75 protein-coding genes and 1 tRNA gene (1 of these 76 only partly in view) are annotated in these 82721 nt (G+C 53.4%); 27 read left to right on the top strand and 49 right to left on the bottom strand.

What is annotated here, in order from left to right:
• The 9 genes from L2W58_RS05115 to L2W58_RS05155 all read right to left on the bottom strand — a co-directional run.
• Positions 1 to 229 carry the beginning of a dihydroorotate dehydrogenase gene (locus L2W58_RS05115; RefSeq protein ID WP_236102088.1) on the bottom strand. It extends 680 nt beyond the left edge of the window, so the window shows 229 of its 909 coding nt (coding positions 1-229); the start codon lies at positions 227 to 229; its stop codon lies off the left edge, out of view.
• 31 nt (positions 230 to 260) lie between these two features.
• Positions 261 to 1586, bottom strand: coding sequence for an amidohydrolase family protein (locus L2W58_RS05120; protein WP_236102090.1), 1326 nt, complete (start codon positions 1584 to 1586; stop codon positions 261 to 263).
• 81 nt (positions 1587 to 1667) lie between these two features.
• Entirely contained in the window at positions 1668 to 4016 is a 2349-nt protein-coding gene (locus L2W58_RS05125; RefSeq protein ID WP_236102092.1) for a xanthine dehydrogenase family protein molybdopterin-binding subunit, read from the bottom strand.
• A complete protein-coding gene (locus tag L2W58_RS05130) occupies positions 4009 to 4476 on the bottom strand; it encodes a (2Fe-2S)-binding protein (RefSeq protein ID WP_236102227.1) in 468 nt (155 codons plus the stop codon). Before L2W58_RS05130 ends, L2W58_RS05125 begins: the two co-directional genes overlap by 8 nt.
• 9 nt (positions 4477 to 4485) lie before the next feature.
• Complete coding sequence (locus L2W58_RS05135) at positions 4486 to 5292, bottom strand: FAD binding domain-containing protein (RefSeq protein ID WP_236102094.1); 807 nt, start codon at positions 5290 to 5292, stop codon at positions 4486 to 4488.
• A 146-nt stretch (positions 5293 to 5438) separates the two neighbouring features.
• Positions 5439 to 6425, bottom strand: coding sequence for a bifunctional molybdenum cofactor biosynthesis protein MoaC/MoaB (gene moaCB, locus L2W58_RS05140; RefSeq protein WP_236102096.1), 987 nt, complete (start codon positions 6423 to 6425; stop codon positions 5439 to 5441).
• A 6-nt stretch (positions 6426 to 6431) separates the two neighbouring features.
• A complete protein-coding gene (gene moaA, locus L2W58_RS05145) occupies positions 6432 to 7409 on the bottom strand; it encodes a GTP 3',8-cyclase MoaA (protein WP_236102098.1) in 978 nt (325 codons plus the stop codon).
• A 110-nt stretch (positions 7410 to 7519) separates the two neighbouring features.
• Entirely contained in the window at positions 7520 to 9070 is a 1551-nt protein-coding gene (locus L2W58_RS05150; protein WP_236102100.1) for an AbgT family transporter, read from the bottom strand.
• 185 nt (positions 9071 to 9255) lie between these two features.
• Positions 9256 to 9687 (bottom strand): MOSC domain-containing protein, encoded by a 432-nt coding sequence (locus tag L2W58_RS05155; protein ID WP_236102102.1) that lies wholly within the window; start codon positions 9685 to 9687, stop codon positions 9256 to 9258.
• Between the two features lie 115 nt (positions 9688 to 9802).
• On the opposite strand from L2W58_RS05155, the gene modA reads away from it, so the two are divergent.
• The 10 genes from modA to L2W58_RS05205 all read left to right on the top strand — a co-directional run bounded on the left by modA (position 9803) and on the right by L2W58_RS05205 (position 17388).
• Entirely contained in the window at positions 9803 to 10540 is a 738-nt protein-coding gene (gene modA / locus L2W58_RS05160; protein ID WP_236102104.1) for a molybdate ABC transporter substrate-binding protein, read from the top strand.
• The gene (locus tag L2W58_RS05165) at positions 10537 to 11166 is read left to right on the top strand and encodes a molybdate ABC transporter permease subunit (protein ID WP_236102106.1); all 630 of its coding nucleotides are present in this window, start codon (positions 10537 to 10539) and stop codon (positions 11164 to 11166) included. The genes modA and L2W58_RS05165 overlap by 4 nt, the downstream gene beginning before the upstream one ends.
• A complete protein-coding gene (locus L2W58_RS05170) occupies positions 11163 to 12251 on the top strand; it encodes an ABC transporter ATP-binding protein (protein ID WP_236102108.1) in 1089 nt (362 codons plus the stop codon). Before L2W58_RS05165 ends, L2W58_RS05170 begins: the two co-directional genes overlap by 4 nt.
• Positions 12248 to 13267 (top strand): molybdopterin-binding protein, encoded by a 1020-nt coding sequence (locus L2W58_RS05175; RefSeq protein WP_236102110.1) that lies wholly within the window; start codon positions 12248 to 12250, stop codon positions 13265 to 13267. Before L2W58_RS05170 ends, L2W58_RS05175 begins: the two co-directional genes overlap by 4 nt.
• 9 nt (positions 13268 to 13276) lie before the next feature.
• Positions 13277 to 13720, top strand: a complete 444-nt coding sequence (locus tag L2W58_RS05180) for a Fur family transcriptional regulator (protein ID WP_236102112.1) — start codon at positions 13277 to 13279, stop codon at positions 13718 to 13720.
• Positions 13717 to 14469 (top strand): Rossmann-like domain-containing protein, encoded by a 753-nt coding sequence (locus L2W58_RS05185; protein WP_236102114.1) that lies wholly within the window; start codon positions 13717 to 13719, stop codon positions 14467 to 14469. Before L2W58_RS05180 ends, L2W58_RS05185 begins: the two co-directional genes overlap by 4 nt.
• On the top strand, positions 14451 to 15560 hold the full coding sequence (locus tag L2W58_RS05190; RefSeq protein WP_236102115.1) for a DVU_1551 family NTP transferase: 1110 nt from the start codon (positions 14451 to 14453) through the stop codon (positions 15558 to 15560). The genes L2W58_RS05185 and L2W58_RS05190 overlap by 19 nt, the downstream gene beginning before the upstream one ends.
• Entirely contained in the window at positions 15557 to 16147 is a 591-nt protein-coding gene (locus L2W58_RS05195) for a histidine phosphatase family protein (protein WP_236102116.1), read from the top strand. The genes L2W58_RS05190 and L2W58_RS05195 overlap by 4 nt, the downstream gene beginning before the upstream one ends.
• A gap of 13 nt (positions 16148 to 16160) precedes the next feature.
• Positions 16161 to 16958, top strand: coding sequence for an XdhC family protein (locus tag L2W58_RS05200; RefSeq protein WP_236102117.1), 798 nt, complete (start codon positions 16161 to 16163; stop codon positions 16956 to 16958).
• A gap of 61 nt (positions 16959 to 17019) precedes the next feature.
• Positions 17020 to 17388 (top strand): cupin domain-containing protein, encoded by a 369-nt coding sequence (locus L2W58_RS05205; protein WP_236102119.1) that lies wholly within the window; start codon positions 17020 to 17022, stop codon positions 17386 to 17388.
• Positions 17389 to 17432: 44 nt separating this feature from the next.
• On the opposite strand, the gene gpt is transcribed toward L2W58_RS05205, so the two are convergent.
• Positions 17433 to 17918, bottom strand: coding sequence for a xanthine phosphoribosyltransferase (gene gpt, locus L2W58_RS05210; protein ID WP_236102121.1), 486 nt, complete (start codon positions 17916 to 17918; stop codon positions 17433 to 17435).
• 187 nt (positions 17919 to 18105) lie between these two features.
• Here gpt and L2W58_RS05215 point away from each other — a divergent pair, with 187 nt between their 5' ends.
• From L2W58_RS05215 to L2W58_RS05230, 4 genes are all read left to right on the top strand, one after another.
• A complete protein-coding gene (locus L2W58_RS05215; protein ID WP_236102123.1) occupies positions 18106 to 19200 on the top strand; it encodes a BMP family ABC transporter substrate-binding protein in 1095 nt (364 codons plus the stop codon).
• A 158-nt stretch (positions 19201 to 19358) separates the two neighbouring features.
• Entirely contained in the window at positions 19359 to 20873 is a 1515-nt protein-coding gene (locus tag L2W58_RS05220; RefSeq protein ID WP_236102125.1) for an ABC transporter ATP-binding protein, read from the top strand.
• Positions 20870 to 21934 carry an ABC transporter permease gene (locus tag L2W58_RS05225; RefSeq protein WP_236102127.1) on the top strand — a complete coding sequence of 355 codons (1065 nt, stop codon included), beginning with the start codon at positions 20870 to 20872 and terminating at the stop codon, positions 21932 to 21934. Before L2W58_RS05220 ends, L2W58_RS05225 begins: the two co-directional genes overlap by 4 nt.
• Before the next feature lies 1 nt (position 21935).
• Positions 21936 to 22862 carry an ABC transporter permease gene (locus tag L2W58_RS05230; RefSeq protein ID WP_236102129.1) on the top strand — a complete coding sequence of 309 codons (927 nt, stop codon included), beginning with the start codon at positions 21936 to 21938 and terminating at the stop codon, positions 22860 to 22862.
• A gap of 51 nt (positions 22863 to 22913) precedes the next feature.
• On the opposite strand, the gene L2W58_RS05235 is transcribed toward L2W58_RS05230, so the two are convergent.
• The 19 genes from L2W58_RS05235 to L2W58_RS05325 all read right to left on the bottom strand — a co-directional run bounded on the left by L2W58_RS05235 (position 22914) and on the right by L2W58_RS05325 (position 48583).
• On the bottom strand, positions 22914 to 23858 hold the full coding sequence (locus L2W58_RS05235; RefSeq protein ID WP_236102131.1) for an ArsA family ATPase: 945 nt from the start codon (positions 23856 to 23858) through the stop codon (positions 22914 to 22916).
• A gap of 21 nt (positions 23859 to 23879) precedes the next feature.
• Entirely contained in the window at positions 23880 to 24161 is a 282-nt protein-coding gene (locus tag L2W58_RS05240) for a DUF7990 family protein (protein WP_005661467.1), read from the bottom strand.
• Positions 24151 to 24462 carry a hypothetical protein gene (locus tag L2W58_RS05245; protein ID WP_236102133.1) on the bottom strand — a complete coding sequence of 104 codons (312 nt, stop codon included), beginning with the start codon at positions 24460 to 24462 and terminating at the stop codon, positions 24151 to 24153. The genes L2W58_RS05240 and L2W58_RS05245 overlap by 11 nt, the downstream gene beginning before the upstream one ends.
• Before the next feature lie 2 nt (positions 24463 to 24464).
• On the bottom strand, positions 24465 to 26312 hold the full coding sequence (locus L2W58_RS05250) for an ATP-binding protein (protein ID WP_236102135.1): 1848 nt from the start codon (positions 26310 to 26312) through the stop codon (positions 24465 to 24467).
• A gap of 14 nt (positions 26313 to 26326) precedes the next feature.
• Positions 26327 to 27568 carry an HDOD domain-containing protein gene (locus L2W58_RS05255; RefSeq protein ID WP_236102137.1) on the bottom strand — a complete coding sequence of 414 codons (1242 nt, stop codon included), beginning with the start codon at positions 27566 to 27568 and terminating at the stop codon, positions 26327 to 26329.
• A gap of 55 nt (positions 27569 to 27623) precedes the next feature.
• Entirely contained in the window at positions 27624 to 28847 is a 1224-nt protein-coding gene (locus L2W58_RS05260; protein WP_236102139.1) for an MFS transporter, read from the bottom strand.
• Between the two features lies 1 nt (position 28848).
• Positions 28849 to 31452 (bottom strand): acyl-CoA reductase, encoded by a 2604-nt coding sequence (locus L2W58_RS05265; protein WP_236102141.1) that lies wholly within the window; start codon positions 31450 to 31452, stop codon positions 28849 to 28851.
• A complete protein-coding gene (locus L2W58_RS05270) occupies positions 31449 to 32591 on the bottom strand; it encodes a LuxE/PaaK family acyltransferase (protein ID WP_236102143.1) in 1143 nt (380 codons plus the stop codon). Before L2W58_RS05270 ends, L2W58_RS05265 begins: the two co-directional genes overlap by 4 nt.
• Complete coding sequence (locus L2W58_RS05275; protein WP_236102144.1) at positions 32588 to 34090, bottom strand: GNAT family N-acetyltransferase; 1503 nt, start codon at positions 34088 to 34090, stop codon at positions 32588 to 32590. The genes L2W58_RS05270 and L2W58_RS05275 overlap by 4 nt, the downstream gene beginning before the upstream one ends.
• 17 nt (positions 34091 to 34107) lie before the next feature.
• Positions 34108 to 37692 (bottom strand): AAA family ATPase, encoded by a 3585-nt coding sequence (locus tag L2W58_RS05280; protein WP_236102146.1) that lies wholly within the window; start codon positions 37690 to 37692, stop codon positions 34108 to 34110.
• Positions 37689 to 38909, bottom strand: a complete 1221-nt coding sequence (locus L2W58_RS05285; RefSeq protein ID WP_236102148.1) for an exonuclease SbcCD subunit D C-terminal domain-containing protein — start codon at positions 38907 to 38909, stop codon at positions 37689 to 37691. Before L2W58_RS05285 ends, L2W58_RS05280 begins: the two co-directional genes overlap by 4 nt.
• 4 nt (positions 38910 to 38913) lie before the next feature.
• Positions 38914 to 39975 carry a DUF2157 domain-containing protein gene (locus tag L2W58_RS05290; protein WP_236102150.1) on the bottom strand — a complete coding sequence of 354 codons (1062 nt, stop codon included), beginning with the start codon at positions 39973 to 39975 and terminating at the stop codon, positions 38914 to 38916.
• Positions 39976 to 40064: 89 nt separating this feature from the next.
• Positions 40065 to 40262 carry a YwbE family protein gene (locus L2W58_RS05295; protein ID WP_236102152.1) on the bottom strand — a complete coding sequence of 66 codons (198 nt, stop codon included), beginning with the start codon at positions 40260 to 40262 and terminating at the stop codon, positions 40065 to 40067.
• Positions 40263 to 40299: 37 nt separating this feature from the next.
• Positions 40300 to 41049 carry a phosphate ABC transporter ATP-binding protein gene (locus tag L2W58_RS05300; protein ID WP_236102154.1) on the bottom strand — a complete coding sequence of 250 codons (750 nt, stop codon included), beginning with the start codon at positions 41047 to 41049 and terminating at the stop codon, positions 40300 to 40302.
• Complete coding sequence (locus L2W58_RS05305; protein WP_236102156.1) at positions 41046 to 41876, bottom strand: PstA family ABC transporter permease; 831 nt, start codon at positions 41874 to 41876, stop codon at positions 41046 to 41048. Before L2W58_RS05305 ends, L2W58_RS05300 begins: the two co-directional genes overlap by 4 nt.
• Positions 41873 to 42748 (bottom strand): phosphate ABC transporter permease subunit PstC, encoded by an 876-nt coding sequence (pstC, locus tag L2W58_RS05310; protein ID WP_236102158.1) that lies wholly within the window; start codon positions 42746 to 42748, stop codon positions 41873 to 41875. Before pstC ends, L2W58_RS05305 begins: the two co-directional genes overlap by 4 nt.
• Positions 42749 to 42811: 63 nt before the next feature.
• Positions 42812 to 43678, bottom strand: a complete 867-nt coding sequence (locus L2W58_RS05315; protein WP_236102159.1) for a phosphate ABC transporter substrate-binding protein — start codon at positions 43676 to 43678, stop codon at positions 42812 to 42814.
• 257 nt (positions 43679 to 43935) lie between these two features.
• Positions 43936 to 44559, bottom strand: a complete 624-nt coding sequence (locus L2W58_RS05320; protein WP_236102160.1) for a class I SAM-dependent methyltransferase — start codon at positions 44557 to 44559, stop codon at positions 43936 to 43938.
• 31 nt (positions 44560 to 44590) lie between these two features.
• Positions 44591 to 48583, bottom strand: a complete 3993-nt coding sequence (locus tag L2W58_RS05325; RefSeq protein WP_236102161.1) for an acyl-CoA dehydratase activase — start codon at positions 48581 to 48583, stop codon at positions 44591 to 44593.
• Positions 48584 to 48857: 274 nt separating this feature from the next.
• Between L2W58_RS05325 and L2W58_RS05330 the strand changes: the two genes are divergently transcribed.
• The 5 genes from L2W58_RS05330 to L2W58_RS05350 all read left to right on the top strand — a co-directional run bounded on the left by L2W58_RS05330 (position 48858) and on the right by L2W58_RS05350 (position 54286).
• Positions 48858 to 49610 (top strand): IclR family transcriptional regulator, encoded by a 753-nt coding sequence (locus tag L2W58_RS05330; RefSeq protein ID WP_236102163.1) that lies wholly within the window; start codon positions 48858 to 48860, stop codon positions 49608 to 49610.
• 71 nt (positions 49611 to 49681) lie between these two features.
• Positions 49682 to 50692: a TRAP transporter substrate-binding protein DctP gene (gene dctP / locus L2W58_RS05335; protein WP_236102165.1), complete on the top strand. Its 1011-nt coding sequence runs from the start codon at positions 49682 to 49684 to the stop codon at positions 50690 to 50692.
• Between the two features lie 66 nt (positions 50693 to 50758).
• Positions 50759 to 51298, top strand: coding sequence for a TRAP transporter small permease (locus L2W58_RS05340; RefSeq protein ID WP_236102167.1), 540 nt, complete (start codon positions 50759 to 50761; stop codon positions 51296 to 51298).
• 34 nt (positions 51299 to 51332) lie between these two features.
• On the top strand, positions 51333 to 52637 hold the full coding sequence (locus tag L2W58_RS05345) for a TRAP transporter large permease (protein WP_236102169.1): 1305 nt from the start codon (positions 51333 to 51335) through the stop codon (positions 52635 to 52637).
• An 11-nt stretch (positions 52638 to 52648) separates the two neighbouring features.
• On the top strand, positions 52649 to 54286 hold the full coding sequence (locus L2W58_RS05350; RefSeq protein WP_236102171.1) for a M20/M25/M40 family metallo-hydrolase: 1638 nt from the start codon (positions 52649 to 52651) through the stop codon (positions 54284 to 54286).
• Between the two features lie 62 nt (positions 54287 to 54348).
• Here L2W58_RS05350 and L2W58_RS05355 read toward each other — a convergent pair whose 3' ends face one another.
• The 4 genes from L2W58_RS05355 to L2W58_RS05370 form a co-directional block, all read right to left on the bottom strand.
• The gene (locus L2W58_RS05355; RefSeq protein WP_236102173.1) at positions 54349 to 55620 is read right to left on the bottom strand and encodes a GNAT family N-acetyltransferase; all 1272 of its coding nucleotides are present in this window, start codon (positions 55618 to 55620) and stop codon (positions 54349 to 54351) included.
• 314 nt (positions 55621 to 55934) lie between these two features.
• Positions 55935 to 56020, bottom strand: a tRNA-Leu gene (locus tag L2W58_RS05360).
• A gap of 68 nt (positions 56021 to 56088) precedes the next feature.
• Complete coding sequence (gene gltS, locus L2W58_RS05365) at positions 56089 to 57294, bottom strand: sodium/glutamate symporter (protein WP_236102175.1); 1206 nt, start codon at positions 57292 to 57294, stop codon at positions 56089 to 56091.
• 1 nt (position 57295) lies between these two features.
• Positions 57296 to 58246: a TAXI family TRAP transporter solute-binding subunit gene (locus L2W58_RS05370; protein WP_236102177.1), complete on the bottom strand. Its 951-nt coding sequence runs from the start codon at positions 58244 to 58246 to the stop codon at positions 57296 to 57298.
• Between the two features lie 230 nt (positions 58247 to 58476).
• On the opposite strand from L2W58_RS05370, the gene L2W58_RS05375 reads away from it, so the two are divergent.
• Both L2W58_RS05375 and L2W58_RS05380 read left to right on the top strand, forming a co-directional pair.
• Positions 58477 to 58998 (top strand): cob(I)yrinic acid a,c-diamide adenosyltransferase, encoded by a 522-nt coding sequence (locus tag L2W58_RS05375; protein WP_236102179.1) that lies wholly within the window; start codon positions 58477 to 58479, stop codon positions 58996 to 58998.
• Positions 58999 to 59064: 66 nt separating this feature from the next.
• Positions 59065 to 59745: a GntR family transcriptional regulator gene (locus L2W58_RS05380; RefSeq protein WP_236102181.1), complete on the top strand. Its 681-nt coding sequence runs from the start codon at positions 59065 to 59067 to the stop codon at positions 59743 to 59745.
• A gap of 90 nt (positions 59746 to 59835) precedes the next feature.
• Here L2W58_RS05380 and L2W58_RS05385 read toward each other — a convergent pair whose 3' ends face one another.
• The gene (locus L2W58_RS05385) at positions 59836 to 61107 is read right to left on the bottom strand and encodes a replication-associated recombination protein A (RefSeq protein WP_236102183.1); all 1272 of its coding nucleotides are present in this window, start codon (positions 61105 to 61107) and stop codon (positions 59836 to 59838) included.
• Complete coding sequence (locus tag L2W58_RS05390) at positions 61104 to 62075, bottom strand: HAD family hydrolase (RefSeq protein ID WP_236102185.1); 972 nt, start codon at positions 62073 to 62075, stop codon at positions 61104 to 61106. Before L2W58_RS05390 ends, L2W58_RS05385 begins: the two co-directional genes overlap by 4 nt.
• Positions 62076 to 62429: 354 nt before the next feature.
• On the opposite strand from L2W58_RS05390, the gene L2W58_RS05395 reads away from it, so the two are divergent.
• Positions 62430 to 63125, top strand: coding sequence for a lipid-binding SYLF domain-containing protein (locus L2W58_RS05395; protein ID WP_236102187.1), 696 nt, complete (start codon positions 62430 to 62432; stop codon positions 63123 to 63125).
• A 22-nt stretch (positions 63126 to 63147) separates the two neighbouring features.
• On the opposite strand, the gene L2W58_RS05400 is transcribed toward L2W58_RS05395, so the two are convergent.
• Genes L2W58_RS05400 through ychF form a run of 3 tightly spaced genes read right to left on the bottom strand, consistent with a single transcriptional unit; the run spans position 63148 to position 66537 of the window.
• On the bottom strand, positions 63148 to 64995 hold the full coding sequence (locus tag L2W58_RS05400; protein WP_236102189.1) for a polysaccharide biosynthesis protein: 1848 nt from the start codon (positions 64993 to 64995) through the stop codon (positions 63148 to 63150).
• A 4-nt stretch (positions 64996 to 64999) separates the two neighbouring features.
• Entirely contained in the window at positions 65000 to 65428 is a 429-nt protein-coding gene (locus tag L2W58_RS05405) for a hypothetical protein (protein WP_236102191.1), read from the bottom strand.
• A 17-nt stretch (positions 65429 to 65445) separates the two neighbouring features.
• The gene (gene ychF / locus L2W58_RS05410; protein WP_236102193.1) at positions 65446 to 66537 is read right to left on the bottom strand and encodes a redox-regulated ATPase YchF; all 1092 of its coding nucleotides are present in this window, start codon (positions 66535 to 66537) and stop codon (positions 65446 to 65448) included.
• Between the two features lie 186 nt (positions 66538 to 66723).
• On the opposite strand from ychF, the gene L2W58_RS05415 reads away from it, so the two are divergent.
• Positions 66724 to 67533: an MBL fold metallo-hydrolase gene (locus tag L2W58_RS05415; protein WP_236102195.1), complete on the top strand. Its 810-nt coding sequence runs from the start codon at positions 66724 to 66726 to the stop codon at positions 67531 to 67533.
• A 65-nt stretch (positions 67534 to 67598) separates the two neighbouring features.
• The gene (locus L2W58_RS05420) at positions 67599 to 68732 is read left to right on the top strand and encodes a hypothetical protein (RefSeq protein WP_236102196.1); all 1134 of its coding nucleotides are present in this window, start codon (positions 67599 to 67601) and stop codon (positions 68730 to 68732) included.
• Positions 68733 to 68760: 28 nt separating this feature from the next.
• Here L2W58_RS05420 and L2W58_RS05425 read toward each other — a convergent pair whose 3' ends face one another.
• The 11 genes from L2W58_RS05425 to L2W58_RS05475 all read right to left on the bottom strand — a co-directional run bounded on the left by L2W58_RS05425 (position 68761) and on the right by L2W58_RS05475 (position 79074).
• Positions 68761 to 69579, bottom strand: a complete 819-nt coding sequence (locus L2W58_RS05425) for a P-loop NTPase (RefSeq protein ID WP_236102197.1) — start codon at positions 69577 to 69579, stop codon at positions 68761 to 68763.
• Between the two features lie 84 nt (positions 69580 to 69663).
• The gene (locus L2W58_RS05430) at positions 69664 to 70494 is read right to left on the bottom strand and encodes a LacI family DNA-binding transcriptional regulator (protein ID WP_236102199.1); all 831 of its coding nucleotides are present in this window, start codon (positions 70492 to 70494) and stop codon (positions 69664 to 69666) included.
• 12 nt (positions 70495 to 70506) lie between these two features.
• Entirely contained in the window at positions 70507 to 70914 is a 408-nt protein-coding gene (locus L2W58_RS05435; RefSeq protein ID WP_236102201.1) for a L,D-transpeptidase, read from the bottom strand.
• Between the two features lie 182 nt (positions 70915 to 71096).
• The gene (locus L2W58_RS05440) at positions 71097 to 72737 is read right to left on the bottom strand and encodes a nucleoside kinase (protein ID WP_236102203.1); all 1641 of its coding nucleotides are present in this window, start codon (positions 72735 to 72737) and stop codon (positions 71097 to 71099) included.
• A gap of 102 nt (positions 72738 to 72839) precedes the next feature.
• A complete protein-coding gene (cobS, locus tag L2W58_RS05445) occupies positions 72840 to 73574 on the bottom strand; it encodes an adenosylcobinamide-GDP ribazoletransferase (RefSeq protein ID WP_236102205.1) in 735 nt (244 codons plus the stop codon).
• Positions 73571 to 74152 (bottom strand): bifunctional adenosylcobinamide kinase/adenosylcobinamide-phosphate guanylyltransferase, encoded by a 582-nt coding sequence (gene cobU, locus L2W58_RS05450; protein WP_236102207.1) that lies wholly within the window; start codon positions 74150 to 74152, stop codon positions 73571 to 73573. Before cobU ends, cobS begins: the two co-directional genes overlap by 4 nt.
• A gap of 2 nt (positions 74153 to 74154) precedes the next feature.
• A complete protein-coding gene (locus tag L2W58_RS05455) occupies positions 74155 to 75270 on the bottom strand; it encodes a pyridoxal phosphate-dependent aminotransferase (RefSeq protein ID WP_236102209.1) in 1116 nt (371 codons plus the stop codon).
• On the bottom strand, positions 75267 to 76178 hold the full coding sequence (cbiB, locus tag L2W58_RS05460; protein WP_236102211.1) for an adenosylcobinamide-phosphate synthase CbiB: 912 nt from the start codon (positions 76176 to 76178) through the stop codon (positions 75267 to 75269). Before cbiB ends, L2W58_RS05455 begins: the two co-directional genes overlap by 4 nt.
• Entirely contained in the window at positions 76175 to 77032 is an 858-nt protein-coding gene (locus tag L2W58_RS05465) for a GHMP family kinase ATP-binding protein (protein WP_236102213.1), read from the bottom strand. Before L2W58_RS05465 ends, cbiB begins: the two co-directional genes overlap by 4 nt.
• Entirely contained in the window at positions 77029 to 78513 is a 1485-nt protein-coding gene (locus L2W58_RS05470) for a cobyric acid synthase (protein ID WP_236102215.1), read from the bottom strand. The genes L2W58_RS05465 and L2W58_RS05470 overlap by 4 nt, the downstream gene beginning before the upstream one ends.
• A 24-nt stretch (positions 78514 to 78537) precedes the next feature.
• Positions 78538 to 79074 carry a hypothetical protein gene (locus L2W58_RS05475; RefSeq protein ID WP_236102217.1) on the bottom strand — a complete coding sequence of 179 codons (537 nt, stop codon included), beginning with the start codon at positions 79072 to 79074 and terminating at the stop codon, positions 78538 to 78540.
• A 167-nt stretch (positions 79075 to 79241) separates the two neighbouring features.
• Between L2W58_RS05475 and otsB the strand changes: the two genes are divergently transcribed.
• From otsB to L2W58_RS05490, 3 genes are read left to right on the top strand one after another with little or no spacing between them, the layout of a single operon-like run.
• Entirely contained in the window at positions 79242 to 79964 is a 723-nt protein-coding gene (gene otsB, locus L2W58_RS05480; RefSeq protein WP_236102218.1) for a trehalose-phosphatase, read from the top strand.
• Between the two features lie 6 nt (positions 79965 to 79970).
• Positions 79971 to 81494, top strand: a complete 1524-nt coding sequence (locus tag L2W58_RS05485; RefSeq protein WP_236102219.1) for an alpha,alpha-trehalose-phosphate synthase (UDP-forming) — start codon at positions 79971 to 79973, stop codon at positions 81492 to 81494.
• Positions 81491 to 82711, top strand: coding sequence for a glycosyltransferase (locus L2W58_RS05490; protein WP_236102221.1), 1221 nt, complete (start codon positions 81491 to 81493; stop codon positions 82709 to 82711). Before L2W58_RS05485 ends, L2W58_RS05490 begins: the two co-directional genes overlap by 4 nt.
• Positions 82712 to 82721 lie beyond the last annotated feature (10 nt).

The following is an 82721-nucleotide window of genomic DNA, read 5'->3' on the forward strand; positions in this document are numbered from 1 at the left end:
GTCGATCGGACCACGTCTCGCAGTTCAAAAGACCATCGCAGGGTCCTTTGGAGATGCAGGGTTTAGGGTAGACGGCCGGTTCTCTGGACACCGTCTTTGTCACTATGCCTCCGGCCCCTCTCTCCACTGCCTCCAACATCTGCTCCAGCCTCATGACGTTGGGACCCGCTGCGGGAAGCACCGGATTTGTGAACTTTAAATTCCCTAATTTAACGGTCAAATCTGCCATATTTACCCTCCCTTTCGATAAGCCTATCGAATCACCTGAGATGTCCGTTCCAGTCCAGGGCATCGAATCTGCCGTGAAGGCTGAAAGCTGCCTTTCGGGCCTCCGATATCAAAGAGACATCGTTCAAATCGCTGTCGGTGAAATTTCCGTCATGCCAGAGGATCTTTCCGTCAACCACCGTCATAAAAGAGTTTCCGCCCCTGGCTCCGAATATGAGATGTCCCAAGAGGTTATCCTCTGATACAGGGGTAAGGGGAACATAGTCCAAAACGGCGATATCCGCGGCTGACCCTATCTCGAAGCCTCTGAGATCCGGGAAAAAACGACGAACATAGTCGTACCTTCCGTCGAAGAAGGCGTCTTTTAAGCCTTCCCAAAGCCTCGGGGCCTGACGATCGAGCAGAAAAGCCGAGCGCAGAGACGCCACCATATCTCCCGACATACCGTCGGTTCCAAGGAGAAAACGCCCTATACGACCTCTATCCATCCGTCCCACCCTGTTGTTAGCGTTCGACTCAGGGTTGGTCACCACAGCGGGAGAGATATCCTCCAATATGCGGTAATCCCTTTCCGAGAGATGAATACAGTGGACCAGCAGAGACCCGGGGGAGATCAGTCCAAACGAGTCCAGTCGATGGACCGGTCCGTGATATCCCTTCTCGACGCAGAAATCGTAGTCGGGACGTCCCTCTCCACAGTGGACGTGGATGGACATCTCCTCGGGCTTTTGCCGTCCGAGAAAAGCCATAGACTCGTCCGACAACGTCATGTTGGCATGAATACCAAGCATTCCCTTTCTGGCGGTATCGTTTCGGTGGGCGCTCCAGAAGCGGACGTTCTCCTCGAACTGTTCCTTTACCCGCTCCCTGCCGAGACGATCGGACATCTCCAGACATAGGACCGCCCTCGATCCGACCTTTTCGACGGCACGGTCTATCACGTCAAGCGCTCCCTCCGACAGGTTCATCGAAGCGTGATGATCGAAAAAGGTGGTCACTCCATGGCGAACAGAGTCCATGGCTCCACATAGGGAGGACCAATAGATCGAGCTCTCGTCCAAGGAGGCGTCAAGAGGCCACCATAGGTCCTCCAAAACCTCGACGAACCCCTCCGAGGGACCGTGAGGAGCCAGACCGGGGGCAAAATGGGAGTAGAGATGATGGTGCATGTTCACCAGACCGGGCAGGACCAACCTACCGCCCACGTCAAAGATCGGAAGATCCTCGACCTCCAGATCGTCGAGAGGACCTATGGAGGCGATCCTGCCTCTATCGACTAAAACGGATCCGTTGTAACAGAAGACGCCTCTGCCGTCGGCCACGACGCCGTTAGAGATGATATAGCGATTTTGATCCACTGCGACATTCCCCCTTTCGAGGAAAACACCTCAACTCGACGGGGGCGGTCGAAGACCGCCCCCGTCGAAGGAACCTCGCCCTCAGCGATCCACGTCTTTCAAGGCGGCCAGGACCTTCTCGGAAGTAAGAGGAAGGTCGAATATCCTCACGCCTACGGCGTCGTATATCGCGTTAGCGATGGCCGGAGCCGGTCCGTTTATACAGACCTCCGAGACGGACTTAGCTCCGAAAGGACCGGTTTCCTCGTAGGAATCCACCAGAATGGTCTCTATTTTCGGGACATCCAGGGATCCGAAGACCTTGTAGTTTCCGAAATCCGGGTTGGTCATTCTTCCCTTGTCGTCGAAGAGATACTGTTCGGTCAAAGCGTAACCTATACCGTTGAGGACTCCTCCCTCGACCTGTCCCTCGGTCATCTTGGGATTGAGAGCCTTACCGCAATCCACAGCGCTTACGAAACGCAGCACCTCTACCCTTCCGGTGAAGGTATCCACCTCCACCTCGGCAAACTGGGCGATGAATGGAGGGGGTGACACCGGAGACGTGTAGGATCCGTACCCCTGAATCTGTTGCATATTTTCACCGGCACCGTAGAGGGAAAAACAGCACAGAGATCCGAAGTCGGTGGAGACGTCGGGATTGTCGCTATCCCATATCCTACCCCCGGAGGTATCCAGTCTTTCGACCGGAACCTCCAACATGACGGAAGCGACCTTCATTATGTTCTTAAGAAAATCCTCTGCGCAGGCCCTTACGGCTCCTCCGGATACGTAGGTACCGGAGGACGCATATGCCCCTACGTCGAAGGGAGTGACGTCCGTATCGGAGGACAACGGGACAATCATATCTGTAGATATATCCAGCACCTCCGCGGCGATCTGACACATCACGGTATCGGAGCCGGTTCCGGTATCGGACGCCCCCATTAGGAGGTTGCAGGAGCCGTCCTCGTTCAACTTCATGTAGGCGCTTCCCATGTCTATGAGCGGAATTCCCGATCCCTGCATGGAGACCGCCATACCTACCCCACGGACCTTTCCGGGGCTATTGGATATATGCCTGCCTCTTTTATCGGACCACCCTATGGCCTCGGCACCTCGGTCGATACACTCGCTGAGTTTACAGCACGTTATGACCTGAGGCACTCCTGCCTTGCCCTCTCCGATGGCCTCGAAAACGGGAGAGCCCTCCCCTTCTTTGATATGCCATTTTTTGACGTACTCCAGGATATCCACGTCGAGCCTTCTCGTCAGGTCGTCGATGAACTGCATAAAACCGAAGGTCGCCTGGGTAACACCGTAGCCTCTGTAGGCCCCGCCTACCGGCTGGTTGGTGTATACGGTACGACCGATGAACTCGACGTTCTCCACCTTGTTGAAAAGGGGAAGTACCTTGGAAGCCGCGTTACAAAGCACTGTAAGGCCGTGGGGACCGTAGGCTCCAGCCGTCATCAGGTCGTCCATCCTGAGAGCGGTGATGGTCCCGTCCTTCATCACCCCGGCCGTGACGTGGACCCTCATGGGGTGTCTCGTCCTGGACGAGGTAAAGACCTCTTCCCTCGACAGTATCGCCTTCACCGGACGACCGGTACGAAGGGCGAACTTGGCCGCTAAGGGCTCTATGAAGGCCTCCTGTTTGCCGCCGTAAGCTCCTCCCACTCGGGGCTTTATGACGTGAACCTTTCTAAGCGGGTAATCCAGCACCTGGGCGACTATTCGACGAACGTGAAACGGCACGCTGGTGGACGAGTAGACGATCATCCTTCCGGTCTCGTCGAAAAGGGCGAAGGCCGAATGGGGCTCCATCATGCAGTGATGGGCGTAATGGGTGTGATAGACCTGATCCAGGACGATGTCGGCCTCCGCTAGACCCTTCTCCACGTCTCCGATGGAGAAGATCTTCTCCGCCATCAGGTTCTTGGAGGGATCGTACGGGACGGGGATCGGCATATATTCGTCCCTGTCGTGAACCACCGGGACACCTGGATCCATGGCTCTCTCCGGATCGAAGAGGGGCTTCTGCAGCTCGTATTCCACCTTTATTTTCGATACCGCCTCCCGGGCTATGTCCAGGGTCTCCGCCGCAACCGCGGCGACCCTGTCGCCGGCAAATCTGACCTTGTCGTCGAAAAGCCACGAATCGTAGGGAGAGGGTTCGGGAAACCCCTGACCGGCAGTGGTATGGACTACCTTAGGCATGTCGTCGTAGGCGTTTTTATAGGACATGACGTCCACCACTCCCGGCACCTTCCAAGCCTCCGAGTCGTCTATATCCTTTATGATCCCGTGAGCATGGGGAGAGTACAGCACCGCCACGTGAAGGGTTCCGGGAGCGTCAAAATCGTCGGTATAGCGTCCCGTCCCCGTCGCCAGGGACAGACCGTCGATCTTCTCTACGTCGTGACCTACGGAGGAAAAATCTCTATCCATGATCTCTCATCCTTTCAGCCGCCAATCGGACCGCGTCGAATATCTTCACGTAGCCGGTGCAACGGCACTTGTTGCCGTCCAAGGCCCTTCTGATCTCCTCGTCGGTGGGATCGGGGTTCTTCGACAACAACGCATAGGTAGCCATAACCATGCCAGGAGTACAGAAACCGCACTGAATCGCCCCGGCGTCAACGAAAGCCTGTTGTATAGGATGGGGGTTCTGTACCGTACCCAACCCCTTCGCCGTAAGTATTTCAGAACCGACCACCGAGGCGGCGTAAACCTTGCAGGATGTCACGAGGTCTCCGTTAAGGACGACGGCGCAAGCGCCGCATTCACCGGTATCGCAACCTCTCTTAACCTCGGAAAAACCGCCGTCTCTAAGGGCCTGGAGTAAAGTAGCGTCGGGCTCGAACGACAGGACCTTCTCTATCCCGTTTATCACGAAACGTCCTTCCAAGACAGCCACCTACCTTTCCAAGAGCTCCGCCAGGCCTCTCTCGAACCAGACCTTGGCGACCTGACCGAAATACTCGCCGCTTCCGGATTTTTTATCCGGAAAATCCAGATCGAGCTTTTCGGCCACGGCGTTGACGTCCACATCGCCGTAACGGATCCCTTTGAGACTCTCGGAGACATCGTTAAAGACCTTGAAACGCTCCTTGGTCCCCACGCAAGCACCTCGAAAATCGGCCAGGACCTCTCCATCCCTTTGGGCCAACAGGGTCATCGTGAAACCTGGGTAATCGAAACCGACGCGGACCTCTCTGTAATACCAGCCGTCCATAGGGACATCGGGAACAACGATGGATCTAATCACCGATCCCCTGAAAAGCCCCCTGTTGGACACGAAATGATCTATCGGATAACGTCCCGATACCGTTCCGACCAGATCCACCGATGCTCCTAGAGCCAAGAGAGGCCCCATGAGATCGGACCACAGGGGGAAGAAAGCCACGCTGCCACCGAGGGTAATCCTGTTTCTCAAAGGCGTAGAGGCCGCCTGACTAAGGGCGGACACCAGGATATGTCCGGGACGAATTCTCGACAGCTCCTCCACCGTCCGAGAAAACGAACAGGTCGCCCCCAAAAGGATATCTTTCCCATCCTCGTAGCAACGGTCCCATCCCATCCGGCCCAGATCGACCACGACCTCGGAGGATCTGACACGACCCCGAGGAATTCCAGTCCCCCCTCCGTGAACCAGGGGATTATCTCTCTCCAATAAACCGACGAGCTCATCGATCTCGGAAGGAAAAAGCCATTTTGAACTCAAGTTGCCCCCTCCTCTGACTAAGACATGACATTGTCTTTTTAATGTCAATATCGTATATTTCGGCGACCTCGGTGTCAAGAAAACCGACAGCGCCTACCATAGGGAAAGTCAATGGATTGGATCGAATATTTCCGATATACAACGGTTCAATTACCGCAATCCCCACTCCGTCCTCTTAAAGTCTCCAACCCATGACCGATCACGGACTCCACCGCTTGAAAACATTGGGTCGCTCCTCTTACGCTTCCTGGCATGGCCAATATCAGAGATCTACCTCTGGTGACGGCCAACCCTCTGGATAAAACCGCCCTATCGGTGAAGTTGAGAGAATAGGACCTCATCCTCTCTCCCAGCCCCGGTACCTCCCTGTCCGCTATGGACATGACCGCTTCCGGCGTCACGTCCCTGGAGGAGAGGCCGGTTCCACCTGTTATCAAGACCATATGGACGTCTTCCTCGTCCACCCATTTCACGATCCTGTCCGCTATAACAATCTTCTCATCCGGCACTATAGCCCTATCTTTTACATGGTATCCGAGCTCCTCTACAACCCTGCATAGAGCCGGACCGGATCGATCCTCTCTCTCCCCGCGGCTGCCCTTATCGCTCACGGTCAGGACTGCCACGGTTATCTCCGATAGATCGCATGTCCTATCTAAACCGTCCCTGATCCACCTACCGCTTTTACCGCCTGATTTTTCCAGAAGTCTGATCCCCTGTATCTCCATGCCCTTATCGACCGCTTTACACATATCGTAGACCGTAAGCGCGGCTACTGAGACGCCGGTCAAAGCCTCCATCTCCACTCCAGTCACGTCTCCGGCCTTGACCTTGCAGGTTATATGGACCCCTTTGTCTGGATCCAGGCGACAGATGACGGCACCGTGGTCCAGTCTGAGAGGATGGCAAAGCGGGATCAGGTCGGAGGTCTTTTTGATCGCAGAGATCCCCGCAAGCTCGGCGATGCGCAGGACATCTCCCTTTCTGTTCCCTCCCTCCGCCACGGCATCGCGGACCTTATCTGACATCAGGACCCATCCCTCCGCCTCGGCGGTCCTGTCTGTCTTGTTTTTTCCTCCTACATCCACCATCCTGGGGTGTCCCTCGTCGTCGATGTGGGTAAACTTCGACATCTGACATCAACCTCCTATCCTGGACATACGGCTTTCGCCACGAGCGACCTGAGTCCAACATTCGGGTTTATCGAGGGCAGCGGCCGCTATAGTCTCCACGAGAGCCTCACCGCATCTGTTCCTGAGAGCGGACATGACGCTGCGGCCTCTAACGTCGAAAAGACAAGGTCGAACCTCTCCGTCGGAGGTTATCCTGAGCCTGTTGCAACGATCGCAGAAATGATGGGACACGGCGGCTATGAGCCCCAATCTCTGCCCCGTAGTTCGATTTCTGTAATACACGGAAGGCCCGGAAATGCCGCTCTCGGAAGACCTTTCCGGGATCCAGAGCTCCCTGTCGGGAAGCCCATCGATCATGTCGTCCACGGAGACGAATGCGTTCTCAAACCATACGTCGGAATCGAGAGGCATAAACTCTATCAGTCTCAAAAGGGCCCCTCTTTCTCTGGCGAAACCGAGCAAATCCGGCAATTCGTCGTCGTTAAAACCCTTCACGATAACCGTATTCAATTTCACCGCATTCGAGCTATCGACCAGGGCATCGATACCCTCTATCACAGATCCCAGATCTCCGAGCCTGGTTATATCCCTGAAACGTTCGGGGTTCAGGCTATCGAGACTGACGCTTATACCGTCCAGATCAAGATCTCCCAATCTCTTGGCCCAGAGCTTCACCAAGGAGCCGTTGGTCGTCACAGCCACCGCCAATTCGGGTAGCTCCGACCTCAGTCTCTCCAAAAAGGGGACGAAGTCCTTTCTTACGAAAGGCTCCCCTCCGGTAAACCTCAACCGTCTCACCCCCATGGAAGACAGGGCCTTAGCCAGAAAGAGGATATCCTCATAGCTCATTATCTCCTCGTGGCTCAAGGTCGGCACTCCTCCGGACGGCATACAGTATCGACAACGAAAATTACACCTATCGGTCACGGAGATCCTGACGTAGTTCAGAAATCTTCCGAAACTGGACTCTATACCTCGTCCCATCGGCTCAGCTCCTTAGCGGTCTATTATGATTATTCCAAACCACTTTAGCACGACGAGCCCCCTCCAACAAACGGAGGGGGCTCGTCCTTACCGCTAAAAACCGCTGTAGATCAACCTACGAAGATACCTGCTCCAGGTCCGAGAGGCAGATTAAGGAAGTACCACACTGCCAAGAGAGCTATCCAGGCAACGGCAAAGAATATCGACAGAGGAATCCCTCTGGATACGATCGTCCCTATACCGGCATCTTTATCGTACTTGGCGGCAAAACCCAGGAGTATGGGGAAATAGGGCATCATGGGGGTTATCGAGTTGGTGCAGGAGTCACCGATACGATACAGAAGCTGCGCAAGCTGAGGAGAATAACCGAGATAGTAGAGCATCGGAACTATGACGGGAGCCATGAAAGCCCACTTGGTAGAACCACTGGTTATGAAGAGGTTCACGAAAGTGGAGAACAGAATTATCATCACCAGAAGGCTGAATCCGGTAAAACCGGCGTTCTTAAGCCCCTCAGCCAGTTTTACCGCCATCACGATAGCCATATTCGACTTGGAGAAAGCCGCTATGAAGTTGGCGATGGGCAGGATTATGACTATATAACTGGCCATACCTCCCACGCCCTCTACCATAGAACTGACCAACTCCTTTGCCGTCTTTATCGTTCCGGCCTTCTTGCCGTAGATGACCCCGACCAGGATGAAATAGAGGAGCAGAATAGGCACCAGGCCCTTTATGAAAGGCGAAGGAATCAGAACGTCCTTAACCGGATCTCTGAGGATGCTGCCAGGCACCATGGCATAAGAGATGAGACCGATCCAATAGACGGCGGTAAATATCATGGCGGCCCGGAAGGCCTTGTTTTCCTGCTCGGACACCTCGAATCCTCCGCCGCCGTGCTGCATCTCCTCCGCCGCCTGGCAGTGTTCGAATTTCTCGTCCCACTGACCGAAAGAGGGCATCATGAACTTGCTGACGAAGATGGAAGCCAAACCGGATATCACGAAGGTGGACACCACCATGAAGAAGTAGTTGGCGGTGGGATAGACTTCCGCACCGGGCTTGACTATCTGATAGGCGGTAGTGGAGATCCCCGCCAGCAACAGATCTGTACCGGCTATGAACAGGTTGGCGGTGAAACCGGCACACACAGCACCGTAACCGACGACCAGACCGAATATAGGGTTCTTCCTCATGGAGAAGAAAAGAGCTCCCGTAAGGGGGGGGACTATTACTATGGCCGCATCGGAGGCCAGGTTACCGCAAATTCCGAAGAGAAAAACCGCGAAGATGAGGAATTTTTCCGGCACCTTGGCGATATTCTTCATGAGATTCTCCAGGAATCCGGATTTCGTGGTAACCCCTAGACCGATCATCATGACCAAGACCAACCCGAGAGGTGGGAATCCTGCGAAATTCTTGACCATGTTCTTCACGGACCAATCAAACCCCTTGTGTGACAGCAGGTTCATTATGGCCACGGTATCCTCCGTCCCCGGTTTCTGGACAGAGACACCCTCGAAAATCGCGGAAAGAGCCAGGACTATAGCCCAAAGGCCCATGAACAGCCAGAAAGGATGGGGCAGTTTGTTTCCCGCTACCTCGATACCCTTAATGACCTTTACGAAAAAACCATCTTTTTTGGTCGTTTCCCTAGACATAAAAGCCCTCCATAAATAACACTAAAAAAGCTTGAACGAGTCGAGCCACCCCCGACATACATCAGCTACAGATAGAAAAAATCCCACTTTTGCGACTGTTCCTTTAAACCACCACCTCTCTGAAACGTCGACTCATCGATCAAATTATCATACCAAAAAATCGTCTACGGTGGATACCTTTCAGTTTAATTCGAAAAATTCCAGGAAACCTCGTCTCCCAATCTCACGATACCCTCATCGACGACCTTCAAAAAAAAACCTACGTCGGGAAGGAGACACCATCCCCTATAGTCGTAGGAATGGGGCTCTCCCGGCTTTTTTCCTCTCTCTACAAGCAAAAGAGAGACATCAGCTATCTTAAGCTCCGTCCCTACAGGAAGATCCTTCGGCAACCCCGAAATTATCAGGTTCTCCGCCAAGGCTCCTGGAGGAAAGCTGAATCCGGCCTGGCTCTCCGCAGCCGATATATCCTCCGACCTCAACAGACTGACCTCTCTCTCGGAGACACCTCGGTGAGAATCTCCGTCTATACCTCCGAACAGGAAAGAGGCACAGGGGACGGATCTCTTAGGTTCTTGACGTTTGGAGCTAATACATATAGCCTCGATTTTCGACATGATTATATGGAATCCTCCTTTTTTTTCGGTGTATAATACACTCGCAACTAGGTTGCATTATATAATATCCTCCATAAACAACGACCGGGGGAAATATCGAAGGAGGTCCTGCAACGTGAAGCAGTCAACGAAGAAAAACATTATATCGATCGTCTCAATCGCTCTGTTCCTTTTCTCAACCGTGCCCTCTACAGCTACGGATCGGGAGATAGTGGCCGTGGCCGCCGGAATAGCACCATGCGTCGAGGAGGTCATGACGCTTTACGTATCGGCAGGGAACGAGCCTCTCTCCATCGTGAAGGGACCCTGTGGAGCTCTCGCAAAACAGGCCGATGCCGACGCACCGTATGGGCTTATACTGCTCTCGGAACCGAGATGGCCAAAGTGGATGGAGGATCGCGACCTTCTGGTAGATGTTCACACCTTCGCCATAGGACAACTGGTACTGTGGAGTCCCGAGGCGGAAAAACCGAATCTGTCCGATCTCGAAAAGAAAACCGTAGCCATACCGGATCCGGATACCACCGCCTACGGCATGGCTGCCCAAAAACACCTCCAGAGACTGAATATGTGGGACTCGCTAGATCGAAAAAAAGTCCTGCCGGCAAAGTCGGCCCCGCAGGCTATCATCACAGTAAAGAGCGGTGCGGCCGAGTGGGCTTTTATCCCCGAGAGCGCTGCTCTGAAGGCCGGAGGTTCATTTACCGTCATGGAGGGAGCCACTCTGCCCCAGGTAGGAGGTCTATCCCCTTCCGCCGGGGTCGAGGCAAAAAAATTCTGGTCTTTCTGCCGTTCCTCCCAGACCGACCCCATATGGCTGAAATGGGGGTTCGCTCTGGAGAAACGTAATTGATCCAATCGCTGATAATAAGCCTTAAAGTCCTGGTCGTAGATGTCCCCCTTCTCTTGATAATCGGTATGTCCTCGGGATGGCTTCTCGCTAAAAAGGATTTCCCAGGCAAACCTATTCTGGAAACAGCGCTAATGCTTCCGGTGGCGCTCCCTCCGGCAGTGTTGGGACTCTACCTGCTCATGGCGCTCGGCAGCATACCGGCCACGAGATCGATGGGATTGCTCTTTTCCTTTCCCGCCGCCTCTATAGCGGCCCTCATTCCGTCGATGCCTCTGATAATATCCGCGTCCAGGACCGGTTTCCTCTCCGTGCCCAACTCTCTGGAAGAGGCGGCACGGACCATGGGCAAGGGAGAATGGCAGATATTCTACAGGATAACCCTTCCTCTGGCACGAAAGTACATACTGGCCGGATTGGCCCTGTCATCGGCCAGAGCCTTAGGGGACTTCGGCGTTACACTGATGATAGCGGGGAACATACCGGGCAGAACGCAGACTTTGCCGTTGTACATATACAGTCAGGTCGAGTCTCTGGAGTTCGCGAAGGCGAACGCCGCGGCGGCTGTGCTGGCGTGTGTCGGTATAGCCAGCCTGCTTTTCGTGAGAAGAATGGAAGGTCAATCGTGACGTGGCTGGACGCATCCTTCAGACACAGTGTAGGAGATTTCGATCTAGACGTGGACATCTCCATGGAAAAGGAGATCTCGGTCCTCTTCGGACCCAGCGGAGCGGGGAAGAGCATGACCCTGAGACTTCTGGCGGGACTCATCAAGCCTAACGGCGGAGGCAGACTGATCCTTGGTGACAGGGTGTTGTCCGACGGGAATTCATGGGCATCCCCTAAGACGAGAAAGATCTCCATGGTGTTTCAGGATCTCGCCCTTTTTCCACATATGACAGCCCAACGAAACGTGGCTTTCGCCATGGACGACAGGATGCCCCGAAAAGAGGCGAATAAAAAGGCGGGTCGATGGCTCGAAAAAGTGGGATTAAACGGAAAGGAGAACCTTTTTCCACCCCAACTCTCCGGAGGACAAAGACAAAGGGTCGCCCTGGCCAGATCCCTGGCCTCCGATCCGGATCTGATCCTCTTGGACGAGCCCTTCAGCGCTTTGGATACCCCTCTCAGAAGATCTCTGAGAAGGGAGCTGAAAAGGCTTCACAGAGAGACCTCCGTTCCCATGATATACGTTACCCACCAGATAGAGGACGTCTGTTCGCTGGGCGACCGCATCTTTCTGGTAAAGGACGGCAGGATCACCGGCAAGATAAGATCGAAGGAACTGCTATCCGGAACGGGGGAGAGGTGGCATTCCCTGGGATGGGGAACCACTATTGAGGGAACGGTGGTGAGAGGCGACGGAGGTATGCGTTTTCTTTGGAACGGAGGGAAGCTAATGCTCCCGCCTTCGATAAACGAAGAGGGCCCGGCCTCCGCCTTCATAAACCCCGACAACATATCTCTGCTGTATCCGGGCATACCGATGGACCCTATCTTCTCCGGAAACCTAGTACGTGGGACGGTGCTCGAGAGGTACATCATAGGCAACGTGTGCCATCTACACGTTGACGGAGGAGGGACTAACTGGCAGCTGGAATTCCCTTCGACCTCATACACCTCTCTGGATACGGAGGAAGGTTCATCCGTGGAGATGGCGGTAAGGCCGAGGAATATATCGATCATATTCAAAAATCGGAGGAATCTACCATGAATAAAAAGACCTTGCCCCTGGAGGAAGCCATAGGCCGTCCTCTATCCCACGACCTCACACAGATATCGCCACAGAGGGGATTCAAGGGGGCTCGTTTCAAGAAAGGGCACATCGTAGAGGAATCCGACCTTGAGATCCTTAGGTCCATGGGAAGAGCCCATCTCACGGTATTGGAACTAGAGCCGCAGGAGATTCACGAGGACGATGCATCGGTTAGACTCTCGAGGATGCTGACCGGAGACGGGGTTTCCCCTTCGGGGCCATCGGAGGGGAAATGCACTTTGAAAGCGGGAAGAGACGGTCTGCTCCACTTCGACACCGACGGTATAAACGGGATCAACCTGGATCCAAGCTGGATAGTCTCTACATTGCCGGTCAACGTCCCTGTTAAACGAGGAGAGATCGTGGCTGGATTCAGGGTATTGCCTTTAGCCGTCGACGAAGAACAGGTAAAAAGGGCGGAGGAGATAGCATCCCCCATATCGGTGATACCCTTTTCTCCCTTAAAGTTAGGGCTCGTAACCACCGGCAGAGAGCTGGCCGAGGGACGTATAAAGGACTCTTTCAGACCGAAACTGGAGGTCAAGATAGCCGAATACGGAGGAACGATTATAGAACAGGCCATCGTTTCCGACGAAAAGGAAGTAATAGTCCAGGCGATAAATCACATGGTCGATATAGGGGCGGAAGTTATCATATGCACCGGCGGGATGAGCGTGGACGCCGACGACGTAACCTCATCCGCTATAGAGACAACTACGGACGAGACCATCTTCAAGGGAATACCTATCCTTCCCGGGTGCCATATAATGCTCGCCCGAAAGGGGGAACTGATCGTAATGGGAGTCCCGGCGGGGGCGGTATTCGAGACGTGGACTTCCCTGGATCTTATGCTGCCTAGGATATTCACGGGAAAACTCCCCTCCTTCGAGGAGACCAGAAGATGGGGAGTCGGCGGGCTTTGCAGACACTGCGGAATCTGCAACTTTCCCAACTGCGGCTTCGCATCCCGTTGAGCCCAGATCATGGACTACAGAAGAAAACTCAACGAGCTCGGGCTCAAGGCCACTCCGTGCAGGCGAGCTATCCTGCAGAGATTGGCCAAAGAAGGTGAGCCAATGGCTCACTGCGACCTCGAGTCGGATCCCGAGCTGGCCCCCTTCGACAGGGTCACCCTATACAGAAACCTGAAGGCTATGGAAGAACGAAAAATGATCCACCGCATACTCGGTATAGACGGGGTGTGGAGATACTGCATCCACGACGAAGGCATCGTAGGCTGCCCAGGAAATCACGCTCATCTAATCTGCATCGAATGCGGACGAATGGTATGCTTAAAAGATCAGCCCATACCCAACATCAGCCTTCCGGAGGGCTGGACCATAAAGGGGAAGCAACTTCTGGGATATGGAATATGCGACGAGTGCAATTCTAAAAAGGCGAAGGATCACGAGGAGGATATAAGATGACCTTGTTGACATCGGCGATTAAAACCCTAAACGACGTGATAAGAGAGAGCAGCTACCCTACCGGCTCGAGCATAACCGCCAGAGCTCTCGGTGTTGAGGAAGCTTTAGGCGACCCGTCCCCGTACAAGGATTTCGCATTACAGAGAGGCGTCGAGAAGTTAATGGACGTCGAGATAGACGGTCATCATGGGCAGTCCTTCACTTCCAGTCCATCCAATTGGGTTGGAACTCTCTCGGACGTACTGACGATGGATCCAGACGACGACAGATCGAGAGCCCTTATCATAGGCACCGTCAACGCCCTGTCGTCCGCCCTCGGCATATGCGGACACACGGTCCACTGCAAGGACTCGGAGCCAGACTCCTGCGGATCTGAGATAGCCGACCTGATAGAGGAGAAGCTGACACCTGACGGTATCCTGGGTATAGTGGGGTACCAGCCCGCCATGCTGCGCAACGCTTCGGAGAAACTGGGGCCTCGAAGGATGAGGATCGTCGACCTGAACCCTGCCAACATAGGGCAAGTTCGATATGGCGTAGAGGTCTGGAACGGAGACGAGGACATGGAGAGGATGGCGGACCAGGTCGACCTCTGTCTAGTCACCGGCTCCACCTTGGTCAACGATACGATCGACTCGATAGTCGAAATATACGAGAGAAGGGACAAGGAGATCATCTTCTTCGGCACCACCATATCGGGAACAGGCGCCCTCTTAGGACTAAATCATCTGTGTCCGAGATCATGTTGAAAACGGGAGCGATAGTTCCGGCCGCCGGATATTCCTCCCGAATGGGAGTCTGCAAGGCTACCATGGAGATACTGGGACTTCCCGCCATGGAATGGGTGGTATCGAATCTTCGACAGGCCGGTATCGAGGAGATCCTGGTAGTCACCGGGCACTGGAGAGAGAAGATCGAGCCCTTGGCTCAAGCGCTCGGATGTAAGACGGTCCACAACGAACGATACGAAGAGGGGATGTTCTCATCGGTTCGAAAGGCCCTTGAGGCCATGCCTGTAAGTTGGGATCGTTTTCTCTTCCTTCCTGTCGACATTCCTATGGTAAAGGCCTCTACTCTATCGAGAATCTGCGGACTGGCAGGAAATTCTACCGTCGCCTACCCCACGTTTCTCGGAAAAAGAGGCCATCCTCCCATTATAGACAGGAAAGCCGTTTCGAAAATCTTGGGCTGGAACGGAGAGATGGGCTTGAGGGGGGCCTTGAATCTGTTGGAAGATAAGAGCTCCGAGATTCCCGTGGCGGATCGCTTCATACTCTGCGACATGGACGACAGAGAGGACCACCTAAACCTTTCCTCAATGGCCTCGAATAGAACGATACCCTCCGAAGAGGAGATCAGAGCCCTCGAGACGATATACGAAACCCCGACGAGGGTGATAAGACACGAAAAGCAGGTTACCGAGACCGCCCTCAAGATGGCCAATCTCCTGATAGAGAGGGGGACAAAGCTTGACCTGCCTCTATTGAAGGCGGCCGCATCCCTCCACGACCTATGTCGCACCGAGAAAAAACATGGAAAAGTCGGAGCGGAGGCGCTACGTTCTCACGGATTTCCGTCGATCGCTAGTTTGGTAGAACTGCACATGGACTACCCCTACGACGGCGTTCTGGACGAAGGCGCCCTGCTCTATCTGGCGGACAAGCTCACCTGCGACGACAGAATATGCTCTCCGGAGGAACGGCTCGCCGGAATGCTGACCAAGTTCGAGGATCGCCCGGAAGCCAGAAAAAACGCGGCCAGAAGGCTGGAAAAAGCTAAAAAGATGCTGGATGCCTTTTCCAAGGCGATAGGCAGGGACGGCATGGAGGAACTGAGATGACCTGCAGAGTCTATCTGATACGCCATGGCGAGCCGAAACTGGAGGAGAAAAGGACGTTCTACGGCGCCACCGACCTTCCTCTTTCGGAGAAGGGCAGGAGCTCGGCGAAAGGGCTGTCCTCCGTCATCGGGAAAATTTCCCCGGACTTCGTCATATCCAGCCCCATGATCAGATGTCTGGCCACCGCCGAAGGAGCGGGCTTTAAACCTTTGGAGGTTCCGGATCTCAGGGAGATCGACCTTGGAGAGTGGGAGATGAAAAAATTCTCCGACCTGGCGATGGAATGCCCGGACGACCTCGACAGGAGGTGGACCGAGATAGAGACCTTCAGACCTCCCAAGGGAGAAAGCTTCGAGGACCTCGCAAAGAGGGCCGTACCGGCCGTCAGGGAAAGACTGACAGACCACAGATCGGTCGCGGTTTTCGGACACCTGGGTGTATTCAGGACCGTTTTATGGAAGGAGATCGGAATTCCCCTCAAAACCGTATTTTTCATGGAACAGGATTATTGCGGGATCCACGTACTGGACTACGGCTCCAAGGGGGTAAAATTGGTCAGATCCAACTGGATCTCCCAAATAACATAAAAGGAGAGACGAGATGACCCCAGAGATAATCGAAACTATGGAAAGGGCTATAAGAGAGAGAACCCCCGGAGTCCTCTGCACGGTAGTGGCGAAAAACGGATCCACCCCCTGTCGGATAGGTTCGAAGATGTGGGTCGAAAAAAACGGCACCACGATCGGCACGGTCGGAGGCGGAGCCCTCGAAAGGGAGACCATATCGAAAGCACGGAAGCTGCTCTCAGACGGCCGTCCTAACGAGATGATGGAATACCGTCTGGAGGCGGAGCCTTCCGATACGGAGGGACTTATATGCGGAGGCAGCACCGCCATCTTCATGGAGACGATAGGCAGGAGAAGAGACCTGGTAATATTCGGAGCAGGACACGTGGGACAGGCGGTGGGAACCATAGCCTCTCTCTGCGGTTACTCAGTGATTTTCTGGGACGACAGGGACGGGATAACGGCTCCCTCAGGCTGTTCCAGATTTGTGGATCTGCCTCTCGAAGAGGCCATCGAAACCCTCCCGATGGAACCGGGAGTCTCCGTCGTTATATGCACCTGGGCCCACGGAAAAGACGGGAACGTCGTAAAACTCCTGGATGGCAGAGATCCATCCTACATCGGCATGCTTTCCTCCAAAAAGAAGGCCGCCACTCTGTGGGAAACGCTGGGAAAAGAGGGAGTATCGAAAGAACATCTGGAGAGAATCCATACCCCCATAGGACTGGAAATCGGAGCCGGATCCCCTCAGGAAATAGCCGTGGCGATAATGGCCGAGATCATCTCCAACGACTCCGGAAAAAATTCCTCCGGCTGTCCTTCCGCAATCTGAGGCAGGAACCTTTCTGTTATACTGATTTTCGAGAGACCTTACTCGAAGGGGGATTTGGAGCATGAAAGAATATACCGGATCGTTGAGAGACATAAAGCTGGACGACGCCAGCGGTCCCACCATGGAAAAAAGAATCGTATTCAGCCCGGAAGTCCACGACTGGCCAGGGCACGTGGTGCGCTATTTCACCATAAAAGCTGGAACGGGAAACCCGCTTCACTGCCACGAATGGCCTCATTGGGGGCTGATCCTGAAAGGAGAGGCTACGGCGGTCGTAGACGACCAGATGTTCGAACTAAAGGAGGGCGGCTGGTTCTACATACCTCCGAAGGTGCACCATCGATTCCAGGCCAAGGAACATTGCGACTTCCATTTCATCTGCATGGTGCCGGAGGAGGGAGACAGACTTCCTCCCACACTGGTGGAGTAAAAAAACGGGACGTAGTTCGGTCGAGCCTACGTCCCGTTTTTCCGTTATTTTTGCCTCATGCTTATGGGATCCGAATACTGGGCCTCGGCATCCCATGGAAACAGTATCCAGGTATCCTGACTGACCTCGGTTATGTACGTATCGACATAAGGCCTTCCCTCTGGTTTGGCATAAACCGCTGCGAACCGAGCCTCCGGAAACATCTCCCTCACTACCTTCGCGGTCTTGCCGGTATCGACGAGATCGTCCACTATGAGCCACCCCTCGCCTTTGCTGGACGTATCGATCTGTTTCAATATCTCCAGCTCACCCTGACGCTTCATGGTATAGCTGGAGACACAGACGGTATCGACCAACCTTATATCGAGCTCTCTGGCTATTATGGCGGCGGGGATGAGTCCTCCTCTCGCTATCCCTATTATCCTCTCCCACTTGCGGTCCAAAAGCCTCCAGGCCAGGGCCTTGCAGTCTCTCTGAATCTGTTCCCACGATACAGAGAAAGTCTTGTGGTATCTTTCCTCCGAACCCATCTGGCATTTCCTCCAAAGATAAAAAGTCTCCCCCGTAAAGGAAGCGTTTTGCTTGCCCATTATTTTACCCAAACAGAGAAAAATGTAAAACCAGGGCAACTGTATTCATGGATATACATCGTCCTTACGTGATATACTCTGGCAAAGACGGGCTTCGTCTCGTTAATACGTAGAGGAGGTATTGACTGTGAAAAAACGGTTACTGACAGGCATCATCGCCCTATCCCTGGCGGTCCTCATGATCGGCACCGCTACCGCCGCCATGAAGGCCATCCCGATTCAGGACATAAAGTCCGGCTTCATATACATAGGGCCGGTGGGAGACGGGGGCTACACCTTCATGCACGATCAGGGAAGAACCTATATGCACGAGCATAACCCCGACCTGCCGAAGAGCGTTATAGTGGAGAACGTCCCGGAAGGACCTGATTCCGCCAGGGTCATCGAGACCCTGGTTAGAAAAGGATGCAACGTGGTCTTCGGAACCTCCTTCGGCTACATGGACTTCATGGTCGACGTGGCCAAGAGGCATCCCGACACCTATTTCATGCACTGCTCGGGATATAAAACGGCGGATAACTTGGGAACCTACTTCGGCCGTATGTATCAGGCCCGCTACCTTTCCGGAATAGTGGCAGGAGCCATGACGAAGAGCAACGTACTCGGTTACGTGGCGGCTCAGCCGATCCCGGAGGTCATAAGAGGCATAAACGCCTTTACCCTTGGAGCCAGAAGCGTCAATCCCAAGGTCAAGGTAAAGATAATATGGCTGTTCTCCTGGTTCGACCCGGGCAAGGAGAAAGAGGCAGCCAAGGCTCTAATCGACTCCGGCGCCGACGTCATAGGAATGCACGCCGACAGCGGAGCGGCACCTCAAGCCTGCGAAGAGGCCGGAGTCTACGTAATAGGATATAACAACGACATGTCCAAGTTCGCACCGAAGATGCACCTGACCTCTCCTGTATGGAACTGGGGAACATACTACGACTACACGGTCAAACAGATAGCCCACGGGGTATGGGCTCCCGATCAGGTATGGTGGGGACTGAAAGAAGGATTGGTCGAACTAGCCCCGTTCAACGAGACAGTGCCGAAGTCCCTTCAGGAAACGGTAGAGTCCAGGAAGAAGGCCATAATATCCGGAGAATGGGACGTCTTCTGGGGCCCCATATGGGACCAAAACGGCGAGCTTAAGGTCGCCGAGGACGCAAAGATGACCGACGGAGAGATGCTCGGGATGAGTTGGTTCGTGCAGGGTGTCGAGGGCACCATTCCCAAATAGATCCATTCAGAATTAATTCACCGAGATAGGTTTTCAGTGTATCATAGCAAGAGGGTGCTTCATAAAAGAGCACCCTCGCTTTATTTCCTCATATCCATGATACCGTGCAAGGGGGGACTCTTTTTATGACGACGTCGGAACCAAGCCCGTTGGTCAATATGAGAGGAATCGTAAAATCCTTTCAAGGCATCAGAGCTAACGACGAAGTGGACCTCTCGGTCAGACCGGGGGAGGTAATGGCGCTTTTAGGGGAAAACGGAGCCGGGAAATCCACCCTGATGAACGTACTTTCCGGCATATATCGTCCCGACGGAGGATCTATCGAGATCGACGGAGAAGAGTGTTCCTTCGGATCCCCTCACGACGCGATAGCCAGAGGTATAGGTATGGTACACCAGCACTTCATGCTGGTCCCCTCTCAGACGGTATGGGAAAACATGATCCTGGGTTCCGCCGACCTTCCTCAGATACTTCCCAAAAAAAAGATCATATCCGATATAGAGTCAATATCCCGCCAATATGGCCTGGACGTCGATCCCGAGGCCCTGATATGGCAGCTTTCCATAGGAGAACAGCAGAGGGTAGAGATACTCAAGACCTTATACAGAAACGCCAAGGTCCTGATTCTCGACGAACCGACGGCGGTCCTCACCCCTCAGGAAGCCAGAAATCTATTCTCCACCGTAAAGAAAATGACCTCTGAGGGAAGAGGCGTGATCTTCATATCCCATAAACTGGACGAGGTGATGGAGATCTCCGACAGGATAACCGTCCTCAGAAAGGGAAAACTCATAGGCACGGTGGACACCTGCAAATCCTGCAAGGAACGGATAGCCGAGATGATGATCGGTCGAAGGGTGTCGCTGGAGATGGATAAGAAACCCCTTCCTCCGGGAAAGGTCACATACAGTCTGTTCGAGACCACAGCTCTCAGCGACCGAGGTCTCAAGGCCCTGGACCAGGTATCGTTAGACCTCAAAGAAAGGGAGATCCTGGGGATAGCGGGAGTCGCCGGAAACGGACAGACCGAACTGTGCGAGGTCATGGCCGGTCTCAGAAGGCTGGTCTCGGGAAATCTCTTCCTCGGCGGAAAAGATATAACCGGAAAAGGGGCCAGAGAACTGATAGACGCGGGGGTTCGCTACATACCTGCGGATAGACGGGGAACCGGCATGGTCTCCAACATGGACGTAGGGGAAAACTCCACCCTCAAGAGATATTGGAGAAGCCCCGTAGCTCACGGCGTTATCATAGACTGGAAGATAGTTCTCAAACACGCTTTGAACATCATAAAGAACTTCAACGTGGATACACCCTCGGTGGCAACCCCCGTCAGAAATCTATCGGGAGGTAACATTCAAAAGCTGATGCTCGGTAGAGAGCTCAGCGACGTTCCTAAGATCCTGATAGCGATGAACCCTACATGGGGACTGGACGTGGCGGCGACCAGGTTCGTCAGGGAGCAGCTTCTGGACGAGAGAGAGAAAGGAGCCTCCGTTCTTCTTATATCCGAGGACCTGGACGAGCTGCTGGCTCTGAGCGATCGCCTGGCGGTAATGTACAGAGGTTCGATAATGGGGATCGTCGACGAGCCATCGTCGTTCGGGGTGGAGAAAATAGGAATGATGATGGCCGGAACCAGGATGGATGAGCTGGGGAGGACCAGGGCATGAGGATAAAAAGACAGAAAAGGATAGGACAGCCTCTCTGGTTGGACCTCGCTATTCCCGTAGGAGGACTTCTGATGGCCTTTCTGGCAAGCGGGGTTTTTCTCGTCATGATGGGGGTCTCTCCCGTCGAGGCCTACAGGGAAATGTACTATTCCGCCTTTGGCGACAGTTACGGCCTGAGCGAGTGCATGGTCAAAGCCATACCTCTGGCCATGACGGCGATAGCCCTTATGCTGTCGTTCAAGATGTTGATATGGAACATCGGGGCGGAAGGCCAGATATTCATGGGAGCCATAGCGGCGACCGCCGCGGTAAGGTACTTCCCCGTTGAGGGCCATTGGACCATGATGACCATAATGGGCATATCGGCGATTATCGCAGGAGGCATATGGGCCGCTTTCGCCGGCTATTTAAAGGCACGATGGAACGTCAACGAGATAATAACTACCCTCATGATGAACTATATCGCCATACACCTGATGGACTACTTCGTCTACGGTCCCTGGAGGGATCCATCCAGTCTGGGCTTCCCCATGACGGCGCCCTTCCCGGAGACGGCCAAGTTGGTACCTATAGGATGGGGCAGGGTCCACTCGGGCATCTTTATAGCCCTGGCCTTGATTCTATTGGCATGGTGGGTCTTCAAGATGACCCGCTGGGGGTACGAGATAAGGGTCATAGGAGAAAACCCCAAGGCGGCTACCTTCGCCGGAATAGACTACGTCAAAAACGTCGTTGTGGTGATGTTCATATCGGGAGCCATAGCCGGACTGGCCGGGATGAGCGAGGTCGCCGGACTTCAGGGCAGGTTGCAGCACGGCTTTTCCGGAGGATTCGGCTACACTGCCATCATAGTGGCCTGGTTATCCAGGCTGAACCCTCTGGCCATAGCTATCGTATCCTTCCTCATGGGAGGTCTGCTGGTCGGAGGCGAGTCCCTACAGATCGTGATGGGGCTGCCTATCGCCAGTACACTGGTGGTTCAGGGATGCATCCTGTTTTTCATACTGGCCGGAGAGTTCTTCCGAAGATACCGAATCGTCCTGGTGAAGGAGGAGATCTAACGTGGAGATCATCGTACCCATATTGGCCGCAGCGGTCAGAAGCGGAACCCCGATCCTCTACGCCACGTTGGGCGAGATAATAACCGAAAAGGGCGGAGTGATGAACCTCGGTCTGGAGGGATTGATGCTTTTAGGAGCTTTATCCGGTTTCGCCGTCACATCGTCCACGGGAAACCCGTGGCTCGGGGTTGCGGCAGCCTTCGGCATAGGGGCCTTCTTCAGCCTGTTTCACGCCGTCGTCTGCATAACCCTCGGGGGGAATCAGGTGGTCAGCGGCCTGGCCTTGACCATGCTGGGAACGGGGATAACCGCCATACTCGGAATAGGCTACGTCGGAGAGACTATCAAGGGACTGACAAAGACGACTATACCCTTTCTGGGAGAGCTCCCCCTCGTAGGACCGGTCTTTTTCGACCACGATCCACTGGTCTATATATCCTATGCCTTGGTCGCCTTCATGTGTTGGTTTCTATGGAGGACGAAGACAGGATTAAACCTGCGAGCGGTAGGGGACAACCCCAGGGCCGCCGATTCGGTCGGTTTGAACGTAGCGGCCATACGTTACGCGGCTACGCTGATAGGAGGTGGAGTCGTTGCCGTAGGAGGAGCCTATATGTCCATATCCTACAGCCACATGTGGACAGAGGGGATGTCCGCAGGCAGAGGCTGGATAGCGGTTGCTCTGGTGATCTTCGCGATATGGCACCCAGCCAGAGCGGCATTCGGGTCCTATCTTTTCGGAGGAGTCGAGGCATGTCAGCTCAGGATACAGGCGGCGGGAACGAACATCCCGGCTCCTCTCCTCCTTATGTTGCCCTACATACTGACTATAACGGTATTGCTGATCATATCCGTAAAAAAAGGGAAGGGGATACTGTTCGGGGCTCCAGCCGCCCTAGGCACCCCATTTTACAGAGAAGAACGTTAAAGCTACTTCTAGATAAAGAAAGAGGACCGGTTTAAAAACCGGTCCTCTTTATCATAGCCCCTCGACTTCCTTTATCGACTCGGAGAGGGACTCCAGCTGCGTCACTCCCTGAATGTCGGACTCCAACATAGGTATACGAACGACACCATACACTCCGAACCTTTCCTCTATGGTCTTGAGATACCCATCCTGAGCCTCTCTGCGCTTCTCGAAGAAAGCCCCGGCTTCAGGGGGGATGATCCTATTGACCACCACAGAGCCTACCTTTATATCGAACTCCTTTAGCAATTTTATAGCCCTTTCCGTCTCGAGAATGGGCATCTTTTCCGCGTTCAAAACGAAATGGAAGACTGAGTTACCGTGATCTGTGAGCAGGTCTTTGGCTCTCTGGAATCTATCTCGGCGACGGGAAAGAATGTTAAATATAGGATCGTCCTTGAGCTTTTCCTGAAGCTCCTTCTCGTATCTGGCCGCCAGTCTCATCAGATCCATGGCCTTGGTTCTCTTTTTTATCAGATGGTCGATCCAAACCTCCAGCACCTCGGGAAGGGTCAAAAGCCTGAGGGTATGTCCGGTGGGAGCGGTATCGAAGACTATTACGTCGTATTTATCCCCCGCCTCCTCCATCAAATCGATAAACCTGTCGAATATAGCTGCCTCTTCCGCACCGGGAGAGAGGTATGCGATACGGAGCTGACGTTTTATCTCCTCGACTATCGCCGCACTGACTATGTGAAGCATCTGTTGCTGGATTGACTCCATGTATTTCTTCGCCTCAAGCTCCGCATCTATCTCCAGGGCCCAGAGATTTTTTTCCACCTCCACGACCTCGCTACCGATCGGAGATCCTATTGCGTCCGCCAGAGAATGAGCAGGATCGGTCGACACCACCAAGGTCCTTACACCCCGACGTGCCAAGGAGAGAGCGTAGGAGGCGGCACAGGTCGTCTTTCCGGTTCCGCCCTTTCCTCCGAAGAAGGTATATCTACGATACATGTTTAGACCTCCGTCCTAAGATCAATCGAAATCGAATTGAGCCGCTTTCTCGGCCAAAATCATCTTTCTGTTCTGAATACGCCTCTCCCAGGCATCCATATCGGACGCAACGTAGGGCAACAGCTCGAGCATATAATAGGAGATTGGGTTCGGTATACCGAGATAATCGCCGAAGAGAAGCAACATGAGATCGTCGTTCTCGTCGAAGGCCTCTTTTCTAACAACGGCACTACGTTTGTCCAAGAAAGTCCCGAACATAAAAAGCTTGGCATAATACAATATTTTTTTTATTCTACCGACCATGTTTAAAATTCCTCTTTTCCTCTTCTTCGAGGCCATCTTTGGCTGTTTCTCCATCGTCAAGACCGTTGAATCTAGGATCTTTCAACAACATCCTAGCCACCCTGGGAGGGATTCCCAGATCGGTCTCAATTCTCTCCAAGGTAGCCTTCTGCATGGGCTGATGCCAAAGATACTCTCTCACCGCTTCCCGGAGCTTATCGTATTCCTCTCGACAGGATCCACAGGCCATGTCCTCGGGGCCACCCCAAAAAGCCCTGTCGCATATGGCACATTTCTTCAGCTCTACTATAGATCGATCCATCGTCATCCCCCGGACATCAAAGCCGACGTAATAGTCTTCATCATCAAATCCCGATTGAGGGGTTTAGAGAGATAGTCGTCCATTCCCGAATCGATACATATCTCCCTGTCACCCTTCATCGCATTGGCCGTCATGGCTATTATTATCGGACGATAGGATATAAGTCCTCTTTTCTCCATGGATCTTATAGTCCTGGTCGCCTCCAGCCCATCCATGCCGGGCATTTGAACGTCCATCAGCACGAGGTCGTATTTTTTGTCCGATACCGCCTTCACCGCCTTGAAGCCGTCCTCTGCGACGTCGATAGTCCAGTCGAACTCTGCCATCATGGCTTCCGCCAGTTTGCGGTTCAACATGTTGTCCTCTACCAACAGGACTGTCAAATCGCGAGGGGTCTCCATATTATCGGCGGTAACAACCGAACCATCCTCCACATCCGGAGGATGGGGCTCATCGGTCAAGACGGGAAGAGGCACGTCCACGAAAAAGGTGCTCCCCTTTCCCTCCTCGCTCTTCAACCACAGACGACCTCCCATGATCTCCACTATTTGCTTGGCGATGGACAGACCGAGACCAGCCCCCTTATGCCTCTTGGATCGAGAGTCATCTACCTGATAGAAGGTCCCGAATATATGGTCCCTCTTATCCTCCGATATACCTATGCCTGTGTCCTTCACGGCGAAACGAATCGTAGCCTCTCCCTCGGAACGACGAACCATGGAGACTATCAACGTCACGGAACCTCTCTCTGTAAATTTAACGGCATTCTCCGTCAGGATCGAAAGCACCTGTCTCAGACGTAACCTATCGCATTTTACCCGTCTAGGTGCATAATCGTCGAAAACAAGCTCTATCGCAAGCTCGTCGGAACTGTTCCCTACCCTTGTCATATCGATAACGGTACGGCACAATGCGTAAAGATCGCAGGACTCAAGAGAAAGAGTCATCTCCCCGGCCTCGACCCTCGACAGATCCAGTATCCCGTCTATAAGCTTCAGCAACTCTCTACCGGCCAACCTGGCGTCTTCAAGATATTCTCTAGGGCCATCCGGAATATCGGTGGACTCCAAGGCCAAATTCGTCATACCGAGGACCACGTTTATAGGGGTGCGGATCTCGTGACTCATGTTGGCCAGGAAAGCGCTTTTAGCGGCGTTGGCCGCTTCGGCCCTCTCTTTGGCGAGGAGAAGTTCGTCGTGAGTGCTTTCCAGGTCGGCGGTCCTACGCTTGACCAGGTCCTCAAGATTCCGCTGATAATCTGTCAACCTCTTTTCCGATTCGGTCAGGCTGGATACCTTTTTCTCCAAGTCCTCGTTCAGCTCATGGACAAGGCTGTAAAGTTCGAGATTTTGAAGGGAAATGGACGTTATGTTCAATACCAACGCCAGAAAAGAAAGGGAGATATCGTCCATATAGCCCTTCTCCCTTTCGACGACGGCGACAAACATTCCCATTATTCTAGATGCAGTCGACAGAGAACAAAGCATCAGGCTATAACGGCCGTCGTTTGAACTCAGTACGGTAGGTTGGGTTCTGCCCAGGACCCAGGCGAAGGTTCCATCGTCGACCAATTCATCTCTCTCGGCCTCGACGAAGTCGCCCCACTCGGGGTCATCGCAGAAAGCCTGATAGAAAGCCTGGTCCTCTCTATCCACGAGGTAGAAAGACACACATATAAAACGACATAGTCGCCGAAGCTTCGCGGAAGCGTCGGTCAAAAGACCGATTTGCGTCGTCGATTCCCCTATCATGGAGGATCGACTGTTGAAACTCAAGACAGAGTCCAGAGAAGCTATGACCCTGTCCCTCTCCCTTTCCAGATAGTCGAGTCTTTTTCTAAGATCGATCATGCAATCTCTCCGATTCAGCCTATGAAGCTTCCTACGATCTCGCTTATCTGTCTGTTGGCCCTGGCAGTCAGGGTATCCAATACGTTGTGAGACAGCTCGAGGTAGTCCCAGGCCTCCTGATCCAGCGATGGAACCGGAATTATAGGACTCCAACCGTAACCCATCGCAAAGGACAGCACATCGGCCACGTGTAAAATGGAGGATTCCAACACATCCTCGGAGGCCAAGGGGTTATCCTTGTACTTTATGGTGCTTATGAGATAGGGCGGAACCTGCCATTCCGAAAGCAGGGCAGCTCCCAAAAAGGAATGAGAAAACCCGAACGCCTCTCTCTCGCACACCGGCAAAGAAACTTTCTTGTAGCTGACTCTATCCAAGAGCTTCCCCATGAAGTCCGGACACTCTCCCAGCAGTAGAAGCAGGCCGATGTCGCGGAGTAGCCCTGACAGAAAAAAATGGCTATCCGATAGAAGATGCTTCTCTCCTGCCAGAAGCCTGGCGAAGACACCGCAGGCCACGGAATTACGCCAAAAACGATCCATATCTATAACGTTTTGGGATAAACCGGAGAAATAACGTATTGCCGTCACTCCGACCGCCAAGGTGGTAAGCTCCCTGCCTCCAAGCACGGTGACCGCCCTTTGGATCGAACCTATCTTTGAGGGGAAACCGTAGTAGGCACTGTTAACTATTCTGAGGAGCTTAGCGGACAGGCTGGTATCCTTCTCCACGACCTGAGCGATATGGGCGGATGAACTCCTGGGAGAGCGAAGGACCTCGACGATTTGACGGTACGTCTCGGAAAAGGAAAAAAGCTTGGTCTGCTTCCCTACCAACAGGGATATCGACAAATCGATCGACTCGGAATAGGATACATCGTCCAGATCGTCCATATAGGATATATCGGGGAGCGCCGACATGCCTTTTTCGGCTATCAGAGCCATTATCCTCACAGTGGAGATACGGAACATCTCCTTTAACACCGGCGATCCTCTACCACAGAGGGAATATAGATGATCCAGATAGCTCGCACCTTTGGTCATGGCCTCTCTGGACATAGGAGGCAATTTGGGCAAACTCTCCGGTTGAGGGCCTCCCTCTATCTCGACCTCCACCACTCCCCAGCTTTTAAGCAACCGAACGTGTTTATTCTCCAGCTTCGTGCCGACCGGCATTACCAACCTTCCGGAAGGAGCCATTACATCTCCCTTTACGACCATACCTTCCTTGAGCTTATCCACCCGCAGTAAAGTCATAGGATCATCTCCCTCCGAATGCTTTCTCTATACTATCACAGAGGGAGAAGACCGATCAGTTTCTACCGGATATCGCCCCCGGAATCCGCCATACAAGAGCTCCCATCAAAGCAACTATCGCTCCATCAGCCGCGAGAACCGCCCTCACAGGCCATATCTGGCATACCACGCCGTTCACCACAAGGGCGGCGGGCATAACCGAATAGGCAACGGCGGTTAGAACGGCAAAAAAACGCCCCCTCATAGAGTCGGGAACCCTTCTCTGAAAATATCCCATAGCAGCGGCGTTTACCAAAGCCAGACCTCCCCCGGCAACGAACACCGACTGAACTCCTCCGGCAAGCCCGGAAGACGAGGCGAAGGCAGCCATCGCGAGACCGGTCGTGAGGATACCCCAGAAAACCCTTCGAGATACCGACCCGGAAGAAAGGAAGCTCACTGACATCGCCACCACTACCGATCCGAGGGCAAGGCTCCCCTCGAGAAAAGCCACCCAGGAAACAGGGCCATCGAAACCGTATTTGACCATCATAGGGACCGACACCATCAACGGAGCGGCAAAAAAGTTGAGCCCTCCGAAAAGACAGAGATACCCCAAAACGTCGCCGTTGCTTCGCAGCCACAGTAAAAGCTCTTTCATGCCGCCCTCTATCGAGGAGACCGGCGACCTTTCGGGACGAAGTGGATTCCCTATCGTCACGATGAAGAATAAAGAGAGAAGAAACGTAACCCCGTCGACACCGAACGCTCCGGCGGTGCCCAAAGCGGCCAGAGCCACACCGCCCAAGGCCGCGCCTAAGACGTTCGACAGCTCGACGACGGACGAGTTTACCGCCGCGGCAGCAGACAGGCTCTCTTCGTCGGTCAGGGCCTCGAGACATCCGTTGGCGGAGGCCTCGAAGAGAGGCATAAAGGATGAAAGGACCAACACCAAGAGGTACATCAAGGGCAAAGGGATCTCTCCGATTATCAACAACCCCGTCATGACCGACATAACAGCCAATCTTGCACAATCTGCCACGATCATACAGGTCTTACGGCTGTATCGATCCGCCAGGGTCCCGGATATCGGCCCCAACACCACAGCAGGCAGTAAGGTTATACCCATGAGAAAACCGAGGTGCATCGGCCCATTAGGGCCCGCGTCGTTGACGGCCCACCAAGACAGGGCTATAGCGAAAAATTTATCCCCTATGGAGGACACGAAACGGGCCAGAAAGAACCGCCTAAAATCACCGAACCTGACCAGAGGATGTCCTTTCAATGCCTTAAATTTCACCTCAACGGCTCCTCCGATCCACTATGCGGCGGACCTTTCCCGTCCTTCCAAGCCTCTCTATCGTACCTCTCGGAACCACCGACAGCTTGACCGGACATCCGAAATCGGGGAGATGGTCGAACTGAGACGATTTTTCTTTAAGAATCCGGAGGAACTCCTCTTCGATCGAACAGTCGTCTCCTTCCACCGCTATGGTGACGTCCGGTCCCTTCGAACCGTCCTCCACCACGACCTGATAGATCGGAGAAAGCCCGGAGAAAAGCGATACAGTGCCGTCCAGATCCTTAAGATAAAGATCGTTGTAGAGAAGACGGACCGAGTCGTCAGATCTGCCCATAAGCCTGAAACGGGGGGCCTTTCTGCCACAATCGCAGGCCTCGCCTATCCACTCCGCCCTGTCACCCAATCGATATCTTATTATCGGCTGAAGAGACCTCTCCAGGGTGGTCGCGTAGAGCTCGCCATCGTCATCTATCTCGACGTAAGCCCACGACTCGTCCACGTGAAATTCGTCATGTCTGCAATGAGGACATTGAAACGCCAAGGGACCTATCTCCACCGCCCCGTAGGATAGAGAACCTACACGGTTGGGAGAAAAGGCCTTTTCCAGCAAGGCCATGGACGACTTCCCCATGGTCTCTCCCGTGTAGAAGACTCTATCCAGATGGAGCCCTCCCCTTTTCAAAGCCTCCTCGGCAAGTTCCACCAGAGTGCTCGTCATGGCCATCACGACCGAAGGAGACAGCTCGAACAGAAGATCGACCGTATCCTTCGGAGATTGGTTGGCCGTCATAGACAACACCGTACATCCCGTTTCCTCCAGTCCTCCGTTGACCGCTAAAAATCCTGTGTAGAGGGAACCGGCCACCATCAGGTTCGCCACCACATCGTCCCGACCTATTCCGAGAGTCCTAAACCCCCTTCCCAGCACCTCCGCTGATTTTCGGAACTCCGACGAAGTCCAGCGGAGCAGTCTGGGATGACCGGAGGTCCCACCGGAGGAGAAGACGTACCCACCCAAATCTGGATCGGTCAACATCTCTTTGGAGGGATAACAATTTTCCTCCAGGTCGCTCTTCTCCATGCAGGGAAGCTCGGCAAAGGCAGAAAGGTTTTTCAGAGGAAGAGACAGATCCCTGTATTTTTCCCTGTAGAAAGGAGCCTTCACTGCCTCAGAGAGCACCCGATTCAGCCTTCCCAGGAGCAACTCTGTTCGTCTGTCTTTAGAGACCCAGTTGAGCCCCAATCCATCTCTCGAGATATCCTCCCTGTTTATAAGCCGCACCAAACTGAGTGCTATATGAATGCCATCGTGAGATGCTTTTCCGTCGGCCCCCAACCCCATAGTCCCAGGAAGACAGAAGCGCCGAACCCCAAGCCTTTGAAGTGCCTCTATGGTCTCGTCCAAGATAACGTCAGGAACGGCCAAACCGACGGTTGACATGTAATACCCCATGTCGAGGATATCTCCCTTCGCCAGCTCATCGATATCCCTTATGGCAGAGACGAAAACGGTCCGATTTAAAGGAGACGGCAAAAGCCTAGCGCCCTGACCTAACACAACGGTATGTCCCAATCCCTGAAAAAGCTTCTTGTTACCGTGAACCTGATCCCAAAAAGCTTGCTCTCTCTCTCTGAGTATATCCACGGCATCGTCTATAGAAAGCCTATCCTGCGGAATCGACTCTTCCAGAGAGGATAACTCATCGTGAAGTTTTTCGGCGACTCTGTCGACCAAATCGCGTCCCTCTACGAAGAGATTCTGGCAGCTGGTGCAGGCCCTCTGCTCCCATAAAGAGACGTCCATGGCAAACCCTTTGATCGCCTCATCCAGTTCCTCTTCGGAAAGACCCTCCCGTATCAGTCCCCAGCTGATTTTGGGACCGAACGCCAGCACCTCAGTTCCCGGAGACGCCACGGATCTGTAGGAACGGACGGCTTCCTCTCCTCCAAAGAGCAGTATCCCGTCGAACCTCCTGCCTACGAGGTCCATGATCCCCTCGTTGGAATGACTCCAGGATGTGACGGCTATGGAGGACGATATTTTTCCCCCATGGTCCTCCTCAAGAAGGGCTTCTAGGAATATAAAAGGAAATATCGGATCCTGCCTCGAGATCTTGAGGACGTTCAGGTTCTTGGTTATCATCCCCATCACGAGAGAGTCGATCGATCCAAGGAAGATGTTGCCCGCCGCTATATGGCATATACACCCGAGAGGGACAGCCCTTATGGGACTGCCTCCGCTCTCGGTCCAGCAATCCAGGACCCTGCGATCCCCTAGGCAAGCCAGGCGCTCCTCCAGGGCTCCCCTGGAAAGCAGTCCTTTCAGGACATCTATCCCGATCTCGACCATGGAAGGTGAAAACCCCGTGACGTCCGGCATAGTATCCATTATCCGATCCCTGTAAGGCCCAGGGGAGGTAAGCCTGGTTCCCACTCTATCCAACAGAGAGATAACCTCGTCCACCGATATGGAGGAGAATTTTTTCAGCCGTTCCGCCATAGCACCGCGGTCGAAGACGCTACGGGCCTCGTCGAGAGGTAGATCGAGCGGGAGTTCCCGCCACTCTCCGAAAATAAAATGTCTCATGCTATCCAAGTTCATCGTCCCTCCCTATCGGCACGTACTTTATCCAGTATCTCCTGGGCTGCGATGGCACAGCCCTTGTGTTTTTTCTTACCGCCTCTTCTTATCGAAGCGATATACTCGCCAGGAATACCGCAAGGACAGTCTTTCTCGACCCGGACCAAATCGGAAGACAGTATAGAACAGTTCGGCTGAGCGACATTCCAAGGCGATACCAGCTGAAGCAACCCTTCCTCCCCGTGAGGCAGAAATTCCATGGTCACAGGATGACGGACCGCCACCCTGGAAAACACGGGAACGTGGTGATGGCCCATCGGACAGGAACAATAGGGTATGCCATGCTCGACCATTCCGTAGAGGTCCCTGACGTTCTCTTTGGGAAGTCCTATCCTCCTCTCCAGTTCGGAGGCAAACTCGGACTGCGTCATAGGCACCCCCGCATGGTTTTTCCAGCCTCCACCGGCTATGACGAAACTGTCTCCATCGACCTGAATCGACCTTCCCTGTCTATCCAATTCCTCCAGGGTCTGAAATATGAAAGAGGGGAACCCGAGAAGACGCACAGGCCCCTTCTCGGACATATCCACAAGGGCATCGACAGCCTCTTCGGGATCGAAGTCGAATCTTCCGTCTTCATCCTTACGAAGCAACCATATCTCATCCGACACGGGAGCGCACTTCATCTCTTGCTCATCGCTCCAACTGGTACCGACGGACTGGGCGTCCTCTCTGGCATAGCTGAACATGAGATACCCCGCAGGTCTGGACGAACAGAACCCTACGTCGTTAAATATCTTGCTGGATATACGCTGTATCCTCTCCACACCGGGCCGGTCAAACAACGCCTGGGTGACCTGCCCGCTGGTCCCAGAACTGGTCAGGGTCATGATAACGTTCTTTTCCGGAACCGAGATAAAACGATGGTATTTCATGGTATCCACGAAAATAGGGGGAAGTTTCAATATATCCTCCGGCCCCTTCAGATCCTCCGGAGAAAAATCGTATCTATCCATAAGGGCTCTCACGTAGGGCTGACAACTGAGCTGAAACAGATAGTTCTCCTTTACTGCCTCGAGGAAAAGCCTATCCGATTCCTCGGTACGGCCAAAGGCTTTATCGATATAACTGTAAGCGTCCACCGCTGGGAACTCTCTCATAGAGACTCCTCCCTTTCGTCCATCTCGGCAACTATAAACTCCAGTATTTCCTGGCCCATCTTATCGGCGATATTTATCCTAGACGGGTCCAAAGACGTTTCGTCTAGATACTGAAGGATCAAGGCATCGTGTCCTCTCAGCTCTCCCGGGAGATACCCGGAAAACACGAATCCCATTCGGCGGCATCCTTCGGCGAAGGGCACGGCCTCGGGGATCTCCGCGTCCAGATAAAGGTACACGACGTCTAGCCGATCCCTGCGAAACTCCCTCAACCTTTGATGCAGTTCCGTCAAAGAATCCTGGCCGAAATCCACTATTCTTATCTCCCCGAAGTTGAACTCGCCCACCTTGTAGGCCCTATTACCCTCTCCTCTTCTGTAGGATCTCTCAGGAAGGGAGACTGGCGACGATCGGACCTTCCCGTTCACCCCACAGGAAGCGACTATGGCGGACACGATGGACACGTATCTATCGGGAACCCATATATCGTAATCAGTACGATGGCACAGAGGACGATACATAATCGCCGCGCTCTCCCTCTGCCTCACCTCTCCAGCCAGGGCCTTGAAGTTCAAGTCTGAGAACAACGCTCCCAAAAGGATCCCGGTAGACATGAAACCGGACTTGGCTGCTCCCCTCTGTGAAGCTACGTGACTGGTCACGGCATGGACGAACAATCCCTGAAGGCCCGACCTCTCCGCCTCCGCCATGACCATCTCGTTCATCATCCCGAGAATCCCCTGTCCTCTACAGGAGGGATTTACGAAGGCCGCCGCCATCTCGGCTATGACGGAATCGGGGTCGGAAAACGAAAGGGCCAGATGTCCCACGAGGGAACTCCTGGAATCGATTGCGACGAAGGACTTCATCATTCCGCTTTCGTTGAGCTCTCTTATTCTCTCCGGGTAGTATACAAACTCTCTGTAGCTGTAACCATAGGCTCGATAGGCACAGCGAGATATCTCCAAAGCCTCCTCCGGCTTCATGGCTCGGACCTCGAATGGACCGAAAAAAGACTCCTCTCTGGGCGATTCGACCAAGTCCCCATCGGAAAAGTAGCTGTCTATTCTCCTGTGACGAAAGTACTTGGTCATCCTGACCAATTTTCCACCCTTGCCTAGATTGAGGAACTCCACCCTGTCCATGGCGCCCTTCATCAACTTTATGCCTATCCCGCTCTCTTGAGCAATTCCCTCCGAAAAAGACCTCTTCGATAAAACCGACTCGGGGTCGAAGGGAACTCCCTTATCGCGGACCTCTACGACTATGCCAGCTGCGCCCACATCGAAGGAAACGTCGAAGACATCCGTCTCGCCCTGGCCATATCCATGCTGGATGACGTTGCTGACCGCCTCCTCGACCGCCAACGCCACCATGGACGTGTCCCTCTGGTCGCACCCCGCGACCCTGCACAGTCCCCTGACAAATCCCTCAAGGGGTTCCAGATACGTCAGATCCGTGGGCAACGAAACCGACGATCGCAACGACTCTCCAGCCATAACCTTCCTCCTTCTGTTTACCTTTCTCGTAAAACTCCGGGGCCGCTCAAACGGCTTCTGCCTCCTCCCGAAGGTTCCACCCTTATCCGGGCCCCGATCCTCTCTCTTATCGCAGAGACATGGGATATCACGCCTATGAGCTTACCGCCCCGCCGAAGCTCAGACAAGGCCTCTAGCGCCTGGTCCAAAGAGGCTTCGTCCAATGTGCCGAACCCCTCGTCCAGAAACAACGAGTCAACCTTAACCTTACGACTGGACATATCGGAGAGCCCCAGGGCTAGGGATAGACTGACCAAAAAACGCTCTCCTCCGGACAGGTTTCTGGTAGACCGTATCTCACCGGCCTGGTAGAAGTCCTTGACTAGAAGCTCCATAGGCTCGTCCTCCTTGGGGAGCAAGACATACCGATCCGTCATCCTTCGAAGCTCGCCGTTGGCGAGGAATATCAGGGTATTGAAGGCTATCCCCTGGGCGAAAGACCGAAATCTCTTCCCGTCGGCCGATCCTATCAGACCGTGAAGACCTCGCCAAAGCTCGACTTTCGAAACCTGCTCCTTAAGTCTGGACTTCAGCTCAGATCTGATTTTTTCCATCTCTTTTACCCTGTTCAGTTCGGCATTCAGCCGCCCTTTTTCAGCCAGTTCACGGTCCCTTTCGTATCTCAGAGCGTCCGCCTTCGCCTCGACGGATCGGAGATCTTCCCCGTCGAGTTCTCCTATGGAGCCCTTTCTGCTCTTACGATCGGATAGCTTGGCCTCGGCGGTGTTTTTTCTGTTTCTCCAATCCTCCATCCAGAGAGAAAGCTTTTCCATGTCGTCCTGATCGCGAAAGGAGGCGACGAAATCGAGCTCACCGGAAAGGCCTTCCTTTTTACAGAGATCTCCAAAGGCGACCTCGGCCGAGGCAAGTTCCGATTTCATCGACGCCGCATCATCCGATATCTTACCCCTCGACTCTTTGTAAGAGTCAAGCTGTCTTTCCGACACCGCCAAGAGACGGTTAACTCTCTCCGATTCCGAGGAAAGCTCCTTCAAACTTGCGTCGAAATCCTCCTCGGCCACGTCGGGGTTCCCCGAAAACAACGTCTCCCTCTCGACAAGCTGCTTGGCTATCTCTTCCTCTCTATTCTTTATCCCCTCAGAGAGGTCCTTCAATCGGCTGAAGAGGGAGGAGCGCTCCGACTCCAGCCCCCTCTTCTCGGCAAGAAGCCCGGTCTGACTATCCAACAAGGAATCAAGAGAACTGCTCACTTTCTCGAATTCCCGGACTCCTTCGGAGATCTCTGTCTCCAGATCGTCCCCGATATCCAGACCGACCGTAGTCAGGTCCGCCTCAAGGGAGATTTTTACCGAGGAGAGATCTCCGGCAAGTCGACTTTTTTCCTCCCTGGCGACGCGAAGACGGTTTTCCAGCTCGGACAGGGATAGTTCGATACGATGTACCGCCCTCTCCTTTTCTCCGATGGAGGATCTGAGCTTCTCCAGCCTCCCTCTTTTTTTATCCCTGATCTCCGATATCCTGTCCAAAAGCGCAAGTCTCTTCTCCAGCCGTCTTTTTTCAAGAAGAGATTTGCCTTCGTCGGAAGGAATCGATACGGACAAGGACTCCGCCGATGACATCAGGGCAGATCTCTCGTCTCCGATAGACCTCAGAAGCTCGGATCTCTCCGACTCCAGCCTTTTCAGCTGGTCAGACGAAGCCTCGACCGTAGTCTCGAGCCTGATTTTCTCGTCTCTCAGCCGGGACAGTTCGGATTTTCTGGAGCGCCACTCCTCGTCCAATCCATCGTCGAAATCGGGTACCTCCGACGAATAAGGGTGATGGAGTGCCCCGCAGAGGGGACAGGGGCATCCGTCGACCAGAGAGCCCCTCTGTTCCTCCATCGAAATTGTCCTCGCCCTATCATCCCTTCTCCTATCCAAAGATTCTACCAAGGAGTCGAGAAGACCCTCTTTCTCCGAAAGAACCGTAAGATCCGCCTCTTTTTTCCTGAGACCGGCCCTCAACGCAACTATCTGTTTTTCCAGTTCGACAGACCTGGACTCTCCTTCGAAAAGCGAGTTTGCACGACGGAAAAAGGCTTCCATGGCCCTCCATTCCGAGATGGGACGTCCAGATAGAAGGCGTCCCAGACGGGAATCCTGACGGACCTTGGATTTCTCCAGCGACTCGACTTCGTAGGTCAGACCTTCCAGCTCCGACCTGGACCGATCGAGGTCGGAGGACATTTCGACCACCTCCGTCGATAATCCCGGGAGGCGCCCCTCCAGGGACTCCAGCTCGGTGGACAGTGCCCTAAACCTCCTCAGTCGTTCCTCTAAATCAGGAAACCGGGGAACCAGTGGACCCCAGCCCTGTATTCGCTCCATCCTGAGACTCCAGAGATTTTTGCTCTTCTCCAGAGCCTCGAGTTGTCTTTCCACGACAAGAATCTGCCCCTCGATCTTAGACAGGCCTTTCCTCTCCTCGTCTCTTGCCCTTTCCCTCTCGGACAGGGAGGAACGCAGAGATCCGATATGACTGTCCATGTCCCTGGCCTTCCGCCATATAGGGATCGATCGCTCTCTCTCGATCTCCATCTCTCCGATCTCGAACGACAGACGTTCGCTTTCTTCCTTCCGGGCCTTTATCTCGGAGAAAGCTGATTCTATGGACCTATCTATTTCCAGGAGGGAAGAATCCAACTCGGCGAGGCGTTCCCTGATGGAGGAAAGTCTTTCGTAGGGAGCGGCTAGGGGTTGAGCGCTCCTATATCTCTCCAAACGGCCCAGGTCGATCTTTCTGGAGAGTCTCTCCTCCTCCAGGCCCGCGATTGAAAGCTTGATATTTTTTATCTCCGACTCCAGTCTTTCCCCTTCCCGAAGAGAGCCAATCCTAGTCTCCATATCCTTCAGATCCGAGGAGATCCTCTCTATATCGACTTCCAATCCTTCGAGATCTCTCTTCACCTCTTCGCAGGATGGACCGTCTTCACCCTCGGAAGAAAGACGGTCGTCCAGATCCTTAAGGACCTCCTCCTCCTTCCTCTTTCTTTCGTGAACGGCGATGGATATTCGACTGAAGATCTCCGTCCCGGTGATCCTCTCGAGGAGAGGAGCCCTGTCTCCGGGAGAGGCGTCCAGAAAAGCGGCAAAACCGCCCTGGGCAAGCAGAACCGATCTGGTAAAGCGATCGAAATCCAGGCCGGTCAGATCGGAGACGGCAGAGGAAGTTTTGCTCAAGGCGGACTCCAGGACCTCCCCATCCGAACGGGACAGTAGGTGAGTCGGCTGTTGCAGCTTTCCGGAAGGAGATTTCCTGGAACGGTGTTGGCTCCAGATACAGAGATATGGCTCTCCTCCTGCCTCGAACTCGACCTGAGCAAAACACTCCCCGGTTTTTCTGCTCATTATCTCGTTCTCCGAACCGGTTACCCTGCTCAATCTGGGAGTCCTGCCGTAGAGGGCCAGACACAGGGCGTCGAGAACGGTGGACTTGCCAGAACCGGTGGGGCCCACTATGGCAAAGAGACAATCGTCAAGATATCTTCGATCCCTGAAGTCTATGGACCATCGTCCTTCCAGAGAATTGAGGTTTTCGAATCGAAGTCTCAGGAGTCTCACGACATCGCCTCCTCTTCATCCTGGTCCATAACACCCTGAAGAATTTCACGGAACATGGCGACGTAACTATCCCTGACGTCCTGTTCCAGGGGAACCCCCTCCAGCCTCCTCAAAAAAACGTCTTCCTCCGTCATGCTCTCCAACCCGCCGGAGACATCGAAACTCCAGTTTCCGTTTATACCGGTACCGTCCTTCACCCGAAGCAGATCTACCGACGAACCGTCGACTATCGATTGCAGATCCTCCATCAGGCTGGAGAATGGGACATCGTCGCAAAGGACGGCCTCTACCAGACAGGGTCGTCCGGCAAGGACCAATTCCGAAAGCCCTTCGGAAAGGGTATGTCTGTTCCCCTTCAGGGAGACGACCTCCGTCTTGGACGGGACAGGGACGGCTCTACAGGAGAAATCCGAACCCTCCAGATCCACCAGATACACCGACTTCTCCGTACCGGACTCTCCGAAGCCGAGGGTCATAGGAGATCCGCTGTAGCGACATCTCTCTCGCCCTCCGACGATCTGGGCTCCGTGAATATGTCCCAGAGCGACGTAGTCCAACCAATCGGGAAAGAGATCCGCTCCAACTCGGCCCAACCCTCCCACGTAGAGGTCCCGGCTTCCGTCGTCTTCCTTCACCTTGCCTCCGGCGGCGAACAGATGCCCCATAGCTATTCTGGGTACACCGGGCGAGGACTCGCTTCTTTTCTCCATAGCCTCGAAAATCCTAGAGTAATGCTCCTCTATCCCCAAAACCAAAGCCCTATCGCGATCCATGGGATCGTCGGACCAGGATGAACGCCGAATGTCCCTCTCCCTGAGATAGGGAACAGCACCGACCAGAGCGATTACCTCGCCGTCCCCGTCGACTATGGAGACGACCTCCCTCTCCGGATCTGCGACGCCAAGGACGAAGACGTTCATGTATCCCAATATGTCGGAAGGAGCATCCAACAACGACGGAGAATCGTGGTTGCCGGCCACCACGACGACGCTACAGCCACTTTCGGCAACCGAACACAGAAAACGGTAATAAAGTCGCTGGACGCCGCTTCCGGGAGTCCCGGTATCGAAGACATCTCCCGCTACCAGCAGCAGATCCACCGACTCTCTAAGTACGAGGCCGGCAAGCCAATCGAGAAACTCCGCCTGTTCCTCCGTTCTCCTCATGCCGCAAAGGGACTTTCCCAGATGCCAATCGGACGTATGCAGCAACCTCATGGGATCACCTCGACGACGAATCGCCGCGGATCTCTCGAATCCTCAAAAACCAACCGGGCATTCTGGATTCCATCCAGAGGGTCAAAGAGTTCCTGTTTTTGTGATACCACAGCCCAAGCCACATAACGGATAAACCGAACAGGACCAACAGAAAAGGGAAATAGAGGGTGTCTTTGAAGACCACCCAGGCAAGGTGACCTAGATAACCGAAAAAACCCAACGCTCCCAGTACCAGGTATATCGAACGATCCACCAACAGTGAGAACAGGACGAACCCGATATTTATCAGACAATATAGAGCCCTTCTCAGCTCTGTCCTTCCGTCCATGGTGGAAAGTCCGCCCCAGAACGCTACGGCACCGAAGAGATGAAGCCAAAAACCGTATTCCCGTCCCTCCACGTCCTCTCTCAGATCCCACCAAAGAGCGAAGCCGATCATAAAAACCCCGAACACCAAAGAGACCACCCTATGGTCGACCCCTAAGAGAGGGGTTATATCCATAGAGAGAAACCACAGGGAGAAGGAGACCGGAGCTACCAGAAAGGGGAAGCTCACGTATTTCATGGCTATCAATCCGACCAGGACCGTAGATATCTCCATCACGCACCAACCGGACCACACCCAGTTGAAAAAATCGATATACTCTCCCGGAGCAGAGCCTGTCCAGAGTCCGGTAGCCTTCTGCAGTCCGTAGGTGAAAAGAGGGGTTAGACAGACCGACATGGTTATCAAAAGTCCCCCCAGCGTCCTCGTGTCGCTACGACCGTAAAAGCGACTTCCCGCCGCAGCGAAGCCACAACCGTACACTAAGGCAATGGCGCTGAGCCCCCACCCTCCTACACGATTCCAGGAATCGGCCACAAACCAGGTCAAAGCAGATAGGACCACCATCGCTCCAAGGTAGTAAGCCAAGTTAACGAAGCCCAGACCCTCTCCTCTATCTATCGAACGTTCGACCAAAAAAGCTTCGAGCTCCTCTCTGTTTTCCGTCGAGAGGAGCCCTTTAGATACGGCTTCGTCCAGGTCGAGACCTGTTATCCTCATCACAACATCTTTATCGCCCATGAATAGACCCTCCGGGTTAAAGTCTTTTACTCCACCATTATAACTCAACAAAAAAAGACGGCACTCCCTAAAAAGAGAGATGCCGCCGTTCAGTCCTTCACTATTTCCTTTACCCTTCCGACCACTCCGCCTTCCAGTCGAACCTTAATTCCGTGGGGATGGCTGGGGCTTTTCGTCAGAAGGTCCTGGACGACCCCTTCGGTAAGCTTTCCGGTTCTCTGGTCCTGCTTCTGTACTACCATGACCCTCATTCCAGGCTTTATATCGCTTCTTATCGTTCCCGACATACAGTTACCCTCCATGTCAAAAATTCCATCAGGCCGACTATCCGAACGCTCCGGCCAGATATTCCTCCGTCGCCCTCTTTTCAGGAGAGGAAAACAACGATTCGGTAGGTCCTTCCTCGACCACGTTTCCGTCCAGCATGAATACGGTCTTATCCGCTATGCGTTTTGCCTGGGCCAGATTATGGGTCACTATGACGATGGTATACCTGCCTCTCAATCCCATCAGTAGACGTTCTATTCTCGCCGTGTTCCCGACATCCAGAGCCGAGCATGGTTCGTCCAGAAGTAAAGCTTCCGGTTCCACCGTCAGAGCTCTCGCGATACACAGCCTCTGCTGTTGTCCTCCTGATAAAGTGTCGGCAGGACGATCCATATCGTCGATCTCGTCCGACAATCCGGCAAGATCCAGTTTCTCCTCTATTACGGCCTGTCGTTTCACACGATCTCTCATACCATAATAACGAAGCGGATAGGCCATGTTTTCCCTTATGGAAAGAGGAAAGGGCGTCGGGGTCTGAAAAACCATCCCGACCCTCTCTCTCAATCTATCGGCCTCGCCCTGTCGTACCGGACGACCTCCAAGGAGGAGCCGACCTGAAAAACGAGCGCCTTCTTCCAAGACCAAAAGATTAAGACATTTCAGTGTAGTAGTCTTGCCGCATCCCGACGGCCCCACTATAGCGGTGATAAGGCCTGCCGGAGCAGAGAAAGACAGCCCCCGCAACACCACCGAGTCCCCGTATTCCACGGTCACGTTCTTGAGTTCCAGCGAAGACAGAGGGATCATCCCTTTCTGAAAGCGGCAACGAGATTCAGGAAAAATACCATGACCGTCAGGACAAGCGCCGTACCGTAGGCGTTCTCGTAGGAAATTCCCTGGCCTACCAGTATGTACAGATGGAGAGGAAGAGCCATCACCGGATCGGTCAACCCTGAAGGCATGCCGGTATGAAGCACGGCGCCGGTAAACATTATAGGCGCCGCAGCACCCATCGCAAAACCTACGGACTGTGCCAGGGCGGATAGAAGTTCTCCTCCACAGGCCGGAATAACCAAGTGTATCATACCCCAGGTGCGGCTGACGCCCAAAGCGGCGGAAGGGATCAGAAGCACATCGCCGTGCCGTCTGAAAGAAGCCTCGAAACGAACCTCCATGTATGGGAATATCATCACTCCCAGGACCAGCCCGGCCGACAGAAGACATACGCCAAAACCTGCCGTCACCACCAGAAAAGAATAACCGAAAAGACCGAGGACGATCGAAGGAGTTCCAGCGATCAAAGTAACGGCAAATCTTATAGATGCAGCTAATATACCTTTGTTTTTTCGATCGGAAAGGTATAGAGACGTACCCAGGGCAAGGAACCCACCGCTTAAAGCCGCCACGGCTCCTAGACACAGGGTCCCGGCTATGGCAGGAGCGATTCCTCCATCGGCCCCCAGCGGGAAACCTGCCGGTTCTCCGGTCAGGAAATCAAACGACAAAGACGGCGCACCTCTCAGAACCAGGAATCCGATCATTCCCAGTACCGTCCCTAAGGACACGACCGAGACCGCTCCCGACAGGAAGGAGATACAGAACAACTTCCACCTCTCACCTCCGGGAATCCTCATTGTTTCCACCTTCTCCCACGTAGGGATCCTTTAGAAATCAATATCATGGCTAGCATCATAATCATGAGAACGAGTCCGGCCCCGTAAAGCGCCGCGGAATGAGGGCTTCCGGCCGAAGCTCCACCCATTTCCAGGGCTATGAGAGCAGGAATGGTCTCCGCCCTTCCCAGAAGTCTGGGCCATAAAGGCGAGTTACCCATAACCATCATTACCGCCATGGTCTCCCCCATCGCCCTGGCTAAAGCCAAAAGACTCCCGATCCAAACGGACCGCAAGGCCCCAGAGAGCACCAGACGATAGGCCATAAATCTTGAGTCAACCCCGAGAGCCTTGGAAGCAGCATCGTATCGTTTTTTTAGTTCGTCCATATGTTCGACGCATGCCGACGTTATATAGGGCAACACCATCATGGCAAGTATGATCGCACCCGCCATCACCGACTCTCCAGACGGAAGCCCGAAGACGGACTCTAAGGTGGGGACCACCACCAGAAGGCCGAAAAAACCGAACACGACCGAGGGGATCCCGGCTAAAAGATCTACCGACGGAATCATAACACGTCTCGCCCACCTACCTGCGAAGCAGGAAAGCCACAGCGCGGTTCCAACGGCGAAAGGCAGGGCGATGAATACGGACAGAACCGACACCGTCACCGTTCCGGCTATCATCGGCGCTATTCCCAAAACAGGTTCGTCGCCTACAGGAAACCAGTCGGAACCGGAAATAAACGCAATCGGAGACGTCGAATTCCAGCATGGGAGGCTTTCCTTGGCGATGAAAAGAACTATAAAAATCAACAGGGATGCGGAGAACATCGCGATAAGAGTCGCAAAAGATCGAAAAAAGAAATCCTCCAATCGGCGTCCTACCATGAGACCACCTCCTCCCGATAATAAAATGGGGCCCTTAAGGGCCCCATTACCGTACGATTTTCCCTATCTAGCCGGAACGAAACCCATTTTCTCGACGATCTCCACGGCCTTGGAATCGGTGAGAGCCATGGAAAAGCCCTTCTCAGCAGGAGAGAGATCCCCTTTGGAAATAACGAGTAGAGGCCTCGATATGGAATAGGCTCCGGAAGTTATGTTCGAGGCGGTCGGCTCGACGTCATCCACGGCCATAGGGACAAGTTTCCCGCCGTTCTGATTCACTATCCCGAAGGAGGCGTAGCCTATGGCCCTCGGGTTCTCTATTATCTTGGTCACAAGGGCGCCCATGGACGGAGCCTGGATGGCATCCTTTCTCACCTGAGACTTCCCCATTATAACCTTCTGAAAGACCCCGTGGGCACCGCCGCCGAGATCCCTGACCACCACGACTATCTCCTCGTCAGGGAGACGATCGTCGAATTCTTTCCATCTGGAGATCTCCCCGCTGAAGATCTTCCTCAGTTCCTCCGAGGTGAATCCCTTGCGCAACTTGCAAACCTGGTTTTCGGGATTCACCGATATGGTAAGGGCATCGGTGCCGAGGAGATACTGAGTATAACCCGGAATGGACTGTTTCTCCTTTTCCGACGCGGGACGTGCCAGCATCCCAAAGTTCGCGGATCCGTCGAGAATGGCCTTGGCACCGGCTCCCGAACCTCCTCCCGACACGAATATCTGAATCTTTTCGGCAGGCAGAGATTGATCCACCTTGTCCCAAGTACCATAGCTATCGCCAAAAGCCTTCGCGATCTCGGAAATCACCGGAGCCAAAGTAGAAGACCCGGCGAAGACCAGCTTGCCGTCGAAACCGCCCGCAATCGCAGACGAGGCCATCACTAGAACAGCCACGATGGCCACGACCAACCTTCTCATCCACGTTACCCCCCTAAAATTCATAGTCTAAATTCCTTTGGAGACTATAGCACAGCTTCCCGACTTTCGCATCCCACACCGGATCTCGTTCAAGCAACGGGGGTTACCGACAAAAACATTCATGTCGATACAGGTGACGTCTACATCCGAAAATCCATCGAAAATGGATTCCAGCTCCAAGCCGATTCCGATGCCTAAATCCAACAGTTTCTTCGTTTTCAGCGAAATATATCCGCACGAGCGTTGAAAAAAATCGGTCATCTTCTCCGGAAACGATAAAGAGAAGTCGACCATTTTCTATCTGAACGCCCTAAAGAATCACCGCTTAGAGAGTCCTCCAAAAGATCGAATCCGATAACGGCAAGCATCAAACCCAGCCGGCGGGAAGAAAGGCCGTTGAAAAATCGACCATCTCCGTCCAATCCCCTTATCGGTTCTCCACCTGCATCCATCGGCAAAGAGACCAGAAGAGTTCCACCGGGACGAAGCACCCTGGCCAGAGAGATCATAGACCTCTCAAGGACATCCTCGGGCAGGTGCATCAAGACGGCGGAACAGAGCAAGCCGTCGAAGGAATCGTCAATCTGAGAGGCAAGATCGGGCAATCCGTCCACGGAGACCCGCCCCACAAGTGAGGGATATAGCTTCAGAGCCTCCCGGAGAAAATTCTCAGAAGGGTCCACTCCGAAACCGTCCCATCCCCCGGCTAGGAGACGATCCAGGTCTCTGCCGGATCCACACCCCACGTCCAGGATCCTCCCTCCTTCGAGGAAGGCCCTGGTAAACCAAGAGGAGATTCCTTCCGTAGCCCCGGCATAAACTCTAGCGGTTTCCCAAGCCTTTCTATCGTAAAACCCCCTGTAGTTCTCGTTCAAAGACATGAACTCCCCTCATAATTAATAGGATAGTCTGCTAGGATCGCACTAGACAGGTAGACAGCTCTCTCTCCGACACTTCCCTAGGTTTAAGGTAATGCACGAATGTCTCTAGCCTTGCAAGATTGTCATCTGTGTCGGTCCCGTCGAACACGAGATCCAGACAGGGAGGAAAATCTCCTAGAGAAGAATCCCTACGGATAACCCCCAAAGAGATCCCGGTATTCTCGTACATGGAGGAAAGGGAGACCACCCCGTCGAAATCCCCCTTCGACAACGGTTTGGCCCCTCTGTATCTTCCGAAAGTCCCGGCATAGTGCCCCATATGTTCGTTCGCTAAGGAGGCCAAACCGTCCAGGTCGATCCCGAAGGGGACCAATTCGGGATCGGCCGAGGACAGCCTCTTCATCAGATCCCTGAACCAGTCGAGACGATCGGAGAGCAGCTCCCTCTCATCCCTGGAAGGCTGATCCAGCAGATCATGCCACAACAGCCATAGAGCTTCTCCCATCGATCCGTAAAGGACATCGGCCGTCCTCTCCAGAAAATCAAGAACTCCACCGTTCAACCCCCTCGAGAAAAGGATAAGAGGCTCTCCCATAGCGAGAATCCTTTTTCTCCCTCCTCCTTTTCCGTAGGATACTACAGTCTCTACCAGATCGAACAGCGCATCATCGCCTAGGCCTTCTGAGCGAATGGAACTACACAATTCATCGACGACGCCTCGTCTAATTTCCCCGGGAATAGCCATGACCAGATCTCCGGCGAGAAGACACCTTGCGAGCCCCATGAAAATAGCCTCGTCTCCTGTCGGAAGATCCTCTATAAAAGGAGCGATTATATCCGGCCTATCCCCTGAAGATACAGACAGGACGGCCTCCAGCCAACGGGGAAACTGTCCATCTACCTCGGCCCCCTCATTCTGAGGGATCAGAGCCTTCATATCTACCAATTTATCGCTGTCCTCAAGAAATCCCCCGAGGAGAGCCGACATAGAGAGATATTCGCCGGAAAGGGCGTGCTCCCTTCCTCTTTCCACGGCAGCCGAACCTAGGGGAGAGCCCGCGATAAGATCTATGCCCTGCCTGGCGGCCCAGGCGACCATAATGGAAGAATAAGGCTCCAAGGGCGGAATCCATATAGAACAGGACTCCTCTTTTCTAGACGGTTCCACCTGGTAGGAGGAGGATCCTTCTATTCGGTGCTCTGTGCCGTTGACCACGCTGTTGACGAAGGCCTCCACCCTTGTTCGTACTCCCACGGAGGACGAATGTTCATCCACCTCGATGGACAGGAATGGCTTCTCCTTCAGGATCTCCCTGAGATAGTGTGAGGTCAGGGTATCGGGACCGCAACCATGATGGGAGAGGAAAACACCATGAAGGTTCTTCCTGCGCCCTATCAGTTTCGCCGCCGAAAGGACGTGCTGTCCGAAGGGCCAATACATATTGGGATGGTCGTCAAATATATCCTCCGCAGGTATCCCATAGAAGGGCAGCACCCTGTACCCCATGTCCTCCAGCATCTCCGGGACACCCATGTTCAGCAAGGGATCGGCTATACCGTACACCTTGGAAAGCATCACGAAGGTCTCCTCTGACTTATCGAGAGCTTCAAGATTTTCCTCGGCCCGTCTCTCCAACTTCGCAGAGAAACGCCCGTAGGATTCCATGGCGAATTTAAGAGCGTCTCTCGACTCCTCCGTCGAAGCTCCGAGCTGACGCCCCATTGAGACGAAGGAATTCATCACGAATTCTTTTCCCAGATTGAAGGCTATGGTAGGAGCCAGAAGACCTATCCCCCTACCCTTGAGATCCATGGCCTTGTCCACCATTTTAAAGGCCAACTGCATGTAGGGACAACCGTAACACTGCCTGGAACGGGAATCGGGGTGGTAAACCGAATGAAGGTCGGGGAAGAAAAGGTAGTCCACACCCTTGGCGACCAACTCCGCCACGTGACCATTAACCAGCTTGACGGGAAAGCAGGTCTCGCCCAAAGAGTATTCCTGAGCCAATCTCACCGTGTTCTCCGACGAGGGATCGGAAAGCATCACGTTCATTCCTAGACGACGGAAAAATGGAGCAAACATGGGATACATCCCGTAACAAAAGAGGGCCCTCGGTATACCCACCGTCGGCCTAGACGGATCCCTGACCTCCTCCAGATCTCCAAGAAGATCCCTGTGAACCTGGGATGTGAAACGATCCATGACTACGGACCGCTTCTCTTGATCTTCAGAATAGGTCTGGGAAAGCACGATCGGATCCTCCAAGCGGGAGAGAGCAAACCCCTTGAAAGAAGAGCCCTCTTCCCTTTTCATCTCGTCTTTTACCAGAAGAGCGGCTCCGATTGCTCCGGTAACGCTGAAAAAAGGAGGAACCTCGATAGATGCCCCCAGATGTGCACGAAAAGCGTTGACCACCCCCTGATTATAGGCGATGCCACCCTGCAGAAAGATCTTTTTTCCCACCCTTCCGCCGCCTACCACCCTGTGCAGATAATTTCTGACTACGGAATGACAAAGACCCGACGCCACGTCCTCTATTTCTACGCCCTTAGCCAGATGGGAGGCCACGCTGCTCTCCATGAATACGGTACACCTTTCCCCCAGATCGGATGGAGTTTCGCCCTTCAGTGCCAGATCCCCGAACTCATCCAGAGGGATTCCCAGCTTGGAGGCCTGTTCCTCTATGAAGGCTCCGGTCCCAGCGGCACAGACCTTGTTCATCTGAAAATCTCTCACCAGACCACCGTAAATAGAGATGTACTTGGAATCCTGTCCCCCTATCTCGAATACCGTATCCACCTCGGGGTCCATAGCCACAGCACCTCTGGCCTGAGCAGTGATCTCGTCTTTGACCCTGTCGGCTCCCACCAACTTACCGATCATGCCTCGGCCCGACCCGGTAACACCCACTCCGAGAACCGGACACCCCCGAAGATCGTGAGCTATCTCCGAGAGTCCTTTTTTCACCGACGAGACGGGATCCCCCAAAGTTTTCAGATACCTGAATCCCACCACCTGACCGGAACCGTTCAACGCCACTAGGTCGGTACTGGTTGACCCTACGTCTATTCCAAGCCAACAGCCCGATGAATCGGGAGAAGCAACGATCGAGTGTTTTCCTACGGCATCGCCTAAACCATAGGAGCTCAGCGACTCCATAGGAGGCTCCCCCCCTTCGACCTCATGCTGCCCTCCAGCCTTTAGCCAGGAGATCAGGCTCCAGAGGTCCAAGGGGATCCCCTCTCTGATCCCTATCAGGGCGGCCCCAAGGGCTGATACGACCTCGGATCCGGAAGGCACTAGCAACTCTTCCTCCCTCTTGCCGAGTTTTTTACCCAAGGCCTCGACCATGGTGCCGTTGAGGGAAACCCCACCACAGAACAGCATGGGACCGGATGTTTTTTTCCCCTTAATCACACCGTTTTTATAGCTTCCCGCAACACCGTGGGCCAATCCCATCAATATATCCGCCACAGGGACCCCTTCCTGCTGGTGGTGTATTATGTCGCTCTTGGCGAAAACGCTGCAACGGGCCGCTATTCTGGGAACAGATCGCGCCTTTTGGGCGATAGAATCGTAATCCTCTATCTTCATGCCCAACCGGGACATCTGTTCCTCCAGGAAAGCCCCCGTCCCGGAGGCACAACCGGAGTTCATGGATACCTCCAGGTTCTCCTCGTCACCCAGACCGGAGATGTACCTACATACCTGTCCTCCGATCTCAGCGATGGAACGAACTCCCGGCGATAGGGCATTGCCTCCCTCGACCAACGCCTGAACATCCATGGTCTTGAAAACGCAACCGGAAAGAGAAATCAAAGAGGACCCGCTCCCCACTACCGAACCATAAAGCTGACAATCCGGGCCCAACCTGTCCACAAGCAGACCAAGCAGGTCGGAGAGACAGGAGGATACATAGCCCTTATGCATCCTATAGCGACTCCATAAAATTCGTCCATCCTCGTCGGCCAAAACCAATTTCACAGAGGAATACCCTAGATCTATACCTAAACCGAACATAACCCACCTCCAAATATTAGCAACTAAACCAATTCACGTTCGAACGGCTCTAAAAGACTCTTGCATCGAAGACAATCTCTACAAAGCGAGAAGACAGCCTCATGTTTGTGATTACTAACATAGTAAAGCACCTTAACAAAGATGTCAACGCATGCTTTCAGACGTCATTTCTGAACTATTTGACAAGTTCAAAAACCTCTGCTACTGTGATTAGGGTGGTTTCCACAAAGGAAATATATTTTCCTATTTGGATAATCGATTGGAGGATGTCTCGTTGAGCAGTTTACAGAAAGGACTCGATATCCTGAGGCTTCTGGCGGATCCACCGTTCAGCTACACGCTGTCGGAGATGGCTTCAGCCACTGGAATGGGTAAAAGCGGTCTGTACAAGATCCTATCGTCCCTCAGGGAAAAGAATTTCGTCGTTCAGGAAAATTCCTCCAAAAAGTACCATCTGGGACCCATCGTATTGAGAATGGGAAACGTCTATTCCAGACTGATAGGAATCGAGGATCTGGCGGAGCCGGTGCTGTCTCATCTATGTCAAATCCTCGGAGAGACCGTTTACATAAGCATATGGGAGGGGGATAGAGCATATCCGGCCTGCAAAAAGTGTCGTCCCGGCGGAATCTACGACGCCAACGACTTCATCGGAAAAAGCGTTCCCATAAACGCAGGAGCTTCGGCGAAATTGCTGGCGGCATATCAAGACAGAGACAGGATTAGAAAGCTGCTCGACGAATCGGATCTAAAACCGGTGACACACTACACGGTGACGTCGATCTCGGAAATTCTGGAGGAATACGAGGTCATCAGATCGCAGGGGTATGCGGTGGAAGATCAGAGTTTCAGCCTGGGGGAGTGGTGTCTGTCGGTGCCTATATTCGACAAAAACGGGGAGGTCCACTGTGCTCTATCGGTGGGAGCTCCGAGGGAAACGATCTCGGATGACCTGATACCCATGTGGCTCCAAAGGCTAAAGGACGGAGCGGACGAGATAGGCATGCAGATGCAGTTAAGACGGTGAAGCAGAGGGATCCACAAAAGGGGAAAGAGGTTCAGGTTTCAAATCGAGAAAAAACAGGGAGGAGCGAAAACATGAGAAAGGGTTTTTTAGCGGCAACGTTACTGGGAATCATGGCGACGGTTTTCTGCACCACGGCTATCCCCGGCATGGCCGAGGCCAAGGGGGATAAATTCAAGGTAGCCGGTATATCCGCACCGGAGTACAGAGGTACTAAGTCTCTTTACGCCATCAAAGACAAGTTCGAGGCAGCCACGGATGGGAAGATAGAACTTGACGTATTCCCCGCCAACCAGCTTGGAGACTACACCCAGGTATTCGAGGAGATCCGTCGAGGATCCATCGAGATGGGGCTTATCTTCCTTCCCAGCCAGTTCGACGTGATGCTGGAGGTAGGCTCCCTTCCATTCCTGGCCTCTACGGGAGAGGAGATGAAAAAGCAGCTCTCGCCGGGATCGGTTGTCTACGACATTATAGACAAGTCGCTGGATAAATTGGGAGTCAAGCTTCTAAGGCTCTACGGAGATGGATTCATAGGGGTCGGCATAGCCAAAAAGCCCTCGAACCCCACAGATCCATCTGCCGATAAAGATGCCCTGATAAGGGTCGCCCCTGTAGCGGTCTACAAGGAAACCGCCGAGGATATGGGATTCCGGACTACAAATATACCCTACGCCGACACATACAGCGCCATTCAGACCGGTGTCTGCGACGGATGGATCGGCGGATCGTCCCAGATAAACTATCTCAGCTTCAGAGACGTCATAGACTACTATATTCCCTATAACTGCCTCTTCGATCAGACTGCCTACATAATCAACAAGAAACTGTGGGAATCGATGAAGCCGGAGGAACAGAAGGCCCTTCTGGACGCGGTTAACGTCGAGGCGGACAAGAGTTTCGCCGACAGCACAGCTGAGGACCTGGAGTTCCAGAAGAAACTTGAAGAGGCCGGAGTGGAGATCATAGAGGTCTCCGACGGGGAGAGAGCTGCTCTTGCGAAACACATCAGAGCGACCACCTGGCCCAAACTGGCAAAGACCTACGGAGAGGAAACGCTGGAGAAAATAAAGAAAGACCTCTAGGTCGTGAGTTATCGGAAGCCGGCGAGGCTATCTCGTCGGCCTCCTATTATCGAGGGGGATAAATATATGCTTGCACTGGTCGAAAAGATAAAGAACTCCCCTCTATGGAGGGGCTTAATACGGTTCCAGCAGGTCCTCATGATACTCACCAGCGTCTTCGTGGTTTTGATAATGTGCTTCGAGGTGCTGTTACGGTACGTCTTCAAATCCGACCTGTTCGGCATAGAGGAGATAGTGGTCATTGCGGCGTTCTGGCTCTATCTCATAGGAAGTTCCTATGGAGTCTACGATAAAAGCCACGTCAAGGCGGACATAATACCTCAGCTTCTGCCCCTGAGGGCACAGGCTTTTCTATCCGTCTTGGTCAGGCTCACCACGACGGTGTTGTGCGTCGTATTCAGCTGGTGGGCGGTGGACATGGTGCTCTACAGCATCGAATGGATGCCAAGGACCACCGGACTCAGGATACCTATTTTCATATCTCAGATATCCATTCTTGTGGGCTACATACTTATGAGCTTCTACTCGCTGGTCTATTTTCTCGAGGACCTGGGAAATTTTCTGTCCTTCGAAAAAGAAGATAAAAAAGGAGCCTTCACATCATGAGTCCCTATAACTTTTACCCTAGGAGGGAAATGAAATGGCGATAAGCATAGCTCTAATCCTCATAATAGTGACTCTCCTGCTGGGGCTTCCGGTACCTTTCTGTTTCATGCTGTCCACTCTGTTCATGGTGGTCTCCCACAGCTACGATCCATCCTTTCTGCTGCCGTACAGCTTCAGCCAGATGAGCTCGTTGGTCCTTCTCGCCATACCTCTCTTCATCATGGTAGGCGGACTTATGGACCGGGGAGGCATAGGCAGCTCTCTGGTAAAGCTGGTCGAGGTGTTCGTAGGAAGGATAAAGGGCGGACTAGGCGTGGTAGCGGTTGTATCCTGCGCCGTGTTCGGGTCCATTTCCGGAAGCTGCGCAGCCACCCTATCCTGCATAGGATCGATCATGTTCCCCAGGCTGAGGGAAAACGGATATCCCATGGGACACAGCGCCGCCTTGGTATCGTGCGCTGCCCCTCTAGGTCTTTTGATACCACCCAGTTCTCAGATGATACTCTACGCTTGGGTGGGACAGCAGTCGGTTCTGGCCTGTTTTCTGGCTACCGTGGGCCCGGGGCTTCTCCTAATGGTTCTGCTATCGATCATAAACCTGGTGTTGCTCAAGGACGATCCCAACGTCTATGTCTCTCCTCCCATAACCAGAGTAGAAAAAAGAAAGATGCTGTGGAACCGCTCCGGCAAGGCTCTTCCTGCCCTCATAATGCCGGTGATAGTTTTAGGAGGAATATACGGAGGGATAATGACTCCGACAGAGGCCGCGGCGGTTGCGGTACTGTACTCCGTTCCCGTGGGATTCCTTATCTACAAGGGACTCAACAAGGAGAACTTCCTGGAGGTAGTCATAGAGACCGCCACCACCACCGGGGTCGTCATGCTCATGATGTTCTGCATAATGATGCTGAGCCGTATCTACGTCCAGGAGAGACTGCCCTCCATGATAATAGACCTCCTGACGTCCATCTCGAGCAATAAATACGTCATAATGCTGATGATAAACCTATTTATGATAATAATAGGCATGATAATGGACGACGTCAGTGCCATGCTGCTGTGTACCCCCATACTGCTACCGGTGGTCACCAAGCTCGGCATAAGTCCCATCCACTTCGCCGCAATAATAGGGGTCAACCTGGGGCTTGGGAACGTAACCCCTCCCACCGCACCCACCCTTTATTTCGGAGGTAGAATAGCCAACACCCCGGTATCTCAGATGCTCCGGCCGGCGATGATATTCATCTTGTTTGCCTGGCTTCCAACCCTGGTGGCGGTGACCTACATTCCCGAACTATCGCTTTGGTTGCCCAGGCTGGTACTGGGAGGACGCTTCTAGGAGGATAAAACATGGTGAAAAAAGAGAACTCCAGTACCTACAAAAGATTGATAAAAATCGTTGAGATACCTAGTATGTCTCCATCCTCCGAGGAGGAAAACCGGGTAGCCCAGGAACTATACGACGAGATATCCCAAGAGAAGTATTTCAAAAGTCACCCGGAAGACCTCAGACTTCTTCCCGTAGAGGGAGATGGGCTAGATAGACATATAGTCTTCGCCATAGTCCGAGCTTCGAAAAAGACGGATAAAACGGTGCTCATGATGGGACACATGGACGTCGTGGCGGTAGACGTCTTCGGTCCGTTGAAAGATCTGGCCTTCGATCCCGAGAGCTACACGGAGAAACTCGACCCGAAAGGCCTGGGAGAAGATGCTGCGAAAGACCTTCGCTCCGGTGAATGGCTCTTCGGAAGAGGCGTAGCGGACATGAAATCGGGAGTCTGCGCAGGGACGGAGCTTCTTATGGAGCTGTCGAAAAAAACGGAGGATCTGAAATCCAACGTAGCGGTGCTGTTCGTTCCCGACGAAGAGAATAACTCGGCCGGGATGCTGGGAGCGGCGAGATGGCTTGCCAGGTTCCAGGAGGAGGGCCTGAGCTTTCTATGCTGCGTCGACCTGGAACCGACCTTCGCCACCGGAGAGGACGCCCAACCGACCGTCTACCTGGGCAGCCTGGGAAAGATCAACCCCTTTATCTACTGTCTGGGCAAGGAAGCTCATGCCGGAGAGTACTACGATGGCTTCAGCGTAGGCCCCACCATATCCCGAATAGGGCTGAGCCTGGACGGCGATATCTCTCTGTCCGATCGATTGGGAAACAACGTCTATCCTCCCTTCGCCGCACTGAAGATAGAGGACATGAGGGACGAGTACTCCGCCACCATCCTGTCCAGATCCGCGATGGCCTTCAGCTACCTCACCTCCACTAAGATGCCGGGAGAGATAATCGAGCTGCTGAAAGACACGGCCCTCAAGGCCCTGAACGACTCGATAACGGAACACGAGGAGAGAAAAGCCACGTACCGCAGAGAAAACGGCATGGCGGCCCCTCAGGAAAGGCTGAAGGCTCGGGTATTCACGGTTGGAGAGATAATGAGCTTGGCGGAAAAGAAAACCGGACGATCGGGAGAGGACATAGCCTTTGAGATAATTGCCGACTGTCCGAAGAAAGACGACGAGAGGGCGAAAGGACTGAAGGTAATATCCCAAGTGGTTGACGATCTGGGACTCAGAGGCCCTCTGGCGGTAGTGGGATTTCTTCCTCCCTGGTACCCCCACAGGGTGAACGAGGAAAGGCTGCCTCAGGACGAACTTCCGAGAAAAGCGGCTAAGGAACTGGTACTGGAAAGCCTTCGACAGGGCGTTAAACTGGAGGTCCGTACGATGTTCGAGGGGGTCTCGGACCTAAGCTACTGCGGCTTCACAGGAGACCGTTCCGACGCCATAGCCTTCGAGGAAAATATGCCGGGAGGGAAGACTCTTTACGACTTCCCCACGGAGGAGTTGCTGAAGCTATCCATACCGGTACTAAATTTCGGACCGGTAGGCAAGGACGCACACAAGGAGACAGAGAGGCTTCATCTGCCTTTCTACCTGGATTCCTACCCGAAGCTTTTACGCCATTTGATAGAGACTCTAGGAAAGTAAGATAAAAGGCACAGACGCATAAAATCAGGGCCCCGAGGAGATCTCGGGGCCCTGATTTTACGTCAATACTGCTCGTATACCCAAGAACGCTTCCTGGGGAAAAGCTCGTCTATAAACGTTCCGGTAAAATCTCCTAAACGGCCCGTCCTGGGACCGACGTTGGACAGAGCTGGAAAGACGTCGGGTCTGTTGGCTCGAAGCTCCCGCCAGGTCCGATGCCCCAGACAGAGGGCCGGGAACAGCTCCTTATGGATGAAAAAATGGGCGTCGCATTCTCCGTCGTCTCCGGCGCGAATATCCTCCAGCTTACCGTTGATCCAGACCAGATCCAGGCTGTCATCGAAAAAATCGAGACGGACTCGTCCGGTATAGCCCTCGAAAACCCCGCAGGAAATCCTGTCTTCAAGGATTGGCACCATAGCGGTCAACAGCCTCTTTACGTCGGGAATGGAAACCTGCCAGGCATAGGTATCCTCCGAGGAGGCACCGGAAGCGATCGCCAGCCTAGACATGGGAGCATCCGGATGGAGGTCCAGACGAACGTAGGGTTTTTCCCTTTCTTCGGCCAAGCGAAGACAGTAGTTCATAAAACCCACCGCCATTTCGTGGGACATACGTTCTCCCACCTCGCTAACGATGAGCCCCTTGCCGAACCCCTGTCTGGAGATTCTGGCATAGGATCGCCTTCCGGTCGGGGCCTCTATTACGAGAAAATCCGAACCGTACTCGGTCAACTGCCCTTCGTTCAAGAGATACCGCCATACCTCGGGCCCTCTGAGGGCGGATACAAAATTAGAGGATCCGAAGAGCTCATCCTCCTCCATCAGAAAGGGAATATCGTCCACCGTAGCGGAACGCACGGATACTCCCAAAGGGGGTTCCCCTGGGATGCCGTGTAACGGCATCTCGATGTGAGAACACAGAGGCAGGGCGAACCGGAACCCCAGACGATCGTAAAATCCTGGGATACCCTGTATCACCACCAGATGGTAGGACTCTCTCCGTACCGTATCCATCAGCTCGGAGTGAAGACGACGCATCAATCCCCTATGCCGATGAGCCTCGCCGGTGCCGACGATGCCCATCTCTGCTACCTTGAGCCGGATCTTCCCCATACGCCATCGCCATGGCAACAGAGCACAGGCCGCAGCTATATCGCCACTATCCCGTTCCTCCGCCACGAACCACAGGTCGCCATTCATTCCGGGAAAATGGCGCATGAGATTTGACGCAAACTCGCCGACTTTTTCGGGCTCGAAAACACGGTTGAAAAAGTCGCGAAGATCGTCGATATCCTTACTAAAATCGGCTCTTCTTACAAAATATCGGTCCAATTTAACGTACTCCTTTTTCGATCGCTCATCCCCGACAAAGAGGATGTTCCAGAGAAAACACCTTCTCTCCGGCGATCGAAACGGCTACACAGAAAAAAACTTAGAACAGACTGATCGGAAGCCGCTTCGATCGCGACCGCAACACAGTCCTCAGGTCCCCCAAGGGATTGAACAAACAGACACTTCCTTCTATCCAGAGATATGCCTCTTCAAAAAGAGACATCTAATGATAACACAAGGACTTATCCGATTCAATATTAGCTGATATAGACAGATCCCCCGAGGAAACCCTCGGGGGATCTTCAAATCAACATTGGTGCCGGAGGGGAGACTCGAACTCCCACGGGGTTGCCCCCGGCGGATTTTGAGTCCGCTGCGTCTACCATTCCGCCACTCCGGCGCGTAGGCTTATTTTTTACCACAGGACAGATGATCTGTCCAGCCCCCGAAAGGACTTACCCTCAAAAGTTAAGATAAAAAGATGGCGAAACCCTGGATCACGAAGGCATTTACTATATCGATGAAAAACGCACCGACTATCGGTATCACGAAGAAAGCCCTTGGAGCGGGACCGTAGTTTGAACAAAGCGCCTCCATGTTGGCTACGGCATTGGGAGTGGCCCCCATTCCGAAACCACAGTGCCCACCGGCCATAATAGCCGCTTCAAAATCTTTACCCATGAGGCGAAATGTAACGAAGTACGAGAAAGATGCCATAAGAAGCATCTCTCCCAGCAGAATGGCCACCATAGGCCCGGCCAAGTCCATAAGCTGCCACAGTTTTAGGGACATCAAGGCCATGGCCAAAAACAGCGACAGAGCGACTGCCCCTATGTAATCGACGCATTTAAGATGAACCCTGAACGCCCCCGAAAAATCGGAGACATTGCGAATTATTATGCCTACGAAAAGGGCACACAGATAGGTAGGAAGGGTGATCCCCATATCCATTAACCTGGCATAAGCCAGAGAGCCAAGGTACATAGCCACCGATATCTGAAGGATGGTAAGCGATACGTCGTTAACCGTAACCCCACCATGATCTCCACTGGAATCAAGAGGCCCGCTCTCCCCGTGAACACCGTCGCTTTCGTCGTCCAGCTGAGGCTTAAGGTCATATTTCCTTATCAATCTTCTGGCCACCGGACCACCGATTATCGACCCCGCGACCAAGCCGAAGGTCGCAGCCGCCATGGCGAGCTCCATTGCGCCAACCAGGCCGTATTGGGTGGTAAAGGTTTTCGCGAAAGTAGCACCGGTTCCATGTCCGCCCGACATGGTGACAGAGCCTGCCAGCAACCCCAGCAAAGGATGAAGTCCGGTAAGCTTCGAGATTACGACCGCCACCAGATTTTGACAGAAGACGAGAATCGAGGCCAATCCCAAGAAGAGAAGTACCTGCGGTCCTCCCTTCTTGAGTAGCTTAAGGCTGGCTCCCAGCCCTACCGTAGTAAAGAACGTTATCATCAGAGGGGACTGGAGGGTCATATCGAAGGAAAAATCTATCTTACCCATCAGGCCCCAACGAAGCAAAGCAAATATTATGCCTCCTATAACAGGAGCTGGAATATTGTATTCTCTGAGAACGTCTACTTTTCTACGCAGAAACAGGCCGCACCACAGCACGACGGAAGCCACCGCAACTGTTCCGATGAGATCAAACTCTAAAGTCATATTACAGAGCGCCCTTCCCGTCGAAGAATTTTTTCGCTCCATCGTGGAGAGGAATTAGGACCTCGTCGACGTTATCGGGGCTAAGTTTGACCGATCCGGGAATATACGAAGATATATCCTCGGCATTGTCGTACACGGTCTCGGCTACTCTGTTTATCAGGTCATCGTCTAGATCCTCCCTGCAACACAGGACAGTCCAGGCTCCTACCGTCTTGATATCCTCGATTTGGCCATCAAAAGTCCCGGCAGGAACAACGAACTCCTTCCAGTAAGGGGCGGTATCCATGAGTTTTTTTCTCGTCTTATCGTCGAGACCTATTATTCTGGCGTCTTTCAAGGCTTCCTGCTCCATGGCGGATCCTCCACCAAGAGGACCGACGAAAATAACCGCATCCACCGAGCCTTCCCGTAAAGCCAAAAGTCCCTCTCCCATCCCTAGGTAGGCCGGCTCCAACTGATCCTGACGCAAGCCGGAGGCCATCAAAATCTGCTGAGCGGTTATGAGAACCCCCGACCCCTTCTTGCCTAAGACCACCTTCTTACCTGCCAGATCGGACAGGGTCACGATGGCAGAATCCTTCGGGACCAATATCCTGGCAACCTCCGGATAAAGCGGCACGACGCCTCTGAGGTAGGTCTGCGGAGCCTCGTAGTAGAGATCACGCCCCTGATAAGCCATAACGGCAAAGCTGTCGATCAAGGCGAATTGGGCCAATCCCTTTTCCATAAGATCGACGTTTTCCGCAGATCCACCGGAAGGCAGTACCGCCACCCTTACGCCAGGAAGCTTCTCGTTTACGGTCTCGGCGAGAATACCTCCTAAACTGTAATAGGTTCCCCCCATGTTACCACTGGCCATTACATAGACCGGCTGAAAAGCTGAGGCAACCGCAGCCGTCCCCAAAACGACGGAGACTAGAAGCAAACATAACAGACCTCTTCTTTTACCCACAAAAAGTCCCCCTAAGATATAAAATGTGACTATAGATGAAATAAATCACTATTCGATATCTTAGCATCGATCTTACACCGACAGGGCTATTATGGTAAATTCTACTATTTTGATTCTTCAGCATAACGAATAAGACTAGAAAATCCAGTCATTCAAAGGCATCCAGGTTTCGTTCAGCCTCTTTTTCTGCTATAACAGTGAGTATCACGAAGGAAAGGTGGGCTTGTCTGATGCACAAGATGACCATAACCACTAAGGGAGGCGACAAGGGTAATACCAGCCTCTGCAACGGAGAGAGAGTTCCTAAGGACGACCCCAGGGTAGAGGCCTACGGAACCATCGACGAATGTCAGGCATCGATAGGCCTAGCCAGGTCGATGTGCTCCTTTGAACCCATAAACGATAACTTGAAACGCTTGGAGGACGAGCTTTACACCCTTATGGGATGTATGGCCCTATGCGAGGGCATGGAACCTCCCAAGACCGATTGGATGGAGGATATGATCAAAGAGGTCTCCTTGATGTTTACAGAAGGAGAATTTCAGTTTATAAGACCGGGAGAATGCTCTGTGTGTGCAGCACTTCATATGGCTCGAACCATAGCGAGAAGGGCAGAACGCCAAACGGTAAAGATGCTCCGTTCCGGCACTCTGCCTTTGGATATATTCGCCTATATAAACAGGCTTTCCGACGCCATATATGCCCTCATACTGTGGTATCAAAAAGAATTCTTTCCAGTAGAAGGAAAATAGGACTTTCCCTTTTTTTCTGTTTTTTGTATAATGAACACCGCATCTGATATTTGGGGAGGAGTGTTCATGACCAGGGAGAATCCGTTGTTCCCGGCCAAAAACGTTGATCTTAGGCAGATCGTGTATGAAAAGATAAAAGAAGCCATAGTGGAAGGCATCATAAAACCGGGAGAGAAGCTCTCAGAGGTAGAACTCGCAAACAAGATGGCGGTATCGAGAACTCCTGTCAGAGAGGCTATTCGTCAGTTGGCAAAAACCGGGCTTGTCTCGCTGACCCCCAGAAAAGGGGCTTTCGTAACCGTTCCCACCCTGGAAGACGCATCGGCATTATACGAGTTGAGGGCAAATCTGGAGATGTTTGCCGTCACGTTAATAGCCCAGTCGCCTCCCAAAAAAGACCTGGAAAAGTTCAGGGATATATTTTTCAACATGAACAACGACACGGACCCAAAAGAGTATCTTATACAAGATAGAAAATTCCACAATTTTCTTTACGAAGCCTCTGGAAATCGCTTCCTCAAGGGAGTTCTGCTGGATATTCTGGACATGATAAACCTCTATCGTCCCTACTCTCTGGCGGAAAGAAACTATCTGAAAGCCCTATCGGAAGGACATATCGCCATCATAGACGCGATATTAGCGAAAGACGGCGTAAGGGCAAGAGAAGAGATGAAAGAACATATAAACCTAACCAGAAGCGGAGTCGAAGAATATCTCCAGAACCATCCAGGGGCCATCCGCTCTTAAAATCATGTTCTTCGCCTATAAGCTACTGGAAACATGGACCTTCTTGGCGATTTCCAATCGTCGAAGAAGGTCCCTTTTGCGTTTTGGAGCCTAGACTTCCTCGTCCCGACCGTCCCTGAACCTCCGCCAGTACCTTTTAAGCCTCTGAGCTATTCTCGCTTCGGCCCCCATATCCGAAGGTCGGTAAAATCTGCGAGGCTCCCTCAGATAGGCCTGGGGAACCCAGTGTCTGGGGTCATCGTGAGGATACCGATAATCGGTATTACCGTTTATGAGGTGATCGGGGACCCTTTGTATATCCCCCTTTCTGATGGAGTCGATAGCCTGATTTACGGCATCGTAGGCTCGATTGCTTTTAGGTGCCGCGGCCAGATAGATAGCGGCCTCCGATAGGATGATTCTAGCCTCGGGCATACCGGTCATGTCCGAGGCTTTGGCAGCAGAAGTGGCCAATATTAACGCCATAGGATCGGCCAAACCGATATCCTCCGCCGCGGATATCATCATCCTTCTGGCGATGAAGCGGACATCCTCTCCTGCCTCCAGGAGCCTGGCAAGCCAGTATACCGCCGCGTCGGGATCGGAACCCCTTATGCTCTTTATGAAAGCCGATATCACCTCATAATGATCGTCGCCGTCTTTATCGTGACGAACGAACGCCGCCGGCAGCTCCTTACGAACTCTATCCAACGAGAGAAGAGACCCACCGGAGGCGGAAATCACCCTTACAAGATATTCCAACCTGGTCAAAGCCTGCCTGGCATCTCCGGAAGCGCTTGATGCCAGTTCCTCCAAAACGCCGTCCTCCCGTTTCATGCCGAGTTTTCCCAACCCTTTTTCCTCGTCGGAAAGAGCGTTATCCATTATCCTGACCAGATCGTCCTTCTCGAGAGGTTCCAATGAGAATACCAATAATCTGGACAGAAGGGTTTTATTGATCTCGAACCAGGGATTCTCCGTTGTAGTTCCGACCAAAACGACATCGCCCTTCTCCACCGAAGGCAAAAGAGCGTTTTGTTGTCCTTTATTGAAATGGTATATCTCATCGACGAAGGCCACGGCGGAACGACCGGAAAGATCCTTAAAACGGGCGGCCTTCTCTATAAGGTCCCTCAACTGAGACACCTTTGCGGAGACGGCGTTTATCTCGAAAAGCTCTCTATCGGTAACCGAGGCCATCAGACGCACCAACGCGGTCTTACCGACCCCTGGAGGCCCGTACAATATACAGGAAGGGACCACGCCTTTATCGAGCAGAACCCTGAGGGATCCGGAAGGTCCCATTACGTCGAGATGTCCGATATATTGATCCAGGGATGACGGTCGCATCCTCTCCGCCAGAGGGATCTCCCATTGAATCAACTGAGATGTCTCTCCAAACCGTTAACGAGATCGCCTCCCAGGGAGGACAATGGAAGACCTTCTTCAGATTCCTCCACAACGACCTCCGGGTATCGTTTTTTAAGGACTCTTGCAAGCACGAAGGCTTTCGGACGCTCCAGATCTTTCGGCGAAAGCCATGGCAGCCCCCTCCACTCGTCGAAGGTCAAGGTCCCGGCTTTTACCGTAAAACGTCCCACTCCCAAACCGGCCAGGTTCATCAGACTGCCTAGAATCGCCTCGTCCCATAATTCAGGGAGGGCAATCGAGACATTCCAGGCCGACGTCAACCACGATAGCCCTCTTTCTGAGACTAGACAATGGTATTCCCAGGGAACTATCGGATCTTCGTTCATCAATGCCGATAGAAAATCGGTCATGCGGGGATAGGAGACGTCGGCCCAGTGCCCCCAGTCTACAGAGGACCTTTCCACCAGGACCGCCCTCATCCCGGCCCTCCTGGCCCCCAAAAGATCGTACACAAAATCCCCCACGACGGTACATCCCGAGGAGGCAGATCCGATGGCATCCGCAGCCATCCAAAGAGCCTCAGGCGAAGGCTTTATCGGGCCGCTCTCTCTATGAAAGGTATGCACAGGAAGTTTAAAACCTATGGTACGGGCCGCAAGTTCTATCGATTCCGGACAATTCCGAGAGACTACCGCCCAGGGTATTCCCGCCTTCGATACGAGATCGACCACTTCCCTGGATCCCGGAACCGGAACCGCCTTTTCCGCTCCGGCGAGCTCTATAGCCCTGATCTCTTCGGAAAGAGCTCTCCTTTTTTCCTCGTCCATGAGGCTCATTTCCTCGAGTATTGCAGCTCTTTTACCTCCGAAGTATCTTTCTCTGATACCGGAGAAATCCAATCGGGTCTCCGCCAAAACACCGTCCCAATCGAAGATCACCCCCGATCCTTTCAGAGGATTCCATAAAGGCGAACTGGACATGAACAGGCCTCCCCAGCATATACGAAAAGGGCGCCGAGCACAGCTCAGCGCCGTATAAAGTTGGTAGCCCGCAGTGCCGTGTCATGATTGTCTTGACCCGATCCTACCTAGAAAGGGGCTTACCGAGCCTGGGCGTCTGAAGCGGAAAACCGCCTCATAGACCGGTTCGGACTCAGCCCTACATGGCTCGAGTGTTGGCTCAAGACGTAGGACATGATCACGCACACCGCAGGTCTCCTCAATTTCGGCAACATTATATCACAGCAGACCGAAGGAATGGTCCACTGTATGGCTCGCACATTGTATAATAGCCCCGGGGCATAACATAACTAAAATCAAAAGGAGGAAATACCAGTGATAAAGGGAGTAAAAACCATCTTGATCGTAGCGGCGACATTTCTGATACTATCGTCGTCCTGTCCTCTGTGGGCAGGAAAAACACCGGAGCATCGCATAAACGAAGCCATAAAAACAATAGGGAACATGTCGGGACAGGACGACGCTCAGACGATGGGCGAGATCATAGACAAGGGAGTGGCGATCGCAATATTCCCCTCGGTGGTAAAGGCTGGCTTCGTCCTAGGAGGTCAGTATGGTGAGGGGCTTCTGCTCAGGCACGACAGAAAGACCGGAAAATGGTATGGACCGTCCTTCTTCAACATCGCGGGAGGGTCTTTCGGACTTCAGATAGGAGTGCAATCTACGGCACTGGTGCTCGCAGTCGTAAACGAAGACGGCCTGAAGGCCTTCAAAGGAGATACCTTTACATTGGGAGGCGACGTAGCGGTAGCAGCGGGACCGGTCGGAAGGAGGACCTCCGCAGCGACGGACATAAACATGAACACCCCCATATACAGCTACTCTATGAGCAAAGGACTCTTTGCCGGACTATCGCTGGAGGGAGCCACGATAAATCACGACCCGAGCGCAAACGAGCTCTACTGGGGCAAAAAGATCTCCCCTGCGGACATACTCAACAAGCAGGCAAGCTCGAAAGAGATAAAACCCTTACTTAAGGAGATAGAGAAACTCATACGGATGGGGAAATAAAAAAGCCGGAGGATTCCTCCGGCTAAGGGTGGTTGAACTCAGGGACCAACTTACGCAGGGTCGACAACGTGGAGCTGCTCCTGCAGGATAAACAGACATCCACCTCCGATATGATCGGATCGGTAGGCAACTGTTTGTCCGAAAGATTGCTTCTGAAAATTTTAGGATGAGCGGTTCTGTCGACGAAGTCCGGATCGTAAAAAAGCTCCTCGAAGAGTTTTTCTCCCGGTCTAACCCCCGTAAAATCGACGGCTATGTCCGATCCCGGGGAATAACCATGAAGACGAATGAGGGTCTCGGCCAAATCCACTATTTTAACGGGATCCCCCATGTCCAGGACGAATATCTCTCCGCCCTTTCCAAGGGCACCGGCCTGCAACACCAATCCGGCGGCCTCCGGTATGATCATGAAATATCGCTTCATATCAGGGTGAGTCACCGTAACAGGTCCGCCGGATTCTATTTGCTTCTCGAACTTAGGGACGACGCTTCCCCTGCTACCCAGAACGTTTCCGAAACGAACTGCCATATATCTGGTCTCGGGGTAATTCAGCTGAGCCTGTTGTACCACGATCTCAGCGACTCTCTTGGTCGCCCCCATAACGCTCGTAGGATTTACGGCCTTATCGGTCGAGACCATGACCATACGCTCCACCCCGAATCGCCCGCAGAGGTCGGCCAAGACCCATGTTCCCTTTCCGTTAACCCTAAGAGCCTCTTTCGGGTTAACCTCCATGAGGGGAACATGCTTATGGGCCCCAGCATGGAAGACTACCGAGGGTGACCACTTGGAGAAAACCGCCTCCATGGCGTCCGAATCGGCTACGTCCGCTATGATGGGTTCGTAGGGGACGGACACCCTCTTCTCTCTGAATTCCTCACAAAGCCCGTATATAGAGTGCTCTCCATGCCCCAAAAGGAGAACCCTAGAAGGTCCATATGAACATATCTGTCTGGAGATCTCACTGCCGATAGATCCTCCCGCTCCGGTTATCAGGATAACCCTCTGACGAACCACGTCGGCTATGACCCTGCTGTCCAACTCGACCGGATCCCTCGCCAGCAGATCCTCTAGACGTACCTTTCGAAGCATGGTGGTTGTAACTATACCTCCGGCAATATCCCTGAGATTCGGTAAAACCCGGGTTTCCACACCCAGGGAGGAAAGCCTCATCAGCATGTCTCCTATGACCTTTCTGGAAGCCGACGGTATGGCGACCAAAACGACGGAGATACGTTCGTCCAGTATGATGTTCTCCAGATCCGAAACCGGACCCAGGACAGGAAGACCGGCGATGATCTTGTCCTTTTTCTGATCATCGTCGTCCACGAATCCCACCGGCAAAAGCTCGTCTCCGTTACGAAGCAGATCTCTGGCCAGAGAGGTCCCGGCATTTCCCGCTCCGACTATGACCGTTCTGATGCAGGAATCCTGGCCGTGACGGGCTGCGACGAAAAAACGCCAAGAGGCTCTGTAAGCCGCCACCAGCACGAAACAGCTCAGAAGGGTTATCGCCAAAGAGGAGCGAGGAATAAACATGAATGGCAGGAGGAGATGACAGAGAACGAATATCAAAGAGCCTACCAGAAAACACCTCAAAAGCAGGGCGAATTCCTCGAGACTGGCCTGAGGCCAATAGATGCGATATATTCCCCCTAAATAGAAGGACACGACGCAGATACCGGCAAATATCAAACCGGAAACCGCCATATCACCATAGAAGTGGTTCATAAAGACGGAAAGTCTCAGGGCAAACCCCAGCCACGTAGCAAAGATGCAAAAAAGGACGTCCAGAAAGAACATATACCTGTTCCTGACGCCGACCTCCAACCATTTGCCCAGCAACCGGACCGACCAGCTCTCCTTCATGGCCCTACAGGATCAGCTTGCTGCCTTTTTTGTTGCCGCTCATCTGGTCCAGCTGCCTAAGCGCCGAGGAGGGGGCCACGTCGATACGGGGCTTTCTCTCCTCTTTGGCTATGGCCTGACGCATTTTTTCCTCGTAGACCTTCATGCTCTCTTTTATAGCCTCCACGTCTCCCTTGAGCCATTGAAGCATACTGTCCGCTATGGCCTGGACCATCTCTTCGTCCGGTTCTTCTTTTAAAGCCCCCAACTCGACGAGAAGTCGGTGTTCCTCCTTTATGGCGTCTATCACATCCTGATCGGACAGCAGCCCCTTGCGGTATAGCACCCTCCCCATTATATTGAACTTGCTTTTGAGATTTTCCTCCGAGGCCGCAAGACCGTCCATCCTGGACAGTACGACCGATAGGATTTCATCCAAACTGATCTGCTGCATATCTATCATTCCCTTCTTTAAACGTTGAATCTGAACTCGACCACGTCTCCGTCCTGCATAACGTAGTCCTTACCCTCCATGCGAACAAGGCCGCCGGCCTTGGCCTCGGCCAGGCTTCCGCATCGTATCAGTGCATCGTATGCCACAACCTGAGCCTTTATGAAGCCTCTCTCGAAATCCGTATGTATCGTCCCTGCGGCTTGAGGGGCCCTATCACCTCTTTTTATGGTCCATGCCCTGGACTCCTTTTCTCCGGCGGTGAGAAAAGATATCAACCCCAAGAGACGATAGCCAGCCTTGACCAGCCGATCCAGACCGGATTCCGAAAGCCCCAGTTCGGCCAAGAACTCCCCCTTCTCCTCCTCCGGCAGCTCGGCCACCTCCGCCTCTATCCTGGCGCATATCAGGACGACCTCGCAGTTGAACCTATCGGCATACTCCCTGACGGATTTGACGTGGACGTTACCTTCCGCATCGGAGACGTCGTCCTCCGAGACGTTCGCCACGTAGATAACCGGCTTATCCGTAAGGAGGCCAAGTCCTCTTAGCTCCTTCCTCTCGTCATCGGTAAGATCCATGGCTCGAACCATTTTACCCGCCTCAAGGTTTTCCTGAACCTTGCCGACCAATTCCAGATATGGACGGAGGGACTTATCGTTTCTGGCGTTTCGCTCCGTTTTGGCCTTATGCCGTTCCAGCATCTCGAGATCGGAGAGAACGAGCTCCAACTCGATCGTCTCTATGTCTCTTATGGGATCGACCGAACCGTCCACATGAACTATATTGTCGTCCTCGAAGCAACGAACGACGTGGACTATGGCGTTCACCTCTCTGATGTGGGAGAGAAACGTATTGCCCAATCCCTCTCCTTTGCTGGCTCCGCGAACCAGACCGGCTATATCGAAGAATTCCACTGTAGCGGGGGTTATCTTCGCCGAGTTGAACATCTTGGACAGCACGCTCAGCCTTTCGTCTGGAACGGAGACCACTCCCACGTTCGGCTCTATGGTGCAGAAAGGATAATTTGAAGCCTCCGCCCCTGCGGAGGTTATGGCATTGAAAAGGGTGCTCTTGCCTACGTTGGGCAAGCCCACTATTCCAAGTTTCATAAAAGGTCCCTACTTTCTTGTTCTTTTTCTGGAGGAGTCGCTTGACCATTGTACCCGAGATCCTTCAAAATACCATAGTCGGATGTATGATTGGTTATGTATGGCCACGTGAAATCATCTATCCCGAGAAATATGAGATAATGACTTCCTGGTTTGGATCAAACGATGGAACGAGGGGATATGGATATGCGTATAACTGTGATCGTGGACAATCTATGCGGCTCATCCAACCTATGGGGAGAGCACGGACTGAGTTTTTTTCTCGAGACCCCCAGAGGTTCTCTGCTATGGGATACCGGACAGGGACATTCTCTGATCCACAACCTGTCGGAACTAAAAGTATCTATAGACGCGATAGACGGACTGGCCCTGAGCCACGGTCACTACGACCACTGCGGAGGGGCTCCTCAGCTGCTCTGGCGGCGTCCCGACCTTCCTATATGGGGTAGCTCGTCCATTCAGGCTCCCCACTACAGAAGAACCGCTAAAGGAGAATGCTTCATAGGTCTCGATCTGGATCTGGAACGCAGAGATTTTCGACCGATAAAAAGTCCGACGGAAATCCTTCCGAACCTGTGGGCATTCTCGGTACCGTTGGAGAAGAGAGACCCGAGTCTAACCCTCAGGACCTCCAGGCTTGTCGTCCCGCAAGGAGACTCCTGGACAGAGGACCCCTTTCAGGACGACATGTCGTTACTTGCGTTCGGATCGAAAGGGCCCTCTATCGTGCTGGGATGCGCTCATTCCGGAGTACTTAATATCCTGCGCTACGCTATGGAGGAGTTCGATCTAACGTCCATCAACACCGTCATAGGAGGCATGCATCTAGGAGGCATGACTTCCGATAAATGGTCCGCCATGGTTCATTCCTTCGACGAAGCCCCCGTCGAGAGATGGCGTCCCTGCCATTGCACCGGATTTTACGCCGCCAGTCAAATGGTCAGCCGCTACCCTGACGTAATCTGGGCCTCTTCCGGCACAGAGATGGAGATATAATGTTATCCCGAGATAAGGCCAGACAAAGTTCTGGATCGTGGTTATCCATACCGCCGATCCCGACCATGATGATAATCCTCGCCCTGCTTCCTTTCTCCGACCCCTCCGGCAGGCTGTATATGGGAGCTACGTTTTGGCTATTCGTAGCTCTGATATATCTCTCGATATCGTCGGGTTACGCCATATGTCTCATGAGGAAGATAATAGTAGGATTATTTCCGCTACAGGTACTGGCCCAAGGTATAGCCCTGCTGGTTCTGCCCCTCGGAATGGGAGCCCCCTACGGTCTTTCCTGGATAGGACTGGCCATGTCGTTTGCCGGAACCATAGCGCTCCTGCATAAGGTAACCTCCGCGTTAAGACCCAAGGATAACGAGAACGACCCGACCGTGGAGAAAAAGAAAGATCTCTCGAAGGAGATTCCCTTACCCTCCCTGGATATAGACCTGGATGGCAACATCCTCTCTGTCAACGAAGACATGACGCGGTTACTGGATGTAAACGAAGAACTTCTGCTAGGCCAAAGCGCCGAGAGCATCTTCCCCGAGGGGATGGATCGAGTGGAGGTAGGAGGGAAAGGTTGGCGGATCCTGAGAAAGACATTGGACGAATCCCAGCTTGTATGTCTGGTAGAGGAGATCGAGGCTCCAGAAGCTAGCAAAAAACCGAACGGAAACGATATGACGCACGGGCCAACCGGGCTTTTCTCCAATACATATGCCGATATAATGGCACCATCGGAGATAAAGAGATCCATAAGATATAGAAGGTGGCTTTCCATAGTGATGATCCGTTTGTCCTTCCGTTACGATGGAGGAGAAACCGCCGACAAAACATGGGAAGAACAAATCCTCAACGAATACGGAACCTTCGTAAAAAGGCACATAAGAGAATGCGACCTCGGTTTTTTCATAGGAGGCGGATATTTTTTGATACTCCTGCCGGAAACCCCGAACGCCGGAGCAAAGGTAGCCGCGTCCAAACTAAAGAAGTTACCGGACGATATCAGGGATGAGATCGAGAAAAAGGGTTCGATCTCGGCGGTGATATTCACCAGCCTATACCACTGCAGTGGAAACGAAAAGGTAGACTATCACACTGTGATGAAAAAACTCGAGGAAAATCTGACGGAAGAGGAGGAATTCTCTCCCGTAGGAAACGTAAATACAGCCAATCAAAAGACCGAGGGCCCCCCCTAAAGGGAGACCCTCGATCGATCTCTCTAAGTTAAAGGATCCCGTCCGCCAAAGCCCCTAGGACCGCCTCGTCGGAAAAACTCTCGATAGCTCCGTCGTCGGCCATGGCGGCAAAGCCATCGGTCACGGGGATTTTCGCTATCGTGGATATTCCGAAAGCCTTCTCTATCTCCTCGGAATGACTCGGGCCGAATACATTGAGTATCTCGCCGCATTTGGGACATTCGACGTAACTCATGTTCTCCACTATCCCTAATATGGGAACCTTCATCATCTCGGCAAGCCTGGCCTGTTTACCGACTATCAGAGCAGAAAGCTCCTGAGGGGTCGTGACTATGACCATCCCATCCAGAGCGATGGTCTGCATTACAGTCAGAGGGGCGTCCGCCGTTCCGGGTGGAAGGTCCACCACCAGCCAATCCAGCTTCCCCCACTCTACATCGTCCCAAAACTGCTTGACGACTCCTCCTATTAGAGGGCCTCTCCATACGACCGGAGCCTTGGGATCATCCAGCAATAGATTCATGGACATGATCGATATGCCCAGCTTCTCGGTCTTGGGAGGGACGATCTTTCCCGATTCGTCTCCCTTGGGACGTTCGGTGAGACCGAACAGCTTAGGTATGGACGGGCCCGTTATATCCGCATCGAGAACTCCGACGGAATCCCCTCTTTTGGCCAAAGCGACGGCGAGAAGGGCTGCGACGGAGCTTTTTCCTACTCCACCCTTGCCGCTACCCACCGCTATTACCTTGCAGACGTCTTTCTTGGTAGGTTTAGGGAAATCGGGACAGCTCTCCTTACTGGAACAGCCATCGCAATTTCCGCTACACTGGTTTTCCTGATCCATTTTTCGACCTCATCTCCTCGAAACGATATACTGACTCCAGTTATAAGGTCCATCCGTCTACTCGTCAAGAGTTGATAATGAATTTCAACACCCTGGATCGTTTTTCTCCACCCCGACGATGCTGGACGATACCTTTATCTCTTTAGGCCTTACACCCCTTCCCCTCACTACGTTTATAAGGCCTCTGGAGGAGAGATGCCCCATATCGAAAGCCGGCCAAGGCAGACGGGGAACCATCAGAGAGGCCAAAATAGAGCGATCCCCACACAGCAAGACCCCCTCAGCCAGCTCACCCGGAGACGGAAGACTCCCATCCCACAGGATCAGCCCTTTCTCCTTTCCAATAGAGGAAAGTCTCTCCAGAAAGGGGAAAAAAGGACGATCTCCACCTCTATAGGAGATAGGACGTCCGTCGGCTAAAGAGAGGACTTTTCGGGAGATCGCTTCCTCGTCCAGAAGGACCCTCATGGAGGGGTCGCCCTCCCCATTACCGACGATCACGGAAGGGATGCCGTCCTCGTCGGATGGGAGAGGCGCGTCCGATGCCCATATGACTCCGTCCACCTTTCTATCCAACAACCTCTGATATGCGGACCTGGACGAGGCATCCAGGTCGTTGGCCTCTTTTACCAGCATCTCCATGCGATGCCTGGCCAGGACCCTCTCAACTCCGGAGAGGAAGGATCCCACCCAGCTCTCTCCCAGGTCGCGCAGGACCACCCCGATAACATCGGTTCTCTGACTGGAAAGTCCTCTGGCAACCGTATCTATCCGATAGCCAAGTTTTTTTGCAGCTTCCCAGACTTTTTCTCTTGTAGCCAAAGATATTCTGGGGTCGCCTTTAAGCGCCCTGCTAACCGTTGCCTTGTTGACCTGCGTCTCTCTGGCGACATCGGCCATAGTAACCTTAGCCATAGGCTCACTCCCTCAGGGAACGATCAAGACCTTCTGTCCCGGTCTGACTACTTTCTTTATCCTCAATAGATCCTCGTTCTTCATCCTTATGCAACCGTGGCTGGCGTCGGTGCCGATCTCCGACAGATGTCCCTCGTCGGTGCCGTGGATACCTATCCCGCTCCACGGCGGGGTCTTGAGCCTTATAAACCAGGGCCCGTACCCTACTGTATCGCCGGTTTTTTTATCCCTATAGGGCTGCCAGTAAGACGCATCGTGGACGCCCTGGACGGGAAAAAGTCCTTCGGGAGTCCTCATATCCCCGACCTTACGCTTTTGACCGGAGTTCCTACCGGTAGCTACGGGCCAGCATCCAAAAAGACACCTGGCCTCCTCGTCCACTCCGAAGAGAAGATGAGCCCCTTTGTGGCAGATCCACATAACATGGCCAGATGGAACGCAGTCCTTCGAGAGAACGACCTCCGATGCCCAGGGGATATAAGTCGACAGAGACGGCTCAAGCCTCTTCCAATATGAGAACCCATCGATATCGGAAGCCCAGGACGGAGAAAATAAGATGAACGTCAGGAGACAGACCAGGAGGCTAAAGGTTCGGCACATCCTCAGTCCTCGAAAAGACTGCCGCCGATGAACTCCCTTATGATGGACTCGTTGGGAACCGTATCGGACGGAAGAGGGGGGACGAACCGCAGCAGGGACAACAACCTCCTGGCCTCTCCGAAAACGGGAGAGCCCTCGGGAACCGTCTGTAAAAGCGGCTCCAGATAGCCTTTCAACACCGGCAGCTCGTAAAGAAGGGCGGAGTTGAACATCACGTCCGAGTGCTTCTGATACGGAAAGATATACTTCTGAGCCCCTCTTATGACCGACGGCCACCTCTTTAGAGTGGCCTCCGGTCCGTGTCCTCTGGTCCTGTGGTCCCTTATCATCCTCCGGAAAAGGCGATTATCCGTCGTGCTCGTCCTGTTCTGTCTGTCGAGGCTCACCCCTGTCAGGGGAGACACGAAGATACGGAACTTCTTGTCCTGGGGCACGGACTGGGTAACCTGATCGTTCAATCCGTGGATGCCCTCTATTATGAGGATGTCGTCCTCATCCAGTTTCAAGTAACGACCTTCCTTACGGGTTCCGGTGAGAAAATCGAAATGAGGAAGCTGTACCGACTCCCCCTCTATGAGAGACTTCAGTTGCTGATTCAACAACTCGAGGTCCAGTGCCTCCAGGGCCTCGAAATCGTAGTCGCCCTTCTCATCTCTAGGTGTCCTGTCCCTGTCGACGAAATAGTCGTCCAGAGACACCGTCACCGGTCTCTTTCCACAGACCTGAAGCTGTATCTTAAGCCTTTTAGACAGGGTGGTCTTGCCCGACGCGGATGGACCGGCTATACAGACGACCCTTGCATTTCTTTTCACCACGTCGTAGGCCAAGTTGCTCAACCTCTGGGAGTGGAAGGCCTCGGATATGAGTATCAGTTCCTGCCCCCTTCCAGCGGCTATGGCGTCGTGAAGGTTTACCATTGTGCTTATCCCCATCGTCCTGAGCCAGTTAGCGTATTCTAGAAACACGCCGGACAGCTTTCTGGATGCCTGAAAAGGGGGCAAGGACGTGGGATAGGCGACAGTGGGGAACTGAAGCACCATCCCCGGCGGAAGAAGTTTAAGGTCCCAATTCTTGAGATATCCCGTGGACGGGACCAGAGGGCAATAGAAAAAACCGTACATGTCGAGACAACGGTAGACCTCTATGGGATCCATGTAGACCCTGGAGAAAAGCCGCCCCTTTTCCGGGTTCCCCTGTCTCTCGAATATTCGACAGGCCTTATCTAGCGAGACTACCTCCCTGGTTATCGGAATATCCATGTCGACCAGGTCCTTCATCGTCTCTACGATAGACGCCAGGTCCTCCTCGGTTATATCATCGTCCTCCAGTTCCCAAAAGTGCCCTTCCGAGATCGAATGACGGATAAAAATAGGTTTGCCCAGAGCCTTCCTCGAGGCCAGGACCAGCAGAAAACCCAGAGAACTCCTGTAGACCATGGTCCCCTCGAAGGAATAGGTATCGACGAACTCGACGTCTGCGTCTCCGTCGACGACCCACTCGAGAGGGCGAAGATAGTTGTTTACCCGCCAGGCGACTATGTTCCTGTTTTTGTATAGTCCGGTGGAAGCCAACACTCCCTGACCCGACAACGGCATCTCACAGTGTATATCGGAAAAACCCTTGATCCGAATGATAAACGACATATTCTGGATCTCCTCCTGACTGTAGAACGGTACGCCCGAGGTAGGGCGACTCTCTTAAAGACAACCATATCCGAATCCGAGACGATATTTTCCGATTATAACCTAAAGAGACGCCACAGCAGTGCCGGACAACAGGACGAAAAGCTCCACGAACTCGCAGATACAACCGTAGCTGTCTCCCGTAAGCCCACCAAGGTAAGAGGAGATCCTACATCCCACGGACCACATCGTCAATCCCGCACCGCCCATGACGGCCAGCCCCATCCATCCCGTGAGGGCGACAACCGGAACGAAAGCCAAGGACGAGGCGAACATAACCTCGGTAATTCCGCAATAGGACTTGAAACGGCGGCCCATACCGTTTTTTCGGGCGGTAGAAAAACCTGCGACGGCCAGGACCATAGACCACCTGGAGAGGACGGGAGCCACGAAGATCCATTCTGATAGTTCGGTCCCCATAGACGACAGAACGGCCAGCTTCAACGTAAGGAGGCAAAAGATCGCCACAGCACCGAAGGTCCCTATTCGACTGTCCTTCATGATCTCCAGGGCCCTCTCCTTGGTGACACCGCCGCCTAGTCCATCGAACGTATCGGCCAGGCCGTCCAGATGCAGCCCTCTGGTCAAGGCGGCCCACATCGCCAGGGTGGAGGCTCCTGCCACATGGGCACCCCATACAGATGAGGAGATACGGAAGACACACCATAGGATCACGCCTATAACGGCACCTACCAGAGGGAACCATCTCGTAGCGTGGCCTAGGTCCTCCTCCGTCATAATCCTTTTCAGCGAAACCGGGATACAGGTCAGAAAAGACAGGGCCAACAGGAACCTCAAGACGTCGCCTCCTTGATGATCTGGGGGATACCGGCGATCATAAGATAGACGCTATCGGCCTCCTTTGCGATCCTCTGATTAGCCCATCCCGCAATATCCCGAAAGATCCTACCCAGAGGATAGGGAGGCACCAACCCCTGCCCCACCTCGTTCGAGACCAGAACGGCGGAAAGCTCCCTCCGTCTAAAGACCGCCAACATACGGTCCACCTCTCTCAGAACGAACTGCTCCACCGACCTTTCGTCCTCCATAGAGATACCGTCCCATTCGGTTCTATGAGAAAACATGAGGTTGGTGACCATCATTGTAACGCAGTCCAAAAGGACTATACTTCTCGACGGAATTGCCTCAAGCGTTCCCACCAAGTCGTTTTGGGCCTCCAGGGTCTTCCATCTATCCGGACGATCCGCCCTGTGACGGGCGACCCGACGAGCCATCTCATCGTCCTCTATCCCGGCGGTGGCTACATAAAAAACGGAAGTTCGAAGACTATGTCTTTCCTGGTCGGATACCAAGCTCTGGGCAAATCCGCTTTTACCGCTTCTAGCTCCTCCCAACACCAAAACTATATTTCCCATGTTCAGCCGAAAGTCTCCTCTCCGAGCAAAAAAGACGATATCTCCTTCAGGAGCAGATCGTCCATATCGACGGTCTTTATACCTATCCTGAAATAATTCTCCAAACCAAAGGAAGCGCAGTCCCGAAGCTGTATCCTCTTACTCCATAGGTACGTCTTTAGCTCGGACCAACGACGATGACGACAGAGCAGGAAGTTACCCTCCCCGGAGATCACCGTTACACCAATCCGTTTCAGACCATCGGATAGCCTCTTCTTCTCAATCCTCAAAAGCTCCCACTGTCGTTCGTAATGCTCCCGGTTCTCCAGAAGAGCTACCCCCACAGCCTGGGCCTGGGCCCCCACGCTCCAGTCAGGCTGAACCTTCTCCATAGCCGATATGGAATCCGAGGAACCCAGGGCATACCCCAGCCTGACGCCCGGCAAACCGTAGTCCTTAGTCATGGATCTCAGTATGAGGAGCCTGCCTGTGTCGAGAAGATCCTCCAAATCAGGAGGAGTCTCCATGAAATTGCGATAGGCTTCGTCGAGGACGACCATGGTCGGACCGACTTTACATATATCCAGGATGGACTCGATCTGCGACCTTGAAAGGGCGTATCCCGTCGGGTTATTGGGAGAACAGATCCATAGCACCTCAGGAGGTTCGGTTCGGATTCTGTCGTGAAGCGAACGGCTGAAACCGGAGGAATCACCTGTCATGAAATCTCCGAAATCCCAACGAGAGACCGAGGCCCCCAGGGCGGAAGCCGCCTGAATATATTCGCCGTAGGCCGGAACCACGACAGAGGTCTTCCTGCCGGATCTCAAATATGCCATAGACACCAGCCATATCGCTTGAGAGGCTCCGTTGGTTACCAGAACCCTGGAGCTATCAACCCCGTGAAGATCGGATAGTCTTTCCCTCAGCTTCCAGGCAGACCTGTCGGGATAGATATCCAACTCGGCGGAACGAGACGCTTTCAAAACATCCTCGTGAGGTGACAGGGGATTGATCGAAACGCTGAAATCGAGGATATCATCGACGTCCAACCCCATGGAGTCCAGCTTCTCACGGTCCATTCCGCCGTGAACCACCGGCCCTAATCCGTCGAAATCCGATACCGGTCTAGGAATCACGACGCACCTGCACATATCCACATAAAAAATGAGGCTAAAGCGAGACCTTGAGCTACCATGAGAATGGACATCGCCTTTCTAAGGTCCTTCGACACGGGCCTTCTTCCCGAAAGATTCAAACGATACACCCCTCTTTTATCCAAGACGACCGACAGAACTCCTGCCATGGCGGCCATGGGCCAACCGGCATTAGGACTACTGGTCCTACCGTGATCCCTTAAGGCCGAGATCGCGCCCCCCCTCCAGTCTGCTCCTAGGCTAGCGGCTCCAGCCAGAATCAGGACAGAAGCCAGCCTGGCGGGGATCCAGTTCAGGACATCGTCCAACCTAGCGGCGAACTTGCCCCCCGCCTCGAAATCCCCTCCCCGGTATCCCAGCATCGAGTCACAGGTATTTACGAAGCGGTAGACTAAAGCCCCTGGAAGTCCAAAAAGAGCGAAGAAAAAGATAGGGGCGACCAAACCGTCGCCGAAGTTCTCCGCCAGCGATTCGATCGCGGCCCCTGCTACCTCGGAGGAAGAAAGTTTAGAGGTGTCTCTGCTAACCAGATGATATCCCAGAAGGTGCCTGCCCCGGTTTAAATCGCCGGATTTCAGGGCCCCTTCGATCGATCCTCCCGCCTCCAGCAGACCGCTAAGGGAGAAAGTCCCCTTCAGGAACCAGACGGAAATAGGCAGGGAAAAAGCGAGAGGCAGACGAGACACAGCCGATGCCGCAACCAGAACCAAAGAAACACCGGACAAGACTATGAGACAACCGTAAGGGAACAGACCTCTTTCAGGTCTCTTTCGCCAGAGGAAATCGACGAAAGATCCCATCCAGCACACCGGATGAACGGCGTTTGAAGGCTCTCCCAGGAAGAGATCCCACAAGACGGCCACTGTCAGCGATATGAGATCGAAGGTCATCCGGCTACCTCCAATACATGAACCCCTCCTGGGACCATCTTGGCAAGCCTAGGAGACCCAACTTCGTCGGGCCAAGGCAACTCAGCCCACCGGGGATCCACATCCGGAGGATACAGCACACCACAGATGGACCCGCTATGGGCGACGGTCACACCCAAGGCTCCATCTGATAAAGCCACTTCTATAAGTTCCTCCAGACAGGGCTTGAACAAAACACCCTGGTTCGCTCTGGCACTGGCGGTAACGGCCCTGCCCAAAGCGATCCAGTCATCTCTCATCAATGCACCTATCAGATCGTGAAGTATCCCGTCGTAGTCGACGCCCTCTACGGGATGGGCCCGTCGGTTGAACTCCACCGTATCGACCTCTTCCTCCGGATCGAAGAGAACCACCTTCAAAGGAGGCACCTCCGAGATAACCGTATAATCCGAGAATGAACGATGATCCAACAACACCAGTTCAGACCAGGCGATCCCATCGGAGGGTTCAATCGCCACGGCCATCTCCGTAACTTCCTCGGGAGATACTGTCCTATCGATACAGGCAGCGAGACCATACAGAGCCGATATCATGTCGGCGGTGCTACTGGCATATCCTCTGGATACAGGCAGTCTACTAGAACTACGTACGGACACATCCAGATGCCGACATCGCCAAAGATTTGAGGCCAACCTAAGGACATCCCCGGTCTTATCCATTCCCTCCGGGACGGATATCTCGCCCGTTCCGGGGTTGACCTCCACATCCAGACAGGTGGTTCTGTCTATGGGACACGATATCAACCTGCAGATCCCTCCGGGCCATCCCTGATAGAGCTCTCCGCAGGTTCCGGGACAGGAGACCAGAGCCCTCATAGCCCCACTATGCGCCTGAGTTCGCCCATGTCCATGTGCTCCTCCATATGGTCGGCCAGACGATCGAAAGCCCTGTTCCTGTGCTGTCCCAGAGAAATCCCATGACCGGACTCCCTCCAACCGATGGATCTAAGCCACGACCGTCTGAAATCGGGCAAATCGAATATCCCGTGAAGATAGGTGCCCCAATGGAGCCCTTCTGGATCCGCTATACCGTCGAGGTCACCGTTTTCCAGGAGAAACAGTCCATCTTTAATCGGCGAATCGGTCCGTCCCATGTGTATCTCGTATCCTTCCACATCGACCCCCTGAATTTCTCCAAAAAAGCCCAACCTGCCCCGGACCGTCCCTTTGGTCCGGACCGTCCTCTTTTCAGCCTTAAAGGACGTCACCGAGTCGAGAAGCCCCATGCCCTTTACACACTCATCGGAGCTCTCCACGCGGTCTCCATCCCAAATGGCCCTTCCCATCATCTGAAAACCTCCGCATATCCCGACGACCGGTACGCCAGATCCCGCCAAGGCCAGGATCTCCGCCTCCAGACCGTTTTCCCTCATCCAGAGCAGATCGGACACGGTGCTCTTGCTGCCCGGCAATATTATCCCGTCAGGCCGCCCCATATCGCAGGGGGAATCCACCAAGCGAACTCCGACATCGGGCTCCATGGCCAAAGCGTCTAGGTCGTCGTAGTTGGAGGTCCTGGGATACCTTATTGCCACCAAGTCCAAGCTTCCTCGGGAAAGCCTGTCGTGCTCCTCCAGAAAAACAGAGTCCTCCTGAGCTATTCCGAGATCGCTAAGATATGGAATGACTCCCAAAGTAGGTTTCCCCGTCAGGTTCAGAAGCATATCCAGGCCTGATCCGACTAGGGAAAGATCGCCTCTGAACTTGTTTATGATAAATCCTCGAACCAGCTCTTTTTCCTTTTCCTCAAGCAGTTCCAAAGTACCGTAGAGGGAGGCGAAAACCCCCCCTCTGTCGATATCCCCCACGAGAAGGACCGGAGAACCCAGATGGCTGGCGACCCTCATGTTGACTATGTCGTTGGCCTTTAGGTTGATCTCCGCCGGACTGCCGGCGCCTTCGATCACTATAAGATCGTGTCGTTCGCCAAGACGGTCCAAGGAGTCGGTAACTGAACGCCAAAGCTCCACCTTTCTCGAGTGGTAGTCCATGGCGGACAAGGTCACCATCGGCCGTCCCATCACCACTACCTGAGACCTGGAATTGCCCTCCGGTTTTAGCAAAACCGGATTCATGTCCACCGAGGGCTCCATTCCGGCCGCTCTGGCCTGGTCTACCTGGGCTCGCCCCATCTCCCCTCCCTCCATGGTCACGTAGGAATTCAAAGCCATATTCTGAGCCTTGAAGGGAGCCACCGAATATCCCATCCTGTAAAAAATTCTACACAGCCCGGTGGCGAGAACGCTTTTACCTACATCGGAGGAGGTTCCCTGCAACATCAGGGTCTTGGCCTTCATAAAATCACCTCTGGAAGTAAAATTTCACCTTTGTCCTTTTGTGGAGACATACTCATCCACTATTCTGCCATCGTGAATCAACCGGGCCCGATGGATCTGCCTACGGCTGGAAAGCCAGCGAAACCTCTCTCTGGCCTCGGTCTCGTCGCAGGAGTCCCGTCCCACCGCTCCCCACCATCTCTCGCCGCTGGGGTAGCTTCTCCACTCGGCCAACAACGGTTCCTGATAACAGACGGACCAACGATAATCCCCCCAGAGACCGGGAATACGGTATCTCTGACGACCTCTCCCAGGGACGACCAAAAGAACGCTGAGTTCGTCCTGAAAACGGGTCGCAGACCCGGAGAAAGGCACGCCTTCGTGAACGTCGTTGAACGAAAAGCTATCGCCGTCTCTCCTGATGCCCATGGAGAGACACCAACATCTCATCCTCTCCAGAAGCCCATCCAGGGAAAGACGGCCGGGCAGGGAGCCGAGCTCCTCCGCCGCCTTCACCCTATCCAGAACGTAGTCTCCCCTTTTGTCTCGACGACACAGTCTGTGAAGTCCCGATAGATCCATGATCTCACCTCACGAGTTGCATATGAATTGCATAAAATCCCAAAACGATATATAATTAAACACGTTTCGACCTTCACCTTTATAGGCAATACACATGAGATTGTACATGAAAGGAAGGATGCCAACTGAAAAAAAGTCCCGACCATCTCGAAAACTTCTATCTATCCATGGATATAACCCGAAATTGCCTGGTGATGACCGATTACGACGGCACCCTAGCCCCTTTCGTATCCGACAGAGGCAAGGCACTGCCCTGGCCGGGAGTGGCGAAGACCCTGGAGGCCCTTCCCTGTCCGGTAGTCGTAATCACCGGAAGAGATCCCGAAGAGGTGAGGAATCTTCTCTCCATACAACGTCCTATAGACATATACGGAGAGCACGGATCCGTCCATCTCTCCTCAAACGGAGAGAGACGGACCTTGATATCCCCGGACTCGGGAACCCTGGACACGCTGGAGAGGCTGACGAAGGGGCTACCAGCGGAAGTCGTGGAGAAAAAGACCACGGCCATCGCCATCCACCTGCGAAATATCGACGAAAAATCGCGGAATAAAGCCATGGAAGTGGTCTCCCTGTGGAAAAAGGCTCTCCCCATCGATCGCTGGACCATAGACCGTTTCGACGGAGGTTTCGAAGCCAAGCAGAGAGGAAATAATAAGGGAAACGCCGTCGCATCGATACTGAACAGATTTCCCCACAGACCGGCATGCTACCTGGGAGACGATAAAACCGACGAGGACGCTTTCCGCTCCCTATCGGGGAGAGGACTTTCCATACTGGTCTCAGACATAGAAAAAGACACAGAAGCGGCTATCCGCCTCCACCCGCCGGAGGAAGTCCTGGCCTTTTTCAAGACTCTGGAGAAAAAGCTCAAAGGTTACAGGAGGTGACCTGCAATGGATATAGAGGAAAAAAATCGCCGATTGGTAGTAGTATCCAACAGACTTCCGGTAAAACTCAACCACTCCGAGGGAGTCTGGGAGGGTAAACCCGGTTCGGGAGGATTGGTTACCGCTCTGAGCCCGCTACTGAGGCATCGTGGAGGACTCTGGGTCGGATGGCCCGGCAACAGGGAACCGGCCCCTCTGGGAGCTATAAGAAACCTTCTAGGCCCCCTATCCGAGGAATGGGGATTCCGCCTCACCCCGGTGATACTGTCCGAAAAAGACGTCGACAGCCATTATTACGGGTTTTCCAACGCCATATTATGGCCGCTATTCCATGGGCTACAGAGTAGATGTTGCTTCGAAAACAGATTCTACCGATCCTTCATATCGGTCAACGACAAATTCGCCAAGGTCCTCGCCAAACACACCGCACCTAACGACTTCATCTGGATCCACGACTACCAACTGATTCCTCTCGGAGAGAGGCTGTCCCGGCTGCGACTTAACCGGTCGACGGGATTTTTCCTCCACATACCCTTTCCCTCGCCGGACATATTCTTCAAGCTTCCCTGGAGAGAGGAGATCCTCTCGGCCATGATGTCCTACAGATTGATAGGTTTCCAGACTCCCAGAGATAGAAGGCACTTCTCCGAATGTCTACGCCAGCTGGATCGCAGCACTAGACAAAGAGGACACGGTCGAATAGTGGAGCTCCACTCCATGGGTAAAAGGGTTCTAGCAGGAGCCCTTCCGATAGGGATAGACTTCAGAGAGTTCTCCGATATGTCGAAAGGCCCCGAGTCGATGGAGAGAAAGGGACATTTCAAGAAAGAGCTTGGTAACCGTTTTCTGTTTCTGGGGGTGGACAGGCTCGACTACACCAAAGGTCTACCCAACAAGCTTAGGGCTTTCGAATTGATGTTGCGCAGGACCCCTTCCCTCCGGGAAAAGGTCGTTCTGTATCAGATAGTGATACCAAGCAGAGAGGAGATCCCCGAGTATAAAGAGCTCAAGACCGAGATAGAACTTCTGGTCAGCCGGATAAACGGAGAGTTCGCGACCCTGGACTGGACTCCCGTCGTATATCGCTATCGTCCTATGGAGAGGAACGACCTTGTCTCCCTCTACTCCGCCTCCGACGCCATAGTAGTGACCTCCGTCCAGGACGGGATGAACCTGGTATGCAAGGAATTCTGCGCCTCCCACTGGGACAACCGGGGAACAGTGATCCTCAGCGAATTCGCCGGAGCCGCAAGACAGTTCAAAGACGGCGCCCTCTTGATAAATCCCTACAGCGACGAGGAGACCGCCGATGCCATGGAAAGGGCCTTTTACATGGACGAAAACGAGAAAAGACACAGAATGTCCAAGCTAAGACGGATCGTCAAAAGACAGGATATATTCTGGTGGACCGATAAATTCCTAAAGGCATCCTACGGCATGGGGTTGGAAGACTGGCCCTACAGGGAACTTCCCTCGATCACCGGGATCCAACAACGTAATTGGCAGAAGACCGAGGAGGCAAAAAGATGAAAATATATCCTAAGCTAACGTCTATAGAGGACTACGAACCGTACATCGGATCGGAGGCTACGGAACGAATAGCGGCGAAAGCGGAGAAACTTCGCGGAAGAAAGGTCGCTCACATAAACTCCACATACTACGGCGGAGGGGTGGCGGAGCTGCTGAACGCCATGACCGTCCTGATGAACAACGCCGGAATAGAGACGGGCTGGCGAGTTATAGTAGGATCTCCAGACTTCTTCGGGGTAACCAAAAAGATGCATAACGCCCTTCAGGGTGCGGAGATCAACCTAAGCGACAGGAAAGACGAGATCTACGAGTCGGTTGTGGAGCAAAACTCGGTCCGGATGCATCTGGAACACGATTTCGTGGTAGTCCACGACCCTCAACCTCTACCTCTCATACACCATTACAGAAAAAGAGGTCCCTGGATATGGGTCTGCCATGTCGACCTGTCCCACCCCAACGGTGAACTGTGGAGATACCTCAGACCGACCATAGAGAAATACGACGGAGCGGTGGTATCCCTTCCCGAGTATCGACAGGAACTAGACATCCCTCTAAGGTTCATAAAACCGGCCATAGACCCTTTTTCCATAAAAAACCGGGCCATGACGGAGGAGGAGATCGACGAAAGGCTGGACCACTACGGAATACCTAGAGATCTCCCTATAGTGGCACAGGTATCCAGGTTCGATCGATGGAAGGATCCCCAAGGGGTCATAAAGGCCTTCGAGAAAATACGAAAAGAAGAAGGAGCGACCCTGGTCCTTTTGGGCAACACCGCCACGGACGACCCTGAGGGCATGGAACTATATACCTCCCTTCTGGAACATAAAGACGATAGGATAGTCCTGCTGAGCGTCGAGGACACCGCCCTGGTCAACGCAGTACAGAGCAGGGCGGCCGTCGTGGTCCAGAAATCCTTGAGGGAGGGATTCGGACTTACCGTCACCGAGGCCATGTGGAAGGGAACTCCCGTGATAGGTGGCAACGTAGGCGGCATCAGACACCAGATAGACGACGGAGTCAACGGCTATCTGGTAGACACGGTCGACCAGGCCGCCGACAGGATAATCAAACTGCTGAGAGACGAAAAACTCAGAAAGTCCATGGGCGAAAAGGGAAGAGAAAAGGTCAGAAAGAACTTCCTCATGACGAGATATCTAGAGGACTACCTGGACCTTTTTCTCTCGTTCCGATGCAAATACACTTTATCCGACTGAGAAGAGGGGG

The sequence above is a fragment of the Dethiosulfovibrio faecalis genome, assembly GCF_021568795.1.
GTDB classification, from domain to species: domain Bacteria; phylum Synergistota; class Synergistia; order Synergistales; family Dethiosulfovibrionaceae; genus Dethiosulfovibrio; species Dethiosulfovibrio faecalis.

Coding starts and splice junctions, on each gene's coding strand:
- L2W58_RS05125 (WP_236102092.1), bottom strand. CDS start 4,016: ATGGATAGAGATTTTTCCTCCGTAGGTCACGACGTAGAGAAGATCGAC.
- moaCB (WP_236102096.1), bottom strand. CDS start 6,425: ATGTCGAAGTTTACCCACATCGACGACGAGGGACACCCCAGGATGGTG.
- moaA (WP_236102098.1), bottom strand. CDS start 7,409: ATGGGACGAGGTATAGAGTCCAGTTTCGGAAGATTTCTGAACTACGTC.
- L2W58_RS05150 (WP_236102100.1), bottom strand. CDS start 9,070: ATGTCTAGGGAAACGACCAAAAAAGATGGTTTTTTCGTAAAGGTCATT.
- L2W58_RS05155 (WP_236102102.1), bottom strand. CDS start 9,687: ATGTCGAAAATCGAGGCTATATGTATTAGCTCCAAACGTCAAGAACCT.
- L2W58_RS05175 (WP_236102110.1), top strand. CDS start 12,248: ATGAATAAAAAGACCTTGCCCCTGGAGGAAGCCATAGGCCGTCCTCTA.
- L2W58_RS05180 (WP_236102112.1), top strand. CDS start 13,277: ATGGACTACAGAAGAAAACTCAACGAGCTCGGGCTCAAGGCCACTCCG.
- L2W58_RS05185 (WP_236102114.1), top strand. CDS start 13,717: ATGACCTTGTTGACATCGGCGATTAAAACCCTAAACGACGTGATAAGA.
- L2W58_RS05195 (WP_236102116.1), top strand. CDS start 15,557: ATGACCTGCAGAGTCTATCTGATACGCCATGGCGAGCCGAAACTGGAG.
- L2W58_RS05200 (WP_236102117.1), top strand. CDS start 16,161: ATGACCCCAGAGATAATCGAAACTATGGAAAGGGCTATAAGAGAGAGA.
- L2W58_RS05205 (WP_236102119.1), top strand. CDS start 17,020: ATGAAAGAATATACCGGATCGTTGAGAGACATAAAGCTGGACGACGCC.
- gpt (WP_236102121.1), bottom strand. CDS start 17,918: ATGGGTTCGGAGGAAAGATACCACAAGACTTTCTCTGTATCGTGGGAA.
- L2W58_RS05220 (WP_236102125.1), top strand. CDS start 19,359: ATGAGAGGAATCGTAAAATCCTTTCAAGGCATCAGAGCTAACGACGAA.
- L2W58_RS05225 (WP_236102127.1), top strand. CDS start 20,870: ATGAGGATAAAAAGACAGAAAAGGATAGGACAGCCTCTCTGGTTGGAC.
- L2W58_RS05235 (WP_236102131.1), bottom strand. CDS start 23,858: ATGTATCGTAGATATACCTTCTTCGGAGGAAAGGGCGGAACCGGAAAG.
- L2W58_RS05240 (WP_005661467.1), bottom strand. CDS start 24,161: ATGGTCGGTAGAATAAAAAAAATATTGTATTATGCCAAGCTTTTTATG.
- L2W58_RS05245 (WP_236102133.1), bottom strand. CDS start 24,462: ATGGATCGATCTATAGTAGAGCTGAAGAAATGTGCCATATGCGACAGG.
- L2W58_RS05250 (WP_236102135.1), bottom strand. CDS start 26,312: ATGATCGATCTTAGAAAAAGACTCGACTATCTGGAAAGGGAGAGGGAC.
- L2W58_RS05255 (WP_236102137.1), bottom strand. CDS start 27,568: ATGACTTTACTGCGGGTGGATAAGCTCAAGGAAGGTATGGTCGTAAAG.
- L2W58_RS05265 (WP_236102141.1), bottom strand. CDS start 31,452: ATGAACTTGGATAGCATGAGACATTTTATTTTCGGAGAGTGGCGGGAA.
- L2W58_RS05270 (WP_236102143.1), bottom strand. CDS start 32,591: ATGAGAGAGTTCCCAGCGGTGGACGCTTACAGTTATATCGATAAAGCC.
- L2W58_RS05275 (WP_236102144.1), bottom strand. CDS start 34,090: ATGGCTGGAGAGTCGTTGCGATCGTCGGTTTCGTTGCCCACGGATCTG.
- L2W58_RS05285 (WP_236102148.1), bottom strand. CDS start 38,909: ATGAGGTTGCTGCATACGTCCGATTGGCATCTGGGAAAGTCCCTTTGC.
- L2W58_RS05290 (WP_236102150.1), bottom strand. CDS start 39,975: ATGGGCGATAAAGATGTTGTGATGAGGATAACAGGTCTCGACCTGGAC.
- L2W58_RS05295 (WP_236102152.1), bottom strand. CDS start 40,262: ATGTCGGGAACGATAAGAAGCGATATAAAGCCTGGAATGAGGGTCATG.
- L2W58_RS05300 (WP_236102154.1), bottom strand. CDS start 41,049: ATGATCCCTCTGTCTTCGCTGGAACTCAAGAACGTGACCGTGGAATAC.
- L2W58_RS05305 (WP_236102156.1), bottom strand. CDS start 41,876: ATGAGGATTCCCGGAGGTGAGAGGTGGAAGTTGTTCTGTATCTCCTTC.
- pstC (WP_236102158.1), bottom strand. CDS start 42,748: ATGGTAGGACGCCGATTGGAGGATTTCTTTTTTCGATCTTTTGCGACT.
- L2W58_RS05315 (WP_236102159.1), bottom strand. CDS start 43,678: ATGAGAAGGTTGGTCGTGGCCATCGTGGCTGTTCTAGTGATGGCCTCG.
- L2W58_RS05320 (WP_236102160.1), bottom strand. CDS start 44,559: ATGTCTTTGAACGAGAACTACAGGGGGTTTTACGATAGAAAGGCTTGG.
- L2W58_RS05325 (WP_236102161.1), bottom strand. CDS start 48,583: ATGTTCGGTTTAGGTATAGATCTAGGGTATTCCTCTGTGAAATTGGTT.
- dctP (WP_236102165.1), top strand. CDS start 49,682: ATGAGAAAGGGTTTTTTAGCGGCAACGTTACTGGGAATCATGGCGACG.
- L2W58_RS05340 (WP_236102167.1), top strand. CDS start 50,759: ATGCTTGCACTGGTCGAAAAGATAAAGAACTCCCCTCTATGGAGGGGC.
- L2W58_RS05345 (WP_236102169.1), top strand. CDS start 51,333: ATGGCGATAAGCATAGCTCTAATCCTCATAATAGTGACTCTCCTGCTG.
- L2W58_RS05350 (WP_236102171.1), top strand. CDS start 52,649: ATGGTGAAAAAAGAGAACTCCAGTACCTACAAAAGATTGATAAAAATC.
- gltS (WP_236102175.1), bottom strand. CDS start 57,294: ATGACTTTAGAGTTTGATCTCATCGGAACAGTTGCGGTGGCTTCCGTC.
- L2W58_RS05375 (WP_236102179.1), top strand. CDS start 58,477: ATGCACAAGATGACCATAACCACTAAGGGAGGCGACAAGGGTAATACC.
- L2W58_RS05380 (WP_236102181.1), top strand. CDS start 59,065: ATGACCAGGGAGAATCCGTTGTTCCCGGCCAAAAACGTTGATCTTAGG.
- L2W58_RS05390 (WP_236102185.1), bottom strand. CDS start 62,075: ATGTCCAGTTCGCCTTTATGGAATCCTCTGAAAGGATCGGGGGTGATC.
- L2W58_RS05400 (WP_236102189.1), bottom strand. CDS start 64,995: ATGAAGGAGAGCTGGTCGGTCCGGTTGCTGGGCAAATGGTTGGAGGTC.
- L2W58_RS05405 (WP_236102191.1), bottom strand. CDS start 65,428: ATGCAGCAGATCAGTTTGGATGAAATCCTATCGGTCGTACTGTCCAGG.
- ychF (WP_236102193.1), bottom strand. CDS start 66,537: ATGAAACTTGGAATAGTGGGCTTGCCCAACGTAGGCAAGAGCACCCTT.
- L2W58_RS05415 (WP_236102195.1), top strand. CDS start 66,724: ATGCGTATAACTGTGATCGTGGACAATCTATGCGGCTCATCCAACCTA.
- L2W58_RS05420 (WP_236102196.1), top strand. CDS start 67,599: ATGATGATAATCCTCGCCCTGCTTCCTTTCTCCGACCCCTCCGGCAGG.
- L2W58_RS05425 (WP_236102197.1), bottom strand. CDS start 69,579: ATGGATCAGGAAAACCAGTGTAGCGGAAATTGCGATGGCTGTTCCAGT.
- L2W58_RS05430 (WP_236102199.1), bottom strand. CDS start 70,494: ATGGCTAAGGTTACTATGGCCGATGTCGCCAGAGAGACGCAGGTCAAC.
- L2W58_RS05435 (WP_236102201.1), bottom strand. CDS start 70,914: ATGTGGATCTGCCACAAAGGGGCTCATCTTCTCTTCGGAGTGGACGAG.
- L2W58_RS05440 (WP_236102203.1), bottom strand. CDS start 72,737: ATGTCGTTTATCATTCGGATCAAGGGTTTTTCCGATATACACTGTGAG.
- cobU (WP_236102207.1), bottom strand. CDS start 74,152: ATGGGAAATATAGTTTTGGTGTTGGGAGGAGCTAGAAGCGGTAAAAGC.
- cbiB (WP_236102211.1), bottom strand. CDS start 76,178: ATGACCTTCGATCTCATATCGCTGACAGTGGCCGTCTTGTGGGATCTC.
- L2W58_RS05465 (WP_236102213.1), bottom strand. CDS start 77,032: ATGAGGGCTCTGGTCTCCTGTCCCGGAACCTGCGGAGAGCTCTATCAG.
- L2W58_RS05470 (WP_236102215.1), bottom strand. CDS start 78,513: ATGAAGGCCAAGACCCTGATGTTGCAGGGAACCTCCTCCGATGTAGGT.
- L2W58_RS05475 (WP_236102217.1), bottom strand. CDS start 79,074: ATGGATCTATCGGGACTTCACAGACTGTGTCGTCGAGACAAAAGGGGA.
- otsB (WP_236102218.1), top strand. CDS start 79,242: ATGGATATAACCCGAAATTGCCTGGTGATGACCGATTACGACGGCACC.
- L2W58_RS05485 (WP_236102219.1), top strand. CDS start 79,971: ATGGATATAGAGGAAAAAAATCGCCGATTGGTAGTAGTATCCAACAGA.
- L2W58_RS05490 (WP_236102221.1), top strand. CDS start 81,491: ATGAAAATATATCCTAAGCTAACGTCTATAGAGGACTACGAACCGTAC.